The organism is Mesorhizobium sp. M1334 (genome assembly GCF_040317995.1).
In the GTDB taxonomy this organism is placed as follows: Bacteria; Pseudomonadota; Alphaproteobacteria; order Rhizobiales; family Rhizobiaceae; genus Mesorhizobium.
Genome location: NZ_JAMYLM010000009.1, coordinates 54849 through 167928 on the forward strand (window position 1 = coordinate 54849; position 113080 = coordinate 167928).

A 113080-nucleotide genomic window follows, 5' to 3' on the forward strand; every position below is an offset into this window, starting at 1 on the left:
CGTGCGTCCCGGTCTTGGCCTTGAAATGCTGCTGATAGCGATAGTCGATCAGCGTGTTTAGTCCGTCGACTGCCTCCACCCAGACATCGCCGCCGCGGCCACCGTCGCCACCGTCCGGACCGCCGAACTCGATAAACTTTTCGCGGCGGAACGACACCGAACCGGCGCCGCCGTCGCCGGAGCGGATGTAGACCTTGGCTTGATCGAGAAATTTCATCGGATTGTATGGTTTCTGTTATTGGCTTTGCGGGATTGCTCTAAACCAAGGCGGGTCGAAGGGCGAGGGCCGTTTTTACTACTGTAACGTCGCGCGTATCTCTAGACGCGTAGCCTTTGGTTGACCCTTGCCGAAAATCGATCTTCGGCTTTCCAAGCGCGAGATGTCGGAATGAAGCTGGTAACTTACAATATCCACTACGGCGTCGGTCTCGACGGCCGGTACGATGTCGGCCGTATCGCCGATGCCGTGCGCGGCGCCAACGTGATCGCGCTGCAGGAGGTCACCCGCGCCAACCCGAAGAATGGCGGCCGCGACATGGTGGCCGAACTCGGCGAGGCGCTGCCCGACTATTTTGCCGTTTACGGCAGCAATTTCGAAGCCGACGCTGGCTCGCGCTTGGAGAACGGCCGCGCCATCACGACCACCTTCCAGCTCGGCAACATGGTGCTGTCGGGGACGCCGATCCATCTGTCGCGCAATCTCCTTTTGCCGCGCAGCCGCAGTTTCGAAGCAATGAACTTCCAGCGCGGCGCGCTGGAGGCGCTGATCGAAACGCCGCTTGGTCCGATCCGCTTCTATTCCACCCATCTCGACCACCGCAGCCCGGTTGAACGCCTGAGCCAAATCCGCTTTCTGCGCGAACGCCTATTAAACTACCCGCTCGAGGGCGGCGGGCTCTCCGGCGTCGCCGAGATCGGCTTGCCGGACCTGCCTTGTCCTGAAGCCTTCGTCGTCATGGGCGACTTCAACATGCTCGCCGGATCGCCGGAGCACGTCGAACTCGCCGGCCAACCCGACCATGAATTCGGCATGCCGGTGACCGCCGACCTCGCCGTCGATGCCGCCGTGCGCCTCGGCGCTGCCGGCGCCGATCTCGTCACCTGGGTCGACCCCAAGCGGCCGGGCGATACCAGCCGCTACAAGCGCATCGACTACATCTTCACCAGCGCTTCGCTTGCCAAATCGCTGAGGCGCCTGTGGGTCGACCGGCAAGCGGCCGGTTCGGACCACTTGCCGGTCTGGCTAGAGATGGCGTGAGCCGCATCCATCAAAAATGCACCCAGTTCCTGAGACTGGTCCAGGTCTTGCGATCGAGGCGGTAGCGTTCGACCGGCACCTGACCGGCAACGATCGAATTCAGCATGCCCTGGCCGGCATACTGGAAGCCGCATTTGTGGATGACGCGGCGCGAGGCCGGATTGATAACCCGCGTCGAGGCGTGCAGCACCTGGATCGTGGTTCTCTGGAAGGCAAGGTCGACCAGTGCGTGCGCTGCCTCCGTCGCGTAGCCGCGTTTCCAGTACGGCTCGCCGATCCAGTAGCCGAGCTCCAGCCCGCGATCCGTTGTGTTGAGTCCGGCACAGCCGACGAAGGTCTCGGTGCCGGCCAGCGTCAACGCATAGGCGATTCCAGCCCGGCGCGATGCCGTCATAGCCAGGAAAGCGCGTGCCTCCGCCTCGCCATAGGGATGCGGCATGCGAGCCAGCATTTCCGCGACATGGCGGTTGTCGGCGAGCGCCACCAATTGCTCGATGTCGCTTTCACGCGGGGCACGCATGACCAGCCGCTCGGTCGCGAGCACCGGGCAATCTATCGTGTAACTTTCGTCGTCTGAGTCTTCCGCTTCGGCAACCATGTCAGTCCTCCAGGCAAGAAAAAAGGGAGATGGAAACCCATCTCCCCTGATCCTTTTCCTGGCTTGGCCAGACACCGGTCCCGAGATGGGTGCCGGTGTTCTCGTGCGGAACCGGCTACTCCGCTGCCTTCGTCATCGGGTTCACCGATACGTAGGTTCGGCCATTGGCTTTTTTGTTGAAGGTGACTGCGCCAGCTTCGAGCGCAAACAGCGTGTGGTCCGTGCCAATGCCGACATTGGTGCCGGGATGCCACGTCGTGCCACGCTGACGAATGATGATGTTGCCCGGAATCACGGCTTCGCCGCCGAACTTCTTCACGCCGAGCCGCTTGGAATGGGAGTCGCGACCATTGCGCGACGATCCGCCAGCTTTCTTGTGTGCCATCTAACTACTCCGATGCGCCGTGAGACGCCTAAACAATCTTATGAACGCGTTCGCGTTCCGTTTCAAGTCCGATCCGGCGACGATTGCGCCGGGTCGTTCTACTTTTTCGCCAATTCCTTGGCCTGCTCGCGCCAGTCCTTGATCTGGTCGGCGCTGAACGGCATGTGCTCGTCGATCTTGGCGACATCCTTGTCGGACAGTTTGGCGATCTGTGCGAAGGTCGTGATGCCCTGTTCGTTGAGCTGGCCGGCTGCAACCGGGCCGATGCCCTTGATCACGGTCAGATCGTCCGGTTCGCCCTTCGGTGCCTTGAACAGCGGAGCGGCGGTTTCGGTTGCCTTGGCCTCGGTTTCCTTCGGCGCAGCCTCTGCGTTGGCTTCCTTCTTGGGAGCAGCCTTTACCTCAGTCTTGGCGGCGGCCTTCTTCGCCGGCTTGGCGCCATCCAGCAGGATCTCGGCGATCCTGACGGTGGTCAAAAGCTGACGATGGCCGATCTTGCGGCGCGAATTCTGCCGGCGGCGCTTCTTGAAGGCGATGACGGTGCGGTTCTTGCCCTGTTCGACGACTTCGGCGGTGACCAAGGCGCCGTCGACGAACGGCGCACCGAACGTGACGTTCTCGCCCTCGCCATGTGCGAGCACCTGGCCGATCTCAACGATATCGCCGACATTGGCTTCGAGTTTTTCGATCTTCAGGAGATCGTTGGCGGCAACGCGATACTGCTTGCCGCCCGTTTTGATGACTGCGAACATTTTTTGCCTTTCGCTGTTCGGTCGGCCTTGATGAACCGCCTTAGGCGGTTCGGCCGTCTTTTTGTCAGTCTGCGGGTTCAAAAAACAAGCGGCGCGGAAGATCCCTCCACGCCGATTGCGCGCTGTCCCTAACCGAACGTTCGGCTTGAGTCAAGGCAAGCGCCGCGGGCAAGCTGCAAACGGGTTGAGCCCAGTCCTTGCAAATATCGAGCAGCGGCTGCCGGAGGCTCGAAGGAAGCAGGGACAGAACCTGCGGCGACGGGGCAGATTGGCCCTTGTAACCTGCCTGTCCAGCCGTTATCTAGTGCGCCGCGCCGGCAACGGCGGACCATGACCGCGGAGAGGTGGCAGAGTGGTCGAATGCACCGCACTCGAAATGCGGCATGGGTGCAAGCCCATCGGGGGTTCGAATCCCTCCCTCTCCGCCACTTCGGAACGGTATGGCCCGAGCCATAGATAACAGCATCTCTCATCGCGCTGGTAATGGCTTAAGATCGCGGCCTATGCAGCCTTCCGCCGCAATTGGCTCACACTTAGCCACACCGCCGAAACCAGAAAGTAGAGGGCGCCTACTGCGGCATAGCCGGCCACGTTGCTGATGGATGGCGGCATCGGCATCCGCGCCTGCACGATGAAAAACGTGCCTGCCAGCGCTGATTGCCCTCCGCTCAGGATCATCGCCCACTGTGCACCATAGCTCTTCCAACGGCGGACTGCGGTGCCGAGTTGAAGCAGGCCAGACAGGATCGCCCATACGCCGAACACCCCGAGCACCCAATTCATGCTCATCTCCAGCGCGAGAACGACCGCGAGCGTTGTCACCATACTGACTACGAGGTTGATGGTCTGTGTGCGATTCTGTCCCAATCCTCCGCTGCGCGATGCGTCGACAAAATTGGCCAGGGCATCCCATGCAGGATAAGCCACGAGTAACACCGCCGCGATCTCCCCGGAATTCTGTCCCACCGTAAAGGCAGCCGCCACCCAAGCAGCCGAGAACGCCGTCCGAGCGAAGTAATAGAGCTTGAGCCATTGTTCCTGGCTGGCACGGGAAAGATCGCTATTGTGAACCGTCATTGGATGTCCTTTCGACTAGTAGGTAGAGAGTCTTGACGAACGTCGCGGAGCCGTTACGGCTATGGTTTGTTGAGATCTTAGTGTCGTATCTGGAGGGAACGCGGAGCGAGCCGCTCCAGGAGCGGGCCTGTTATGACGCCGAATATCGTCGGGTCGCCATAGGCCCGTGCCGAAAGCATCGCGCCGTGGACAGTCGCCATGAACGCTTCAGCCTCGGCGCGAGGGGTACTCATCAGTTGAAATTGGCCGCGCCGCGCGCCGCGCTCCAGCACGGATGTAAGCCAAGCCGACAGGGAGCGGAAATGCGCCCGGACCTCGACGCCCACTTCCTCGGGCAGAACGGGGAGCTCGCTTGCCAACAGCGCGCAGATACAAAACGGGGCGCTGGCGTCCGCAATGCAGGCTTCCCAATACCCGGCATAGATCCGCAACTGTTCGAGCGGATCGGATTCGTGAAGTTCGACATTTGCCATCCCCGCTTCAGCTTCTTCCCGATACCCCGCAACCAGCGTCCGAACCAGATCGACTTTGCTTGGGAAATGGTGATGGATGCTCGCCTTACGGATCCCGACCACATCAGCGATGTCGGCATAACTGAAACCGTTGTAGCCGCCGGCGACGATCAGAGAACGCGCACAAGCCAGGATGTCGTCAGAGGTGGTAGACAAGTTGCTCATGCCCTTACCTACCTTCTGGTAGGATGGCAGTCAAGCCTCCTTGCACGTGAAATTGGGTGGCTATGGCGTAGACGTCATTCGATCGTTATTGATCTCGGCTCGCCATAAATTCAGAAAGCGCCGGGTGTTTGTCGATCGAGGTAGCCATCCCACTTCGAGGAGGAGGCAACGCCCTCCGGCCGACCGGATCATTGCAATCGCCGGGCGCCACTAGGCGTTCGCACCGACTGCGCTATCTCCCCATCATTAGCCTTGTTCTATTGCTGGTTGAAGACTGGGAGGTTTCCATGGATCGGCGACTATTTTTGACAGGAATGTTTGGCATTGCCGGGGCCGCGGCCCTTGCAAGCACAGTTCGGCCAATCAACGCAGTGGCCGGCGTTCCAACTGCCAGAAGCGGCATTCTCGATGAACTCGAGGCGCCGGATGTCGAGACCTTCGACGACGACGAAACTCAAGCCGAGTTGCAACCAGTCTATCATCGCCGGTGGCACCGGCCGCGTCGGCGCCGCCGGCGTGCTTGGAGAAGGGTCTGTCGCGTTTACTGGCGAAATGGCTATCGGCGCAGGCGGTGCTTCCGCAGGCGCGTGTGGGTCTGGTTTCGATTCTAGCAACTGGCCGGCTTGAACCCTGGCCATTGCGGCCGGGGTTTTCGCCTCAGGCGGCCGTTAGCGCCCTTGGAGAGTTTGTCTAAGGGCGCCCGAGGAGGCTAACGGTGTTTGCAGGTTTCAGAGCCACCAGCTTGCGACTGGACGATACGACCATTTTCGCAAGGGTCGGTGGCACCGGTCCGCCGCTGCTGCTTCTTCACGGTTTTCCAGAAACGCATCTGATGTGGAGGGATATCGCCGCAGCCTTGGCGCCCCGCTTCACGGTGGTCGCCGCCGACCTTCGAGGCTATGGGCAAAGCGGATGCCCGGTTTCATCTGCCGATCATAGCCCATACGCCAAGCGCGCCATGGCCGGCGACATGGTTCAGGCCATGAAACAGCTGGGGTTTGAGCGGTTCATGGTTGCCGGGCATGACCGTGGCGGGCGGGTTGCCTATCGCCTGGCGCTCGACCATCCCGACAAAGTGCTCAAAGTCGCCGTCCTCGACATCATCCCCACCGCCGCAACATGGGATCGGGCGGATGCCAAACTGGCGCTCGGCTTCTGGCCCTGGAGCCTTCTTGCCCAGCCGGAGCCCCTGCCGGAGCGTCTGATAGGTGCGGCTCCCGATGCCGTCGTCGACGATGCAATAACGCAGTGGGGATCGTCGGCGAAAATGGTCTCCAAAGAGGTCAGGGACGCCTATGTTGATGCGCTTCGCGATCCCGCGCATATTCACGCCATCTGCGAAGAGTATCGCGCCGCTGCGACGATCGATCGTGAACATGACGCGCTGGACCAGGTAAACGGTCGTCGCATCGAGTGTCCGCTAGTGGCGCTATGGAGTGGCGAAGGCGCCCTGGAGAACTGGCATGCGCAAGAGGGCGGGCCGCTGGCCATTTGGAGGAAATGGGCCGACAGAGTGGAAGGACGCGCTGTCCAAGGCGGGCACTTTTTCCCAGAAGAGCACCCCGACAAAACGGCAGCGGCACTCTCGGAATTCTTCGAGGACAAACAGGACGGTCAGCACAGAGTATCGTAGAGGTCACATGCTTCAGTTACGCCGAACCTCGGGAGCGCTTCGCGGCCTGAGATCGAGAACCCTCCGAAAATCCGCCCGTCCGGCATCAACGTGCTTGATAAGGGAATGAAGGCTATCTCCACGGCCACGCCTCTGATGTGCAGCCTGATGTTTGTCGGAAGTTGCGCATCGCCTTTGCCGGCATCCTTTGATGCTGCGAAATACGACAAGATGAGTTGCGTCGAACTCAACGTGGCGATGGGCGCTGTCGCCGACGAAATGTCGGCGACAGCCATCGCTCGTGGCAAAGTCGTCCACACCAACATTCCGGGCTGGCTGTTGGGAGGGCAGCGTGTCGCCTCGACCGTGGCTGCCCGCCAGAGTGCGAAGATCGAGCGCTTGCGGCAGCAGGAGGCTGCGATTGCGGCGGCGAGGCGAAGCAGGTGCTGATTACGTCACTGAAGTGGGTCTTCAGCCCGCCACACCAGATTGATGCGCAGCGATCGCGCCGAGGAATATCTCGCCGAAATCCTTGAGCTTGGCGGCGCCGACACCGTTGACCGCGGCGAAGGCGTCCAGATCACGCGGGCAGCGTTCGGCCATATCGATCAGTGTACGATCCGAAAAGATCACGAAGGCCGGCACCTGGCGTTCCCGGGCAAGACGCAGCCGTACAGCCTTGAGCGCGGCCAGCAGAACCGAATCCAGACCTTCCGTACCTGCTGCGGTATCGGTCCGTATCTTGCCTCGCGATGACTGGCGCGCGTCCACGCGATACCGGAACGAGGCCTCGCCCCGAGCCAGCCCACGGCCCTTCTCGGCAATGGCGAGGCCGCCATGGCCGGTTGAGTCCAATGTCAGGAACCCTCCCGCGACGAGTTGGCGGAGCAGCGACAGCCACACATTTTTCTTGTGCGCGACACCGGTGCCGAAGCTGGCAAGCCTGTGGTGGTTCCTGTCCAGGACCTTCTCGGTTTCGTGGCCGAGCAGAACATCGACGACATGGGCGGCGCCAAAGCGCTCGCCGGTCTGTGCGATCGCCGCCAGGATGATCCGCGCCTCCGCCTCGCCATCCGCATGCGGCCCCTGGTCGAGGCAGTTGTCGCAATTGCCGCAAGGCGAAGCACTCTCGCCGAAATAGCCAAGCAGGATCTGACGGCGGCACTGCGTCGTCTCGCAGTAACCGATCAGCGTATCGAGTCGGCCATGCGCGCGCCTTTTGTGCTCAGCCGGCGCGTCCTCGTCTTCGATGAAAAGCCGGCGCATGCGGATATCGCCGAGACCGAAGAGCATATGTGCCTCGGCCGCCCGCCCGTCGCGGCCCGCCCGCCCGATTTCCTGATAATAGGCCTCCAAGCTGCCCGGCAGGTCGGTGTGGAAGACATAGGCGACGTCCGGCTTGTCGATCCCCATGCCGAAGGCGATGGTCGCCACCATCACCACGCCGGACAAGGTCATGAAAGCGTTTTGATTCGCTTCACGCGCGTCCTTGCTCATGCCGGCATGATAGGCGAGCGCGCGTACGCCGTTCCGCTCGAGGAACGCCGCCATCTCTTCGGTCTTTTTGCGCGACAGGCAATAGACGATCCCGCTGCGGCCTGCATGGCGCTGCACGAAGTTTAGCAATTGGCGCTTGCTGTCCTGCTTGGGCTCAATGCCTAGCTTGATGTTCGGCCGGTCGAAGCCGAGCACCACCGTATCGACGCGTCCGTCGAACAGTTGCGCGGCAATGTCGGTGCGCGTCGTCTCGTCCGCCGTCGCCGTCAGCGCAATGATCGGCACTTTCGGGAAGATATCACGTAGTCTCGACAATTCTTCGTATTCGCGCCGGAACGCCGGTCCCCATTGCGAGATGCAATGTGCCTCGTCGATGGCGATCAGCCGGACATCGAGCTTGGTCAACGCCTCGAGCATTCGCACGGTCATCAACCGCTCCGGTGCAAGATAGAGCAGGCGCGTCTGGCCTGCGGCGACACGGCGCCATGCAGCGACATTGGCATCGCGGTCGAGCGAGGAATTGATCGTATCGGCCGCCACGCCGGCAAGCCGCAATGCGGCGACCTGATCCTGCATCAGGGCCACCAGCGGCGAAACGACAATGGTGAGCCCGCCCAGCACCAGCGCCGGGACCTGGTAGCAGAGCGATTTGCCGGCGCCGGTCGGCATGACCGCCAGCACGTGATGCCCGGCCAGCAACGCCTCCATCACGGCCGCTTGGCCGAGACGAAAATCATCGAAGCCGAATATATCCTTCAGGACGCGCCGCTTGGAATCCTCCACCGGGACGCTCGCCGCTATCTGCATTAGGGAACTTTCGGGGATACGACCTGCCGAAATTCGCCGGCGAATCGCCAGGTGATTGCCTGGACAGCAGATTCGAACATTTATCGACCCCCTCTGGTCCTGTCCGCGGCACCGCCTGAGGCGAACTTCTCTCTCATTGGCCGATATCAGACCGTCGTTCCAGCCCCTATTCGCTTTGGCTGTGAATATCGCACCGCCTCGGAGCGGTTAATCCTATCTTCACCATCATTCGGCAGGTTCAGGTTCTGCGGTGATGTTTTGAGTACCGCGGCGCCACAGGCGCCCAGGCAACACGCCCGCGTCTCTCCGGAGGCGCGGGTTTTTTCGTTCTGAGAACCGGCTGCCTGATCTTCGGGCCCGCAGCTCAGTCGAGGAAATCGGCGCGGTGCGGCGTAAAGCTGTCGACCAGTCGTCCCGCCTGCAGCGCCTTGACGCCATGGACAAGGTTGGAAGGAACGATGAAGCTGCTTCCGGCTTCCAGGATCTCGGTCCTGCCGTCGATGGTGACCTCGAAGCGCCCTTCGGCGACGTAGCTCGCCTGGACGTGCGGGTGCGAGTGCAGCGCGCCGACGCCACCCTTGTCGAAACCGAACTCGACCATCATCAGCTCGTCCGTGTGCAGGAGCACGCGTCTGCGGTTGCCATCCGGCGTCGGCGTCCATGCGCCCTCACCGGCATGCGAGAAGATTTTGGTTCCGGTCATCGCCAAACTCTCATCTTTGGTTGTTCATCGCGCCAGCCAGCCGCCGTCCACCGGCATCACCGCGCCATGCATATAGTTCGATGCCGGCGCCAGCAGGAAGACGGCTGCGTCGCCGATGTCTTCCGGCGCGCCCCAGCGCCCGGCCGGAATGCGCGCCAGGATCGACGCGCTGCGGTCGGGATCGGCGCGCAGCGCCTCGGTGTTGTTGGTTTCGATATAGCCCGGCGCAATACCGTTGACATTGATGCCTTTTGCCGCCCATTCGCATGCCAGCAACCGGGTGATGCCGAGCACGCCGTGTTTGGAGGCGGTGTAGGAGGCGACACGAATGCCGCCCTGAAAGCTCAGTACCGAGGCGATGTTGACGATCTTGCCACGCCGCCCCGGCTCGGCAAGGACGCGCCTGGCAAAGCGCTGGCTGAGGAAGAACACCGTCTTGAGATTGACGCCGATGACGTCGTCCCAGTCGGCTTTGGTCAAGTCGACCGCATCGGCACGCCGGATGATGCCGGCATTGTTGACCAGGCCGTCGAGCGGCCCCGTATCATCCCAGACGCGGTCAAGCATCGCCTGGGCAGCGGCATCGTCGCCAAGGTCGCAGCGGACCGCCTCGAAGCGGCCGCCGGCCGCCGCAATCTTCTCCGCCGTCTCGTCCATCGCCGAGCGGCCGACGCCGACCACCGCGCCGCCGGCGCGCGCGATCGACACGGCGATGCCCTGGCCGATGCCGGTATTGGCGCCGGTGACGAGGAAACGCTTGCCGGTAAGGCTGAACGCAGAGAGGTCGCTCACCTGAGCTCCTCCATCATTACCAGGTCAACGTCGGTATAGTCGACATTGTCGCCGGCCATCGCCCAGATGAAGGCGTAGTTCGAGGTGCCGGCGCCCGAATGGATCGACCATCCCGGCGACAGCACCGCCTCCTCGTTTCGCATGACGAGATGGCGCGTTTCGTCCGGCTCGCCCATGAAATGAAACACCCGCGCCGCCTCCGGCAGATCGAAATAGAGATAGGCTTCCATGCGCCGGTCATGCACATGGCATGGCATGGTGTTCCAGACCGAACCGGAGGCAAGCTGCGTCATGCCGACGACAAGCTGACAGGTCTTTACCCCATCGGCATGGATGAACTGGAAGATCGAGCGCTCGTTGGAGGTTGCCTGGCTGCCGAGATCGAGCCGCTTGGCATCACCGATGCGGATCAGCCGGTTGGGATGGCCCTGATGCGCCGGCGCGCTGAGCAGGTAGAATTTAGCCGGCGCTGCCGGATTGGTCGCAGCGAACGATACCTCATCCGTGCCCATGCCGAGATAGAGCATGTCGCGCGCCTGCAGCTCGTAGGATTGACCGCCGGCCTTCACGATGCCGGCACCGGCGATGTTGACGATGATCATCTCACGGCGGTCGAGGAAATTCTTGGTCCCGGTCGGCTTGATCGCCTGCAGCGGCAGCGGTGTACCGGCGGGCATGGCGCCGCCGACGATCATGCGGTCGTAGTGGGTGTAGGTCAGGCCGACGCGGCCGGGTCGGAACAAGTCCTCGATCAAAAAATTGTGTCGCAGCTCGTCCGTTCCCATGGCAGCGGCAGAAACAGGATCGATGGCGAAGCGGGAGGTGAAATCCGTATGATTGTCAGTGTGATTCATTGCTGTCCCATGGGGCTGCCTCAATTGCTTATTCAGTGCCCGCGGCCTTGACCGAATCGGCATAAAAAACCTGGCGCGCATGCAGGCGCTCGCGATAGCGCTGCTGGCTGGCACCGAGATGCGCGCGCATCGCCTCCCGGGCCGCCTCGGCATCGCCTGCCGAGATGGCCTTGAGGATTACCAGATGCTCACGTTGCAGGCCGCGCTGATAGGCGTCCGATTGGGCGATCTCGGTCGACCATGGCGAGGTCACGTCGCAAGGAATGGCGCGCCGGCCGAGCACGTCGAGCATCTCGACATAGAACGGATTGTTGGTGGCGCTGGCGATTGCGCGGTGGAAAGCAAGGTCGGCCGGTCCCGTCGGCTCGCTGTTGAGGAGCAGCCGTTCGAATTCGAAGAAGGCTTCCTGGATCGCCGCTTCCTGCGCGGCGTTGCGGCGGATGGCAGCGAGCCCGGCGGATTCGATCTCGATCGCCAACCTGACTTCGAGCACGTTGAGGGCGATCGAATCCTTGCTGCCCATCTCCGCCGCAAGAGCACCGAATGCTGTCGAGATATGCTCGGTGACGAAGACCCCGGCGCCTTGGCGCGGCTCGACCAGGCCGTCCGCGGCAAGTTTGGCCAGCGCTTCGCGTATCACAGTGCGGCTGACCCCGAAGGTCTCGGTCAACTGGCCCTCGGTCGGCAGCTTCTGCCCTGGCTGGATCTCGCCCGCCTGCAGTTGCTTGCGGATCGCCGCAACGACGGTTTCCGAAAGTTTCGGTCTTCGTTCGACGCGCAGGCCGGCTGCGGTGTCTGAGGCCATGTCGCACCTCCTATTTGAAGACGCTCGGCAGCCACAGCGAAATGGCCGGAATGTAAGTGACGAGCCCCAGCACCACGAGGCCTGCGCCATAGAATGGCCAGATCGAGCGCATCGATTCCCAGACGGATATCTTGCCCACTGCGCACGCCACGAACTGCACCGCGCCCACCGGCGGCGTGTTCAGCCCGATGCCGAAATTGAGGATCATGATGATGCCGAAATGCACCGGATCGACGCCGTAGGCCTGCGCCACGGGCAGGAAGATCGGCGTACAAATGATGATCGTCGGCCCCATGTCCATAAAGGTGCCGAGGAACAGCATCAGGAGGTTGAGCAGGAGAAGCACGACCAGCGGATCGTCCGAGATCGCGTTCATGGAGGCGATGAGCGCTGCCGGCACTTTCAGGAAGGCCATCAACCAGGAGAACGCCGCCGCCATGCCGATGATGAGCAGCACCATGGCCGTGGTGCGCACGGCGCCGTAGGTGGCATGAACGAAACCTTCCCAGGTCATCTGCCGGTAAACGAAGACGGTTACGAACAACGCATAGATGACGGCGATACAGGAACTCTCGGTAGCCGTGAACACGCCCGATCGTACGCCGCCGAAGATGATCGCGATCAGCAGCAGGCCGGGCACCGCGACGGCGAAGAGATGCGCAACGGCGGTGAAGCCCGGAAACGGCTCAGTCGGATAGCCGCGGGAGCGCGCTACGATATAGGCGGTCACCATCAGCGACAGGGCCAATAGCAGGCCCGGGATGATACCGGCCGTGAACAGATCGGCGATGGAGATCTTTCCGCCTGCCGAGATCGAATAGATGATCATGTTGTGCGACGGCGGCAGCAGCAGCGCGATCAGCGCCGCCATCGACGTGACGTTGACGGCGTAGTCCGCTCCATAGCCGCGCGCCTTCATCTGCGGGATCATCAGGCCGCCTACCGCCGCTGCCTCCGCCACCGCGGAGCCCGAAATGCCGCCGAACAGTGTAGCGGTGGCGATGTTGACCTGCCCGAGGCCGCCGCGCAAATGACCGACGAGCGAGCCGGCGAAGGCAACGATCTTGCTGGCGATGCCGCCGCGCACCATCAAGTCGCCGGCGTAGATGAAAAACGGAATGGCCAGCAGCGAAAAGACGCTCATGCCGGAATTCAGTCGCTGGAATACGATGAGCGGCGGCAGGCCCATATAGAGGACGGTGGCAAGGCTTGCGACGCCGAGGCAGAAAGCGATTGGCGTGCCGATAAGCATCAGCAGGGTGAAGACGCCGAACAGAATCCACAGTTCCATGGCGTCAGACCTTCACGTTCGCGGTGTCGAGTTCGGCCGCGACTTCGGCCGGCGGCAGTCCATCTAGGGCATCGTCGATCGGTGCGCCGGAGAGGCGAAGCACGATGCGCTCCAGAGTGAAGAGCACGATGAGCGCTCCTCCCGCGACAAGCGGGACGTAGTCCCAGCCCCCCGATATGCCGAGTGACGGCAAGGTAGAGCCCCAGGTCAATGCGACCAGCTGGCTGCCATACCAGATCATGCCGATGCCGAAGGCGAGCGCGACGAGGTCCGAAATCATCCGCAGCCAACGCTTGCCGCCTTTCGGCAGCACGTAGAGCAGGACGTCGAAGCCAAGATGGTAGTTCTCGCGCACACCGACGGCGGCGCCGAGGAAAATGAACCAGCTCATCAGCATCACCGAGCCCGGCTCGGTCCAGCTCGGCGAGCGGTTCAGAACATAGCGGCCGAACACCTGCCATGCGACGAAGGCGGTCATCAGCACCAGCCCGATGCCGGCGATCGACAGCGCCGCCGTGCTGACGCGCGACATCACTTGCGCGACGCCGGACAGAAGCGGTCTTGGTTTTGGGCTGGAAGCCACCCGGTTTTCTCCGCAAGAGGATGGCGGCGCGGAATGTCCGCGCCGCCGCTTGATCACTGCACGGCCTTGATGGCTTCGACCATGGCCTTCAGCTTGTCATCCTTGACGTGCTTCTCGTAGACCGGCCCCATCGCCTCGATGAAGGGCTGCTTGTCCGGCGTCGTGATCTGCGAACCTGCTGCCTCGACCTTGGCGCGCGATTCCTTGACCTTGGCGGTCCACAGCTCGCGCTGCTTGGCGACGCTTTCTTTGGCGGTCGCCTTGAAGATCGCCTGGTCTTCCGGCGTCAGCTTGTCCCAGCTCGACTTCGCCATGACGAAGGCTTCCGGCACCATCGTGTGCTCGTCGAGCGAATAATACTTGGCGACTTCCGCGTGCTTGGCAGTGTCGTAGCTCGGAAAATTATTCTCCGCGCCGTCGATGACCCCGGTCTCGATCGCCGAATACACTTCGCCATAAGGCATCGGTGTCGCGTTGGCGCCGAGTGCCGCCACCATGTCGACGAAGATGTCGGACTGGATGACGCGGAACTTCATGCCGGCCATATCGGCTACAGTGTTGATCGGCTTCTTCGAATTATAGAAGGAGCGCGCACCGCCGTCGTAAAAGGCGAGCAACACCAGCCCGACGTGGTCGAACGCCGCCGCGATCTGGTCGCCGATCGCCCCGTCCATGACCTTGTGCATATGCTCTTCCGAACGGAAGATGTAGGGCAGCGAGGGCACGGTGGTCTCGGGGATGAGCCCGTTGAACGGCGCCATCGACACACGGTTGAGATCGATCACGCCGGTGCGCACCTGCTCGATCGTGTCCTTTTCCTCGCCAAGTTGCGCGGAAGGATAGATCTCGATCACATAGCGGCCAGCGGTGCGCTCCTTCACCAGCTCGCCGAAATATTTGACCGCCTCGACCGTTGGATAGCCATCCGGGTGGGTGTCGGACGAGCGCAGGACCGTCTGGGCGCTTGCCGATCCGGCCAGCAGTGCGGCGGCAACTAGCGTAGCTCCCGCCAGTCTAGAGAAATGCAGCATTGGTTTCCTCCCGTTTTTGAAACGATGGCGGCAAGCGCCGTTAGAGCCGGTACGCCTTTTTCGCGAGCGTATAGGCAAGTTCCTGCGCCAGCTCGTGCGCCTCGTCTTCGCCGAGCCGATGCTCGGTGACGAGACGCGCCAGATATGCGCAATCGACCCGGCGCGCCACATCATGGCGGGCCGGTATGGATGGAAAGGCGCGGGTGTCGTCGTTGAAACCGACGGTGTTGTAGAAACCAGCCGTTTCGGTGGTCATCTCACGGAACCGGCGCATCCCTTCGGGGCTGTCGTGGAACCACCAGGCCGGCCCGAGCTTCAATGCCGGGTAAACGCCGGCGAGCGGCGCCAGCTCGCGCGCATAGCTGGTCTCGTCGAGGGTGAAGAGGATGACCGTGAGGTCGCGCTCCAGCCCGACACAGTCGAGCAGCGGCTTCAGCGCCGTCACATAATCGGTGCGGGTCGGGATATCGAAGCCTTTGTCCCTGCCGAACCTGTCAAAGATAGCCGGCGAATGATTGCGCCAGGAGCCGGGATGGATCTGCAGGACCAGCCCGTCGTCGCGGCTCATCTTAGCCATCTCGGTCAGCATCTGGGCGCGAAACAATTTTCGCTCGCGCTCGTCGTCCGAACCCCGGCGGATACGGTTGAACAGCTCCGTGGCGGCGGCATCCGAAAGATTAGCGGTGTCGGCCGTCGGATGGCCGTGATCGGAGGACGTCGCACCGAAACTCTTGAAGAAGGCGCGCCGCTGGCGATGCGCAGCGAGATAGCCGGCCCAAGTGCCAGTGTCGCAGCCGGTGATGTCGCCAAGTCGGTCGAGATTGGCCGAAAAACCTTCGAAATCGGGATCGACGACCGCATCCGGCCGATAGGCGGTAACGACGCGGCCCTGCCAGCCGCTGTCGCGGATCATCTGGTGCCATCTGAGATTGTCGAGCGCACCTTCGGTCGTTGCGATGACCTCAATGTTGAAGCGCTCGAACAGAGCGCGGGGACGGTAATCCTCACGCTGCAGCAAGGTCGCGATCGTGTCGTAATGACGGTCGGCGGTTGCGACCGTCAGCGGCTCTTCGATGCCGAACAGATGGGCGAGCACATGGTCGAACCACAGCCGGGTCGGCGTACCCCGAAACAGGTAATAATGCTCGGCGAAGCGCCGCCAGATCGTTCTGCCGTCGGTCTCTACCAGCGAGCCGTCAAGCGTCGGCACCCCAAGCTCCTCAAGCAGAACGCCCTGGCTGAACAGCATGCGGAAAATGTAGTGGTCCGGCACGATCAGCAACTGTGCCGGATCGGGAAACGCCTCGTTGAGCGCATACCAGCGCGGATCGGTGTGGCCGTGCGGGCTGACGATCGGCAGATCCTTGACCGCGGCGTAGAGATCGCGGGCCAGCGAAAGCGAGCGCGCCTCGGCGGCAAACAGCAAATCCGGATCCGTCAATGCGGCCACGTAGATCCTCCCAACACGGACATCGGTAGGGTTGGAAAGAAATAATGTCAACATACAAAAACCGGGTTGTTGTATGATGACTTTTCGTCGGCCATTGCCCATTGTGCGTGACAGCATCGGGTGTTACGCCGCCTGCCAGCAGGGACCCAACAATCTCGATCAGGCACGTGGCGCAATGACCAACAGACGCCTTTCCAACAGCACGCTGACGGCACTGCCGGCTTCGGTCGCGGTTCCGCGCTACGCCCGCGGCGGCGTCGCACCGGGCATCGTCCATCTCGGCGTCGGTGCGTTCCATCGCGCCCATCAGGCGGCCTATGTCGACGACTGCCTGGCAGCGGGAGAGGCGGACTGGGGCATTGTCGGCGTGTCCTTGCGCAGTCCAGACACGCGCGACGCACTGGCGCCGCAGGATGGCCTCTACACGCTGGCGATCAGGAGCAGCATCGGCGAAGAGCCGCGCGTCATCGGTTCGATCCTGTCGATGCTGGTGGCGCCGGAAGATCCGGCTGCGGTGCTCGCCGCTCTGACGGATCAGCGCACCCGCATCGTCACGCTCACGATCACAGAAAAGGCTTATCTGAGAGCAGCCGGCGGCGGTCTGGACAGCACCCATCCGGACATCGTCCATGATTTGGCTAACCCGCAAATGCCACGGACGGCGCATGGTTTTCTCACCGAAGCGCTGTCGCGCCGCCGTTTCGCCGGCATCAAGCCTTTCACCGTGCTCTGCTGCGACAACCTTCCGGCCAATGGCGCTACGCTGCACCGCCTGCTGGTCGAATTCGCAGCACTGCGCGATCCCGGCCTTGCCGGGCACATCGCCGATGGCGTCGCCTTCCCGTCGAGCATGGTCGACCGCATCGTGCCGGCGACCACCGATGCCGACCGGGCGCGTATCGCCGTCGAGCTCGGCGTCGAGGATGCCTGGCCGGTGATGACCGAGCCGTTCTGCCAATGGGTGGTCGAGGATGATTTCCCGGCAGGCAGGCCGGTCTGGGAAGAGTTCGGCGTCACCATGGTCGGCGACGTCGGGCCCTTCGAGGACATGAAGCTGCGGCTGCTCAACGGTTCGCATTCGGCAATCGCCTATCTCGGCCTGCTCAGCGGCTTCGACACGGTCGACCGCGCCTTTGCCGATCCGGCGATCCGGCAATTCGTCGACGAACTATGGGCCGAGGCTATCCCGACACTGCCGCAGGACGCCGGGCTCGATACGGCCGGCTACACGGCCCAGCTCGCCGAACGCTATTCGAACACCGCGCTCGCCCATCGCACGGCGCAGATCGCCAATGACGGCAGCCAGAAGCTGCCGCAGCGCATAGTCGCCTCGGCCCTCGATCGACTGAGCGCCGGTGACCCGCCCGCGCATCTCATGTTGGTGGTGGCGGCCTGGATCGCCGCTTGCGAGGCGCGCGGCAAAACCTTGCCGGAAGCCCATTTTACCGACCCGATCGACACTCCGCTTACGGCGCTCGGCAGCCGGCCGGCTGATGAAACGGTGACAGCGATATTCGATCTCGCCGGCTTCGCCAAAGACCATTCCCACCGCATGACACTGATCGATCTGACGGCAGCCCATCTCGAGCGCCTGCGGCGGGGCGGACCTGCCGCTGCCTTCGCGGCGCTTGGCATACGGAGTGAGAAGCCATGAGACAAACCTGGCGCTGGTTCGGGCCAGACGATCCGGTGACGCTTGCCCATGTCCGTCAAGCCGGCGCCGTCGGCATCGTCAGCGCGCTGCATCACCTCAATGACGGCCGCGCCTGGCCGGCGGACGAGATCGCCAGGCGCAAGGCCGACATCGAGGCAGCGGGCCTGACCTGGGATGTGGTCGAAAGCATTGTCGTCCATGAGGACATCAAGACCCGCAGCGGCAACTGGCGCACCCTGATCGACAATTACAAGGCGTCGGTCCGCTCCGTCGCCGCCGCCGGGATCAATACCGTCTGCTATAATTTCATGGCGATCACCGACTGGACGCGCACAGACCTCGATTATCCCATGCCGCATGGCGGCACGGCGCTGCGCTTCGATGTCGTCGAGCTCTGCGCCTATGACGTCTTCATCCTTGAGCGAGAAGGGGCGGAGGCCGATCACCCGCCGGCCCGCGTCGAAGCCGCGCGTGTGCGACTGCAAGGACTGAGCGACAGCGACAAGGCAAGGCTGGAGCGCAACCTGATCGGCTGGGTCCCGGCGCGCGAATTCATCTTCGATCGGGCAAGCTTCCGCCGCGCCCTCGACCTCTACAAGGACGTCTCCACCGAAGGCCTGCGCGAAAACCTGTTTGCCTTCCTGCGCGAGATCGTGCCGGTGGCCGAAGAGGCCGGGGTCAGGATGGCGATCCACCCCGACGATCCACCTTTTTCGCTGTTCGGCCTGCCGCGCATCGTTTCCAATGCTAATGATGCCCGCGCGCTGCTCGACGCCGTCGCTTCGCCGGCCAACGGGTTGACGCTGTGCACCGGCTCCTACGGGGCGGGCGCGCAGAACGATCTGCCGACGATGGCCAAGGCCTTCGCCGAAAACATCCATTTCGCCCATCTGCGCAACGTCACCAAGGAGCCAGACGGCTCCTTCCACGAAGCCGAGCACCTCGACGGCGACACCGACATGGTGGCGGTCGTGTCGGCGCTGATTGGCGAAGAGCGCCGGCGCAAGGCGGCAGGCAGGGCGGACTGGCAGATTCCGATGCGCCCCGACCATGGCCACGCCATCGTCGACGACATCGGCAAGAAGGTGAACCCCGGCTATTCCTGCATCGGCCGCCTGAAGGGCCTCGCCGAACTGCGCGGCGTCATGCGCGCAGTGGAGGCGCTGACAGTTTGAGCTATTTGCCTGAACGATCCAATATTTGTCGGGAAGAATAGTCGACGCCCTTGGAATTCCAGAACAGCCGCACGGCCTTGCCGACCAGATTTTCATAGGGGACAAAACCCACCAGGAAGCGGCTATCGTTGGAGTTGTCGCGATTGTCCCCCAATGTGAAATACTCTGCCGTAGGCACCACAAACTCGCGTGTGTCGTCGCCGATCGAGTTGCCTAAGTCGATTACCGAATAAGAAATGCCCTCCGGCAGTGTCTCCCACTGGAGCTTGGCCGACTGTACTTCGCCGGAGGAATAGTCACCGACATCCTGCAGCTTCACTGGCACGCCATTGATGTGGAGCACCCCGCCGACCATCTGAATCCTATCGCCGGGCAAGCCGATGACTCTCTTGACGTAGTCTATGTCCGGTTCAGATGGCAGCCTGAACACCATAATATCTCCTCGCCTTGGCTCGGCGCCGAATATCCGGCCGTCAACAGGCAGCAGTCCAAACGGGACGCTATAGCGGCTGTAGCCGTAGGCGAATTTGGAAACGAAGAAATGATCCCCGTCCGCCAGCGTTGGAACCATGCTGCTGGACGGCATGGAGAACGGCTGGAATAGGAACGCGCGCATCGCAAATGCGGCCGGATACGTGGTCAGAAAGACGAGCACCAGCACCGAAAGCCCGTGCGCGTACCATCTGTCCGGCTTGAACCGGTGCGCGAAGGGAACAACGATCGCTGCCCACAGGGCCATCAAACCGATCCCTGAAAAATTGGCCCACCAACCAAGATCGACGCCAGGCAATACCGGAAAGCCAATGTAAATAAGCGCGAAAACGACGACGCTGATCACCACCAGGCTGACGACGGCCAGTTTGCCGCTGCCGATCCACAGAAAGCCGCCGAACGGACCGCCGAAGGCTGACACCAAGGCCGTCGACCACAGGGATCGCGAAGCTGTTTCTCGTTGCGCTGTTTCTTCCGTCACGGCCACCCCTCAATGCCCAGGCAGCCAGACTGTCCACCAAACAAAAAAGCGGGGCAAGCCCGCTTTTTCAGTCGGTCATTTGAGCGAACCTCAAGCCGGCAGGATGGCGCCTTCGAGCGTGGTGAGTTGGCTAAGGAACTGCTCGGCCTTGCTGCGGGTCTGATCGTCCTTGGCGTCGGCGGCGTCTTCTTTTGCCTCTTGGATGCGGCGGGCAAGGTCGGCGCGGTCGATGTCGCCGACGGCCACAGCCGATTCCGCCAGCAGCGTGCAGCCGGCCGGAACGATGTCGGCAAAGCCGCCGAACACCACATAGCGCTCTTCCTTGCCTTGCGCGGTCTTCAGCGTAACGACGCCCGGCTTGATTGTGGTCATGACCGGGGCGTGATGCGCCATGACAGTCATCTCGCCTTCGGCGCCCGGGATGACGACGGATTCGACTTGCTCGGAAACCAAGAGGCGCTCCGGCGAGACCAGTTCGAATTTGAAAGCTTCAGGCATGATCAATTTAGCGAGTAGGGAATAGGAAACTAGGCAGTAGCAACTGGCCCTAACCGGCCCACATCACGCAGCTGCTATTCCCTAACCACTACCGACTACTCCCTATTCCCTAAATTAAGCCGCTTCGGCGGCCAGGCGCTGTGCCTTCTCGACCGCTTCCTCGATGCCGCCGACCATGTAGAAGGCAGCCTCCGGCAAATGGTCGTAGTCGCCGTTGCAAAGGCCCTTGAAGCCCTTGATGGTGTCGGCGAGGTCGACCAGCTTGCCCGGTGCGCCGGTGAACACTTCGGCGACGAAGAAGGGCTGCGACAGGAAGCGCTCGATCTTGCGGGCGCGGGCAACCGTCTGCTTGTCCTCTTCCGACAGCTCGTCCATGCCCAGGATGGCGATGATGTCCTGCAGCGACTTGTAGCGCTGGAGGATCGACTGCACCTGGCGGGCGACCTGGTAGTGCTCTTCGCCGACAACCATCGGGTCGAGCATGCGCGAAGTCGAATCGAGCGGATCGACGGCGGGATAGATGCCCTTTTCCGAAATCGCGCGGTTGAGCACGGTCGTCGCATCGAGGTGGGCGAACGATGTCGCCGGTGCCGGGTCGGTCAGGTCGTCGGCCGGCACATAGATCGCCTGCACCGAGGTGATCGAGCCCTTGGTCGTCGTGGTAATACGCTCCTGCAGCGCGCCCATGTCGGTGGCCAGCGTCGGCTGGTAGCCCACGGCCGAAGGAATGCGGCCGAGCAGCGCCGACACTTCCGAACCCGCCTGCGTGAAGCGGAAGATGTTGTCGACGAAGAACAGCACGTCCTGGCCCTGGTCGCGGAAATATTCGGCAACCGTCAAGCCGGTCAGGCCGACGCGGGCGCGGGCGCCCGGCGGCTCGTTCATCTGGCCATAGACGAGCGCCGCCTTGGATCCTTCGCCGCCGCCCTTCTTGTTGACGCCGGACTCGATGAACTCGTGATAGAGGTCGTTGCCTTCGCGGGTGCGCTCGCCGACGCCGGCGAACACCGAGAAGCCGCCATGCGCCTTGGCGACGTTGTTGATCAGTTCCTGGATCAGCACCGTCTTGCCGACGCCGGCGCCGCCGAACAGGCCGATCTTGCCGCCGCGGGCATAGGGGGCCAGCAGGTCGAGCACCTTGATGCCGGTGACCAGGATCTGCGCTTCCGTCGACTGCTCGACATAGGTCGGCGCCGGCTGGTGGATCGAGCGCATCTCGATGCCGTCGACTGGGCCTGCCTCGTCGACCGGCTCGCCGATGACGTTAATGATGCGGCCGAGCATGCCCGGGCCGACCGGCACGGTAATCGGTGCACCGGTGTCATAGACGTCCTGGCCGCGGACCAGCCCTTCGGTCGAGTCCATGGCGATGCAGCGCACGGTGTTCTCGCCCAGATGCTGGGCAACCTCGAGCACCAGGCGATTGCCGACGTTGATCGTCTCAAGCGCGTTCAGGATCGCCGGCAGATGTTCGCCGAACTGGACGTCGACAACGGCGCCGATGACCTGCCGAACCTTGCCGGCCAAGCCGGTTTTCTTGATGGTGGCGGCCGGCGTATTCACAGCGGCGGCCTTGGTTGCTGCCGCCTTCTTGGCCGGAGCGGCCTTGGTTGCCGCCGCAGCCTTTGCTGGTGCCGCGGCCTTAGGGGCTGCCGTCTTCGGGGTCGCTGCTTTCGCCATCGTCTTTACCCTTTTCGTCTCTTTGTTTCTCACACGCTTGAGGTCGATGACCTCCTTGCGAGCGTGCCTAGAGCGCCTCGGCGCCCGAAATGATTTCGATCAATTCCTTGGTGATCTGCGCCTGCCGCTGGCGGTTGTAGGTGATCGACAATTTGTTGATCATGTCGCCGGCGTTGCGCGTCGCATTGTCCATGGCGCTCATCTTGGCGCCCATCTCGCCGGCAGCATTCTCGAGCAGCGCGCGAAAAACCTGCACGGAAATGTTGCGCGGGATGAGATCGGAGAGGATTTCGCCCGGCTCCGGCTCGTATTCGTAGACAGCGCTGCCGCCATCCTTCACTTCCGCGGCAGCCGAAGGCGCGCCCGCCGGGATAATTTGCTGCGCGGTCGGGATCTGGCTGATCACCGACTTGAACTGCGAATAGAACAGCGTGCAGATGTCGAAGCCGCCTTCGTTGAACAGGTGGATCACCTTCTTGGCGATGGCATCGGCATTGACGAAGCCCAGCGTCTTGACCTCGCGCAGATCGACACGCTCGATGATCAATGCCCCGTAGTCGCGGCGCAATATGTCGAACCCCTTCTTACCGACGCAGATGATCTTGACCTGCTTGCCGTCGGCCAGAAGCTTGCGGATGTGGTCGCGGGCAAAACGGGCGATCTGCGAATTGAAGCCGCCGCACAGACCACGTTCGGCCGTGCAGACGACAAGCAGATGCACGTCGTCCTTGCCGGTGCCGGTCATCAGCGCCGGGGCATCGCCGCCGTCGCCGATCGCCTGGGTGATGTTGGCCAGCACCGCGCCCATGCGCTCCGAATAGGGACGCGCCGCTTCCGCCGCTTCCTGCGCGCGACGCAGCTTCGCCGCGGCGACCATCTGCATCGCCTTGGTGATCTTCTGCGTCGCCTTGACCGAGGCGATACGGTTACGAAGGTCTTTTAACGAAGGCATGCTTCAAACCTGATCCCGTCCGTCCTGCTCAAGCAAAGGTCTTGGCGAAGGCGTCGATTTCTGCCTTCAGCTTGGCGCGCAGATCGTCGGACAGCGCCTTCTCCTTGCGGATGCCGTCGAGCACGTCCTTGCCGGCCGAGCGCATATGCGACAACAGGCCATGCTCGAATTTGCCCACCTGGTTGATCGCCAGCTTGTCGAGATAGCCATTGACGCCGGCGAAGATCACCGCGACCTGCTCCTCGACTTTGAGCGGCGAGAATTGCGGCTGCTTCAACAGCTCGGTCAGGCGCGAGCCGCGGTTGAGCAGGCGTTGCGTGGCGGCATCGAGGTCGGAGCCGAACTGCGCGAAAGCAGCCATCTCGCGGTACTGCGCAAGCTCGCCCTTGATCGATCCGGCAACCTGCTTCATCGCCTTGATCTGCGCCGAGGAGCCGACGCGCGACACCGACAGGCCGACATTGACCGCCGGACGGACGCCCTGGAAGAACAGATTGGTTTCCAGGAAGATCTGGCCGTCGGTGATCGAGATGACGTTGGTCGGGATGTAGGCCGAAACGTCGTTGGCCTGCGTCTCGATGATCGGCAGCGCCGTCAGCGAACCGCCGCCATTTTCGTCATTGAGCTTGGCGGCGCGCTCAAGCAGGCGCGAGTGCAGGTAGAAGACGTCGCCCGGATAGGCCTCGCGGCCCGGCGGACGGCGCAGCAGCAGCGACATCTGGCGATAGGCGACGGCTTGCTTCGACAGATCGTCGTAGCTGATCAGCGCGTGCATGCCGTTGTCGCGGAAATATTCGCCCATGGTGCAGGCGGTGAACGGTGCCAGGAACTGCATCGGCGCCGGATCGGAGGCGGTCGCGGCGATGATGATCGAATAGTCGAGCGCGCCGCGCTCTTCCAGGACCTTGACGAACTGCGCCACCGTCGAGCGCTTCTGGCCGACGGCGACATAGACGCAGTACAGCTTTTCCTTCTCAGGGCCGTTGTCGTGCACCGATTTCTGGTTGAGCATGGTGTCGAGGATGATCGCGGTCTTGCCGGTCTGGCGGTCGCCGATGACCAGTTCGCGCTGGCCGCGGCCGACCGGGATCAGTGCGTCGATGGCCTTGAGGCCGGTCGACATCGGCTCGTTCACCGATTTGCGCGGGATGATGCCGGGCGCCTTGACGTCGACGCGCTTGCGCTCGGTGGCCTGGATCGGGCCTTTGCCGTCGATCGGGTTGCCGAGCGCGTCGACGACGCGGCCGAGCAAGCCCATGCCGACGGGCGTATCGACGATGGCGCCGGTGCGCTTGACGGTGTCGCCTTCCTTGATGTCGCGGTCGGCGCCGAAGATGACGACGCCGACATTGTCGGCTTCGAGGTTGAGCGCCATTCCGCGGATGCCGCCGGGGAACTCGACCATCTCGCCGGCCTGGACATTGTCGAGACCGTAGACGCGGGCGATACCGTCACCGACGGACAGCACCTGGCCGACTTCGGAGACCTCGGCCTCCTTGCCGAAATTCTTGATCTGGTCTTTCAGAATTGCGGAAATTTCCGCGGCGCGGATGTCCATCAGCCGACCTCTTTCAGTGCAAGCTTGAGCGAATTGAGTTTGGTTTTGAGCGATGTATCGATCTGGCGCGAGCCGATCTTGACCACCAGTCCGCCGAGCAGCGACGGATCGACGGTGACCGAGATAGCCACGTCCTTGCCGGCGACGCTTTTCAGCGCCGCTTTCAGCTCGGTTTCCTGGGCAGGCGTCAGCGCATGCGCCGAGGTGACCTCGGCAGCGGTCTCGCCACGGTGTTCGGCGGCGATCTGGCGGAACGCCTTGATCATGCCGGGCACGGCAAACAGCCGGCGATTCTGGGCAACGACGCGCAGGAAATTGCCGGTGAGGCCGGTAATCCCTGCTTTGTCGGCGATCGCGGCGATCGCCTTGGCCTGGTCCTCGCTGGAGAAGACCGGGCTCCTGATCAGCCGCGAAAGGTCAGCGCTGCCTTCGAGCATGGCTTCGAACCTGTTGAGGTCGGCCTCGACGCTCGCGACCGAATTGGCCTGCAGCGCGAGTTCGAACAGCGAACCCGCATAGCGTTCTGCGACACCTGAGATTGGCGATGACGATTGGGCCACGGACCGTCTTTTCTCTTGTCTGACAGGCCGCAGATTGTTGGCGCGAGCAAAAACTCTGGCTAAATCTTTGACCTTACTGCATTTTTCCAAGCACGGAGGCGCGGCTTCCGCTATCCCCGGTCGAAAGTCGATTGCCGTCTAGCACAGGCATTTTCAGACCGCAATGCGTCGTCCGGCATGGTTTTCAGGCACTATTGTCGCATCCGCTAGCCGAGTTCAGCAACCAACCCCGGATTGATCCCTGATTCAGGGCAAAAAGCCGAAGGCGAAGGCAAGCGGCAGCGCCGCCAGCACCAGCTCGACGACGATGGAAGCCCAGTTGAACGGCGTATTGGCGCCATCCGACATCATCGACAGCAGCCGGCCGAAGGCGGTGAACAGCCAGGAGAAGCCGAGCGCCATGTAGAGCAACGGCTGCGCTAGGAGGATGCAGCACAGGCTGACGCCGAGATAAAAGCCCGACATCCGGCCGCGCCCCTCGGCGATCGCCGCTGCCTTCTCCGGTCTGACCTGCAGCCGCAGGATGCGGAATGCCAGCTGTGGCGCCAGGAATAGCAATAGGCCGAGCAATAAGGTCGCGACCGCGCTCGACCATGCCAGCCACTCGCCCTGGCTCATCGGCCATGGAAACGCAAATTCCATCTTGTCCCCTCGTAAATGCATAGTCGAAATTTCGGACATTCTAGCGAAGCAACTGACATGCGCCAGATGGCCGTCGGCAATATGCAGGGCGCGTCAGCCCAACGCGCGCGCCGTTGTCTCGACCGGGCTAACAGGATGTTACACGACCGGCTGTTTTTTTCTGCACAATTCCTATTTGTGGCTACATGAGACCACAAGGGGTTCCGCGCATGAGGACGATGCAACTACGAGAGGCAAGGGCCAGCCTTTCCGCGCTCGTGGAGGCTGCTGAGAACGGTGAGCCCACGGTTATCACCAAGCACGGCAAGCCCGCAGTCATGGTGGTGCCAATCGGTGAGGGACGGAAACTTTATCCGCAGAACAGCCAAAAAGACTTCGTGGATTTCCTGCTTCGGTATCCAGGCGGCATCGAGCTTGAGCGAAACGAATCGCCGTCGCGGTAAGTGGAGTTTTGACCGGCTATCTGCTTGATAAGTCTTTTCTCTCGGCATTTGCACCTGGTCGGCCTCTGCTTCCGTCACACGTGCAGAACTGGCTTGCCGAACAAAGAGAACGCGGCTCTTGGCAGCTCTCGTCGATAGTTATCTTGCGAAACTGAAGCGGGCGGGCGGACATATGAAGGCAGAGCGCATCAATGAGTGGTTCAAAAGGTTGCTTCTGGAGTTCAACCAGCGCATCCTTCCCATCGATTTAGCTATCGCGCGAGAAGCTGGAAACTCGAAGATGCCACGATCGCCAGAGGCGCCAATCCGGGTCTGGCGGACGTTCTGATCGCAGCTACTGCCCGTTTGCACGGCCTGTCAGTTTTGACGGCCAACACCCGGCATTTTGCGATTCTCGACGTGCCTTACCTTAACCCATTCACCGAAGGCATCTCGAAAGGGTAATTCGACAGCTTACAAGAAGCTCTGCGGGTCGATGTCGACCTGGACTCGCACCGAGCCCCTTATCTTCGGTCCCTCGGCCAGCATGGTGCGAATGAACCCTTGCATGTCGGCGCGCCGCTCGCCCTGGATCAGCAGGCGAAAGCGATGGCGGCCGCCGATCAATGACAGCGGCGCCTCGGCCGGGCCGAGCACGAACACGTCGGTGGCTTGTGGCGCGGCGCGACGCAGGCCACGGGCGTGCCCTTCGGCTTCGGCCCGTGTCGCCGCGCTGACGATGACGCCGGCGAGCCTGCCGAAGGGCGGCAGCCCCGCCCGCTCACGCTCGGCGATCTCGCGCTCGTAGAAGGCCTCGGCGTCGCCGGAGACGATCGCGCGCATCACCGGGTGGTCGGGTTGGAAGGTCTGCAGCAGGCCGAGGCTTTTCTTGCCGGTGCGGCCGGCGCGGCCGGTCACCTGGCTGAGCAGTTGGAAGGTGCGCTCGGCGGCGCGCGGGTCGCCATTGGCAAGGCCGAGATCGGCATCGACCACACCGACCAGCGTCATGTTGGGGAAATTATGGCCCTTGGCGACGAGTTGCGTGCCGATGACGATGTCGGCCTCGCCATTGGCGATGGCTTCAAGCTCGAGCCGCAGCCGTCGCACGCCGCCCATCAGGTCGGACGACAAGACGATGGTGCGGGCATCGGGGAAATGCGCGACGACCTCCTCGGCGATGCGCTCGACGCCCGGCCCGCAGGCGACCAGATGGTCGAGCGTGCCGCATTCCGGGCAGGCTTCGGGCCGGCGTTCATTGTGCCCGCAGTGGTGGCAGACGAGCTGGCCGCGAAAGCGATGCTCGACCAGCCAGGCCGAGCAGACCGGACAGCCAAAGCGGTGGCCGCAGACCCGGCAGAGCGTCAGCGGCGCATAGCCGCGCCTGTTGAGGAACAGCAGCGACTGTTCCTTTCTCTCCAGCGTCTGCCGCATATGGCCGAGCAGCACCGGCGACAGGAAGCCGCCGCGTGCCGGCGGCGCGCGGCGCATGTCGACCGTCTTGAGATCGGGAAGTGCCGCCTCGGCAAAGCGCGCCGAAAGCACCGCCCTGCTGTAGCGGCCCTGGCTGGCATTGACCCGGCTTTCGACCGACGGTGTCGCCGAAGCGAGCACGACTGGAAAGCCGCCGATATGGCCGCGCACCACGGCCATGTCGCGCGCGTTGTAGAAGACGCGATCCTCCTGCTTGTAGGCGGGATCGTGCTCTTCGTCGACGACGATAAGTCCAAGCTCCCTGAACGGCAGGAACAGCGCCGAGCGCGCGCCGGCAACGACCCGCACGCCGCCTTCCGCCACCTGTCGCCAGACCTTTTCGCGCATTCTTGGCGGCAGGTCCGAGTGCCACTCCGCCGGCTTGGCGCCGAACCGCTCCTGGAAGCGTTCGAGAAAGGCGTGGGTCAGCGCAATTTCCGGCAGCAGGATCAGCACCTGCTTGCCACGATCGAGTGCCGCCGCGACCGCCTCGAAATAGACCTCCGTCTTGCCGGATCCGGTTACACCGTCGAGCAGGGTGACACCGAATGTGCCGGTCGCGACATTGGCGCGCAGCGTCTCGGCGGCATCGCTCTGGTCCGGCATCAGTGAAGGCTGGGCGTAGCCCGGGTCGGGTGCTGCGACTACCGGCCGCGGCGGGATCATCACCGTCTCGAATACGCCCTGCGCCCGCAGCCCGTCCACCACCGTCGACGACACGCCTGCCGCATGCGCCAGGCCGGACCGCGTCCAGGCCAGTCCGCCTTCGGCTGTCTCCAGCACGCGCGTTCTCGCCTCCGTCATCCGGTCGGGTCTGGCGAAGGTGCGCTGCAGCCCTTCGATCCACGGCTCCGGATCGAACGCCTCTGGCGCCCTGAGCAGCATGCGCGCCACCATGCCGGGCGGCGACAGCGTGTACTGCGCCACCCAATCGACAAAACGCCGCATCGCGCGGTCGATCGGCGGGCAGTCGAAAACCTGCTCGATCGGCCGCAATTTCTTCGCGTCAACCTTTTCGACGACGCCGTCCCAGACGATGCCGGCGACCTGGCGGGGCCCAAGCGGAACGCGCACGATCGAGCCCGGCACCACGCGCATGCCAGCCGGCACGGCATAGGTGTAGGGGCGCTCGGCGGGCATCGGCACCAGCACCGCTGCGGCCGCGACAAAGGGCGAATCTTCGATCATGAGGCGTGACCTTGCCCCGACTTTGGTCTAGATCAAAGTCCGACCCCAAATGTGCATGACGTGCACATGAAAAATCTTCAGGAGACCGCCATGAAATTTTTTGTCGACACCGCCGATGTCAAGGAAATCCGCGAGCTGAACGATCTGGGGCTACTCGACGGCGTAACCACCAATCCGTCGCTGATCCTGAAATCCGGCGGCAAGATCGCCGACGTCACAAGAGAGATCTGCGAGATCGTCAAGGGCCCGGTCTCGGCCGAAGTCGTCGCCACCGAATACAAGGACATGATGGCGGAGGCCAAGATCCTGGCCAGGATCGCCGACAATGTCTGCATCAAGGTGCCGCTGACGCTCGACGGCCTGAGAGCCTGCAAGGACATCCGGTCGGACGGCCGCATGGTCAACGTCACGCTGTGCTTCTCGGCCACCCAGGCGCTGCTCGCCGCCAAGGCCGGCGCCTCCTTTATCTCGCCTTTCGTCGGCCGCATCGACGACAGCGGCTGGGACGGCATGGAGCTGATTGCCGATATTCGCACCATCTACGACAATTATGACTTCCAGACTGAAATCCTGACCGCTTCGGTGCGCACCGTGAACCATGTCAAGCAGGCGGCACTGATCGGCGCCGACGTCATCACCGCGCCGCCGGCGACGCTCAAGGCACTGGTCAAGCACCCGCTGACCGACAAGGGCCTGGAGCTGTTCCTCGCCGACTGGGCAAAGACCGGGCAGAAGATCGGCTGAAGCGACTATCCTGCGAACAAAAAAGGCCGAGCAATCGGCCTTTTTTGCAGATTGCGCACTCTGGAAACACCTAGCTTGCCGCCGGCTTGCCGTGCTTGATCAGATCCTGGGCGATCGACAGCCGCAGCACATCCGCCAGTTCGCGCGCCGCACGGTTCTCGGCGTCGATCTGGGCTCGGTATGACGCGAATTCCTGGCGGGGCCTGTCGTATGACGACGGAATCGAGCGCTTGCCCCTCGCTATGACCGTGCCCGTCTTGGCATCGCTGAGCACATAGTTGGCGGTCAGCGTCACGGTGCCGGCGGTCGGCTCGTCCTCGTCGGTCGTGACCTGCTCGATTGCCGCCGATTCGACGAGTTCGGAGACGCCCAGATCAAGCGAATAGACCGGCGAAGCTGGCTCGCCGGCGCCCTGGCCGAGTGCGAAGATCAAATTGTTGCGGACCTGCTGGGCGTAGCGGGTCTTGACCGGCTTGACCGAGATCGATGCCAGCTCCGCAGCAGCGCCGACCTGCGAGCCGGCGACCAGCGGCGCGCTCGAATAGAGCGGCCGCACCGTGCAGGCGGAAACCAGCGCCACCGAGGCGAGCAGCCCGCAAAGCACGATACGGCGCACCGTCAGCTCTGTCTTTCGCGGCTTAGGCAACGACATTGACGATCCTCTGCGGCACGATGATCACCTTGCGCGGCGCCTTACCTTCGAGCGCTTTCTCAACGAAGTCGAGAGCCAGAACCGCCTTTTCGACCGCACCTTGATCCGCGTCGCGGGCAATTGTCAAATCGCCGCGTTTCTTGCCGTTGACCTGCACCGGCAGCACGATCTCGGCGTCGACGACAAGCGAGGGATCGTAGTCCGGCCAGGGCCGCTCGGCGACAAGGTCGGTGCCGCCGAGCGTCTGCCAGCACTCCTCTGCCAGATGCGGCATGACCGGCGCGATCAGGTGCACCAGGATCTCGACGGCCTCACGGCAGGCCGCTTGCAGCGCCGGACCGGCTTTGCCCTCTGCCGCCTCGTTGAGCGGTACGGTCAAGGCATTGGCGAGCTCATAGATGCGGGCGATGGCGCGGTTGAAGGCGAGCTTTTCGATGTCCTCGCCGACCGATTTCAAGATCTTGTGCGCGGCCTTGGACACTGTCCCGGCCTCGCCGTCCTTCGCCGCCTCTGGCCGGACTCCGGCGAGCGATTCGGCAGCCGTCGACACCAGGCGCCAGATGCGCTGGATGAAGCGATGGGCGCCGGCCGCACCCTCGTCGGTCCATTCGACATCGCGCTCGGGCGGCGAGTCCGACAGCATGAACCAGCGCGCCGTATCGGCGCCGTAGCCGTCGGTGATCTCTTCCGGGCTCACCGTATTCTTCTTCGACTTCGACATTTTTTCGAGCGGACCGATCACCGCCTCTTCGCCGGTGGCGATTTCGAAGGCGCGGCGCTTGCCGTCGGCGTCTTCCAGCCTGACCTCGCTGGGCGCAAGCCAGCGGCCGTTCGAGGCGCCGCCAACCCGATAGGTCTCGTGCACCACCATGCCTTGCGTGAACAGGCCCCTGAACGGCTCGGCCAGATCGACATGGCCGGTCTCGCGCATGGCGCGGGTGAAAAAGCGCGAATAGAGCAAATGCAGGATCGCATGCTCAATGCCGCCAATATACTGGTCGACCGGCAGCCATTCGGTCGCGGCCTTGGGATCGGTCGGATCGTTTGCCCAGGGCGCCGTGAAGCGCGCGAAATACCACGAAGAATCGACGAACGTGTCCATCGTGTCGGTTTCGCGCCGCGCGTCCTTGCCGCAACGCGGGCATTTGACGTGCCGCCATGTCGGATGGCGATCGAGCGGATTGCCCGGCCGGTCGAACTCGATATCATCCGGCAGCTTGACTGGCAGGTCGGCTTTCGGCACCGGCACCACGCCGCAATCCTCGCAATGGATCATCGGGATAGGGCAGCCCCAATACCGCTGGCGCGAAATGCCCCAGTCGCGCAGGCGGAAGTTCACCTTGCGCTCGGCCATCGGCCGGTTGCCGATGGTCTTTTGTTCCAGCAGCTTCGCCACCTCGTCGAACGCCTGATCAGGCTTCATGCCGTCGAGGAAGCGCGAATTGATCATCACGCCGTCGCCGACATAGGCCTCATCGATGACCTGGAAGCTTCCTTGATTCTCGCCTTCCGGCATCACCACCGGAATGACCGGCAGGCCGTATCTGTTGGCGAAGTCGAGGTCGCGCTGGTCACCGGACGGGCAGCCGAAGATGGCGCCGGTGCCGTAGTCCATCAGCACGAAATTGGCGACGTAGACGGGGAGCGTCCACTTCTCGTCGAACGGATGGACGACGCGAATGCCGGTATCGAAGCCCTTCTTCTCCGCCGTCTCCAGGGCCGCCACCGAGGTGCCCATATGGCGGACCTCGTCGATGAACTTTGCCAGCGCCGGATTGTCTTCGGCGGCCTTTTTGGCCAGCGGATGGTCGGCGGCAATCGCCATAAAGGAGGCCCCGAAGATGGTGTCAGGCCTTGTCGTATAGATTTCGAGCTCATGCTCGCCGGCTGCTGGCTTGGCCAGCGGCCAGCGGATCAGCAGCCCTTCCGAACGGCCGATCCAGTTCGCCTGCATCAGCTTCACTTTTTCCGGCCAGTCGTCGAGTTGATCGAGCGAATCCAGCAGGTCCTGCGCGTAGTCGGTGATCTTGAAGAACCACTGCGTCAGCTCGCGCTGTTCCACCAGCGCGCCTGAGCGCCAGCCGCGTCCGTCGATGACCTGCTCGTTGGCAAGCACCGTCATGTCCTCCGGATCCCAGTTGACCTTGGAGGATTTGCGCGTCACCAGCCCCTTCTCGACGAAATCGAGGAACAGCATCTGCTGGCGGTGATAGTAATCGACATCGCAGGTGGCGAACTCGCGCGCCCAATCGAGCGACAGGCCCATGACCTTGAGTTGCTCGCGCATGGCGGCGATGTTCTGATAGGTCCAGTCCTTGGGATGGACCTTGTTCTGCATCGCCGCGTTTTCGGCTGGCATGCCAAAGGCGTCCCAGCCCATCGGGTGCAGCACGTTGAAACCCTTGGCCCGCTTGTAGCGCGCCACCACGTCGCCCATCGTATAGTTGCGGGTATGGCCGATATGGATGCGCCCCGACGGATAGGGGAACATCTCCAGCACGTAATATTTCGGGCGCGGGTCGTCATTGTCGGCTTCGAACAGCTTCTTGGCGTCCCAGGCCTTCTGCCATTTGGGCTCTGACGCGCGCGGATTGTATCGTTCGGTTGCCATCGGGTGTTTTTCACTTAAAAGCATGCGCGAGCCGCCGGACAATGCCCGGGCGGCTCAGGAAATGTCGTCGCGGTGTTCACCATGGATTGCCGGACCCGTCAACTGCGGCGATCCGGCGAAAGCCAAACACAGGCAGGATATAGGCATGGCGAGCGCCGTCGAACAGCTTTTCACGGTTAAGGCAAGGATCGCTGCCGCCGAGCGCGAGGCAGGACGCGACGCTGGAGCGGTGACGCTGGTCGCGGTCTCGAAAACCTTCGACGCCGCCGATATCCGCCCCGTCATCGAGGCCGGCCAGCGCGTCTTCGGCGAAAACCGGGTTCAGGAAGCACAAGCCAAATGGCCGGCACTGCGGACGGCGTTTCCCGATGTCGAGCTGCATCTGATCGGTCCACTGCAATCGAACAAGGCAAAGGAAGCGGTGGCATTGTTCGACGTCATCGAAACCGTCGACCGTGAAAAGATCGCCGCCGAACTCGCCAAGGAGATCGCCAGGCAAGGCCGGTCACCAAGGCTGTATGTCCAGGTCAACACCGGCTCCGAGCCGCAAAAGGCCGGCATCGAGCCGCGCGAGGCTATCGCCTTCGTGGCCCGCTGCCGCTCGGTTCACGCCCTCGCCATCGAAGGGCTGATGTGCATTCCGCCGGCCGGCGAGAACCCCGGTCCGCATTTCGCGCTGCTGGAAAAGCTTGGGCTTGAGGCCGGGGTCGACAAGTTCTCCATGGGCATGTCCGGCGACTACGAAACCGCGATCGCCTTCGGCGCGACCAGTGTCAGGGTTGGATCGGCGATTTTCGGCGCCAGATGAGGCGCAGCCGGCCTTAGGCCACAGGCTGACATTGACTAAGCCAAGGTATAGAAACGGAACGTTTCGTTCCTATATGGCTCGAGTTATTCTCAACCCGTCTGGAGCCACCATGCGTTACAATCAACTTGGAAATACGGGGATGTTCGTCTCCGAACTTTGCCTCGGCACGATGACGTTCGGCGCGGCCGGCGAGAATGCCCAATGGGGCCTGATCGCCAGCCTCGACCAGAAGGGCGTTGACGAGATCGTTGCCCGCTCGCTCGCCGCCGGCGTCAATTTCTTCGACACGGCGGATGTCTATTCCTTCGGCGCCTCGGAACGGCTTCTCGGCCAGTCGCTCAGGAACCTTGGCGTCAACCGGCAGGACGTGATCATCGCCACCAAGGTTCATGGCGCCATGGGTGGAGGCCCGAACCAGCGTGGTTCCTCGCGCGGCCACATCATGGATTCGGTCGAAGGCAGCCTCGAACGGCTGCAGCTGGATCATATCGATCTCTACCAACTGCACGGCACCGACACGGTGACGCCGATCGACGAAACGCTGCGGGCGCTCGACGACCTGGTTGCCGCCGGCAAGGTCCGCTATGTCGGCGTCTCGAACTGGCAGGCCTGGCGCATCGCCAAGGCGCTGGGTATTGCCGAGCGCAAAGGCTTTGCCCGCTTCGAGACCGTGCAGTCGTATTATTCGATCGCCGGCCGCGATCTCGAGCGCGAGATCGTGCCGCTGCTCAGCGAGGAGAAGCTCGGGCTGATGGTCTGGTCGCCGATGGCTGGCGGCCTGCTCTCCGGCAAATACGGACCGGGCGCCCCCGGCAATGGCGAGGGCCGCCGCGCCAGCTTCAATTTCCCGCCGGTCAATGAGGACCGTGCCTGGGCAGCAGTCGCCGTTATGCGCGAGATCGCCGCCAAGCACGGCGTCAGCGTCGCTACGGTGGCGCTCGGCTATGTCCTGGCCAAGCCATTCGTGATGAGCGTCATCATCGGCGCCAGCCGCATGGAGCAGCTGGAACAGAACCTTGCAGCCACCGAGTTGTTGCTCGATGCCGATGATCTTGTTCGCCTCGACGAAGTCAGTGCCCTGCCCGCCGAATATCCGGGCTGGATGCTAGAACGTCAGGCGGCCGGCCGACGGCCGGCGCCCTTTGTGCCGAAAAAGTAACTCAATCTTACCTTCCTCACCTTCGTTGCTTCGGGAGCCGGCAGGCTCCCGATCGTTTTGGGCTCAGTTCAGCCGGACAGTCTCGACCAAAAAGTCCAAAAAGGCCCGCACCCGCGCCGGCAGATGCTTGCCTTGGCCGACATAGACGGCGTGGGTGAGTTCCTCGTCGCCGGGGTTGAACTCTTCCAGCAGCGGCAGGAGCCGGCCGGCGGCAATGTCGGCCTCCACATGCCAGCTTGCCAGCCGGGCGATGCCCGCCCCCGAGAGCGCCATCAGCCGCATCGCCTCGCCGTCGCTGACCAGCGTATTTCCGATGATCGACAGGGTGATCGGCTTGCCGGCGGCATCGATAAAAGGCCAGCCCTCGAGGTGGCGTACGAAACGGAAGCCCATCCGGTTGTGACGATCGAGATCGGCGGGCGTCATGGGCGTGCCACGCGCTTCGAGATACGATGGCGCCGCAACGACGACCACCCGGCTCTGCCCGAGCTTGCGCGCCACCAGCCGTGATTCGCCGAGTGGCCCGGCCCGGATGGCGACGTCAGCGCGCTCCTCCATCAGGTCGATGACATCGTCGGTCAACACCAGATCGACCGAGATTTCGGGGTAGCGCTCTAGAAAACGCGGCAAAATCGGGATCAGCCGATGCTGCCCGAAAGGCACGTAGCTGTTGATCCGCAGCCGGCCACGCGGCGCGGCACCCGCCGCCGCCTCGCGCTCGGCCGCTGCCATATCGGCCAGGATACGCACGCCGCTGTCGAAGAAGGCCGCCCCCTCCGGCGTCAGTTGCAGCTTGCGCGTCGAACGGCTGACCAGCCGCGCGCCGAGCCGTGCCTCCAGCCGCGCAATCAGCTTGCTCACCGCCGACGGGGTCATCCGCAACGCACGGGCAGCGGCCGAAAAGCTGCCCGCCTCGACCACGCGGACGAACACTTCGATCTCGCCGGAGCGGTTGATGTCGGGCCTGGCCATTGGTGAATCTATTTCACAGACGATGTGCCCGATGCAAGGCTGGTTCACAGCACATCGCGACACGATCTTCCGGATTGGGGCGTAGGAGGAGCACGGCGCCCGTCGTCAAAACTGGTCGTCATCGAAGTGGGAACCGCCATGCCGTTTGCTCTTTACGCTCTTGCCGCCGGTGCGTTCGGCATCGGCGTCACCGAATTCGTCATAATGGGACTGCTGCTCGACGTCAGCACCGATCTCGACGTCTCGATCTCGGCTGCCGGCCAGCTTATTTCCGGCTATGCGCTCGGCGTCGTCATCGGCGCGCCGCTGCTGACGATCGCAACCGGCCGTTGGCCGCGCAAGACCGTGCTTCTGTCGCTGATGGCGATCTTCACGCTGGGCAACCTCGCCTGTGCGCTTGCCCCAGACTACTGGACGCTGATGGGTGCGCGCGTGCTGACCGCCTTCGCCCACGGCACCTTCTTCGGCGTCGGCTCGGTCGTGGCGACCGGGCTGGTGGCGCCCAACAAGAAAGCTTCGGCGATCGCCCTGATGTTCACCGGCCTGACCATCGCCAACATCCTCGGCGTGCCCTTCGGCACTTGGCTCGGCCAGGCCTTCGGCTGGCGCGCGACGTTCTGGGCGGTGACCCTGGTCGGCATCGCCGCCTTCGCCATCATTCTCCTGCTGGTGCCGCGCAGCCGAACAGAACCTGAGAAGAGCAATTTGCGCGCCGATCTCGCCGTGCTCGGCCGCACGCCCGTCCTGCTTGGCTTTGCCACCACCGTGCTTGGCTATGCCGGCGTCTTTGCCGTCTTCACCTACATCGCCCCGTTGCTGACCGAGATCACCGGTTTTGAGGAAGCAGCGGTGTCGCCTATCCTGCTGGTCTTCGGCGGCGGCCTCATCGCCGGCAACATCGCCGGCGGCAAGTTCGCCGACCGCCGGCTGCTACCTTCCGTTCTCGGCAGTCTCGTCGTCCTGGCGCTGGTGCTCGGCACCATGACCTTCGCCCTGCACAGCCAGGTCATGGCCGTTATCTATGTCGGCCTGCTCGGCGCCGCCGCCTTCGCCACCGTGGCGCCACTGCAGATGTGGGTGCTGGAAAAGGCACAAGGCGCCGGCCAGAGCCTCGCCTCGTCCTTCAACATCGCCGCCTTCAACCTCGGCAACGCGGCCGGCGCCTGGCTCGGCGGCGTGGTCATCGCGCACGGTCCCGGCCTCGGCGCCGTCACCTGGGTCGCGGCCCTGTTGCCGCTTTCAGCGCTTGCCGTGGCGGCGTTTGCTCTGCGCCTCGACCGAGACCCCGCCCTCCCCACACCGGAAATCGCGCCGTCATAGAACGGCAAACCTCAACCAATCTTTGAAACAGCCATCCTTCCACAAGGAGCAAACCCATGGATTATCGAAATCTTGGCGCATCAGGCCTGAAGGTCCCGGCACTCTCGTTCGGCGCTGGAACCTTCGGCGGTTCAGGCCCGCTGTTCGGCGCCTGGGGCAACAGCGATGCGACGGAAGCACGGCGGCTGGTCGACATCTGCCTAGAGGCCGGCGTCAACCTGTTCGACACCGCCGATGTCTATTCGATTGGCGCTTCCGAACAAGTGCTCGGCGCTGCCATCAAAGGCCGCCGCGACGCCGTGCTGATCTCGACCAAGACCTCGCTGCCGATGGGCGACGGTCCCAACGATGCCGGCTCGTCACGTTCACGCCTGATCAAGGCCGTCGAAGACGCGCTGAAGCGTCTTGGCACCGATTACATCGACCTGCTGCAACTGCACGCCTTTGATGCCGCAACACCGATCGAGGAAGTGCTGTCGACGCTGGACGGTCTCGTGCGCGCCGGCAAGCTGCGTTATGCCGGCGTCTCCAATTTTTCCGGCTGGCAAGTGATGAAGTCACTCGGCCTGGCGGACAGATATGGCTATCCCCGATACGTCGCCCATCAGGTCTACTACTCGCTGGTCGGACGCGATTATGAATGGGAGTTGATGCCGCTCGGCCTCGACCAGGGTGTCGGTGCGCTGGTGTGGAGCCCACTCGGCTGGGGCCGCCTGACCGGCAAGATCCGCCGTGGCCAGAAGCTGCCTGAGAAAAGCCGGCTGCATGACACGGCAAGCTTCGGACCGCCCGTCGAGGATGAGCATCTCTATCGGGTCGTCGACGCGCTTGATGTTGTCGCCGAGGAAACCGGCAAGACCCTACCGCAGATCGCCATCAATTGGCTGCTGCAGCGGCCGACCGTCGCCTCCGTCATCATTGGCGCGCGCAACGAGGAGCAGTTGCGCCAGAATCTCGGCGCCGTCGGCTGGTCCTTGACAGCCGAGCAGATGAAGAAGCTCGACACGGCAAGTGAGGTCACCGCACCCTACCCGTATTTTCCCTATCGCCGGCAGGAGGGGTTTGCCCGGCTGAACGCGCCCGCAGTCTGACGCTCCAAAAGCTGGCGGCGGCTCCCGGGGCTGCCGCCCCCGGCTAATGCAGCACGAACTCGCCGTCGACCTTGCGCCATTCGTTCGGCGCGATCAGCTTCTGGTGCGTGTAGCTGACCGAATGCAGCGGGCCTTCGAGCTCGGCCTTCCAGAACTCGATGAAGCGGATCAGCACCGGAAATTTCGGGGCGATGTCGTAATCCTGCCAGATGAAGCTCTGCAGCAGATGCGGATGATCGGGAAAGTGATAAAGAATCTTGGCCGTGGTCAAGCCATAGCCCTTGAGCATCAGGTCCATTTCTGAATGGTCGCGCATTGCGGTCCCCTGGTTGATTCTCCTTCCTCCCAGCCTGAAATTGTGCACCCCATTTGCTTATTCGTCTATTGATATTTCTGCGATCAAACCAGATTCCTCCCGCAAAAACATGCGCTTAGCAGCCGCCTCACGAGAGTGCTGACACCGCCTGGCAAGGCACCTGCGGCATCCCGCCGCGCGAATCCAACGTCTAATGTTGCCGTCACCGCCGAACTGTTAATAATGCGCGCGAATTCGCGGCCGCATCGCTGCGATCCTGCCGGCGGTCAAGCCGGCGGTTTGGTTTTGGGGAGGAAGGCGAAGAAATGTCCGATGTTCATGTCCATCGCGTCCAGCCGGCGTGGAAGAAGAACGCGCTGATTGACAATGACACCTACCTGAAATGGTACGCCGACAGCGTCAAGAACCCGGACAAGTTCTGGGGCAAGCACGGCAAGCGCATCGACTGGTTCAAGCCCTACAGCAAGGTCAAGAACACGTCCTTCGACGGCAAGGTTTCGATCAAATGGTTCGAGGATGGCCAGACAAACGTTTCCTGGAATTGCATCGACCGGCATCTGAAGAAGCGCGGCGAACAGACCGCCATCATCTGGGAAGGCGACAATCCCTACGACGACAGGAAGATCACCTATAACGAACTTCACGCACATGTCTGCCGCCTCGCCAATGTGATGAAGAAGCACGGCGTCAAGAAGGGCGACCGCGTCACCATCTACATGCCGATGATCCCGGAGGCCGCTTATGCGATGCTCGCCTGCACGCGCATCGGCGCCATTCATTCGGTCGTCTTCGGCGGCTTTTCGCCGGACGCGCTGGCCGGACGCATCGACGACTGCAAGTCGACCTTCGTCATCACCGCCGACGAAGGCCTGCGCGGCGGCAAGACTATCCCGCTGAAGGACAACACCGACAAGGCGATCGAGATCGCCGCCAAGGCCGGAACAAAAGTCGAAAAGGTCTTGGTCGTGCGCCGCACCGGCGGCAAGACCGGCTGGGCCGCCGGGCGCGACGTCTGGTACCATGACGAGGTCGCCACGGTTAAGGCCGAATGCAAGCCCGAGAAGATGAACGCCGAGGACCCGCTGTTCATCCTCTACACATCCGGCTCAACCGGCAAGCCGAAGGGGGTGCTGCACACCACAGCCGGCTATCTCGTCTATGTCTCGATGACCCACCAATATGTCTTCGACTATCATGACGGCGACATCTACTGGTGCACCGCCGATGTCGGCTGGGTCACCGGTCACAGCTATATCGTCTACGGGCCGCTCGCCAACGGCGCCACCACGCTGATGTTCGAAGGCGTGCCGAACTACCCGTCGCAGTCGCGTTTCTGGGACGTGATCGACAAGCACAAGGTCAACATCTTCTACACGGCGCCGACGGCGTTGCGTGCGCTGATGGGCGCCGGCGATGCCCATGTCACCAAAACGTCGCGCAAGTCGCTGCGCGTGCTGGGCACCGTCGGCGAGCCGATCAATCCGGAAGCCTGGGAGTGGTATTTCAACGTCGTCGGCAACGGCAAGGTGCCGATCGTCGACACCTGGTGGCAGACCGAGACCGGCGGCATCATGATCACGCCGCTTCCGGGCGCCACCCACCTCAAGGCGGGTTCGGCGACGCGGCCCTTCTTTGGCCTCAAGCCGCAGCTGGTCGACGCCGACGGCAAGGTACTGGAAGGCGAAGCCAGCGGCAATCTTTGCATTGCCGACTCATGGCCGGGCCAGATGCGCACCGTCTATGGCGATCACGACCGCTTCGTGCAGACCTATTTCTCGACCTACAAGGGCAGGTACTTCACCGGCGACGGCTGCCGCCGCGATGCTGACGGCTACTACTGGATCACCGGCCGGGTCGACGACGTCATCAACGTCTCTGGCCACCGCATGGGCACTGCCGAGGTCGAATCGGCGCTGGTTTCGCATGAGAAGGTCTCGGAGGCCGCCGTCGTCGGCTACCCGCACGATATCAAGGGCCAGGGCATCTACTGCTATGTCACGCTGATGGCCGGCGAGACGCCAAGCGAGGACTTGCGCCAGGAGCTCGTCGTCCATGTCCGCAAGGAGATCGGCGCCATCGCTTCGCCCGACAAGATCCAGTTCGCGCCCGGCCTGCCGAAGACCCGTTCCGGCAAGATCATGCGGCGCATCCTGCGCAAGATCGCCGAGGATGATTTTGCCGCGCTCGGCGACACCTCGACGCTCGCCGATCCGGCAGTCGTCGACGACCTGATCGCCAACCGGCAAAACAAGAAGGGCTGATGCAACCCGCATTGGGCGCCGTCACCGAGCTTTGGCGCTATCCCGCGAGCTCGCTCGCCGGCGAGTTTCAGGAGGCGATCTCCGTCGACTGGTATACCGTCGAAGGCGACCGCCTGTTTGGTCTTGTCGATACCTCGACCGATGAAATCGCACGGCCCGACCGCGAAGCGAAATGGCACAAGGTGCCCCGCATCCGCACCCGGCTGTCGCAGGCCGGCAGGCTGGAGGTCGCCATCCCCGACGGACGCTGGCTTTCGGCACCTGGCGCGCAAAGTGATCGCACGGTTTCCGCGTATCTCGGCTTTGCGGCTTCCATCCGGCCGTTCCGCCGGGAAAATGCGGCTCCGGATTATGCCGGCCCTCTGCTGACGGAACGCTATGTCAAAGCCCCTATTCATCTGCTGACCACCGCCTCACTGGCGCGTTTGAAAGTGCTGCATCCAGAGGGCACCGCCGACGCGCGCCGCTTCCGCCCCAACATCGTCGTCGATATGCCGGAGGTCGAGGGGTCGTTCCCCGAGACGGAATGGATCGGGCGCAAGCTGGCAATCGGCGACCTGCTCCTGACCATCTCCGAGCCGTGCCGCCGCTGCGGCTTCACCATCATTGGCCAGGACGGGTTCGACCACGACCCGGCAATCCTGCGCAGCCTGGTCCGCCACAACGCCCATAATCTCGGCGTCTACTGCACCGTCGACCGACCGGCCCGCGTCGAGATCGGCGCCACGATGCGCCTCCTGTAGCTATCGGTACAAATCCGCCCGCGTCGGCGGCAGGCCGCTCGGCCCACGCGCGCGCCTTGTGGCGACGGTCTGGAAAACCTGCGCCGATGCACGTTCGAAAGTAATCGAGCAGCCGGTGAGATAAAGCAGCCAGAGCCGCGCCTTGGCTTCGCCGACCTCAGCGATGGCTTCGTCAAAGCGTGCGTGGAGACGCTCTGCCCATAGCCTGCAGGTGCGCGCATAGTGCTCGCGCAAGTTTTCGACGTCGTAGACGAGGAAGCCGTGCGCCTCGAGATTGCCGAGCGTCATGCCGATCGTATCGAGTTCGCCGCCCGGAAAAATGTATTTGATCAGCGCCTTGAATTCCGGCCCCTTGCGCAGCGTCTTCTTCATGTTGCCCTTGTCGCGCCGGGTGATGGCGTGGTGCAGATAGATGCCGCCGGGCTTGAGCAGGCGATGGATCCTCGAGAAATAGGCCGCATGGTTGGCAAGTCCCAGATGCTCGAACATGCCGATCGACGAGATCTTGTCGAAGGAGCCGGACAGCTCGGCATAGGACTTGATCTCGATGGTGATGCGGTCCTCCAGCCCCGCGGCGCGGATGCGTTCGCGGGCGAGCTCGGTCTGTGCCTCCGATAGCGAAACGCCGTGGCCGACGACGCCATAATTCTTCACCGCATGGATGAGCATCGCTCCCCAGCCGCAGCCGATGTCGAGCAGTTTTTCGCCGGGCTTCAGCCGAAGCTTGCGGCAGATATGGTCGAGCTTGTCTCTTTGGGCCTGATCGATATCGTTGGCGAAATCCTTGAAATAGCCGCAGCTATAGACCATGCGCTCGTCGAGGAAGAGCCGGTAGAATGCGTTGGAAATATCGTAGTGATGCTGGATCGCCTCCTTGCTCGACCCGCTGACGTAAGGATTGCGGCCGGAAAGATCGGTTCGCGCCGTCATCTGTTTTCGCGAAAACAGCACCGCCGGCAGGTCGCGCAGGATCGCCAGCTTCGGCAACGTCTTGAGCTTCGTCCTGAGCTTGCCATGCGTGGGCAAGGCGTAGAAATCGAACAGCGATCCGTCTTCGACGTCGACCGCCTTGGCAATCCACATCTCGATCAGCGTCGATAAAGAGGGCCGACGTACGATCTGCCAGACGATGTCCTGGTCGTTGATAGTGAGCACCGGGCCGGTAGCCGGGCCGATCCGCTCGCCTGTCCACAGCCTCACCGCGAAACCCGGTTTCAGCGTTTCAATGACCGTCCGAACAATCCGGGCCGCTCTTTCGGCTGCCTCCATCCCCATCCTCCCTTACCCGGCAAAAAGCGGCCCGGAACAATCGCGGCTCGATCTTGCCTGCCGGATCGGCCGGCCGCAAGCCGCCCGAGTGCACAAGCACGCTTGTTCAGGATTTTCGAGTGCCCCGCCTTGCCATTTGCCGGATGACACCCCATCATGAGCAAGTGTTCAACAAATCGAAAGGAGGTGATCCGATGTCGAGTGATTTCGTTTTCCAGAACGTGGCCTCAGCGGATCGCACTTTCGGGAAGCAGTCTTCCCGTTAAGGCGCGAGATGCGCGGCTGGCGACCAACCGTCGCAGCCAGGAGCCGCGCCATGGACGGAAACACGGAAGGCCGCCGACTTCGCAAGAAGCGGCGGCCTTTTCCTTTTTGGGCTGTTGTCCCTTATTTGGTTACACTCAACATCTCGACGTTGCGCGCTATGTCCTGGAAAGCCTGGTTGAGTTCGGTTCCATTGGCAGCTTGGTAGAAGTGCTTGATCTTGGTGGTGTCCGGGCTCGCGCAATCCTGGAGCGTCGCCTTGGCATTCGTTTCGTTTAGGTCAAACCCAATAGTGAAGATCTCGATGCCCTTGTCGCGCATCGCAGCGCAAAGTTTCTTGGCTGCCGTGCGGGTCGGCTCCTTGCCGGCGTCATTGTAAACGTCGCTCACCGTGCTCGCATCGAAGTAGGACAGGTTGAATTCGCCGTCGGTCATCAGGATCGCGATTTTGGCGACCTTTTTTGGATCCATCTTGGCCGGCCGCTGCGAAGTTCTCATTATGCTCCCCCAGTTCTCCGAGAGCATGTACCAGGTCCACTGCACGCCGATATGGCCGGCAGTGCCGCCGGAGGCGACGAAATTCTTGATGACCGTCTTGAGCGCCGTCGCATCGGCCGTCAGCGGCATCAGCGTGGCGGCCGGGCAGGCGGCGGTGCCGGTTTGCCAGGCGAAGGACGACAGCAGGTAGTCGCGGTTGACCATGCTGGCGTCGGGGCCTGCGTCCGAATACTGGTAGGTCCCCTTGCGTTCGGTGGCGCAATTATCGGGACGGATGAAGCCCGAGACATACTGCACGGCGTCATTGGCCGGCGCCTGTTTGCGTTGGCTGGCGGTGGTTTCCACATAGACGCTGCTGGTGGCAAGTGTACCGGCATTCACCGAATTGGCATAAGGCACGATGGCAACCCGCACGCGCGGTTTGGACGGGTCCTGACCGCCCAGGAAGCTGTCGACAGCATTCGCCGCAGCCGTCCGCAGATCGATGATTTTCTGGCCTGCCATCGAGCCGGTAACATCGAGCATCATCGCGACTTCGATCTGCTTGTCCGAATAGAGAGCCGTCGTCGATGCGGGAACGCGCTGCATGCTACCCGTGCTGAAAAGCGGGAAATAATAGCTGACATTGACATGAACGTCCGCCTGAACGGTCTTGGCGATTCGGTCGACAGTCAGTTTGTCGAGAACGATCTGATTGTCCTGCAGGATACCCGCCGTGCTGTTGGCATCGAGAAAGGCCTGCACCGATTTGCTGGCGTCAGCCTCGCTGATGACGCTGGTCGTCAGGTCGCGGGCCGTCGAGGTGACCGCAGCATCGACGATGCCTTGCAGGCTCGATTTCACATTGTAGAGTTGGGAGACGTTGACGGCAAAGCCGACGCTCAGCGCCAGTACTGAGCCGATTATACCAAACAGCACCGCGAAATTTCCGCTGCGATCCCCGGCAAAGCCGCCGATCGCCTGAACAAGACCCCCGAAACGCCGCATTCCTTCCGCCTCCATTCGCCACAGCCTGCAGCTGTCCGAACGCGCATTGCAGGAATCCGGCCGGATCGCGCCGCCGGGCGCGGGAAAGCGAGCAGCCCCCGCTCAGGCCATTGTTTCCAAACGGTCTCGAGCAGCGACAAGGTAAACAGCGGGTAAACGAAAGCCGCGTCGGCGCGGCTTTGTTCACAAAGCGCTTACCACGATCCGGCTCGCAATTCGGAACGGCCGGATGGCGTCCCGATCCGGTACAGAAGAGATGTCTCGAACCGGATCAGCACGACCGCGATGGCGGGACGTGGAAACATGGGCTGTGAACGTCTCCGGGAGGATTAGGCCAGCATCCGTGCGGTGACGGTCCTGTCGAGGCCGCGATAGGGCGGCTTGAACAGGTTGCCTTCCTGTTCGTAGGTCCAGACCTTGAACAGGCTGAGCCGGTGCGGGCCGAAACTGTGCAACAGCGGCACGTCGGTGGCGTCGCGGCCACGCGCAATGACGACACGGCCGATTCTCGGCACGTTGTGGCGAGGATCGAACGTGTACCACTTGCCGTCGAGGAACACTTCCATCCAGGCCGAGAAGTCCATCGGCGCCGGATCGGCGGGCACGCCGATATCGCCGAGATAGCCGTTCACGTAGCGGGCCGGGATATTCATGCAGCGGCAGAGCGTGATCGCCAGATGGGCAAAGTCGCGGCAGACGCCGACGCGTTCCTCATGCGCCTGCGCCGCCGTGCGGGTCGAGCGCGCATAACCGTAGCCGAAGGACAGGCGGTTGTGGACATAGTCGACGATCGCCTGCACCCGCGCCCAGCCCGGCGGAAGCTGGCCGAACAGTTGCCAGGCCAGGTCGCCGAGATGGTCGGTCTCGCAATAACGGCTGCCGAGCAGATAGCCGAGCACCTCGTCCGGCAATTCGGCGACCGGAACTTCCCTGGCCAACGCGTTGACTTCGTCCGTCTCACCGCTGTCCTCGACCACCGCGTCATAGAGGATGCGAAAACTTCCGGCCGGCGCCGTGAAGCGGCGGCAGCTATTGCCGAAAAGATCGTGGTAGACCCTGGTCGGGACCGACGGCGAGGTCAGCACGCGCGTTTGCCGCTTGATGTCGGCCTGGCGATCCCTGTGGATCTCGAGCAGCGAAATGACCGGCGTGGCTGCAGCGCATTCAATGCCAATTTCATAGCCGAGCCTGATCAGCATCGCCGTCCCCCTACGATCGTCATGGAAGATAGTGCTGGTCAACGCGGGAGAGTGCGCGGCGGTTCCTTGCGAACGTCGAAAACGACGCCTCGCGGCTTCCCATACGGACGCGGCAACGTTACGGTCGATCGACACGCGTCTTTCGAAATAACCCCTCCAGGATGACCCGGGAAAACCGATGTTTGCAGGCAGAAAATTTGCGGCCTTCCTGTTCGATATGGACGGCACGATTCTCAATTCGATCGCCGCGGCGGAAAGGGTCTGGGCAGCTTGGGCGCATCGGCAAGGTCTTGACGTCGCCGCATTCCTGCCGACCATCCACGGCGTGCGGGCGATCGAGACCATCGGCCGGCTGGCGCTGCCAGGCGTCGATCCTGCCCGCGAAGCCGATGCGCTTTTGCAGGCCGAGGCAGCCGACGTCGAGGGTATTCGCCCGATTGCCGGCGCCGCGGCGTTCCTCGCATCGCTGCCGCCTGAGAGTTGGGCGATCGCCACCTCCGCGCCGCGCGAACTTGCCTTGCTGCGCCTGCAGGCCGCCGGCATTCCGGCTCCCGCCGTGATCGTTGCGGCGGAGGACGTGGCCCGCGGCAAGCCGGCGCCCGACTGCTTCCGGCTGGCGGCCGAACGGCTCGGCGTCGATGTGCGCGACTGCCTCGTCTTCGAGGACGCGCCGGCCGGCATAGCGGCAGCCGAAGCCGCGGGCGCCGCAATCGTGGTGATCAGTGCCACGCACCGGCATTCTTTGCAGACGCCGCATGCCGCTATCCCCGGCTATGACGCGATCGGCATCGCCGTCGATGCCAGCGGCTGGATTGCCATCGAAGCGGAGCGGACGACGCAGCCTGTATAGTTTGGCGCCCCTGCCTGGGCTAAAAGTCGCTGGTCAGGCCCTTGACCTCCCAGTCGCCGTAGCGGCCAGGCTCCTTGCCGCCGCGCCCGCCGATCTCCCTCGGCAGCGTGGCTTCTGTCTCGCGATATTTTTGCCGCCGGGCCTCGGCCTCGGCCAAGGCACGCCGGGCTGCCGGCGTCAGCGCCTTTTGCGGCGCGTGGTGAGCCTGTGTTTGGTTGGATTCGTCGATCATGCGATCTTCCGGCAGATTGAAACAGGCCCCGATTGAAACGAGAACCGCTGTTTCCCATCATATAGCGATGGGTCCACAAGGGATCGACCCCTTTGTTGGGCAGAACGGAGCAGACAATGAACACCCTTCGCACCGCCATGCTTTTGGCCGCAATGACGGCCCTGTTCATGGGCGTCGGCTATCTGGTCGGCGGATCCGGCGGCATGATGATCGCCTTGCTGATCGCTGCCGGCACCAATCTGTTCAGCTATTGGAACGCCGACAAGATGGTGCTGGCGATGCACCGAGCGATCGAGGTCGACGAAAGCAACGCGCCTGAATATTACGCCATCGTGCAGGGCCTCGCCCGACGCGCCGGTCTGCCGATGCCGAGGACCTATCTCATCGACAATCCGCAGCCCAATGCCTTCGCCACCGGCCGCAATCCGCAAAATGCCGCTGTCGCCGCCAGCACTGGCCTGCTCGAGCGGCTATCGCATGAAGAAGTCGCGGCGGTGATGGCGCACGAGCTCGCCCATGTGCAGCACCGCGATACGCTGACCATGACGATCGTCGCGACCTTCGCCGGCGCAATTTCGATGCTCGGCAATTTCGCCTTTTTCTTCGGCGGTAACCGCGACAACAACAATTCCTTCGGCATCGTCGGCGTGCTGGTGGCAATGATCGTCGCGCCTTTGGCCGCCATGATCGTGCAGATGGCGGTGAGCCGCACTCGCGAATACGAGGCCGACCGGCGCGGTGCCGAAATCTGTGGACACCCGCTGTGGCTCGCCTCGGCGCTTGACAAGATCGCCCGTGGCGCCGAACGCATCCGCAACCCGGATGCCGAGCGCAATCCGGCAACCGCCCATCTCTTCATCATCAATCCTCTTTCCGGCGAGCGCATGGACAATTTGTTCTCCACCCACCCGAGCACCGAAAACCGCATCGCCGCTCTGCAGCGGATGGCGCAACAGATGGCCGGCGCACCCGAAGCGGCCGCGACGCCAAGCCCGGCGCCGGACGGGATCGGGCAGCAGCCGTCGGGTCCGTGGGAAAGGGCCGCCCGGCCCGAAAGGCCGGCCGAGCCGGCCAGGCCGAAACCCAATCCCTGGGGACGCAATCCGACCGGGCCTAAAGGTCCGTGGTCGTGACGAGCGCGACAGACAAAAAAGGCGGGATCTCGCTGGCGGAAATACGCGATCTTTGTGCAAGGCACTGGAACCCTATCGGCATACCGATGGCGAACATGGAAACATCAAGTGAACTGGAATTTCGTCCGCTTCCTGAAAACGAATATGACACCTATCTCCACCACATCGTCCGACTTGTCGGGGATGGTGCATCTCCAAAGCAAGTCGCGGACTATGTTGACAAGGTTGAGAAAGACTACATTCAGGTGACCTCACCCCTAGGAAGCAAAGAAGATTTTGTCAGCGCCATATTTAAACTAGTCAACCGATCGCCGGCACAATGAGGCCAACTCACAGTGAGGCTTCAGAAGCTCGCGGTCTCGCCGCGCGCAAGGCAGCCGCGCGGCTGCTTGCCGCCGTCATCGACGCGAGAACGCCGCTCGACGGGCTGACCGACCATGAAAACGGCCATCCGCAATACAAGGCGCTCGACCTGCGCGACCGCGCCCTGGTGCGCGCCATTCTGGTCACCGCGCTGCGCTACCGCATGACCATATCAGGCCTGTTGGCCCGCCGCCTGGAAAAGCCGCTGCCGCCCAACGCCACGGCGCTTTCGCACATCTTGCATGTGGCGGCGGCGCAGATCCTGTTCCTCGATGTTCCCGACAGCGCCGCCGTCGACCTCGCCGTGACGCATGCCAAGTCCGATCCGCGCACGGCGCGCTTTTCCGGCCTCGTCAACGGCGTACTGCGTACGTTGGCGCGGGCCAAGCAGGATGAGCTCGCGGCGGCGGTTGCGGCCACCGACGAGGCGCCAAAATGGTTTTCCGACCGTTTGAAAACGGTCTACGGCCTCGACAAGACCAGGCAGATACTGCTCGCCCAGCGCCACGAGGCGCCGGTCGATTTCACCGTCAAGTCGGACCCGGCGCTGTGGGCCGAACGGCTCGGTGGCTTCGTCTTGCCGACCGGCACAGTGCGCGTGGAAAAGCTCAGCGCTTCCGTGACCGAACTGCCAGGTTTCGCGGAAGGCGCCTGGTGGGTTCAGGACGCGGCGGCCAGCCTGCCGGCCCGGCTGTTCGGCGACATCAATGGTTTGCGAATCGCCGACCTCTGTGCCGCGCCGGGCGGCAAGACCGCCCAGTTGATCCTCGCCGGCGCCCACGTCACCGCGCTCGACATATCCAAAACGCGGCTGGCACGGCTGACGCAGAACCTCGAACGGCTCGGCCTGGCCGCGGAGATAGTGCAGGCCGATCTGCTCAAATACGAGCCGAAGGACCGCTTCGACGCCGTCCTCCTCGACGCACCTTGCTCTTCGACCGGCACGGTACGGCGGCATCCCGACGTCCCCTGGACGAAGACGGCGGCCGACGTCGAAAAACTGGCCGACCTGCAACGCCGGCTGCTTGTCCGGGCCGTCACCCTGGTCAAGCCTGGCGGTCGCATCGTCTTTTCCAACTGCTCGCTCGATCCGCTCGAAGGCGAAGAGCTTTATCGCGACTTTCTCGCCGGCAATGCGGAAATCATCGACGACCCGCTTCGGCCGGGTGAGATCGCCGGCATCGACCCGTTCCTGACGCCGCAAGGCACGTTGCGCACCACGCCTGCCGACCTGGAGCTTGGCTCCCCTGCCCGTTCCGGGCTGGACGGCTTCTTCGCCGCCCGCATGCGCAGAGCCGGCTAAGGGCAGAACTCGAAGCGCGTCCGGCCTTTTGGAGCGAGGAGGCACGGAAAACAGGCTGAACGGCCACGCTGCCGCGGAATTCGCCTTCGCACAAGTTCTTGAATCATATAAACTTGTGCCTGGGTGAGGACGATCAGGAGAGATTTTGGCAATCGCTGCCGGTAACACGACGCGTCTGTGGACGCTTGTCGCGAGGGAGTTCTGGCGCAAGGCGCGCCGGCGCTTGCGTGCCGGGCCACTCTATCGCTGGCGCTACTCAGGCCGCACGCCGGAGCGCGTCCTGATCGCCCCGCCGGACCTGCGCCTCGCCGATCCTCAGATCGCGCTCGAGATCTATTACGGCCGCTATCCGCTTTCGGGGCATCTGGTCGAGACCGGCGGCAAATCGCCCTTCCAGATCGACGTGCCCAATCCCGGCTGGCAAAAGACGCTGCATGGCTTTCGCTGGCTGCGCCACATGCGTGCCGCGGGTACCGAACTCGCCGCCGCCAACGCGCGGGCGTTGGTTTCCGATTGGATTGCAATCCATGGCAGCCATATTTCCGGCGTCGCCTGGGAGCCCGGCACGACGGCCAAGCGCGTCATTGCCTGGCTGCAGCATTCCTCGATCGTGTTGCAGGGCGCCGAATTTCCGTTCTACCGCGCCTTCCTGAAATCGCTTGCCGTCCAGATCCGCTATCTGCGCGCCATGGCGCGCGAGATGCCGGACGGCAAGGACAGGCTGCGCGCGCGCATTGCGCTGGCCTTTGCCGCTTTGTCGCTGCCGGCGCCGGCCTCGGCGCTGCGCGGTGCCACCCGCAGTCTCGCCGACGAGATCGACCGCCAGATCCTGCCTGACGGCGGCCATATCTCGCGCAATCCGATGGCCGTGCTTGAAATCCTCGCCGACCTTCTGCCGTTGCGCCAGACATACGCCAATCAGGCCGAGACACCGCCGGCCGCCCTGATCGGCGCCATCGACCGGATGCTGCCGGCGCTGCGCTTCTTTCGCCATCAGGATGGCAGCCTTGCCCGCTTCAACGGCATGGGCGCCACCATCCACGACCGTATCGCCAGCATCCTGCATCACGACGACACCGCCGGCGCACCATTGCTGCACGCGCCGCATTCGGGTTATGAGCGCCTGTCGATGGGGGGTGTCACCGTGATCGCCGATACCGGACCGCCGCCGCCCGTCGACGTGTCCAATTCCGCTCACGCCGGGTGCCTCGCCTTCGAATTGTCGTCGGGCCGCCAGCACTATATCGTCAACGCCGGCATAGACACCTATGGCGCCGCCGAATTCCGGCCGCTTGCCCGCGCCACCGCCGCCCACTCGACCGCCACCATCAACGACACGTCGTCGGCGCGCTTCAACCACTCCCTGCGCGTCAACGACCTGCTCGGCACGCCTTTGATCGGCGGGCCGCAGCACGTGCCTTGCAAGCGCACCGACCAGAAGGGCAGCCAGGGCTTCATCGCCCGCCATGACGGCTATGTCGCGCGCTTCGGCTTCCTGCATGAGCGCGAGCTGAAATTATCGACCGAAGGCAATGTGCTTGCCGGCAGGGACCGCTTCCTGCGGCCGGGCGGCGCCTCTATCCGCAACAATGGCCGTGATTTCGTCACGGTGCGTTTCCATGTCCATCCCGACATAAACCTGCTCCAGGATGAGCATGACCGTCTGGTGCTGGCCGCCGACCATGCCGACACCTGGGTGTTTACCTCCACCGAAGTGGCACCCGAGGTCGAGGAATCGATCTATTTCGCCGGGCTCGGCGGCCCGCGCCGCAGCCGGCAGATCGTGCTTGCGTTCAAAGCCTCGGAGATTTTCGAGGTCCACTGGCAATTCACGCGGACTACTATCGGTGGTCATCCGGAAAAAGCCGAAGCCAGCGGCAACGGCAAACACTGATCAAGCCTTGCTGCTTGATTTCCGGGCCTCATGTGCTACGGCCCGCGGACGCTCTCCAACCAGAACTGGAAAGGCCGCCAGCCCATGGCCGTCGCCGCCAAGAACATTCCCGCGCCCGACCTTGTTCCGATCCGTCGCGCGCTGCTCTCCGTCTTCGACAAGACCGGCCTGATCGACTTCGCCAAGGCGCTGGCTTCGGCCGGCGTCGAGCTGGTTTCGACCGGCGGCACCGCAAAGGCGATCGCCGAGGCCGGCATGGCCGTGCGCGACGTATCCGAGCTCACCGGCTTTCCCGAGATCATGGACGGCCGCGTCAAGACGCTGCACCCGTCGGTGCATGGCGCACTGCTCGGCGTGCGCGACGATCCCGAGCACGCCGCTGCGATGCGCGACCACGGCATCGAGCCTATAGATCTCGTCGTCTCCAATCTCTATCCATTCGAAGAGGTGCGCCGCTCCGGCGCCGACTACGCGGCGATCGTCGAGAACATCGATATTGGCGGCCCGGCGATGATCCGTGCCTCGGCCAAGAACCACGCCTATGTCGGTATCGTCACCGACCCTGACGACTATGCCTCGGTGCTCAACGCGCTGGAGATGAATTTCGGCTCGCTGTCGCTGGATTTCCGCAAGAAGCTGGCAGCCAAGGCCTTTGCCCGTACTGCCACCTACGACGCGGCGATCTCGGGATGGTTCGCCGAGGCGCTCGAGATCGAGCATCCGACATGGCGCGCCTTCGGCGGCAAGCTGCAATCGGTGATGCGCTATGGCGAAAACCCACATCAGGGCGCCGGCTTCTATGTCAATGGCGACAGGCGGCCGGGCGTCGCTACGGCGCGCCAGCTCCAGGGCAAGCAGCTTTCCTACAACAACATCAACGACACCGACGCCGCCTTCGAGCTGGTCGGCGAATTCGATCCGACCCGCTCCGCCGCAATTGCCATCATCAAGCACGCCAACCCGTGCGGCGTCGCCGAAGCCGCTTCGCTGCACGCGGCCTATGCCAAGGCGCTGGCCTGCGATCCGGTCTCTGCCTTCGGCGGCATCGTCGCCATGAACCGCATCCTCGACGCCGGAACCGCCGAAGAGATCGTCAAGACCTTTACCGAAGTGATCATCGCACCAGAGGCGTCCGAGGAAGCAGTCCGCATCATTGCCGCCAAGAAGAATCTACGCCTGCTGGTTACCGGCGGCCTGCCCGACCCGCGCGCGGCGGGCCTTGGCTTGAAATCGGTTGCCGGCGGCTTGCTGGTCCAGGGCCGCGACAATGCAGTGGTCGATGACCTCGACCTGAAAGTGGTGACCAGCCGCGCTCCAACGCCGGCCGAATTGGCCGATCTGAAATTCGCCTTTCGCGTGGCAAAGCACGTCAAGTCGAACGCCATCGTCTATGCCAGGGATGGCGCTACAGTCGGCATCGGCGCCGGCCAGATGAGCCGGGTCGATTCCTCGCGCATCGCCGCGCGCAAGGCGCTCGACGCGGCCGAGGCTGCCGGTCTGACGGAGCCTTTGACCAAGGGCTCTGTCGTCGCCTCGGATGCCTTTTTCCCGTTCGCGGATGGGCTTTTGTCGGCAATCGAAGCCGGCGCCACCGCCATCATTCAGCCCGGCGGCTCGATGCGCGACGACGATGTCATCGCCGCCGCCGATGCTCACGGCATCGCCATGGTGTTTACCGGCGTGAGGCATTTCAGGCATTGAACTCCCTCCCTTCCCTCTGTGGGAGAGGGGACGAGCAGATCACTCCGCCGGCCGATCCGCCGGATAGGGCGTGCCGATCAGGATCGCCATGCCCGCTCCGAGGAACAGCACGATCGCCACCATGCCGGCCCGCGCCGAGCCGCTGGCCAGGGTGATCGTGGCCACCATGAAGGGTGCGGCAAAACTGGTTGCTCGGCCGGCCAGTGCATAGATGCCGAAATAGCGGCCCGATTCGGCCGCGGAGACGCTGCGCGCCATGTAGGAGCGCGACGAAGCCTGCACCGGCCCGAAAGCAAGCCCGATCAGCAGGCCGTAGAAAATGTAGGCTTTTTCCGCCGCCGTGCCGAACAATCCGCCGCCGTCCAGTCCGGGCATCACCCAGGCGCCGAACAGCGTATAGCCCGGGCCGGTCGAGACGATGCCGAGCGTGGCGATGCTCAGCATGACCAGCGAAATCATCACTATGGACTTGGAACCCAGCGCCGTGTCGAGGCGTGCGGCAACCAGGCATCCGACTATGGCGACGACGTTGAGGATGATGCCGAACAGGCCGATCTCGGTAATCGACCAATGGAACATTGCCGCCGCAAACGTTCCGCCCAACGCCAGCAGCGCGTTGACGCCGTCCTGATAGATCATGCGGGCGACGAGAAAGCGAAAAATGCCGCTGCGCTTGCGCACTTCGGCCAGCGTCGACTTCAGTTCCGACAGTCCCTCGCGCACCGCCGGCCCGATTGGAATGCCTTTGATTGCATCGGGGGTGAAGAAGAACATCGGCAGGATGAACAGGAAATACCAGGCCGCCGACAACGGTCCGGTGGCGCGCGCGTCCTCGCCGAGCCTGGGATCGAGGCCGAAGATCGGGTCCAGCCCAACAACGGTCTTGCCGGTTTCAGGCGAGCCGGCCATGACGGTAACGACGAAGATCAGTGCGATCATGCCGCCGAGATAGCCGAGCCCCCAGGCCATGTTCGAGATCCTGCCGATGTCGCTCTTCGGCACCAGGCGGGGCATCATCGAATCATTGAACACGGTCGAGAATTCCGCCGCGACCGACGCCAGCGAGAACAACGCCACGACCAGAAAAAGATCAGAGCCGGGCGCGGCGAACCACAGCAGGGTGAGGCAGGTGATCTTGACCGCGGCGAAGAAGGCTATCCACGGCTTTCGCGGTCCTGTCTGGTCGGCGATCGAACCGAGCACCGGCGACAAAACGGCAATGACGAGGCCGGCGGCGGCAATGCCGTAGCCCCAGGCCGCTTGCCCGGTCTCGGGATTGCTGGCCATGCGCGAAACGAAATACGGACCGAAGATGAAGGTGGTGACGACCGTGAAAAACGGCTGTGCCGCCCAGTCGAACAGCATCCATCCCCAGATGCCGCGTCCCGACGCCCGCTGCACTGCCATCTCAGCCATGTCCCCTCCGCTGGAGCTTGCTCAATGCCGACCGAATCGGAATGACGCTTCGTCTTGTTGTTGAGCACGATCTTGTCCAAAAGCCGATCGTTAGGTTCGGCATCATGCTCCGGCGCTCCCCAAAGCAGCGCGCCGTTCGCTCTATTGCGCAGTTCTTCCCGGCAATCCCGCGCGATATGGAAGACGTCTCACAGCCCCGTCAGATCGCTCATCAGGCCGGACGCCACCGACAGCCGCGACACGGTGATGTCGCCGCCCTCGGTCAGCGCCTGCAGCCGCTCGCGGATGCGTCCGACCCGTTCGCCGCCGGCCTCCAGCCATGCCGTCACCGGATCCGCCGCCTCGGCATGGCTGGTGAGTGCCGCCACGGCGATGCCGCGCCTGGCCGCGCCGATCGTGTCGGTGGCACGGGAAAGCGCCAGTTGATCGTAATAATCCGAGGGCGTGATCGAGCGCGCCGCATCTTCGACGCGCGGGATGCGAAAGACATCGCTGACCGCGAAAAATGCCTTGGCGGCAGCGACGATGCCGGCATTCGCCGTCCGAGCCGCCAGGGCAATGTCGGGGATGAGTTCCGCCACATCGGTCAACGCCAGTTGTTCGGCAAGGCTCCCCGGCGCGCCGCCCTTCGACAGATTGTGCCGCCGCTCCTCGATCCGCTCGCGCGAGAAGGCCGGCAGCAGCGAAACCAGCTTCGGCTCCAGCGCCTTGCGCGCCTCCTGCAACTCGGCGATCCGCTGCCCGAGCGGCGCGGTGCCGGCATCGTTCTTCAGGTACCAGCCGCTCGTCACATAGATCAGCCGGCTGACCGCCTGATAAAGGTCGAGCTGGATTTGCCCGTCGATCTGGTTGTCGAGCGCGTCGATCTGCCGGTAGAGCGCCGGCAGCGCAAAGCCGTCCCGCACCACGGCGAAGGTGCGCACGACATCGGCGGCACTGCGGCCGGTTGTTTCCTGCAGCCTGTTGACGAAGGACGGGCCGCCGCGATTGACCAGATCATTGGCGACGACACGGGCGATGATCTCGCGGCGCAGCCGATGGCCGTGGATTTCCGCAGCATATTTCTTTGCCATGCGCTCGGGAAAGTAACCCATCAGGTCGCGGTCGAAATGCGGATCGTCCGGGACGTCGCTGGCGACGATATCGGAAAACAGCACGATCTTGGCATAGGCAAGCAGCACGCCGAGCTCGGCCCGGGTCAGCGGCTCGCCGCGCGTCTCGCGCTCGACAAGGGCCGCCGGCGACGGCAGCGCCTCGACGGCACGGTCGAGCAGTCCGCGCGCCTCCAGCGCCGCCATGAAGCGGCTCTGATGGGCGATGTCGGCGAGGCCGCGCTTGCGGGCAAGCGACAGCGCCAGCGTCTGCTGGTAATTGTTGGACAGCACCAGGGCGCTGACCTCATCGGTCATCTCGGCCAGCAATTTGTTGCGCGCCGGCCGGGTCAACGATCTCTTGCGCATCGCGGAAGCCAGCGCGATCTTGATGTTGACCTCGACGTCGGAACAGTTCACGCCGCCCGAATTGTCGATCGCATCTGAGTTGCAGCGGCCGCCACTCAATCCGAATTCGATGCGCGCCCGTTGCGTGACGCCGAGATTGGCGCCCTCACCGATCACCTTGGCGCGCAGGTCGAGCGCGGTGATGCGGATCGCGTCATTGGCACGGTCGCCGACATCCTGGTTGGTCTCGCCCGATGCCCTGACATAGGTGCCGATGCCGCCGAACCACAAAAGGTCTGCCGGCGCCTTGAGGATGGCACTCATGATCTCGACCGGCGTGGCCGTTGTCTTGCCGAGGCCGATCGCTGCAGCCGCGGCGGCCGGCAAGGTGATCGACTTCTGGCTGCGCGAGACGATGATGCCGCCTTCGGACAGTTTCGTCTTGTCATAATCCTGCCAGCTTGAGCGGGCGAGAGCGAACATACGCCGGCGCTCGGCCATCGAAGCCGCCATGTCGGGATCGGGATCGATGAAGATGTCGCGATGATCGAAGGCGGCGATCAGCCGGGTCTGCTCCGACAGCAGCATGCCGTTGCCGAACACGTCGCCCGACATGTCGCCAACGCCGACGACGGTGAACGGAGTGGTTTGGATGTCGCGGTTCATCTCGCGAAAATGCCGCTTGACCGCTTCCCAGGCGCCCTTGGCGGTGATGCCCATCTTCTTGTGGTCGTAACCGGCCGAACCGCCGCTGGCGAAAGCGTCGTCGAGCCAGAAGCCGTGCTTTTCACTGATGGCGTTGGCGATGTCCGAGAAGGTCGCCGTGCCCTTGTCCGCGGCAACGACGAAATAGGGATCGTCCTGGTCGCGCCGCACCACGCCCGCCGGCGGGATGACGCCGTCCAGGCCGATATTGTCAGTGATCGACAACAGGCTGGAAACGTAATTCTTGTAGGCGGCTGTGCCGGCCTCGAAAATGGCGTCGCGCCCGGCACTCATCGGCAGCTTTTTCGGGTAGAAACCGCCCTTGGCGCCAACCGGTACGATCACCGCATTCTTGACCTGCTGTGCCTTGACCAGGCCGAGTACTTCGGTGCGATAGTCCTGGGCACGGTCCGACCAGCGCAGGCCGCCGCGCGCGACCGGGCCGAAGCGCAGATGCACACCCTCGACCTCAGAGCCATAGACAAAGATCTCCCGCCATGGCCGCGGCGCCGGCAGCCCGTCCACCGATTGCGAATCGAGCTTGATCGCCAGCGATTGGCCTTTCTCTTTCGTATCGGCAACGAAATGGTTGGTGCGCAGCGAGGCCTCGATCAGGTTCAGATAACGGCGGATGATGGTGTCGTCATCGATGTTGGGAACGTCTTCCAGCGCATCCGTGATCTTGGCCTTCAAATGTTTGGCCTGGACGACACCTTCCGTTTCCGCCGTCGGGCCGAGGCGGGCGACGAACAGCGCATGCAGGCCGCGGGCGATCTCGGGATAGCGATTGAGCGCGGCGGCGATGAAATCCTGGCTCTGCGGGATACCGGCCTGCTGCAGATAGCGGCCATAGGCGCGCAGGACGGTGATCTCGCCCGACCACAGGCCGGCGGTCTGGGCAAGGCCGTTATAGCCGTCATTGTCGACATCGCCGCGCCAGACGGAAAGGAACGCATCCTCGAACAGCGCGCCGCCATTGCCGAGGTCGATCGGCCTGCCGTAGCTGTTCTCGAGTTCCATGTCGTGGATGAAGACCATGCCGGATTGATTGTCGCCGACCTCGAAAGTGCGCTCGCTGATGACGCGGAAACCGATGTTTTCCAACACCGGCACACGCCGCGACAGCGCCACCGGGCTGCCGTGGTGATAGATCTTCAGTGCCGCCTGATGCGGCTTCTGGACGGCGTGACGGTAATAGTCGATGGCGATCGGATTTGACGCATCGAGCTTGGCGATGCGCCCGGCGTCGGCCAGCGCCACGGCCGGCGGAAAACTGTCGCGATAGCTTTCCGAAAAACGCGAGGCGATGGCCGTGAGTCTCGCATCGGCGCCGGTCTCTGTCGCGGTCTCGCGCAGTGCATCGTCCCAGGTCCGTACGATGTCGCGGATCGCCGCCTCGATCGTCGCCTGCTCGACCTTCGGCGTCTTGCCGCCGGAGCGGCCGATGATGAAATGGACACGCGCCAGCCCGCCTTCCGGGAACGCCGGATAATAGGCCGACAGCCGGCCTTCGAAGACGGTCTTCAGATACGTGCCGATCTTCTCGCGCACGACGCTGTCGTAACGGTCGCGCGGCACGAAGACGAGCACGGAGACGAAGCGGTCGAACTGGTCGACACGCACCAATGCCCTGACGCGCGGCCGCTCGATCAAGCCCAGGATGGCTTCGGCATGCTTGCGCAGGATCGGCACCGGAACCTGGAACAGCTCGTCGCGCGGATAGCTCTCCAGCACGTTGATCAATGCCTTGCCGGAATGGTCGCTTGGATTGAAGCCGGATTTGGCGATGACGGTTTCCGCCTTCGAGCGCAGATAGGGGATTTTCATCACCGAGCGCGTATAGGCAGTCGACGTGAACAGGCCGACGATGCGGAGCTCGCCCGAAAGCACGCCTTTGCCGGTGTAGGTCTTGACGCCGATGTAGTCGAGGTAGATGCGGCGGTGCACCGATGACTTGGCGTTGGCCTTGGTGACAATCAGCGGTTCCGGCCCATGCAGGAAGGCGCGGATTTCCGGCGTCGTGCTTACCGCTTCGGTGCCGCGCCTGAGCACCAGCACGTCGGGATCGGAAAGGATGCCCAAGCCGGGCTTTTCGGCGCGCTCGAGCATGCCGCTCGTCTCGCCGCCAGTGTAGTTGAATTCGCGCATGCCGAGAAAGGTGAAATTGTCGTCGCGCAGCCATTCGAGGAAGGCGATCGCCTCGGTGACATGGGCCTTGTCGAGCGGCACTGGCGAGTAGCGGAATTCCGAGATCGCCTGGTCGAGGCGGGCGAGCATCGGCTTCCAGTCGGTGACGGCGGCGCGCACTTGGCCGAGCAGCTTGGTCAGGCGCGCGGCCAGACCTTCAGCCTGCTCGGCCGAAAGGCGGCCGATATGGACATGGATGACGCTCAGCCGGTCATGGCTGTGGTCGCCCTTGGCATAACCCCCGTCGCCGAGGATTTCCTCGACGCCGTTTTTGCCGTGCCTGACGACTATGACCGGGTGGGTAACCAGCAGCGGCTCGCCCGCGCTCTCGGTGATTTCGCCGAGGACGGAATCAAACAGGAACGGCATGTTGTCGTTGACGACGGTGATCACCGTCATCGGCCGGCCCTGGCGGACGACACCGGAATCGACGTCTATGGCAACGACGCAGTCGTCCTTCTTGTGCCTGGCCACTGCGCGGCCAGCGAGTTCGGCAGCGCGTTCGAGATCGATGACGTCGTAGGCGGCGACATCTTCGGCCGGAGCTCGGGCCAGCAGGTAGTCGGCAAGCCTGCCGGGCTTTTCGCCACCCGCGGCTTCACCCCTCGTCAGGCCGGCTTTTTTCAACCGGCTCGCTGACTTTACACTGGCCATGAGTCCCTCCCGTCGCATGTTTTTGCGGCTATGCTAACAGATGACGGGTATTTGGCGACAAAGGTTTGACGGCTTGCGACGAAATGTCGGAATTCACCGGCAGCCTGGCGAAAAACGAGGAGAAATCCGCCATGACGGACAAAATCACCGCGCTTGACCTGGCACCGGCGGAGCTGAGCGACGCGACCAAGGCCTATTTCGCCAAATGCCGGGAGAAACTCGGCCTCGTTCCCAATGTGCTACTCGTCTATGCCTTCGACGAGAAGAAGCTGCGCGCTTTCACCGACATGTACAATGATTTGATGCTGGGTGAATCCGGCCTGTCGAAACTCGAGCGCGAGATGATCGCGGTCGCCGTCTCTTCGGTCAACCATTGTTACTATTGCCTGGCCGCGCATGGCGCGGCGGTGCGCCAGCTTTCCGGCGACCCCGCCTTCGGCGAGATGATGGTGATGAATTTTCGCGCCGCCAAGCTGTCGGACAGGCAACGCGCCATGCTCGAATTCGCGGTGAAGCTGACCGAGCAGCCGGCAAAGATCGTCGAAGCGGACCGGGCGGCGCTGCGGCAAGTCGGCTTTTCCGACCGCGACATATGGGATGTCGCCTCGACCGCGGCATTCTTCAACATGTCGAACCGGTTGGCATCGGCAATCGATATGCGGCCGAACGATGAATACCACGCGATGGCTCGATAGGGCACCGCCGTTGCGGGCCAACCGCACATTATATTAGCTACTTCGCATTCTCGTTGCTTGTTTGCCGGTTTGGTCAGATGATCGGCATGCGGCATGACCGCATGCCGGTTCGATGCCGCCGATCAGAGGAGGAGAACATGGCGAAATTTCTCTACGTCTATCATGGCTCGGGCAAGATGCCGACCGAGGAGGCCGAACGGAAGGCAGCGATGGATGCCTGGAACGGCTGGTATGGCAAGCTTGGCTCAGCGGTGGTCGACGGTGGCAATCCAGTCGGCATGTCGAAGACCGTACTGCCTGGCGGCAAGGTCGAGAACAACGGCGGCAGCAATCCGACCGCTGGTTACACCATCATCGAAGCAAAAGACATCGACGATGCCGTCGGCAAGGCCAAGGATTGTCCTATCTTGACCGACCCAGCCTTTAGTATCGAGATCGCGCCGATCATCGAAATGGGTTGACGCGCCGGCTCAAGATCGCGCCGCGATCGCCGCCGCAGCGCCGGCCATGGTGCCGGCGCTGATGCGGTTGGCGATCTTCATCGCCCGCTTGCTTCTCAAGAGCTTGCGCGCCTGCGATGCGGCGAGCACCCAGGTCAAATCGATGGCGACCAGGACCACTGCCATGGTCGCCGTCAGCTCGACCCAGCCGACCATGCTGACCGAACCGAGGTCGATGATGGTCGGCAGCAGCGCCAGATAGAACATCATGATCTTGGGGTTGCCGAGCGTCACAGCCATGCCGGCAAAGAACAGCTTGGCAGGAGAATCTTCGCGCGGCAGCGAACCTTCCTTCGCCTCGACCGGTGCCGTCCACATCTTCCAGGCAAGCCAGCCGAGATAGCTGACGCCGACCCACTTCACGACGACAAAGGCATAATGGAACGTCTGCGCCACCACAGCGAGGCCAAACACCGCCAGAGACAGCCAGATCGCTTCGCCGATCCACATCGCAAGCAGGAACGGAAACACGTCGCGGAAGCCCTTTGCGATGACCCGCGCCACAAGAGCGGCGATCGACGGGCCGGGCGAGCCGGCGGCAACAAGCAGGGCGCCGGCAAAAATCAGCAGCGACGTGAAATGCATGACGGGGTCTCGTTTGAAGTGTTTGGGGTGTTCAACATAACCCAACTGTTCCGGCGACGGTAGCGTCTACCGAAAGAAGGCTTGTCCGCCAGGCACCTCACGGCTAGAGATGTCGTTCCGAAATCCTTTCCGAGCTTCACTTTGCCTACGTAACCGCCGGTCTCGTCAACTCCCCCAACACAGAGCAGGGCGTCGCAGTCGCGGTGCCTGTTTTCACATGACCTGTTCTTCAGGGTGGCGGTTCGAGACCGGTTTGGCACTGCTGAACCGCTGTCGCGCATAACCACCCGCGACACCTGATTTCCAACTGCCGCAGTCTCTCGCCACGCCGTGCCCGCAAGGGGTTCTCAATATCGCCGATCTGACGAACTTCCCGACGGGAAGGGCTTTTCGGCATGCCTTCGATACTGCGCATCCGCTGGGCGATCGCGCCCAAAACCGCACCTCGACCTCACCTCAACTGCAATCGCTGCGGCGGCCTGAAAGCCTATCGCTGCAGCGGCAAATTCCGCGTCAATGCCAATGGCAAGCGCATTGACGCCTGGTTGATCTACCGCTGCATCGACTGCGACAATTCCTGGAATTTCGGCATTCTGGAGCGCTGCAGCCGCCGGGATATCGAACCGGCAATATTGCAGGCGCTCGAAAGCAACGATCCGGTCCTGGCGCGGCGCCATGCCTTCGATGTTGCCGCATTGCGAAGCAGTATCGGGCGCGTTGAGGAGTTCCCCGAAGCCGCCGTTCAAAAGGAGGTGCTCGGGGATAGACCGGAAAATACCAGAGCGCTCGAACTCCAGCTCTGGCTCGAAATGCCGACAGCGCTGCGGCTCGACAGGTTGCTCGCCAACGAACTCGGTGTCTCGCGATCGCGGCTTCAGGTTTGGGAAGAGAAACGATTGCTGGTCATTGGTCCGGACGGAGCCAAAGCCTTGCGCAGGCCGGCGCGGGCGGGAACGGCGATCCGCATCCACCTGTCTGGCGAACCAGACCGGGACGATATCATCTCGGCTGCCGCCGGATGAGGCGACGGCAAGGGCATCCGCAATCGGAGACAGTTGCGGCCAGAGGTCAATCGCCCTCTTTGGAGGCCGAGCCAATCAAACCCTTGGCCGCATCGAGATCGCTGTCGGCGACTTGCACATGGATCAAGCCGAGCCCGTGTCGCGAAGATAATTCGCGAGAGCACAAATTCCATACGCGTCGAGCATCGACACGCAAACTTCGGGCTCGGGTCGATTGTCGTATATGACAGCCGTGACGAGTTTACCGCTCACCGTGCGGTATTGCCCTTTATGCCGCGCCGACCACTTTCGCCGACTTCTCAAAACGCTTGCGCTCGTTCGGGTCGAGATAGAGCTTACGCAGCCGGATGGTCTTCGGCGTCACCTCGACCAGCTCGTCATCCTGGATCCAGGCCAGCGCGCGTTCCAGCGTCATGCGGATCGGCGGCGTCAGCTTCACCGCCTCGTCCTTGCCGGCGGCGCGGATGTTGGTCAGCTTCTTGCCCTTGAGCACGTTGACCTCGAGGTCGTTGTCCCTGGAATGGATGCCGATGATCATGCCCTGATAGACCTTGACGCCGGGATCGATGACCATCGGGCCGCGGTCTTCCAGGTTCCACATGGCATAGGCCACCGATTCACCCTGTTCGTTGGAGATCAGCACGCCGTTGGTGCGGCCCGGCAGCTCACCCTTATAAGGCTCATAGGCATGGAACAGCCGGTTCATCACGGCGGTGCCGCGCGTGTCGGTCAACAGTTCCGACTGGTAGCCGATCAGGCCGCGCGTCGGCGCGTGGAAGACGATGCGCTGGCGATTGCCGCCCGAAGGGCGCAACTCGACCATCTCGGCCTTGCGCTCCGACATCTTCTGCACGACGACGCCGGCATGCTCCTCGTCGACGTCGATGACGACTTCCTCGACCGGCTCCAGCAATTCGCCGTTATCGCCCTTCTGCATGACGACGCGCGGCCGCGACACGGCGATCTCAAAACCTTCGCGGCGCATCGTCTCGATCAGCACGGCCAGCTGCAATTCGCCGCGGCCGGAAACGAAGAACGAATCCTTGTCAGGTGATTCCTCGATCTTCAGCGCGACATTGCCTTCGGCCTCGCGCAGCAGGCGGTCGCGGATGACGCGGCTGGTCACCTTGTCGCCTTCGGTACCGGCCAGCGGCGAATCGTTGACGAGGAAAGACATCGTCACCGTCGGCGGATCGATCGGCTGCGCGTGCAGCGGCTCGGTCACCGACAGGTCGCAGAAGGTGTCGGCGACAGTGCCTTTCGACAGGCCGGCGATGGCGACGATGTCGCCCGCCTGCGCTTCCTCGATGGGCTGGCGCTCGAGCCCGCGGAAGGCGAGGATCTTCGAAATGCGGCCGGTTTCGACCTGGGTGCCGTCATGGTGCAGCACCTTGACCGCCTGGTTGGATTTCAGCGTGCCGGATTCGATACGGCCGGTGATGATGCGGCCGAGGAAGGGATTGGCTTCCAGGATGGTGCCGATCATGCGGAACGGGCCGGGATGAACGGTCGGCGCCGGCACGTGCTTGATGACGAGGTCGAACAGCGGCGCCAGAGCCTGGTCCTTCGGGCCTTCGGGGTTTTCCGAGACCCAGCCGTCGCGGCCTGAACCGTAAAGGATAGGGAAGTCGAGCTGCTCGTCGGTGGCGTCAAGTGCTGCGAAAAGGTCGAACACCTCGTTGACCACTTCGACATGGCGGGCATCCGGCCGGTCGATCTTGTTGATGACGACGATCGGCTTCAGTCCAACCTTGAGCGCCTTGCCGACGACGAATTTGGTCTGCGGCATCGGGCCCTCGGCGGCGTCGACCAGCACGATGGCCGAATCCACCATCGACAGGATGCGCTCGACCTCGCCGCCGAAATCGGCGTGGCCGGGCGTGTCGACGATGTTGATGCGGGTATCCTTCCAGTCGACCGAGGTCGCCTTGGCCAGGATGGTGATGCCGCGTTCCTTTTCAAGATCGTTTGAATCCATGGCGCGCTCGGCGACGCGCTGGTTGTCGCGGAACGAGCCGGACTGTTTCAGGAGCTGGTCGACGAGGGTGGTTTTTCCATGGTCGACGTGCGCGATGATCGCGATATTGCGGATTTTCATGTTTTGGTCTCGGGAGCGTTGCAGGCAGCAGGCCAAAAGGCGCTGCCTCTTTCGGTTGGGCGGCTCATACAGGGTTTTTCGCAATTGCGAAAGAGGAGGCGAGCCACCAAATAAAGTCACCAAATCTTAAATGTCTTGGTGTGAAGTGGAATTATTAACCAAGGCGGAACCTTTCGTGATCCGGACAGTTCGAATTTCATGATCGAGACAGGCATCAAACTCCGGCCGATTTTGGCATGTACCGCGCTCGCCGTCCTCCTCGCGGCAAGCGCGGCGCAATCGGCCGCGCCGTCCAAGGAGACGCGGTCTGCTCTGCCGTCCGACAAGCGCTCGGCAGAGCAGCTTTTTGCCGATGCTCCGGACGGCGTCGACCCGGTGGTGACCGGGCCGGTCAGCACCGCCTTCAAGCAAAGGCAAAAAAACGCCGGATGCGACAGCGCCGTCTGGCCCAAGATTCCCGTCGTCTGCTATCCCGATTGATGCACATCCACCTTCCGGGTGGTCCTAAAAGCCAATCTCACGCCGACCGCACCGGATCGAGCGTGACCTTGTAGAGTTCGCTGTCGTCGCGATCCATCAGCCGCACCGTCAACTGCTCGGTGGCTCCATCGATGTCGACGAGCCCGAAGAACTGCAGGCCGGCCGACGGCGGCAGGTTCTGACCCTGTTCGGCGGTCGGTGCCTTGATGAACCTCAGCTCCGGGCCGAAAGTGATGTCGAAAGCATTCGGTCCGAATGTGCCGGCGTGGATCGGACCCGAAACGAATTCCCAGAACGGATTGAAGTCCTGGAACTGCGCCTTGTCCGGATTGTAATAATGCGCGGCTGTGTAATGCACGTCAGCGGTTAGCCAGACGGTATTGCCGATCCCCGCGTTCTTTATATAGCGAAGGAGGTCGGCAATTTCCAGCTCGCGCCCCTTGGCCGGGCCATTGTCGCCATTGCTGATTGCCTCAGCCCCGACCTTCTTGGTGCCGTCGTTCCAGACGACGAGGCCGAGCGGCATGTCGGCGGCGATGATTTTCCAGGTTGCATTGGAATTCGCCAGCTCGCGCTTCAGCCATTTCGTCTGTTGTTCGCCGAGGATACGCGATTGCGGCGTCATCGTCTCCTGCATATTCGGACCGTTGGGGCCGCGATAGGAACGCATGTCGAGGAAGAACACGTCGAGCAGCGGCCCATAGGCGATTTTGCGGTAGACACGGCCGGGCTCCGACGGCTCGTAGCGGATCGTCGTCATTTCGTGGAAGGCGCGCGCCGCGCGTGCCGCCAGTACATGGATGGATTTTTCGGTGTAGCGGTCGTCGGCGCTCAGATCCTTCGAATCCGACCAGTTGTTCACCACCTCGTGGTCGTCCCATTGGTAGAACGTCGGGCAGATGGCGTTCAGCGCCAGCACGTTCCTGTCCATCAAATTGTATTTCCACTGACCCCGGTATTCATCCAGCGTCTCGGCAACCTTGCGTTTTTCGTCGATCAGCACGGTGTTCTTCCACTTGCCGCCGCCGGGCAGGTCGACCTCGTCCTTCATCGCGCCATCGGCATAGATCGTATCGCCCGAATGCAGGAAGAAGTCCGGCGTGTGCTTGGCGATCGTGGCGTAGGTCTTCATGCCGGTGTCGTCGATGCCCCAGCCCTGGCCGGCGGTGTCGCCCGACCAAGCGAAACGAATGTCGCGCTTCGAGGCAGGTGCCGTGCGGAAGCGGCCGACGATCGGCTCGGAAACGGCGTTGATATCGGAAAGATCGGCCGCGACCATGCGGTAGAAGATGTCCTGGTCGGAGGCGAGATCGGTAAGCAGCCGCTTCACCGTATAGTCGCTGGCCGGCGAGCTATCGAGCGGCGCCAGGCGGACGGCATTGGCGAAGCTCTCCGTCGGCGACACTTCGAACATGACGCGCGACGGCCGGTCCGTGCGCGCCCAGACCATGCCGCTGGTCGCGTCGACGTCGCCGGATTGGATCCCGTGGGTAAAGGCCGGGCGCTGATTGGCGCGCGAGTAATAGGGAAGCGCGAGGCCCGACGCGCCGACCAGGCCAACGGCGCTGGCCGACGTGACGAAAGCGCGCCGCGTCATCGAAATCTTGTTCATGGCTGTCTCCTGGATGGCGTTGAACGTCGCCGCCAAGCTCCAGCTTCAATGTTTCAGGCACATTTCGAAACGATGAAGGTTTGATAACAGTGAACAGGCGGGCGATCTCCCCCTCAACGGGGGAGATTAGCACTCAACTGTCGCACCCTAAGCCGCCTGCGGTTCCGGCTCGAAGGCCGGGCGGCTGGTGTTGATCAGCAGCGAGATGCAGGCGGCGGCTATTGCCGTCATACCGGCGATCAGGAAGGCAAGCTCGTAATTGCCTTGCAACTCGCGCATGGTACCGCCGAAGAAGGCCGCTGTCGCGGCGCCAACCTGATGGCCGGCGACGATCCAGCCGAAGACGATCGGTCCGCTGCGGTCGCCGAACGCCTCGTTGGAAAGCCTCAGCGTCGGCGGCACCGTGGCGATCCAGTCCAGTCCGTAAAACACGGCGAAGATGATCAGGCTGGTTGCCGAAAAGCCGGAATAGGGCAGATAGATCAACGAGAGGCCACGGATGCCGTAATAGACGCCGAGCAGCTTGCGCGGGTCGAAACGGTCGGTGAGCCAGCCCGATAGCGTCGTGCCGATCAGGTCGAAGATGCCCATCATCGACAGCAGGCCGGCGGCTTGCACTTCGCCTATGCCCATGTCGCCGCAAAAGGCGATCAGGTGCGTGCCGACCAGCCCGTTGGTGGTGAAGCCGCAGACGAAGAAAGTGGCGAACAGATACCAGAACACGCGCGTGCCGGCGGCGCGGCGCAGCGTGCTCAGCGTATGCGAAAGGAAATTGCCTTGCGCGGCCGGCGGCGCCGGCGGCACGTCGTCGGCATCGGCGCCATAGCGGACCATGCCGATCGAGGCCGGGCGCTCCGGCACCAGCATATAGACCAGCGGCACCAGGCAGGCGGTGGCCACTGCAATGGCGATGGCGACCGGCTTCCAGCCGCCTGACTGGGCGAGCGAGGCGAGCAGCGGCAGGAAGACCAGCAGCCCGGTGGCGCTGGACGCCGACATCAGTCCCATCACCAGGCCGCGATTGGTCTTGAACCAGCGGTTGACGATGGTTGCGCCGAGCACGGTGGCGACGGCGCCCGAGCTGACGCCGGAAAACACGCCCCAGGTGAGGAGCAGATGCCAGGGCTTGGTCATCAACAGGCTGAGCGCGGTCGATACCGACATCAAAAGCAGCGCGGCAAGCAAGGTGCGGCGCAGCCCGATCCGCTCCATCAGCGCCGCGGCAAACGGCCCGGTCAGGCCATAGAGGAAGATGCCAGTGGCAGCGGCCAGCGAGACGACGTCGCGCCGCCAGCCGAAACTGTTCTCCAGCGGCAGCATCATGACTGCCGGCGCCGAACGCAGGCCCGCTGCGATCAGCAGGCAAAGGAAGATGACGGCGACCACGACGAAAGCGTAGCGCTGGCCAAACGGGCGGGATTGAGCTATCATGTTACTGACCGGTACGTTGCAGGAGCGCGAAACATACGTACCGACCGGTAACATTGTCAACCAGCTAATCGGTACACCAGACATGAAAAGCATTGAACCAACGATCAAGGCGAATGACGCACCGCCGCCTCGCGCCGCCGAACGGATTCTCCAGGTGGCGCGCGACCTGTTTTACCGGCAAGGCATCAGGGCGATCGGCGTCGACGAGATCGTGCGGCGTGCCGGCGTCACCAAGCCCAGCCTCTACCGCAGCTTTCCGTCCAAGGATGAGTTGGCCGCATCCTATCTCCGGCACTATGATCTCGAATTTTGGGAGCGCTTCGACGAGGCGGTGAATGCCCATCCCGGCGATCCGCGCGCGCAGATCCTCGCCTTCCTGACGCGTGTCGGCAAGCGTACGCAAAGGCCCGATTATCGCGGCTGCGGCATGACCAATGCCGCAGTCGAATATCCCGAACATGGCCATCCAGCCCGCGTTGTGAGCGAAGCCAACAAGCGGGAATTGCGCCGGCGCCTGCGTGCCATGGCGGCAGAGATGGGCGCCGGCGACGCCGACACGCTAGGCGACGGGCTGCTGCTCCTGATCGAGGGCGCCTATATCAGCGGCCAGCTGTTCGGTGTCGGCGGGCCGGCGCAGTCGGTCGCCCGCAACGCCGACCTTCTGATCGAGGCAAGCTTGAAGAAATAGCGTTGCGTTTACCAGATCACTGTGAGCAGCCTGAGTTCGTCTAGGCTGCTGCTAGATTTGACGGTACGCTGCGGCAGCCCGAACGGAGTTGTCCGCCATGCGCGCTCTTTTGATCCCGCTTGCCTTCGCCGGCTTCTGCAACGCCGCCCGGGCTGGCGACATATCCAGCGTCTATACCGATCTCGTCTGGGAGAAGGACTGCGTGACTTATGCCCAGGCGGAGGAAGGCGACGGCGACTGGGCCGACCTCGCCTGTTCGGGTTATGGCGGCTACCCGGTGATGGTTTCCTACGACGACGCGCGGGAATCGCTGTTCTACGGCTTTCCACCCGGCGATATGACCACGGTCTGGGAAAGCTTTTCCGGCCTCAACTCGGCTGGACCTAAAGTCGAGTGGCGGATCGAAACCAACGGCAAAACTACCATTCCGTTCGCCGTCATTCATCGTCGCTCGATCAGCGATACCGAGGGCGAGAACAAGTCGACGGAAGTGTTGATCGTCGCCAAGGTTGCCCAGCCTGACACCCACGAAGGCTGCACGATCGGCCTTGTGCTCGCCACCGGCAATCCCGCCGCCAACGATCAGGCGCGCAAGCTTGCCGACGAGAAGGCACGCACCTTCGCCTGCGGCAAGGACAAGCGCGTAGTGATCGGCGACGCGCCCGCTTTCGGCCGCGTCGACAACTGATTATTTGCGCCCGATAATTACTTGCGCTTGGCCCGCTCGATTGCCTCGACGATCATCTTCTTGGCATAGGCCGCATCGTACCAGCCTTCGATCTTGACCCATTTGCCGGGTTCGAGATCCTTGTAGTGCTCGAAGAAATGCTGCACTTGCTGGCGGGTAATGTCAGGCAATTGCGTGTATTCGTGGACGTCCTCGTAGCGCAAGGTCAGCTTGGGCGAAGGCACCGCGATGACCTTCTCGTCCTGGCCGGCATTGTCCTCCATCACCAGCACGCCGATCGGCCGCACATTGATAACGCAGCCTGGCACCAGCGCGCGCGTGTTGCAGACCAGCACGTCGATCGGGTCGCCGTCGCCCGATAGCGTGTGCGGTACGAAACCGTAATTGCCGGGATAGCGCATTGAAGTGTGAAGGAAGCGGTCGACGAACAGCGTGCCGGCCTCCTTATCCATCTCGTATTTGATCGGCTCGCCGCCGATCGGCACCTCGATAATGACGTTGACGTCCTCGGGCGGGTTCTTTCCGCTGGCAATTGCTTCGATCCGCATCGCTTTATCCCTCTCTCGATTGAAGATCGATAGCGGCCGATGGCGAATGGTGCAATGCGGCGAATGGTACTGGGGGGATCGTCCGAAACCGAAACCGGCCGGATCATGCGCTGGCCGTCATTCCCAGACGAAAGCGACCTTCTTCAGCGCCTTCTGCTCGAATATCTCGACGCCCTCGGCCACATCGCGGCCGCCGGCGCCGGCATAGAAGGCAAGTGCGTTCTGATTGTCTTCCAGCGCCCACACCACCATGCCTTTCAGGCCATGGTCGGCCAGCCGTGCCCGTGCGGCTGCGAACAGCCGGCTGCCGAGCCCGATGCCTTGATACTCCGGCCGCAAATAAAGCTCGTAGATCTCGCCCTGCTGCCTGAGTTCACGTGCTCGGTTCTTGCCGATCGTCGCGTAGCCGGCAATTTTGCCGCCGATTTCGACGACCAGGACGGTGGCGGCCCGGCGAATGGCATTCGCCCACCAATCGGCACCGCGGCGGTTGATCATCGATGTCAGTGTACGATGCGGGATGATGCCCGAATAGGCGCCGCGCCAGGCCTCGAGATGCACGTCGGCAATGGCGGCTGCATCGCGTGGTTCGGCTTTCCTGATGTCGATGCTCAGCGTATTCATGATTGGTTAACCATAAACCCGCCGCGCCCGATTGCAAGAGTCCGGTCAGCCGCCGCGATGCTTTCACACAGCCGAACCGCGACACAGAAAGGGCCTGCCTGAAAATGCGCTCTGCCGAGGCGAATGGCGTGATTTTCGAGAACCGAAGCGCAGCGCACATTTGAGTCCGTGAGCATCGGAAGCGCAGAAAACCGCGTCAGTCGTCCGGCAGAGTAGCGTTTGCAGGCTGGCCCTTAGATTTCGACCAGATGGTCGTCCAGCTCGTTGCTGTCGCCGCTCGAGACCGGAAAATGCTCGGCCAGTACCGCACCGACCGCTTCGATCGCCTTGACGAACCCGTCGGCGAGCCGATCGTCGCCGGCATGCGCCGTAAGGTCGCGGACGACACCGTCCCAGACATGCTGGCCGACACGAGAATCGATGCCGCTGTCGGCGACCACCTCGGCATAGCGCTCGGCGATCGAGACGAACACCAGCACGCCCGTGCGCGCCGTGGTGCGGTGGACGTTGCGGGCGAGGAACTGCTTCATCGCATTGGCGTGGGCGGCTTGGTAGCGCAGACGCCTCGGCACCAAATGGATGCGCAATGCGGGCAATGCCCACAACAGGATGAGCACACTGGCAAGCGCCAGCAGCTCGGCGATGACGAAATGCGGCAAGCGGATCGACAGCCACCAGGCTTCCAGCCCGTAACCGACGGCGAGGCTGACGACGAGCATGCCGAGCATCGCCATGAAAGCGGCCGGGAAAAAATAGCCGTCGCTGGCATGCGCCACGACGCAGTAGATCTCGCCGTCGGTCTTTGCTTCGGCAGCGCGGATCGCATCGGCGATGCGCTCATGATCCTCGAGGCTGATCGGTCGTGTTGCCATGATTGATGTCTCACCAGCTTCCTGAAGAACCGCCGCCGCCGGACGAACCGCCGCCGCCTGAAAACCCACCGCCCGAACTTCCGGACGACCAACCGCTGCCGGAACTTCCAGACGACCAGCCACTGCCGGACGAGGTCCCCGACGTCCAGCCAGCGCCACCGGAGGATGACGACGCTGGCCCACGGCCGTAGCGGAACGTCATGCCCAGCCACTTGTACACGCCCGGCGACAGCTTCGTGCCGAAGATCGGCGGCAGGAATGCCATTGCCAGGCCGCCGAAGAACATCGTCGCCCACAGGACGATGAACAGAACGAAGATGGGATCGACAGGATTGTCATTCGCCGGATTGCGCTTGCCGCGGGCTTCCAGCTCTTCGGGATTGCCTTCCAGCACCATGATCATGTCATCGACGGCCTTGCTGATGCCGCCAGAGAAATCGCCGGCACGGAAAGCCGGCACCATGTCGTTTTCGATGATGAGCTTGGTGTGCAGGTCGGTCAGCGTGCCTTCCAGCCCATAGCCGACCTCGATGCGCATCTTGCGGTCGTTCGGCGCCACCAGAAGCAGGACGCCGTTGTTCTCCTTCGCCTGGCCCAGTTTCCAGGCGCGGAACAGCCGGTTGGCGTAAGGCTCGATTTCCTCGCCGTCGAGGCTGGGGATGGTCGCGACGACGATCTGGTCCGAACCCTTGGTCTCGAAATCGGCAAGCTTCTGCGTCAGCGCCGCCTCGGTTGCGGCATCGATGATGCCGGCATTGTCGACGACCCGTCCGGTCAGCGCCGGCAATTCGGCGGCAATGACCGCGAAGCCGACCAGCAGCACCGCCATGGCCATAAGCGCGGTGCCGATCGTTTTGATGAAACGGCTGAATTCCACCGGGCTGATGGCGTGTCTTGTCATCTCGTCACCAACTTCCCGAGGAGCCGCCGCCACCGGACGAACCGCCGCCGCCGGAAAACCCGCCACCGCTTGAACCCGACGACCATCCCCCGCCGGAACCTCCCGACCAGCCGCCGGACGACCGCCGGTTTGGCTCGAAGGTCATGCCCAGCCAGCGATAGCGGCCGGGACCGATCTTCTGGCCGAAGATCGGCGGCAGGATGGAGGCTGCGAGGCCGCCGAAAAAGATGATTGCCCAGATGGCTATGAAGATCGTGAAGAACAGATCGTCGCTGTTGAACGGCGCCTGCTGGTTGCGCTTGCCGCGGGCTTCCAGCTCTTCGGGATTGCCTTCCAGCACCATGATCATGTCATCGACGGCCTTGCTGATGCCGCCAGAGAAATCGCCGGCCCGGAAGGCCGGCACCATGTCGTTTTCGATGATCAACTTGGTGTGCAGGTCGGTCAGCGTGCCTTCCAGCCCATAGCCGACCTCGATGCGCATCTTGCGGTCGTTCGGCGCCACCAGAAGCAGGACGCCGTTGTTCTCCTTCGCCTGGCCCAGTTTCCAGGCGCGGAACAGCCGGTTGGCGTAAGGCTCGATTTCCTCGCCGTCGAGGCTGGGGATGGTCGCGACGACGATCTGGTCCGAACCTTTGGTCTCGAAATCGGCAAGCTTCTGCGTCAGCGCCGCCTCGGTCGCGGCATCGATGATGCCGGCATTGTCGACGACCCGTCCGGTCAGCGCCGGCAATTCGGCGGCGAGAACGATTAGAGGGAGCAGGAGAAAGGTTAGAACGAAGCCAAGAAAAATCAGGGCTGCGTTTCTTCCCACCCCCCTCCGTGGGGAGATGTCCGGCAGGACAGAGGGGGGCGCGAAGGAATACAAGGCCAACAGGCCCAGGCTCAACAGGCGCCGTTCACCCGCCTTGCGTGGTGTTGGTGCCGAAATCGACCTTCGGCGGCTGCATCTTATCCTCCTCGATGGTGAAATTCGCAAACGGCTGGTTGCCGCGAAACCACAAGGTCGCCCAGATCACCGACGGGAAGGTCCTCAGCGTCAGATTGTACTCTCTCACTGCCTGGATATAGTCGCGGCGGGCGACCGTGATGCGGTTCTCGGTGCCTTCGAGTTGTGCTTGCAGCGCCAGAAAGTTCTGGTTGGCCTTGAGATCGGGGTAGTTCTCCACCACCGCCAGCAGGCGCGACAGCGCGCTGGTCAAGCCGGCCTGGCTGTCCTGGAATTTCTTGAAGGCTTCCGGATTGTTCAGCGTTTCCGGCGTCACGGTCACCTGCGTCGCCTTGGCGCGCGCTTCGACCACGGCATCGAGCGTATCCTTCTCGTGCGCGGCGTATCCCTTGACCGTGTTGACAAGATTGGGGATGAGATCGGCGCGGCGCTGGTATTGATTCAACACCTCGCTCCATGCTGCCTTGGCGTTTTCCTCAGCTGTCGGGATGGTGTTGTAGCCGCAGCCCGCAAGCAGCGGCAGCATGACGGCCATGACCAGGAACGCAGCTATATTACGGAAGATTGGCGGTGAAGAAAGGCGCTGGGCAAGCATGATAAGGTCCCCTCGATAGCATTGGCAGGCGAAGCATTAGCACAATCCTTGCGTAAGAAAATGACTTCGGCCGAGAAGTGTTACTGGTTTCTGCCATTCACCGTCAGGCCCTGTGACAGACAAGGCGAACGGGTTAAGCTCGGCATGAAACGGGGTATCACCATGGCGAAACGCCACGACAGCGACGCGGAATCGCGCCGCATCATCGAACGGGTGGCGCGCGAGACCGACCCGGGCGGCACCTCGTTCCTTGCACGAACCACTAAAGGCGCGCGCGACCGCGTCACCGCGGCCGATGCCGACCGGTCGGATCCGATCGAATATTGGGGCACCCGCATCGGTCGGGCAGCGGGCTTGCTTATTGCCATCGGCCTGTTGATCTGGCTCGTGCTTTTCGTCACCAGGGGCAGTTAGGAAAAATCAATGAGTGCCGAAAAAACCGACGCGCCGCGCGCGGTCATCGTCGTCTCCAGCCATGTCGCACGTGGCTCGGTCGGCAACCGTGCTGCCGTTTTTGCGCTGGAGACGCTCGGCTTTCCGGTTTGGGCGGTGCCGACCGTCATCCTGCCCTGGCATCCGGGCCATGGCCGGGCCACCCGCATCGTGCCGCCGCTGGACCAGTTCAAGGCGCTGATGACCGACCTCGAGCGCGCGCCGTGGCTGGGCGAGGTCGGCGCGGTGCTGTCCGGCTATCTCGGCGAGGCTGGCCAGGCCGATGCCGTTGCTTCGTTGGTCGGCGCGGTCAAGGCGAAGACACCGGAAGCCCTCTATATCTGCGACCCGGTGATGGGCGATTCGGGCGGCCTCTACGTACTTGAGCCGACCGCTATCGCCATGCGCGACCGGCTGATGCCGATCGCCGATATCGCAACGCCCAACCGCTACGAGCTGGAATGGATGGCCGGCGCGCCGCTGCCCGACCTGAAATCGGCAATGGCTGCAGCCCTGCTGGCCGGCCCGCCGGCCATGCTGGTCACATCGGCGCCGGCGATGATGGCCGGCGGCACCGGCAATTTGCTGCTCACAGGCAGGGAGGCGCTGCTTGCCGAACACCGGCTCATCGACAAGCCGCCGAATGGGCTCGGCGACCTGACGGCTGCCGTCTACCTGGCGCGGATCCTGTCCGGCCAGCCGGCCGCCAAAGCTCTGCAATCGACCACCGCGGCGGTCTACGAGATCCTGGCGCGCACCGCCAAGCGCGGCGGCGACGAGTTGCAGCTCGAGACCGATGCCCAGAGCCTGTCGCACCCGATGGCGATGGTGCAGCTTCGCCATCTCCCGCATCCGGAACGGGACCGCCGGGCGTGACGCAGGCCGAAAACGCCGTGCCGCAGGACGATGCGCCCGAGGATGTTGCGCCCGGCCATGTTGTGCCCGAGGACGTTGTGCCCGAGGACGTTGTGCTTGTCGGCGTCGACGGTTGCAAGGCTGGCTGGATAGCCGTCCGCCGCGATCCCGGTGCGGCACCGTCTACAGCCGTTTTCCCAAGCTTCGCGGCGTTGCTCGACCGACTGCCCGTCAATGCGATCGTGGCGGTCGACATGCCGATCGGCCTGCCCGATTTCTCGCAAAGAGGCGGTCGCGGCCCGGAGGCGCTGGTGCGGCCGCTGCTCGGGGCCCGCCAGTCCAGTGTCTTTGCCATCCCCTCCCGCGCCGCGCTCTACGCCGAGATCGAAGCCTTCACCACGGTCGATGCCTGGTACGCCGCACATCGCAAGGCAAGCGAGGTGGCCAGGACGACATCAGATCCGCCGCGCGGCGTCTCGATCCAGGCCTTCGGCATCTTCGCCAAGATCCGCGAGATCGATTCGCTGCTGATCGCGCGGCCCGAATTGCGCAGCCGCGTCTTCGAATCGCATCCGGAAGTTGCCTTCTGCAAACTGAACGGCGACCGCGCTATGCGCCTGCCCAAGAAGATCAGGGGCAACATCAATCCGGCCGGCATGGCCGAACGCAAGGCGCTGCTTGCCCAGCATGGTCATAGCGAGGATTTTCTCGACCAGACGCCGCCGCGCGGCGCGGCCGCCGACGATTTCCTCGACGCCGCGGCGATGATGGTGGTTGCCGGACGCATCGTCAGAGGCGAGGCAATGCCGTTTCCGGATCCGCCGCTCGCCGATCGTTTCGGCATTCCAGTCGCCATTTGGGCCTGAGGACCAAGGCGTCAGGAGCGTGATTTGAGCGCCTCGTTGAGTGCCCACATATCCTTCTCCTCGGGCGCGGTCTCCAATCCGAGCACGGGAATTTGCTTACGCAAATGGTCGTGGTGGGTGCGCACGCCATATTCGAGATCGGAGAGGTAAAAACCTCCGAAGGCTTCGGACAGCATGGATTCGTTGGACCATATCGAAAGCTGCACGTCCTCGGCCAGCGTGTCGCGATCGATGCGGTAGGATAGGTAGCGGGCAGCCGCCTGTTGCCTGGTCTCGTCGTGATAGCGGTAGATGGCGCCGCGCAGCAGCGTCTCACCCGTCGACAGCGGGAATTCCTGATAGAACTGCACCGATTCCGGCATGATCGACAGCACGTTGTTTGGGAAGATGCCGTAGTAGATCCAGGCCTTGCGCAGGTGCTCCGGCAGGTGCTTCGCGTCGGGTGCGAGCTTGATATATTGCGCGACGCTCCAGCGCCGTCCGGCATGCGGATTGTAAGTGGCGAACGAGCGCGACACGCCGTTGACGAACGGCTCGTCGAAATAGGTCGCACCGTAAAGATCCTGCAGCGCCGGATGTGCCATGGCGACGTGGTAGCCTTCATTGTCGACGTCGCGCACCGACTTCCAGTTGACCGGCGTATTTTGGGTCCAGATGCCCCGGGACGGCACCATCTCGACCACGCCGTAATGAGCAATCTCGGCTTCGATCGGCTTCAACAGCTCGGCCACGGATGGCTGCGGCCCACCCTTGCGGAAGCGGATGAAGATGAAGCCCATCCAGATTTCGAGCTCGAGCGGCATCAGGCCGAATTCGGTCTTGTCGAGGTCGGGGAAGGAACGCGGGCGGGCAGCACCGCGCAGTGTGCCGTCGAGATTGTAGACCCAGCCATGGAAAGGGCAGACCAGCGCGTTCTTGCAAGTGCCCTGGCTGTCGGCGACAACGCGACTGCCGCGGTGGCGGCACATATTGTTGAAGGCGCGTACAACGCCATCCTTGCCGCGCACGATCAGCGCCCGCTCGCCGACCACATCCATCGTCAGATAGTCGCCGGCGTTCGGCACGTCGCAGACATGGCCGGCGATCTGCCAATGATTGCGGAAGACGTGCTCTTTCTCGAGTTCGAGCAAGGCGTCGGAATGATAGCTCCAGCCCGGCAGCCCCCGCCGATCCCAATCGTTGGGAATTGCCACGTCACGCAGATGCGGGTTCATAAAGGCTCTTTATTTATTGAATGCTCGTTCAATAAAAGCATATTTTCCGTTGAAATGCAATGGCTTGCAAAAATGGGGAGAATTCTTGGCGGGAAATCGAGCCGGATTTGAGAGCCGAGTCCGAACGATCGAAGCCGGGAAAATCCCGGGAATTCCGGACGTTAATCCCCTCACGCTTGTTGAGCGCCCGACGCTCCGTGGGCCTGGAAAGGCGACGTGGATCTGGTGCCGTGGGTAGCGGAAAAGAGAATGCCACCTGTGCTGCAGCTACGCCTGATCGGTTGCCCAGGAATGGCTGCGGGCTTGGTTTCATGCCGGTTACACAATCGTTAATCCATCATCGTTGGTCGGTTACAAGGTGCGATTAGGTTCGTTTCAACGGAGGAAAGAAGAAGACCGAAGGAAACGACGATGCGTACGAAAATCCAGATCACCGATACCGACCTTCGCCAGCAGGGTCCCCGGCGTAACGACCGGCGCCCGACACTGGCGCTGCGCCAGCGCGCCAGTGATCATCCAATGGCGATGTTCATGCTGCTGGCGTCCGCCGCATTTGCCGGCATGGCGTTGACGCCGACCGTCGGTCCGGCCTTCGCCTCACTGAACCCGCCGGCCAACCTCATCGATGGCGCGACGACTACCACCAAGACGGCGCGCCTGCCGATTTCGGAGATCGATTTCGCCTGCAAGGGGCAGGCCTGGGGCGCCGAGAGCCTGGACTGCCTGCGCGTCATCGCCGCTCAGTCGGGCAAGGCACGGCCGGTCCGCATGATCGCCAACGCCGCCCCGCTGGCCGATACGCCGAACGTTTTTTGATTTTTTGCGAGCGCCCTCCAGCACTCCAGTCAGGCTCCCGCCGCAATGTCGGCCGGGAGCCCTTTTTTCTTCCGGGAGAGATGGCGGAGTCTAGCCGCCCAGAGCGGCCTGCTCGGCAATGGCCGAGAGCACGCCGCGCACATCCAGCGTGCTGAACGGTTTTTCGAGGATTGGCGGCCGTTGCGGCGCCGGTAGCGCCTCGATCTCGCCTTTCGCGCCGATCAGATCGCCGGTGACAAGCACGAAGCGCCGCGCCAGACCCGGCAATTCGCCGAGTAGCTCGCGATAGGCGGCTATGCCGCTGGTGCCGGGCATGCGCAAATCGGAAAACACGATGTCCGGCGGGACATGGCCACTCAGCGTCGCGGCGGCCGAGACCCAGGCCGGCACGATCCGCGACTTGATACCCATCAACTCCAGAATGTCGGACAGCGACGCGGCGACATCCGGCTCATCGTCTATGATCAGCGCGTGACGCAAGCCGCTCGACCGCGACGGAGCTTCGCCGGCGGCGGCCGCGCCGGCCGCGATCGCCGGCAGCTGCACGACAAAACGCACACCTCTCGGCGAAACCTCCTCGAACCAGATATTGCCATTGTGCCGCTCGATGATCGATTTCGAGATCGACAGACCGATGCCGGTACCGACACCGACCGGCTTGGTGGTGAAATAGGATTCGAATATGCGTGAACGTATCGCTTCCGGCACGCCTGGTCCGTTATCCTCGACCGAGAATCCGGGATTGCCGCGGTCGCTGCGAAACGTCCGGACCTTGATCCGGCGGTCGCCGGCAACGCCGGCCAAGGCATGCTGGCTGTTGATGAGGAAGTTGGCGGCCACCTGCGTCACGTGGTCGGCATCTGCCATGGCCAGCAGCGGGCCGCTGGCGAAATCGGTGTCGATGATGATGCCGCTCGACCGTGCGCCATAGGCGGTCACTTCGAGTGCGGCGCGGATCACCTGGTTGAGGTCGGTTTCGGCCTGTGCGGCCGGGTGCAGGCGGACCATCGACAGGAAGCTCTTGACGATACGGCCGCAGCGCTCGGCAGCGGCGCGCACTTTTTCGGCGCGCACTTTGGTCTGTGGATCGGCGGCGAATTCGTGCAGCAGCGTCGACTGGGCGACAACCACGGCCAGCGGATTGTTGAGCTCGTGCGAAACGCCGGCAAGCAGCGAGCCCATTGCCGCCATCTTCTCGTTCTGGTGCAGTTTTTCGCGCTGGCGGTTGATTTCCTCCTCAGCCCGCAACTTGTCGCGCAGGTCGCGGATCGAGCCGAAGATCAGCTGGCGATCGGCGACCCGCATCTCGGTTGCCGTCAGCTCGATCGGGAAAACCTCGCCAGCGGCATTCTGGGTGACCGTTTCAAGCCGTTGGCCGACCATCGGCGCGCCGCGGCCCGACATGTATTCGGCGCCAGACGCATAGCCCTTGCGATAATATTCCGGCACGACCGTATCGAGCAGGTCCTTGCCGAGGATATCGCTGCGCCGATAGCCGAACATCTTCTCGGCGGCCGGATTGAATTCGATGATCGAGCCGGTCTCGTCGATGACGATGATAGCATCGAGCGAGGCCTGCAGCATGGTGCGGCGAATGACGTCGCTGGCATGCGCGTCGGACGGCGACCGTTCGATGGCATCGCCGATGGCGAGTGCCACCATGTGCAACGCCGCCTCTTCCTGGTCGGTCCATTCGCGTTCGTGGATGCAGTCGTTGACCGCCAGCGTGCCCCACAAATTACCGTGCGAAAAGACCGACACCGACAGGAACGACTTGATGTTCTGCTTTTCGAAATCCGTCCGCAGAAAGCCTTCGAGATCGCGTGTGTGCCCGGCGAAGATCTTGCCTTGACGCTCGTCCTCCGCCAGCCGTTCCAGCAATGGGTCTGAATCGACGACCGACTGCATGATGACGGTTGGTGACGCCAGCTCGCCGCCAAACCGGGGGGCGATCCAATAAGCGGCGACCGACTGGGCGAAGCCCTGGCCGGGCAGTTCGCGCAGGCGAAACAGGATGCCGCGGTGACAATCCATGGCTTCGCAAAGCGTTTGGAGAATACCCTCCATCTCGCGCTGCCAGTCACCGGCTTCGCGCAGCCGGCGAACCACATGCACGGCCACCATCGCCGCGCCCTGCCTGGCGCCCTGCACGTCCACGCGTGTTGTTTCAGCCGTCATGATCAGCCGTCATTTCCTGGCCGCGGCTTCCTCAAGCCGTCGCCTTAGTTATTTTCGCCGACTGGCAGCGAGAAGATATAGCCTTCGCCGCGCACCGTGCGCAGGAATTTCGGATTGGCCGGATCCGCCTCGATCTTCTTTCTCAGCCGCATGATGCGGATGTCGACGGCGCGGGACGATTCCGGATCCTCGACGAAACCGATCGCCTCGGAGATCGCCGCCCGCGTCAACAGCCGGTTGGCGCGCGTCAGGAACACCTCCAGCACGTCGAACTCGCTCTTGGCCATGTCAATGACCGCGCCGTTGGCGCCGGTGACGAGCCTGCCGTCGAGATCGGCGTGAAAGGGTCCGAAGCTCACGGACCGGCGGCCGCCGGATGTTTCAGCCTTGGCCTTTTGTGGCTCGGTCGGCTCCGGAACGCGACGCAGCACGCTGCGCACCCTGGCCAGCACTTCGCGCAATTCGTAAGGCTTGACGATGTAGTCGTCAGCGCCGAGCTCCAGTCCGACGATGCGGTCGAGCGCGGTACCGGCGGCCGTCGCATAGATGATGCCGATCGGCATTTTCGACCGCATCCAGCGCCCGAGCGACAAGCCGTCCTCGCCCGGCATGGCGATGTCGAGAATGGCCAGATGGAAGGACTGCACTTCCAAGAGGTCGCGCGCCGCCGCCGCACTTTCGGCCGTGGCCACATCATAGCCGCTGGCGCCGAGATACTCGGCGACCGCGTCCCTGAGGTCGGGCTCGTCCTCGACGATGACAATTCGTGCACGCACGATGCTTTCGCTCCCGCTTTCAGTGGAAAGTAGATTGGGTATAAACATGATGTCCAGCACTCTTCTTGGGTTGCCGTATGCGGGGTAGAAAAACATGGCTGCACGATCCGTTATCGCGCTTGTTTCCGTCGCTGAAGTAATTGCCACCGATCTCGCCGATCATCTCGAGCGGCGCGGTCATGACGTCCGTGCGGCGCGACAGCCGTGGGAAGCCGAATCGCTGCTTTCGGAAAAGGGTATCGATGTCGTGGTTGTCGGCGACAGCGTCAGCCAGGCGGAGGGGCGAGACCTGCTCAGGCGACATGGCGGCGAAGGTGGCCCGGATTTCATCCTGATCTGCCGCCCGGCCGATCTGGTCGACAAGGTTCTGGCGCTCGAACTCGGCGCCGCCGACGTCGTCGAAAGCCCGCTCAATGTCAGGGAGCTTGCCGCTCGCGTCGGCGGCCTTCTGGCTCGGCGCGGCAGGAGCGCCGGGGAACTGATCGTGCTGGAGAACGCGACCGTCGATCTCCGATCGGCCATTGTCATGCACCGCTCGGGAACCGAAGAACAGCTGTCCCCCGGGCAGGTGGCGCTGCTTAGGCTGTTCCTGGCCAGCCCGCGCAAGGTGCTGACGCGGGACGACATCATCGCCGCCGCGCCCGCCGAAAATGCCGAAGCCTTCGATCGGTCGATCGATTCGCGCATCGTGCGGCTGCGCCGCAAGCTCGATACCGAAACCATCACCACCATACGGGGTGCCGGTTACCGGTTCGATCCGCCGACGCAATTCGCCGATTGAAGGCAGGACGGCCACCCTTTTGTCTTGAGCATCGGGTTTTTCCAAAACCGGTTTCCGCTTTGGGGTCCGATGCTCTTCAGCGCACCACGAGAAGCGACGGGCCGGACGGCATGTCACTGTTCGTACTGACCTCGCCGGCATGAGCACGTTCCTTCAGCAGCACGGTGGCGAGGCCGGCAATGCCGAGCAGCCCCTGGACGTAAAGCAGGGCGGAAAGCATGGAAGCGGCGAATTTCGTTTTCATCCTGTTCGCTCCTCAAAATTGGAATTTACGGGCACTTCAGGGGAACCCCCGAAGCGCCCGCGCCGCCAGCGGAGCCCCCCGTTGCGGCGCGGGCCTTCGGTCCTCTCGGCTGCAAGTTGCCGGAGGCGCCGCGCATCCTCAACGGCCCTAAGCCGCCCCCGCCAGAGGGGCTTGAGCCGGTCGACGCGCAGGCTGGAAAGTGTCCAGATCAATCCAGGCCGTAGCGAAAACAGTGTTGGCTTCCGATCGTTCGTTGACCGCTGTTTTCGTTAGGTCAACTTTGCCTGTTCGGTGTATCCGGATCATGCCGCCGACGCTGCGCTTTGTTGCAGCTCGGTTTCGGAGTCAGGTGAATTCCTATCAAACGAAAGGCAATCGCGTATTGGCGCCGCGGTTTGGCCGATCCGCCTGGGCAGACACGCTACGTCATGACGACGTTTGTGCAACTGCAAGCTGCTTTGTCCGGACCTTTTTTGTTAACCAGGGGAAACAGAATCGAAACACAAACGAGCATCTTGCGAAATCGGCTTGAAACATGACGCCCCGATAAGCCGGTCATCAATTGGGCCGGCCCCGACCGGCAGAATAGGGGAGACATCATGTACACTGCCATTTCCGCCAAGCTCATCAACATCGCCGCCGCCGTCATCACCGGTACTGCCTTGCTTGTCAGTGCCGGCAACGGCGCAGCCCACGCCGCCGCCAACAAGATCGTCGCGCGTGTGTCGCTATCGCAGCAGACCATGGAAATTCTGGTCGACGGCCGGCCGACATTCGCCTGGAAGGTTTCGACGGGCGACAGGACGCACGTCACACCGACCGGTTCGTTCAAGCCGACCCGCATGCATGAAATTTGGTATTCGAAGAAATACGACAACGCCCCGATGCCGCATTCGGTGTTCTTCAACGGCGGCTACGCCGTACATGCGACAAGCGCCATCAAGCGCCTCGGCCAGCCGGCCTCGCATGGCTGCGTGCGTCTGCATCCGGACAACGCCGCCGATTTCTACCAGCTCGTCGAGGTCTTCGGCCCGGCCAACACCAGCATCGTCATCGTCAAGTGAGCGATGCTGCTCTCGTCGCTCTCAAAAAGGCCGGAAATCCGGCCTTTTTATTGTACAATATCAGTACAATCTAATCCGGCATCGCCGGCATCAGCTTCGGATCCGGCTTTTCGGCGTGATGCGGCAGGTCCTTGCTGGCGATAAAGGTGTAGAACATCGGCACCACAAACAGCGTGAACATGGTTCCGACCAGGATGCCGGTGAAGATCACCAAGCCCATCGAATAGCGTGCCGCGGCACCCGCGCCGCTGGAGATGATCAGCGGCACCACGCCGAGCGCCATCGCCGCCGTCGTCATCAGGATCGGTCGCAGCCGCACCCTGGCCGACGCGATGATCGCATCGCGCCGCCGCATGCCGTGCATTTCACGCTGCTGGTTGGCGAACTCGACCAGGAGGATGCCGTGCTTGGTGATGAGGCCGATCAGCGTGATGAGGCCAACCTGGGTGTAGATATTGAGCGTGCCTAGCCCGATATTAAGCGGCACGATCGCGCCGAAGATCGAGAGTGGCACCGCCATCATGATGATCAACGGATCGCGGAAGCTTTCGAACTGCGCCGCCAGCACCAGATAGATGACGAGCACAGCCGCCGCGAAGGCGATGATGATCGTGTAGCCCTGTTGCTTCTCCTGCCGTGACTGGCCGGTATAGTCGATGAAGAACGTGTCGGGCAGGCTTTCCCTGGCGATGTCCTCGATGGTCTTCAGCCCGTCGCCGGTGGTGACGGTGGGCAATGGCAGAGCGGAAATCGTGGCGGAGTTCAACTGGTTGAACTGCTCGATGGCGGCCGGCGACGCGTTGGTCGAGATCTTCACCACCGCCGAGAGCGGCACCATCTCGCCCGACACGCTGCGCACGAAATACTCCCCCAGTTTTTCGGGATTGTCGCGGAATTGCTGCGGTACCTGCGGGATGATGTCGTAGCTGTTGGATTCGCGGTCGAATTGCGCCACCTCGGCGCCACCGACCAGGAGCGTCAGCGTCCGGCCGATGTCGGCGATCGGCAGGTTGAGCGCGGCGGCGCGGTCGCGGTCGATCGTCACCGTCACTTGCGGCGCGTCGTAGGACATCGAATTCTCCACGGCGAGGAAGCGGCCGGAGGCCTGCGCCTTGTTCTTGATATTTTCCGCCGCCTCGTAGACTTCGGAGGCCTCGCCGGTCGAGCGCACGACCATCGTGATCGGCAGGCCACCGCCGGAGCCGGGCAGCGTCGGCGGCGCGAAGACGAAAGCCTTGACGCCCGCCACCTTGGCAAGGCGCGCAGTGATGTCCTGCTGAAGTTCCTTCGAGCTGCGCGCGCGCTCGGCCCAGTCCTTGAAAGCAAAGCCGACGAAAGCGCTGTTCGTCGGGCCTTGGAACGCGACGGCGGAGAACCGCGCCCTGGTTTCGGGGATATCATTCACCAGCCCGAGAATCTGGTTCACATAGGTCTCGGTGTAGTCCGACGTCGCGTACCGCGGCGCGTTCACAATAGACAGCAAGAAGCCCTGGTCTTCTTCCGGCGCCAGTTCGCTTGAGGTCTTGGTGAACATGAAGCCGGTCGTGGCGACCAGTGCGACGACGATCATCAGCGTCACCGGGCGATATTTCAGCGAGCCGGTGACCAGCCGCTCGTAGATGTGTTCGACGCGCCCGAACGTATTGTCGACAATGCGCTGGAAGCGGCTGTGCGAGCCGGACCTCAGGATACGTGCCGACATCATCGGTGTGACGGTTAGGGCAACGACCCCCGAAAGCACCACCGAGCCGGCAAGCGTCACCGCGAATTCGCGAAACAGCGCGCCGGTCAGGCCGCCGGTGAAGGCCAGCGGCGCGAACACGGCGGCCAGCGTTATCGTCATGGCGACGACGGCGGAAGAGATCTCGCGCATGCCGTTGAAGGCAGCCTGCATCGGCGACAAACCGTCTTCCTCCATGTGGCGGTGGATGTTTTCCACCACCACGATGGCGTCGTCGACGACGAGGCCGATCGCCAGCACCATTGCCAGCAACGACAAAAGATTGATCGAATAACCCAAAGAAAACAGCAGGAAACAGACGCCGATCAGCGACAGCGGAATGGTCACGATCGGCATCAGCACCGAGCGGAACGAGCCGAGGAAGAGCAGGATGACGACGATGACGATGGCGACCGCCTCGCCGATGGTCTTGAACACCTCCTCGATCGACGCGCTGATCTGCTCGGTCGAATCATAGACGATCTCCATCGTCATGCCTTGCGGCAGCGTCTCCTGGATGGTCGGCACGATCTTGTGGATCGCCGCCGCCGTGGTCAGCGGATTTGCGGCCGGCGTTGGAAAGATGGCGAGAAAGATGCCGGGCTTGCCGTTGAACGTGACCCTGGTGTCGGTGCTCGCCGCGGCGAGCTCGACGTGGGCCACATCGCGCAGCCTCACCACATTGCCGTCTTTCGAGCGGAGCGGAAGGGCAGCGAAAGCCTCCGGCGTCTGCAGGGTCGAGCGAACCGTGATCGAGGAAGCCACATATTCGTTTTCGGTATCGCCGGGCGCGGAGAGGAAATTCGATTCGTTGATGGCGGTCAGCACTTCCGCCGCCGTCACGCCGCGCGCCGCCAGTTTGATCGGGTCGATCCAGACACGCATCGAATATTCGGCGGCGCCGAAAATCTGCACGTCGGCGACACCTTCGACCGTCGAGATACGCGGCCGCACGACACGCTCGATATATTCGGTGAGCTGTTCCGGTGTCATGTTCGGATTCTGCATCGATATGTACATCATCGCGAACTGCTGGCCGGTGCCCTTGACGATCACCGGGTCTTTGGTTTCGTCCGGCAGATCGCCGCGAACACTCTGAACCTTCGACAAGACTTCGTTCAGCGCGACGTCGGGGTCGGAGCCGAGCTTCATCTGCACCGTCACGGTGCTGGAGGACGGCCGGCTCGACGACGTGACATAATCGATGTTTTCGGTCGAAGCGACGGCACGCGCGATCGGCGCGGAAATGAACCCCTGGATCAGGTCGGCGCTGGCACCGGGATAGGCCGTGGTGATGGTGATGGCCGTTTCTTCAACCTCTGGATACTGCCGAATCGAAAGGTTGAAGATGCCCTGAAAACCCAGAAGCAGGATCATGCAGGCAAGCACGGTCGAGAGAACCGGGCGGCGGATGAAGAGGTCGGAAAAGCTCATTGCTGGGCTGCCTGCTGGTTCGCCGGCTTGCTCGGATCGATCGTGTTGTCGACGGCAACGGACATGCCGTTGGAGAGCCGGTTCTGGCCGGCCGTAACGACTTCGTCGCCGGGCTGGATGCCTTCCAGGATCTCGACCAGGCCGGCGTTGTGGCGGCCTGGCTTGACGAACACCTGGGCGAGCACGAGCTGCGGTTTCTGTTCTTCCGCTGCCGGCTTGGCTTCCGCTGCCGGTTTGGCTGGGGTAGCAGCCGGCTTTTCGTCGGGTTTTGCCACGGGTGCTTCGGCCGCCGGCTTGGCAGCATCTGCAGCCGGCTTTTCTTCCGGCTTTGCCTCGAGAGCCGCGCCGTTGGCTTCGGCGGATTTGGCCGGGCGCACCACGAAGACGAAGTCGCCGTACAGGCTGGAGGTCAGCGCCGTCTGCGGCAGCGCCAGCACGTCGTTCTCCTCGGGCAGTTCGACGCGCACCTGGACGAACTGGCCGGGCGTCAGCTTGCCTTCGGGATTGCCGACCTCCGCCCTTACCGTCACCAGCCGGCTGGTCGGGTCGATCTTCGGATCGATGCCGCGGATGCTGCCGGTGAACGGCATGTCGCCGCCGCCGGCGCCCAACCGCACCCTCTGTCCGATCTTCAGTTGCGGAAGCTGCTGCTCCGGCACGGTGAAATCGACACGCATCGTATCCATGTCCTGCAAGGTCACCACGGCGGTGCCGGGTGTGAGATACTGGCCAAGGTCGATTTTCGGAATACCGACAGTACCCTTGAAGGGGGCGGTCAACTGCTTTTGGTCGAGCACCGCTTGCAGCTTGTTTACCTGCGCGGCGGAGACCGATGCTGCTGCCTGCGCCGTGTCGAGCGTGGCATCGGTGCCGACCCCGCGCTTCTGCAGCTCGAGAGCGCGCATCAGCGTCGTCTGGTCGGAGGTGGCTTGCGCCTTCGACGCGACGAGGTCGGCTCGCTCGACGGCATCGTCAAGCTGCAGCAGGACGGCGTTGGCGGCGACCTTCTGATTGGCATGGAACAGGATGTCCTTGACGATGCCAGCAGTTTCGACCGTCAGGTCGACGCCGCGTACGGCACTGACAGTGCCGATCGCCTCGATGCCGGGCGTCCAGGACATCGGTTTGACGATGACTGTCGACACGGTCGCGGCCGGCGGCTTCATGGTGGCGAAGAACTGTTTGATCGCATTGTCGCGAAACAGGTTGAAGCCGACGATGCCGCCGCACACCAGCACGAGCAGAATGAAGGCGATGATGAAGCGCTTGATCACGAACAGTTCCCTCGGCCATGGCCCAGCATAACGGTCGGATGACCGGAACACATACCTGTGACTGGTCCCAATTTCAAATGATGGCGATCTTACTGTACCGTCTGGACGGTCTTGTCAATTCCGCCTAAGCTAATGAATGGGGAACGATTGATGAAGGTCCGCAGAGCAAATTCGCGCGAAAAAATTCTCGCTGCTGCCGCCGCGGTGGCGCGCGAGACGGGTCCTGGCAGCCTGTCGCTGGACGCTGTTGCCAGCCGTGCCGGCGTGTCGAAGGGTGGTCTTCTCTACAATTTCCCGACCAAGGCGAAATTGATGCAGGCGCTGGTGGAGGATTATCTCAGCGCATTCCAACAGGCGCTGGAGGCCGCCCGCAAGAACAGCGGCAGCGGCGAGAGCCCGCTCGCCGCCTATATCAGGCTTTCGGCCGAGCATGCCGAGGAGTCGAAGCCATCGGCATCCTGGATATTTTCGGCTATCGCCGAGGATCCCGACTTCCTGACGCCGATAAAATCGTTCAGGCGGCAGGTGTTCGAACGGCTGAAGGAGGAGACGCCGAACCTCAAGGCGCTGCTGATCTGCTATCTCGCCATCGAGGGACTTCGCAGCATGAATCTGTTCGGTTCGGATATTCTTTCCGCCGACGAGCGCCGGCTGCTGATATCGACCCTGCTGGAGATCGCGGAATAGTCTAGGAATACGCTGGCCGGATTCAATTGCTTCGACTGTCGGGACGTGGCTGGAGCGAGGTGCGTCCACTTGGGGCAGAGTAGGCTCCACGCTTTGAACCTGCGTCTCGGTGCTTTCCGAAAATCGGTTCCGATTTTCGGGCCGATGCGCTAGAGCCTTTCGGGATTGACCCGAGCTGCCTTCAACCCGGAAAGGCTCCCACCGCTGCCCATGCCCCATCTTCCCGAGCATCTTCTCACCGGCTACCGCAGTTTCATGAGCGGCCGCTATCTCACCGAAAGCGGCCGTTATCGCTCGCTGGCGCGGGAGGGCCAGGCACCCGAAACGATGATCGTCGCCTGCTGCGATTCGCGGGCCGCGCCCGAAGCGATCTTCGACGCCGGGCCCGGCGAGTTGTTCGTGCTGCGCAATGTCGGCAATCTGGTGCCGCCCTATGCGCCCGACGATCAGTTCCACTCGACATCGGCGGCGCTCGAATTTGCCGTGCAGAGCCTCAAGGTCAAGAACATCGTGGTGATGGGCCACGGCCGCTGCGGCGGCATCCGCGCGGCACTCGACACCACGGCCGCACCCTTGTCGCCGGGCGATTTCATTGGCAAGTGGATGAGCCTGATCGCGCCTGCGGCCGAGACCGTATCGTCCAGCACCTTCATGACCGCGACCGAGCGCCAGACGGCGCTGGAGCGCATCTCGATCCGCTATTCCATAGCCAATCTGCGCACCTTCCCTTGTGTTTCGATCCTCGAAGGCAAGGGGCGGCTGTCGCTGCACGGTGCCTGGTTCGATATTTCGACCGGCGAGCTTTGGGTGATGAACAAGGACACAGGCGATTTCGAGCGGCCGGAGACGGAGTAGGAGACGAGGGGCATGATGCGAGCTCGGTTCGCGTTCGCGGCGGCGGCACTGCTGTGCTCAGCAAATGTTGCCGGCGCCGACGATAGCGCGATCATAGACCGCTGGTATTCGGCACTGCTGGTCGCCGACCGCACCGAATTGTCGGACCTGCTCGCCGACAACGTCCGCATCTAGCTCGACGACCTCGGCGTCGTGCAAAGCAAGCAGGAATTCATCGCCTCGATCGCCGAGTGGCAGGGCGCCGTCGCCGGAGCCGAAATCCGCCACCGGATCGAGAAGACGGAGGGCGGCGTCACCACTGTGATCGCCTGCTATGATTTTCCCAGCATGCTGATGCAGGAGACTTTCGCGGTCGCCAACGACCAGATCAGCGCCAGTTCGCAAGCCGCGATCGCCGAAAATTGCGACGGTTACTGACGGAACCATGAACTGGGGCCGCTGTTGCGCGCAACCGGCCGGCGCCTTACATCGGTGACGATCCATCTTCTCCCGCCACTCAGCGAAAGTTTGCCCATGCCATCCGCCGTCGACCTCGCCGCCCATCCGCTGACCGCATGGCAAGGGCCGCTCGGCCTGCCCGATTTCACGCGCATCGGCGATGGCGATTTTTCTCCGGTCTTCGACGCGGCCCTGAAGGCGCATGAAGCCGAGATCGAGGCGATTGCCGGCAACACCGGGACGCCGACCATCGAACACACGCTTGCCGCGCTCGAGCTTGCCGGCGAGGCTCTCGACCATGTCTCGTCGATCTTCTGGTGCCGCGCCGGCGCCCACACCAACGAGGCGATCCAGGCGCTGGAGCGCGACATCTCGCCGAAGATGTCGCGGCACTTCTCGGCAATCTCGATGAACGAACGCCTATTCGCCCGCATTGACCACCTCTATCAGCGCCGCGATGCTTTGAAGCTCGATGCCGAAACGCTGCGGGTCTTGGAAAAGACCTGGAAAAACTTCGTTCGCTCCGGCGCCATGCTCGACGCCGAAGGCAAGAAGCGGCTGGCCTCGATCAACGAGGAATTGTCGTCGCTCGGCACCAATTTCGGCCAGAACGTGCTTGCCGACGAGCGCGACTGGGCGTTGTTCCTCGACGAGGCCGATCTTGCCGGCCTGCCGGAATTCCTGAAAAGCTCGATGGCGGAAGCCGCCGAGATGCGCGGCCAGAAGGGCCGCTACGCCGTCACTCTGTCGCGGTCGATCTACGAGCCGTTCTCGACCTTCTCAGAACGCCGCGACCTGCGCGAGACGGCGTTCCGCGCCTTCATCATGCGTGGTCAGAATGGCGGCGCCACCGACAATACGGACGTGGTGCGCGACATGCTGCGCCTGCGCGCCGAGAAGGCGAAGCTGCTCGGCTATGCTTCCTACGCCGCATTGAAGCTCGACGATACCATGGCCAAGACGCCGGAGGCGGTGCACGCGCTGCTCGATCCGGTCTGGGAAAAGGGGGTGGAGAAGGCCGCAAGCGACCAGGCCGAATTGCAGCGGCTGGCGGCCGAGGCCGGCAGCAACGAGAAATTCGCCGCCTGGGACTGGCGCTTCTATTCGGAGAAGCTGCGCGCAGAGAAATTCGCCTTCGACGAGGCCGAGCTGAAGCCGTACCTGCAGCTAGACCGCATCATCGACGCCTGTTTCGACGTGGCAACACGATTGTTCGGCATTTCTTTCGAAGAAAAGAAGGGCATTGCCACCTGGCATCCGGACGCACGTGTTTTCGTGGTGAAGAATGCCGACGGCAGCGAGCGCGGCCTGTTCCTCGCCGACTATTTCGCGCGGCCTTCGAAGCGCTCCGGCGCCTGGATGAGCGCGCTGAAATCCGGTTACAGGCTTGGCCCTGGCTCGAAGCCGGTCATCTACAACATCATGAACTTCGCCAAGCCGCCGGCCGGCGAGGCCGCCTTGCTGTCGGTCGATGAAGCCAAGACGCTGTTCCACGAATTCGGTCATGCTCTGCACGGCATGCTGACCGACGTCACTTGGCCGTCGGTCGCTGGCACCTCGGTCAGCCGCGATTTCGTCGAACTGCCTTCGCAGCTTTACGAGCACTGGCTGACGGTACCGGCGGTGCTGGAAAAACATGCGCTGCATGTCAAGACCGGCAAGCCGATGCCAAAGGCGCTGGTCGACAAGATGCTGGCGGCGCGCACCTTCGGCGCGGGCTTCGCCACGGTCGAGTTCACTGCCTCGGCGTTGGTCGACATGGCTTACCACGCCCGGCCGGATGCACCGGACCAGCCGCTTCGTTTCGAAGCCGAAACGCTGGAACGGCTTAACATGCCCGATACCATCGCCATGCGTCACCGCACCCCGCATTTCGGCCACATCTTTGCCGGCGACGGCTATTCGGCCGGCTATTATTCCTACATGTGGTCGGAAGTGCTCGATGCCGACGCCTTCGCCGCCTTCGAGGAGACGGGCGATCCGTTCAATCCGGCGCTGGCCGAGCGGCTGCGCAAGAACATCTACGCCGCTGGCGGCTCGAAGGATCCCGAAGAACTCTACACCGCCTTCCGCGGCAAGATGCCTTCACCGGAAGCAATGATGGCCAAGCGCGGACTGGTGTGATGCGTGCCCGCTCTTGTCACGGTTCTCTTCTATCCTGATTGATGTCGGCCGTCATGGCGTCGGGTTGCGCGCCGCCTGATCCGGTTCTGTCGGTCCCGGCTCGGCCTCGCTGGCTGCGGCAGTGTCGTTGAGGTGACTGCCCGCTATGCTGATCGGCCGCTGGCGCATCCGGACCGCCTTGTGACGACCGCTACGGAAATAAATCTCTCAGTCGCGAACGTCAGCCCCGCCAACGGAAGGCGGGGCTGGTAAGTTGATTGTCCCGGCAAGCTTTTTTGCCGGGGCGATTGGCCTAGACTAGGCAGGCACAAAGCCAAAATAGGCTTTGTAGGACGCCCCTTCGCCGGAAATCAGGGGCGTTTCCACTTTGAACCCAATCCCGCTGAAGGTGGTATTGTTCGTACGTGCCGCGAGCAACACCATCTGCTTTGCGGAGATGGTCACTGTCGCGCTCCCGATCCTGTCATCGCCCCAATCGAAGAGATCGCTGATGGCGCCGCCGATCGATGGCATCAAGGATCCCAGGGCCGGGCCGGCTATTGCGGCAATGATAGGTCCTGCCACCAGAATGAGGCCCAAAGCCAGCGTACCCGCCGTATGGACGCCCATCACGACCTTCTGCACTTCGTCCTTGTACTTGTTTGGATCGCCGAAATCGTTTTCCATCAGCACCGTACCGATATTGATGCCGTAGGGCTTGCCTCGATAGACCTCCATCAGGTCGGGTCTCGTATCTCCCGCATCGACGTCGCCATAGACCTGGCTGCGCTTGGTGTCGGCCATCTGCGGCGTTGTCACGCTGACGATGACATAGGGCTCGTCCGCACTCGACCCCTGATCCCAGTCGGTCTCGCCGAAGCAATGGAGGCCGGTATAGTGGACGACGACATCTCGAAGGTCGATCGCGCCGGTGTCGGGCCACCAGTATATGCCGCCGTTTTCAAACAGATTGGCACGGCCACCGTCGGCAAATTCGGTCTCGTCGGTGGTTGGGTACCCCAGATATGACTGTTCCCAGCCCAGGCTTTCCCACTTCTTGCGGATGTCACCGTACACCACGTTGGCTCCGGTGTTCGGTGTCCAGTAGATCGAGCCGGCATTGGCAAAATGGTTGTAGCGCCCGACGCCGTCGGGAGTTCCGGTTTCGTCGGTGACCGGATAGCCGAGAACCGAGCGCTCCCAGCCCATTGCTGCCCATTTGCTGCGAATTGCCCCCCAAATCGCTTGAGCACCGGTATTCGGTGTCCAGTAGATCGAAGCGGTATTGTTGTTGAAGTGATTGTATCGCCCGACGCCGTCGGGAGTTCCGGTTTCGTCGGTGCAGGGAATGCCCCACGCGAGACCGCCAAGCGCAATCCATTTCCTGTAGATGTCGCCGTGGATCTCAAAGGCGTCGTGCATGGCATCGTTGTAACAAATGCATGAGCCGTTCTTGAGATACCAGGCTTTTCCAGTCTCCTTCCTCTCGATCTCGGCGAAGCCGGCGCCTCCAAGGGAGTTGTACTTTTGCTGTATGACAGCTTCGGGCGAGAGGAGCGACCAAGGCCCGATCCTGAGCTGGTCGGAAAGTCTTGTGGCTCCAGCGCGGATGGTGCCGGCACGCACTCTCGAAGTTGCTCTGGCAGTATACGGCATGACCTTTTCCTTCCTGTGAGTGTTGGTATCGGGGGCTTCAGGCCTCCGGCGATCGGTTTTGATCGACGGGCCGAGGTTCCCAGACCGCGACTTACGGACGGCTTACAGAGTTCTGAGCTGCGCCAGAGCAATTCCAGGAAAAGTGTGGAACGGTTTTCCGTCCGGAACTGCGAAAAAATAAAGAGATAGAGCGGTTCGGCGTTTCCGTGAAACGATGAACCGGTCTAGAGAAACGGGCGCACGAGCGAACGCAGCAAAGGCGAGGGCTCGTCATCGCCGGTCGAAGCGAGCGCGCGTTCATAGCGCCGGTAATCCTCGATGGCGCCGGCGTGGTCGTTTCTGGAGAGGCTCTCCTGGATGAGCGTGCCATGGAGTTTGGCCGATTCCGGGTAGAAATCGAGCGCACGCCGGCACGCTTGGCGTGCCCGATCTGCGTTGCCTCGGCTCTGCCAGTGTTTGGCGATCCGCACGGCAAGCTCCACCAACCCGTCCCGCACCCGGTCGGCCGCGGCGTTCGACCAGGCGGGCGTCGGGCCATTCGAGAAAAGCGGGCCGACAAAGCCTTCCAGCAGCATCTCCTGCTCCTCGATTGCGCTGTCTCTTTGGCCCGACAGAACGGGTTTCAGCCGGTCTTCCCAATCCTGCAGATCGATCCAGACCTTGTCGGCAGCGAGCCGCAAACGGCCTTCTCTCAGCGTTACGAGTTCGCCTTGCCCGAGCAATTTGCGCAGACGATGCAGCGCCTGCTCCAAGGCCGCTTTGGCCTGGTCGCCGTCGAGGTCGGGCCAGAGCCAATCCTGCAGGGTTTCCACCGAACAGACCTGATCCCTCGACAGGCAGATAATGCGCAATATGTCGAGAGCGCGGGTAGGTTTGGCACCGGGCGCGACCTCGGCGCCATCGATCTCGAGGCGGAAGCCTCCCATCAAGTGTATCCTGAGCGGCCAAGGCCACTGGGCGGGGCGACCAGCGGGCGGGACCAGATATCGCGCCCGAACGACGCGGCGGCAGAGATCGACATCGATCTTTCGCTCCAGCGCATCGGCGATCAGCTCGGCTAGCAAGTCCGGCAGGTTGAGCAAGATCGCCGAGGGATTGACCTCGCGCAATGCCGCCATGAATTCAGCCAGACGAGTGCCATAGGACGCGCCGCCGTTCCACTTCTGCTCCAGGGCCCGTGCGGCTAGAATGCTGAGTTCGACACGCTGGCGAGGGCCGCCGCTCAGCCTTTCGGCGATCCCCTGAAGTAGCGCAATCGCCTCCGCCGGACGCCGGTCGGCCAGCAGGACCTGGTATTTGGTGACGTAATGCGGCCAGCGCTCGATCATCGGCTCGTTCGCCCGCTCGATCGCATCCATGAAGACATCGCAGTCGAGATAGGCCTTGGCGAAGTCGCCGTTGCGCGTGTGCATCGCCGCATGGCAGTCGGCGACGACCGCGACCTGGGTGGTGAACCTGCTGTCCGCGATCTCGCCCAGTCGGGAGACCAGCGCATTGAACTCCGAGAACCTGTTGTGAAGCTTCATCAGCAATTGGAGCTGGTAGAGGGCGCTGAACTCGACGCCCCGTAAGGCGTGCTGCTCGCCTATCGCCGTTGCGCGTCGCAACGCATCCTCGGCCGAGGCATAGACAAAACCGCGCCGCGAATAGGGGAAGTAACGGCCGCTGGCCGAGCCAAAGGACACCAGCCACATGCCGAGCACCAGCGGTGGGATATCCGGATGTTCGAGATCGGCGGCAACGCTGTCCACGGCATTGGCAAAAATGTCGCGCTGCCCCGACGAGGTCGCGTAGTCGATGAGCGCTTCGCTTGCCAGCAGGCGCAACTCGACCGAATCCTCGATCGGCAGATGTGTCAGGCGCTGCTGGATATCATTCACGAGGCGCTTCGCGTCATGGGCGTCGAATTCGCCAGGTTCGGCGAAATCGACGGCCCGCAGGATGCCGAGCCTGACCATCATGAGTTCCTCCGGATCCAATTCCGGCAACCCCTTGGCAAGAACCTGTGAGGCTCGGCGCGTCCAATCCGCCAGCCCCTCATGCGTACGCCAGCTGGCGGTCTTGACTACGACCGCCCGCGCGACCGTCAGGCATTGGCCGCGCATGTCGGTGTTCTCGAATGCTTGCCATGCCTTGGAGAAGTGCGGCTCGGCCTTCGCATCGTCCGACGCGAAGGCGACGCCCAGCCAATAATGGACCCACCCGTCCATCTCGTCGGGGGGCAGCCTGTTGCACCATTCGACGAAGCTGGCCCTGCGCCCTTGCGAGAGAACGCCGTTAGCGCACTCCAGAATGAGCTGGCGTGCCAGCGGCCAGGCGCCCGCCTGCAACGCCAGCACGATTGCCGCGTCGGTTTTGCCGGCCTCGTGCAGGACCTTTGCTGCCTGCTCGCGCAGCCTGGAACGGTCCGCTTCCGTCACGCGCCGGTCCAGTAGGCCGGCAAGGTATTCGCGCAACAAGTCATGCAGCTGGAAGGCGGCGCCGCCCGGACCGTCGCGCGTGATCAGCAGCTGGCGATGCTGCAGCCGCACCAGCAGGCGGGCAGCCTGCGGCGAACCCAGGAACGCATCGGCAAGGTCCGTGCTGATCTCCGGCAGAAGGTTGAGCCTGATCAGCAGATCCTGGTCCTCCGGCGCGATGTCGCGCAGGAAATAACGTCCGACAATCTCCCGAAGGCCGGCGCCTCCGGCAAGGCCGGTCTGCGAAAGCGGGTAGTACATTCCAGCATTGGCCAGCAGGAGAAGGCCCACCGCCCAGCCGCGCGCCTCCGAAATGTCGCCGACCTCGGACGGCGATTGCGAGCGGGCGGTGACGAGGTTGCGAGCCTCCGCAGGCGAAAACTCCAGCAGCGTTTGGTTGAGGACCGGCAACTGTCCCGACAGCACGAGGTCGGCGACATCGCCCTCGGGCAGCATCCGCGATGTGCAGATGCAGCGGACGGTATTGGGGCGTTCGCGCAACAGGATCGCCAGCGTCCGGCGAAAGCCTGGTGCATCGGCACGATGCAGATCGTCGAGGACTAGGATCGTGCCCGGATCAAGCCGCGAGAAATAGGTGCGGAAGAACAGCCGCGCGAAATCGTCGGAATTGTCGGCATATTCCGGACCAAAGACCGGCATGCCGGCATGCCTGCCGTCGAGCGACAGCGTCAGATAATGGAAAAGCCGCGCAACGTCCTGGTCCTCGGTGTCGACCCGATACCAGTTGTATGCCGATTCGCTTTGCTCCGGCCCGCCTTGTTCCAGCCCGCCGTGTTCCAGAAAGTCGATCACCGCGGTGGTCTTGCCGTATCCACCAGGCGCAGCCAGCCAGCATGCACCGCTGTCGAGGGCCTGCGAAAGCAGCGCCACTACGCGCGGACGGCTGACAATTCCCACTGGCCGGGGTGCCGAGAGCTTTGCTATCTCGCGCGGCGCGTCCCGGAAGGATTTATCCATTGTGAGGACTCTCGCAGCGCAGTCGCCTCGCGAAAACAGGTAATCGGTTCGCCCGCAACAACAAATCGCCGGCCGGCGTTGTGCTCGCCTGACGTGCCGTGCTCGCCGGCAAGGTCGCGGTTATCCCTTGTGCGACATGATATGCGAAACCCCGACACTCACGTCAGCGGTGTGTCTTGCCATCACTGCGTTCATTCGCATTGCAATCGTCGCATAGCCGTTTCGTTCGTGGTCGGTAACTTCCGAGGGCTTGAAGAGCCACGGAAGGGCTGCAACCTGCGCGTCTTCGAAATTGGCCGGCAGATTCGATGGCACCGCCTTTTTTCCTAGAGGCAGCTCTAGCCCAAGGTCACTAAATTCCTTCTCGAGGCTGGCGTGCAGATGAGAAAGGACGACATAGATCGCCAGCTTTGATCTAGTCCTTTCTGTGTTGTTTAGATTGTACTCTTGAAGAACCTCATCGAACGATGGCGATACGTCACTTTCGGCAGCGGTAGCTCGTGTTGCAACAGCACCGGCCAGGGCAGTCGCTGCCACTCCTGTAAGACCTACAAAATCACGTCTTGTCGTGCCGGTCATGGTGAATTTCCCCTCGGTTTTGAAGACGGGCCAAGTCTGGCAAGGAGGAGGCGCAGTGGCAATAGGCCGCATACGCTATTGGTGTAGAGGGCCTTTACGTCGCCGATGTGAATCCACCCGGCGACGACAGTGCCAAGCCGGCAGAGGCCCGCGATGCATTCGGTTGCTTGATCTGAAAACCCATGGAATCCGAGAAAGGTTTCCTCAGCATTCACGGGGGGTTCGAAAAATCCGCTGGTGGAGCTGAGGAGGATCGAACTCCTGACCTCGTCATTGCGAACGACGCGCTCTCCCAGCTGAGCTACAGCCCCGTCCAGCGGATTGGGCTTTTATCGGCCGCTGCGGTTTCCTGTCAAGGCTGCCCTTGCTGCCGAAATGCCGTTCGGCCGTTCGTGCGCCTCGCCCACGCGTCGGAACGCGGCTCTTGCCGCTTTCAGCTACAGTGGCTACATGTCGGCAACAATCGGAGACCGGCATGATCGCCCTCATTCAGACCATTGTCATGGCGCTTGACCTTTACTGGTGGATCATCATCGCCTCGGCGATATTTTCCTGGCTCTACGCCTTCAACGTCGTCAACTCCCGCAACCAGTTCGTCGATACCATCAGCAACATGCTCTATCGGCTGACCGAACCGGCGCTGCGGCCGATCCGCCGCTTCATGCCCGATCTCGGCGGCATCGACATCTCGCCGATCATCCTGCTGCTGATCCTGTTCTTCATCCGGCAGTTCCTGCTCACCACCGTGCTTTCGCTGGTCGTCTGAGTGCAGGCGTCCCATGCGCGCGCCGTTCCGGACGCGCGCCGACGGTATCGACCTGTTCGTCCGGCTGACGCCGAAATCAGCGATGGACAGGCTCGAGGGGGCCGAAACGACCGCGGATGGGCGAAGCCATCTGAAGGCTCGCGTTCGCGCCGTGCCGGAAAACGGGGCCGCCAATCGAGCGCTGGAAAGGCTGGTCGCCAAGGCGCTTGGCGTGGCCGCTTCGGCCGTCTCGATCGTCGCCGGCGGCACCGCTCGGCTGAAGACGGTCCGTGTGCTTGGCGATCCCGCGGCGCTGGCGAAACGCATCGATACGCTGGGCACGCCTGCGCCATGATCTCGGCTCGCTCACCAACCCCGTAGAAAAAAGGCCGGGCTGCAAAGCCCGGCCAGATGTGAAGGTCGAAAACCTTCAGAGGGGAACGCGCCGGACGAATGGGAGGAAACATCCGGCGCAGCGTGCATATGGGTCGGCATCGCTGACGTTTCAATGACGGGAACGACAATAGCAGCTTCGTGAAACCGGGCGGTGGATGTCGATGAACGCCTGGGATTGGGGACCTGTTTGACCGTTGTCTGGGCAATTATTCCTAAGCGATGTCGTCGCGAATGCAGGCCTTCAGATGGCCGTCGGCTGTCGCCCTCAGTGGCGGCACGGCCGCGGCGCAAGCCTCCAACGCGAACGGGCAACGGGTTCGGAAAACACAGCCCGACGGCGGGTTCGCCGGACTGGGAATATCGCCTTTGAGCACCTGCCGGCCTTGCCTCGCCAGCGGATCGAGCGATGGAATGGCTGACAGCAGCGCACGCGTGTAGGGATGCTGCGGTCGGGCATAAAGCTCGGCCGCCGGCGCAACCTCCATGATGCGCCCGAGATAGAGCACGATGACCGTGTCGCAGATGTACTCGACGACGGCCAGATCGTGCGAAATGAACAGCATGGTCAGGCCGAGCCGGAGCTGCAGGTCGCGCAACAAATTGATGATTTGCGCCTGGATCGAGACGTCGAGTGCCGAGACCGGCTCGTCGGCGACGATGAATTCCGGCTCGAGCGTCAGCGCCCGGGCGATGCCGATGCGCTGGCGCTGGCCGCCCGAGAATTCATGGGCGTAGCGGTCATAGGCGTCGAACGGCAACTCAACCGCGGCAAGTGCCTTCGCGGCCTTCGCCCGCCGCTCGGACCTCTTGCCAATGGCTTGAATGTCAAGGCCTTCGGTGAGGATCTGCCCTATCGTCATGCGCGGCGACAGGCTGGCGAAGGGATCCTGGAAAATATACTGCATCTTGCGACGCTGGCGGCGCAGCTGGGCGGCACCCAGCCTGGTGATATCGGTGCCGTCATAGGTGATTTGGCCGGATGTCGGCTCGATCAGACGCAGCACCGAGCGGCCGATCGTGGTCTTGCCGGAGCCGGACTCGCCGACCAGGCCAACCACCTCGCCACGCCTGACATCGAAGGAAATGTCCTCCAGCGCCCTGACCAGCGGGCCACGCGAGAACGCTGTCGGCGCAAAATGCTTGGTCAGGTTTTTGACCGAAAGGAAGGGAACGTCGGCCATCAGAGCTCCTCCCAACGCAGGCAGCGGCTTTGCCGGGTCGGCGTCGCCGCAAACAAGGGCGGGACCGCGGCACGGCAGGCAGCGATAGCCATCGGGCAGCGCGGCGCGAAGGAACAGCCTTTGGGCAGCAACGTGAGCGACGGAACATTCCCGGCAATGGTCGGCAGCGGCGTGCCCGCCAGCTTCAGTGCCGTGGCCTGGCCGAGCCGCGGCACCGAACGCATCAACCCGGCGGTATAGGGATGACGCGGACGGGTGAACACTTCGCTCACCGGACCTGTTTCGACGATACGCCCGGCATACATCACCGCTACCCGATCGGCGATTTCGGCGACGACGCCGAGATTGTGGGTGACGAACAGGATGCCCATGCCGCGCTGCGCCTGCAGCTCGGCCAAAAGATCGAGAATCTGGGCCTGGATAGTGACGTCCAGCGCGGTCGTCGGCTCGTCGGCGATCAGCAAGCCCGGATCGCAGGACAGGGCCATGGCGATGGTGGCGCGCTGGCGCATCCCGCCCGACAGTTCGTGCGGATACTGCCGCGCCCGCCGCTTCGGATCGGGAATGCCGACCTGTTCCAGCAGCCGCACCGCGTCTGCTTCTGCCTCGCGGTGCGATTTGCCGAGATGGATGCGGATCGGTTCGGCGATCTGCTCGCCGATCGTGTAGACCGGGTTGAGGCTGGTCATCGGCTCCTGGAACACCATGCCGATCTCGTTGCCGCGTATCTTGCGCAGCGACTCGGCATCGAGGTTGGTCAGTTCGGTGAGCGTGCCGTTCTTGCGCCGCAGCGCGATCGACCCCTCGGCGATATGTCCGACCCTTTTCGGCAGCAATCCGATGATCGACAGGCTGGTGACGGACTTGCCCGATCCGGATTCGCCAACGAGCGCCACGGTCTCGCCGGAGCCGATCGTCAGGTCGACATCCCTTACCGCCGCGATGTCGCGCCCCGCAATGCGGAACACCGCGCGCAGGCCGGAAATCGAGAGGATCGGCGTGGCGCTCAGCGGAGCAGCCCCACATCGCGAAGGATCATGTCGATCTTTGCGGTTTCCAGCTCGTTCAGGCTGCGCTGCGGCCGCGCCATGGTGTTCGAGGCGATGATGCCGAGGCTCTTCATCGCCGCCTTGAAGGCGCCGACGCCGGCCGAGCCGGCGCTGGTCCTGCCGAGCGAGATCCAGACGATCTCGAACAGTTTCAACAACCGCTCCTGCTCGAGGCGGGCTTCGGCAAGCTGGCCCGCCTGCGTCAGCTTCCATAGCCTGACATAACCATGCGGGTCGACATTGGCGAGGCCCGGCACGACGCCATGCGCGCCCATCGCCAGCACGCTGTCGACCAGGATCTCGGAACCGGTCATGCCGAAAAAACTGGGATCGTCGGCCATGTCCTTGAGCACGTAACGCAGATTGCCGTCATCGCCGCTGGAATCCTTGATACCCGCAATGGCTCCTTCCCTGGCGAGACCGACCGTGGTCTTGCGCTCCAGCTTGACGTGCACGCAGACCGGGATGTCGTAGGCGATGACCGGAATGTCGAGCGCATCTTTGATGTAGCGGAAGTGATCGCCGATCTCGGGCTGGCTGGTGCGGGTATAAAACGGCGCGGTAACGACGATGGCGTCGGCACCGGCCGATCTGGCGATGCGGGCGTGGTTGATGACGCGGTCGGTCGTCGGGTCGATAACACCGGCGAAGATCGGAACCCGGCCGTTATTGACCTTGACCGCGTGCTCGAGGATGGCCCTGCGGCCTGCCTCGTCGTGGAAGACCACCTCGCTGGTCGAGCCCAGCACGAACAACCCGTGGACGCCGCCGTCGAGCAGATTCTCGATGGTGCGCGTGAACGACGGGAAATCGACGCTGAAATCGGCATTGAGCGGGGTGACGACAGGTGGGACGACGCCGGTAAACAGGGGCATTTTGATGAACCTTCGAGGTCAGTTGAGATCGGAGCGGGGATCGAATGCATCGCGCAGGCCGTCGCCGATGAAGTTGATGGCGAGCACCGTGAGCACCAGCGCGGCGCCTGGGAACATCCATTGCCACGGATAATTTTCAAGCACGACGGTGGAGCGGGCGAGATTGAGCATGTTGCCCCAGCTGGCTTCGGGCGGCGCGATGCCGAGGCCGAGGAAGGACAGGCCAGCCTCGAGCAGGATGGCGTTGGCGATCTGCAAGGTGGCATAGACGACCAGGATATCGATGCAATTGGGCAGGCCGTGCCGGAACAGCAGATGCGGCAGCCCCGCGCCCATGCCGCGGGCGGCAACGACGAAATCGCGCTCGCGCAGTTCGAGCAGCCGGGCGCGCACCATGCGCGACAGCACCGGCCAGGAGAGCAGCGAGATCACCAGTATGGTGGGCGCGATGCCGGTGCCGGCTATCGAAGCCAGCACCAGCAGGAAGATCACCGGCGGCAGCGTCATCGCCAGATCGACCAAGCGCATCACCGTGCCGTCGACGAGGCGCCCGCCAAAGCTGGCGACGGCGCCGACCAGGAAGCCGATGACGGTCGATATGGCGACCGAGCAGACGGCGACCAGCAATGAGATCCGCCCACCTTGCAGCAACCGGGCCATGACGTCGCGCCCGACGCCGTCGCTACCCAGCCAATGAATGGCCGACGGCGCCTTGTTCATCGCCCTGAGGTCGATGGCGTTCGGGCCGAACGGCCACCACAAAGAATAGGTCGAAACCGCCAGCAGGATCGGGATGACGATCAAAAGCCCGGCACGCGCCGCGCGGTTTTCGAAAAAGCGGTCGAACGCGCGGCGGAGCGGCCCCTTGGTGTGCGGTAAGGCTGTCGGGTCGACCGTTGGGTCCGGCGCAGTGATTGCCATCACGCCACCTGAATGCGCGGGTCGACGACGGCATAGACGACGTCGGTCAACAGGTTGACCAGGATGACGCAAACGCCGATCACCAGCGTGGCGCCCATGATCACCGGGTAATCGCGGGTGCCAACGGCATTGACCAGAAGCAGTCCCATGCCCGGCCAATTGAACACGCTTTCCAGGAAGATGGCGCCGCCGATGGCGATGCCGACCGTCGAGCCGATCAGCGTGATGACCGGCAAGAGCGCGTTGCGGGTCGCGTGCTTGATGATAATCCAGAACTCGCGCACGCCCTTGGCACGCGCCGTCCGCACGTAATCCTGGTTGAGCACTTCCAGCAGCGAAGCGCGCATGTAGCGCATGATCAGCGCGGCATGGCCGATGGACAGCAGGCAAGCGGGCAGGATGAGGTGCGCAAGCACGTCGGTCATCGAGAACGACGCACCCGCGGTCTGCATGCCGCCGGACGGCGCCCAGCGCAGCAGCACCGAGAAAAAATAGAGGCCAAGCAGCGCCGTCAGAAAAGCCGGGCTGGAGATACCGATAAACGACAGCACCGACAGCGCGATGTCGGACGGTTCGTTACGGCGCACCGCGCTGAAAATGCCTGCGGAAATGCCGAGCACGATGGCGATCGCCAGGCCCGTGCCCATCAGCAGCGCGGTCGGGCCGATGCGTTCCATGACCAGCGGCAGCACGGCGACGCCGCTGCGCTGGATCGAAAAGCCGAAGTCGCCGCCCAGCGCCGCGCGCAGCCAGGCCAGATATTGCACGGGAAGCGGCCGGTCGAGCCCAAGCCGTTCGCGCAGCCCCTCGAGATCGGAGGCGGACATCGGCACCGACGGGTTGATATAGGCGTCGATCGGATCGCCCGGCGCCAGCCGCAACAGGATGAAGATGAGGACGCTGAGCGCGACCAGCATCAGCAATCCTGTAGCGCTGCGGCGAGCAATGAAGCTCAACATGGGCTATCCGTGGCGGTGGCAGGCGGCGCCAAAGTGGTCCGCCTGCTCGCTTCGTTGCGGGGTTCTTACTGGATATCCCAGCGCTCCGGGTGAGCTGCGTAGGGGCCGCCGCCCGGCGCCGGCGTCCAGACGAAGTCACGCAGCTTGTTGGAGGCCACGCCATAGCGGTTGGCCACCCACAGCGTTGCCCAGGGCAGGTCCTTGTTCATCACCTTGCAGACCTCCTGCCAGGATTGGTCGATCTTGGCCGGATCGGTCTGGCCGAGGGCGGCGTCCAATGCAGCGCTCAGATCGTCGAATTCGATGCGCATGGTGTTGAAGCCTGCCGGCGGGATCTGCGACTTGTTAAGGCCGGGGTTGAGGCTGGCCGGATTGGGGCCGTTCTGCAGGCCGGCATAGACCATCGGAAAGGCATTCCAGTCCGGCGTGCCTTGTTTGTAGACGATGCCGTTATAGGTCGGCGTATCGACGACGCGCGGCACCACGTTAATGCCGACTTCGGCCAGCATCGACTGGATGGCGGCCATCACGTTGGCCGCCTGCGGCGAGCCGTAATAGGTCAGCAGGGTGATCGGTTTGTCGCCGTTGATCTTGTCCCAGCCCGCCTCGGTCAGCAGCGCCTTGGCCTTGGCCGGATCGTAGGCATATGGTTCGAGACCCTGGGGAACGAGATGCGGCGCGACATAGCCGCAATTGGCCGGCTTGGCGGCACCGCCATAGAGGCTGTCTATGATGGCGTTACGGTCGATCGCGTACATGATCGCCTGGCGGACACGGATATCCCTGAACAGGTCGACCTTCTGATTCAGGCCGATATAGTTGACCACGTAGGAGGCACCTTCGATCACCTTGAAATTGCTGTCGCTTTTGAAGGAGGCCGCATCGTCGGGCTCGACATAGGTGAACTGGATTTCGCCGGCACGGAGCGCGGCGACGGCCGCCGCCGGTGACTCGAAATAGCGGTTGATGAGCACGTCTACCTTCGGCTTGCCGCTGCGATAGTCGTCGTCGGCTGCCAGCTCGACATATTGGTCGCTCACGTAGCGTTTGAACTTGAACGGGCCGGTGCCGACCGGAGAGGTCGACCACCAGGTGCTGGTAGCCAGCGCTTCCGGCGACAGGGTGGCCAGGGCATGCTCCGGCAGGATCATCAGCTGCGAGAGGATCGATAGAAACGATCCGTTCGGTTTCGATAGCTTCACCACTGCGGTGTGGTCATCCGGGGCATCGACCGAGGCGATGTCGGCGAGGCGGGCGGCAAACAGGCTGCCGGAGGCCTTGTTCTTGGCAAGCTCGAGCGTGAACTTGACGTCCTTCGAGGTGAACGGCTTGCCGTCGTGCCAAGTCTCGTTGACCAGGTTGAACGTATAGCTCAGCTGGTCGTCGCTGATCTTGTAGTCCTTGGCGAGGTCGCCTTCGATCTCGGTCAGCCCGGCATTGTAGATGACCAGCGGTTCAAAATAGGTGCTGAGCCAGGTGTAGCCGCCGGTCGCGACCAGCGGGTTGAAGTTCTTGGGAAAGCCGCCGGGACCGACGTCGAAGCCGCCGGCGATGGTTTTGGCGTTTTGTGCCTGGACGCTGGTCACTGGGGCAATGCTGGCGAGCAGCAGCCCTGCGATCGAGAATGCGGTGGTCCTGATGCGCATGGTTTCCTCCCTTGGCATGTTCAGGGTGTTCGGTTTTTGGCGATAACCTGCTGGATTCCCCGGTAATGGTCGTCGAGCCGCCGACGCGCCTGGTCGACATCCTTGGCGGCGACGGCCTCGACGATCTCGTGATGGTCGCGCCATGTCGCCAGCGGCGTCGGATTATCGAGATTGGCGAAATTCGAGGCCTTGTTGAACGCCATCCAGAAGATGTCGATCAGCGCGCTCAGCATGCGATTGTTCTGGCAGCGGAACAGCAGCTGATGGAATTGCTGGTCCTCTTCGGCGAAGCTCTCATGGCGCTGGGCACGTTGCCGCATGCGCTCGGTCAACTGGCGCAGCGCCTCGATGTCGTCGGCGCTGATCATCTCGATTGTCTTGGCGATGAGGCCGGTTTCCAGCACGCGACGGATTTCGCGCAGCTCTTCGACGTCGCGGAGCGAATCCTGCAAACCGTAGGCCAGGTTGTCCAGCAGCGGCTTGAACGAGAACTCCTTGACGAACACGCCGATGCCGCGTCGCGTCTCCAGGATGCCGATCGATTCCAGCGCCTTGATGGCCTCCCGCACGGAGTTGCGGCCGACGCCGAGCCGCTGCGCCAGGAACGTCTCCGGCGGCAAGGGATCGCCGGCCTTGAGCTGGTTGCTTTCGATATAGGCCCTGAGGCTTTCCTGCACGGTGACGTGAAGGAGCGGCGGCCTGCTCAACGGTTCGATCGACTTCAGTTCCGCCATCCCACTGCTTTCATCATCCGCTGGACTACCCTGCCCGCTGCTTGTCGTATAGCTACTTGTAGGATATCCTGCAAGCCCATAGCAAACATGTTGCTCCCGAATGAAGATAATCCTCGCCGGCTCGAGCCACTGGCACGCCGAAATGCACCTCGACGCCGCACGCTTTTACGGTGCGGAGATCGCCGGTATCTGGGATGAGAATCCTGGCCAAGCGCATGCGTTCGCCGCGCACCACGACCTGCCGTTTATTGAAGATTTCACGGAGATACTCTCCAGCCCGCCGGACGTGATCCTGTTGATGGGGCACCCTTCGACGGTGCCGGCGCGGGTACGTGCGATCATCGGGGCAGGGATACCGCTGATCCTGGAGAAGCCGGCGGCCAGCCATACGAGGGAACTGATGGCGCTGCGCGACCTCGCCCGACAGCACCAGGCCTTTGTCGCTGTGCCCCTGCCCAATCGTTTCGGGCCGGCCGTTGCCGCCTTTGAGCGGCTGCACCGGCAGGGCCGTGCCGGTGTGGTGGCGCATTGCCAGTTCCGGCTGGTCAATGGCCCGCCTGGGCGCTACATCGCCGACGGTGTCGCCTGGGTCGTCGACCCGGCGGTTGGTGGTGGAGGTGCGTTGCGGAATCTCGGCATACACGGCGTGGATGCTGCACTCAGCCTCGCAACCGGCAGGCTTGGCCTGAAGACCGTTTCGATCGCGAACCGCATCCATCCGGGCCCGGTCGAGGATCATGCGCTGCTGGTGCTGGAAGACGAGGCCGGCGCGCTGTTCATCGTCGAGGCTGGCTACACCTTTGCCTCGATGCGCCCCGGTGGCGACTTCGAATGGCGCATCGTCGCTGCCAATGCGACCCTGGTCGACCACGGTGATCGTGCCAACTGCGCCACGCTCGACGATGCGGCAATCGTCGATCTGCCGGTCGAATTGCCGGCAACCCGCTACCGTCTGTGCATGCGCGACACGCTTGACCGGCTGGCCAGAAAGGCGCCTCGTCGGTGTCCATCGAGGATTATGTTGCGGCGATGTCGCTGATCGACGCCGCTTATGAAAAGGCAGGACCATGATTGGAATAGGAATTATCGGCGCCGGCGATTTCGGCGCAGCCCATGCGCGGGCAATCCGCGAGGTTGGAGGCATTCGCCTCGCCGCCGCCTCTCGTGGAAACGCCGATGCACTGCAGCAATTCACCGCCGAATATGGCGGCAGCGGCTACACCGACTGGCGTCGGCTGCTGGACGACAAGGAGGTCGACGCGGTCCTCATTGCCAGCCCGCATCACCTCCACGCCGAAATGGCCATCGGCGCGGCAGAGGCCGGCAAGCACATCCTGCTCGAAAAGCCGATGGCGCCGACGGCGGCCGCCTGCGATGCGATCAATGCCGCCGTGGCCGAGAGCGGCGTCAAGCTGATGGTCGCCCACCTCATGCATTTCGCCCTGCCCTGCATGGCGGCCAAGCAGGTGCTGGAGGAAGGAGTGCTCGGCCGGCCGCTCATCGGATCGAGCTGGATCATCAAGCTCTGGATGGAGCACAATCGCCGCGACTGGCATCTGCGCAAGGCGAGCGGCGGCGGCATGCTATTGACTGCCGGCATCCACGCGCTCGACCGCCTCGTCTGGCTGATGGATGACGATGTCGTGTCGGTAAGCGGCATGCTCGGCGCCAAGTTCCATGACCAGGAAGCAGACGACACCGCCTTGCTCGGACTGCGCTTCGCCGGCGGCGGCATCGGCCAGGTGCAGAGCGTCGGGTACCGCACCGGCGCTACGACCTACGCCATGGACCTTATCTGCGAGCAGGGAACGCTGCGCATCGACATGGACCGCGGCACGATGCTTGGCCGCGATACGGTCTCGACCGAGCTGCCCGGTTCCTTTGAGCCGAACTGGATGCATAACGCGCTGGTGCGCGAATGGCGCGCGATGCGCGATGCCATTGCCGACGACACGCCGGTGCCGGTCGACGGCGCCTATGGGCGCAAGATGATCGCCATCATCGAGGCCGCCTTTGCCTCGAACGAAACCCTCCGCGAACACGAGATCGCCGGTGGACGCTGATCTTAACGACCACCTGGCCCGCTTGCCCGCACACGCGCCGCGCGGCGTCTGGGGCGCCGTGATGCTGGCCATTGATGATCGCGGAGCGATCGACTGGCAGGCGACGAAAGAGACGATCGCCCGGCTCTGCGCATCGGGTGTCGACGGCGTCTATTCCAATGGCACAGCCTGCGAATTCCATTGCCAGACCGAGCCCGAATTCGACCGGCTTTGTGAGCTGGTTGCCGAAACAGCCGGCCGCGCGCGCCTTCCTTTCCAGATCGGTATCAGCCAGTCCAATCCGCGCGTCGCGCTGGAGCGGCTGACGCGGGTCGCCGCACTTCGCCCGACGGCGGCTCAATTCACCTTGCCCGACTGGTGGCCGCCCAGTGACGACGAGATCATGCGTTTTGTCGGCGGCCTCTGCGAGGCCGCGCCCGAAACGCCGCTGGTGCTCTACAACCCGCCGCACGCTAAGCGCCGCCTGACGCTCGACGGCATCGCCAGGCTGCGTGCGGCCGTGCCATCGCTGGTCGGCGCCAAGCTGCCGGGCGGCGACGCCGGCTGGTATGCCGATATGCGCCACAAACTTGACGGATTCTCGGTCTTCGTTCCCGGCCACACGCTGGCGACAGGGTATGCCGGAGGGGCTCACGGCAGCTATTCCAACATTGCCTGCCTCAACCCGAAGGGCGCGGTGCAGTGGTGGCACATGATCCGCACCGACAGGGTCGCAGCTGCCGAGGTTGAGGCCCGCATACGGGCCTTCCTCGCCGCACATGTTCTACCGTTTCGCACCCGTTACGATGTCGGCGATGCAGCACTCGACAAGGCGATGGCGGCGGCCGGCGGCTGGGCGCCGCTCGGGCCGCGATTGCTCTGGCCCTACAGCTCCGTTCCCGATGAGGAAATCCCGACCTTGGCCAAGGCCGCTCACGCGACTTTCCCGGAATGGCAGTAGCGCCGTCAGCGAGGTGCGTGACGACGGCGGCTCTTCAGCAGCCGGCTCTCGCGCCCTGTGTCGCGCGTGACGCAAACGCCCCCGGCTGAGGGATATCGGCCTCGCGCCGTGCCAGCGAATTGCGCAGCAGTGCGATCGCCTCGCGGCCGGCCGTCGCAATCTCGCGTGGCCTGTCGACGCCGACGATCATGAACTCCTTGATCCCCAAAGCGACGTAGGAAAGCAGCGACAGCGCGACCTGCGCCGGCGGCCCGGCCAGTTCGACCGCCTTCTGGCAGGAAGTGGCCGGTTTGTCTTCCGAACGGATTTGGACGGGAAGCGCGAAACGCAGCTTGCCGGCCCGGCCGTGTTCGGCGGCGGCGCTGCGTACACGCTCCATAGACTGACGGATTTCTGCAAGCGGGCCCGGCGCCAGCTCGAACACGTCCGCATGCCTGCCCGCGACCCTGAGCGCCGTGCCGGACCGTGCGCCCATGCGGATGTTTACGTCGGCGCCATGCGGCCCCTTGCGCGGCACATAGCCGCCTTTGATGCTGTAGAAAGCGCCTTCATGGTCGAACGGTCTGTCGTTCGACCACAACCGCTTCAGCAGCACTAGATATTCGTCGATGCGTTGCCAGACCACCGTATGGCCGGCTGGACGTGCCTCGGCATCGTCGTCGCCGAACGGCTCGCTGAGCATCCTGAGCGACAGCCGGCCACCGCTTCTCGCGTCGAGGGCGGCGAGCTGCCGCGCCGCCACGATTGGTTCGATCACGCCCGCCCAATGCGTGAGCACGACCTCCAGGGAGGAGGTACGGTCCAGCGTCTGGGCGGCAAGGTCCATATTGGTCAGCAGGCCGGCCTGGTCGTCGATGACGATCCTCTGGAATCCGGCATCCTCGATCAGTGACAGTTTCGTCGCGGTCTCGACAAAGTCATAGAAAAAGCTGGCGTCGGCAGCGTGGATCTTACCGGGAACATGCGTGAACTCGATCGGCATTGCCATCTCCTCCATCACGTTGGAATCAGGGCGCGCAGAAGCGCACCGGCATTCAGTTCATCAACTCCGGAATTTCTGCAAACGGCAGGCCGCTATCCCGAGGAAGCCTCGACGATCAAGGCCTCAATAGTCAGGGAATCAGCCCGAGGACCACTGCCCCGGTGAATACAAACGCAAGGGCAAAGACGAGATAGGCGAAAGCGCCGGCGTAGGCCGGCCGCCATACCTGGTCGGAACCCAGCCTTTGACCTCTGCGAGCAGTCTGAGTGTTCTGGCTATAGGACATATCGACCTCCGTCTCGACGCTTAATCTATAAAACCAGTAGACTTTGTCGAGTGCTATTTTCGCGCGATCCTTAGAACAATTTTCTCCAAACGGCGGACAAATTAGTGCTTTTACTGCTTAGCGCGCTGCCTTTTGAGGCAGGCGGGGTGACGGTAGAAAATGGCAGGTCCACGTGTCTGTGGCTCCTTGGCCAGCCATTGGATGAGGGATAGCATCGCTGCCTCAGTGGAAAGCCGCGACGTCACGGCAAGGCAGCAGGGAGCAAAACCATGGGCACAAGACTGGCCGGCAAGGTCGCCATCATTTCGGGTGGCGCGACGGGCATGGGCGGTGCGGCCTCGGAGCTTTTCGCGGCCGAGGGCGCCAAGGTGGCGATCATCGACCGCAACGGCGAAGCTGCCGCCGCTACCGCAGCGGCAATCAGGCAACGCGGCCATGTCGCCGAGCACTGGGTCGCCGACGTATCGGACGAGGCGCAGGTCGAAGCGGCGGTGAAGGGCGTGATGGAACAATTCGGCCGGGTCACGGTTCTGTTCAATCACGCCGGCACCATCGTCATAAAACCCTTCCTGGAGACCACGCTGCAGGAATGGGAATGGCTGCATGCCGTAAATGTGCGCTCGATGTTCCTGATGACGCGCGCCGTGCTACCCGGCATGATCGCCGCCGGCGGCGGTTCCATCGTCTGCACCTCGTCGATCTCGGCGGTGGCGGCGACGCCGATGGAGGTGCTCTACGATACCACCAAGGGCGCCTGCCATATGTTCGCGCGTGCCATCGCCATCGAGTTCCGCGACCGCAACATCCGCTGCAATGCGGTCTGTCCAGGCTTCATCAGGACACCGCATGGCCTGCGCGAGGTCGCCGATCTCGACAAACTCGGCATCGATGTCTCCGACGCGGCAATGGCGGCGCAGCAGGGGCGGATCGGCGAGCCGGAAGAGGTGGCGAAGGCAGCCCTGTTCCTGGCCAGCGACGAGGCCAGCTTCGTCAACGGCGCGCATCTGTTCGTCGACAACGGCTTCACCGCGATGTGAAAGGCGAAGCGCCGTTACCGCTCTTCGCGCCGGAACGGCTTGAGCAGCGCCGAGGGCGCCACCGCATTGCGCGACATCACCGCCATAGCGACGATGGTGAAGATGAACGGCAGCATCAGGAACGCCTCGTAGGGGATATGGCCAAGCCCGCTCGCCTGCATGCGCAACTGCAAGGCGTCGACGAAGGCAAACAGCAATGCCGCGCCTGCCGTGCGCCAAGGGTCCCAGCGGCCGAAGACGACGAGCGCGATCGCCACCCAGCCACGCCCCGAAACGACGCCGAAGGTGAACGCGTTGAACTGCGCCATCGACAGGAAGGCGCCTGCGAGCCCCATCAAGGCACCGCCGAGGATCACCGCCTGGAAGCGCGTTGCGATGACGCTGACGCCGGCCGAATCGGCGGCCCGCGGGTTTTCACCGACCATGCGAACAGACAGGCCCCATGGCGTGCGGTAGAGCACGAAGGCGGCCAGGGGAATAGACAGCATCGCCATGTAGACCAGCGAAAACTGGTTGAACACCGCCGGCCCAAGCACCGGTACGTCGGACAGGATTGGGATCGGCAGCGTCTCGAACCCCTTGATGTTCGGTGGCACCGATTGCTGGCCGAAGATCAGCCGGTAGAGGAAATAGGCAAGGCCCGACGAGAACAGCGTCACGCCGATGCCGCAGACATGCTGGCTGAGGCCGAGCGCTACCGTGAACAGCGCATGCACGGCACCCATCAGCGCCCCGGTCAGCACCGCCGCAAGCACGCCGAGCCACAGGCTGCCGCTGAGGCTCGCCGCGGTGAAGCCGGTCATTGCCGACAAAAGCATGATGCCTTCGATGCCGAGATTGAGCACACCGGCGCGCTCGGAAAACATTTCGCCCAGCGTTGCGAAGGCAAGCGGCGTGGCGATGCGGATGATCGCGGCCAGGAAACCGACCTGGAAGATCTGTTCCAGCACCACGCTCATCTGGCGGCTCCGACGCGGCGGATGCGATAGGCGGTGAACAGCAGCGCCACCAGCATGGCGAGCAGCGCAGTTCCCTGGATGACTTCGCTGAGGAAGGCCGGAACGCCGGTCGCCCGCGACATCGCCTCGGCGCCGGTCATGACGGCGGCAAGGAAGATCGCCGCCGGCACCACGCCGAGCGGATTGAGCCTCGCCAGCATGGCGACGACGATGCCGGAATAGCCATAGCCCGGCGAGATGTCGCTCATCACCTGGAAATGCACGCCGCCGACCTCGCCGACGCCTGCAAGGCCGGCCAATGCGCCGGACAGCAGCGCCGTCGAAATCAGCACCCGCTCGACATTGATGCCGCCATAGCGCGCGGCTTCCGGGTTCTCGCCGGTGACCCTGATGCGAAAGCCGAGCGTTGTACGCGCGACCACGAACCAGATCAGGGGTGCCGCGACCAGCGCCGCGACGACGCCGAGATGCAGCCGCGTGCCTTCGATGAGTACCGGGAAATTCGCTGAATCCTCGATCGGCGGCGAGATCGGGTAGCCGCTGAAACTGTCCTTCCATGGCCCCTCGATCAGCGCCATCAGTGCGTAGAAAATGACCGAATTGAGCAGCAGCGAGCTGACCACGTCATCGACCCTGAATTTCACCCGTAGCGTCGCGGGGATCAGCGCGACGGCAGCGCCGGCGGCCCCACCCGCCAGCGCCATCAGCAGCATGGCGAGCGGCCCCGGCATCGGGACGGCGCCGACGGCACAGCTCGCCACCGCACCGGCGAGCAATTGCCCTTCGGCGCCGATGTTCCAGAATTTGGCGCGGAAGGCGACCGCCACAGCAAGCCCTGTGAAGATCATCGGGGTGGCACGCACCAGCGTTTCGGTGACGGCGTAGCTGTCACCCA

At 63.0% G+C, this 113080-nt stretch carries 104 protein-coding genes, 2 tRNA genes and 1 pseudogene (2 of these 107 only partly in view); 44 read left to right on the plus strand and 63 right to left on the minus strand.

Annotation, left to right across the window (positions count from 1 at the left end):
• Positions 1-217: the 5' portion of a GTPase ObgE gene (obgE, locus tag NKH17_RS17525; protein ID WP_352900742.1), read on the minus strand. Its footprint begins 815 nt before the window's first position; the window shows 217 of its 1032 coding nt (coding positions 1-217); the start codon lies at positions 215-217; its stop codon lies off the left edge, out of view.
• A 171-nt stretch (positions 218-388) separates the two neighbouring features.
• Between obgE and NKH17_RS17530 the strand changes: the two genes are divergently transcribed.
• A complete protein-coding gene (locus tag NKH17_RS17530; protein WP_352900745.1) occupies positions 389-1258 on the plus strand; it encodes an endonuclease/exonuclease/phosphatase family protein in 870 nt (289 codons plus the stop codon).
• Between the two features lie 10 nt (positions 1259-1268).
• Here the strand turns inward: NKH17_RS17530 and NKH17_RS17535 are convergent, their stop codons facing one another.
• The 3 genes from NKH17_RS17535 to NKH17_RS17545 form a co-directional block, all read right to left on the minus strand.
• Entirely contained in the window at positions 1269-1856 is a 588-nt protein-coding gene (locus NKH17_RS17535) for a GNAT family N-acetyltransferase (protein WP_254820471.1), read from the minus strand.
• Between the two features lie 115 nt (positions 1857-1971).
• On the minus strand, positions 1972-2241 hold the full coding sequence (gene rpmA, locus NKH17_RS17540; RefSeq protein ID WP_023678077.1) for a 50S ribosomal protein L27: 270 nt from the start codon (positions 2239-2241) through the stop codon (positions 1972-1974).
• Between the two features lie 98 nt (positions 2242-2339).
• Positions 2340-2993: a 50S ribosomal protein L21 gene (locus NKH17_RS17545; RefSeq protein WP_352479596.1), complete on the minus strand. Its 654-nt coding sequence runs from the start codon at positions 2991-2993 to the stop codon at positions 2340-2342.
• Positions 2994-3331: 338 nt separating this feature from the next.
• On the opposite strand from NKH17_RS17545, the gene NKH17_RS17550 reads away from it, so the two are divergent.
• Positions 3332-3421 (plus strand) — tRNA-Ser (locus NKH17_RS17550).
• Positions 3422-3494: 73 nt separating this feature from the next.
• Here the strand turns inward: NKH17_RS17550 and NKH17_RS17555 are convergent.
• Positions 3495-4070 carry a DUF308 domain-containing protein gene (locus NKH17_RS17555; protein ID WP_352900749.1) on the minus strand — a complete coding sequence of 192 codons (576 nt, stop codon included), beginning with the start codon at positions 4068-4070 and terminating at the stop codon, positions 3495-3497.
• Positions 4071-4147: 77 nt separating this feature from the next.
• Positions 4148-4747, minus strand: a complete 600-nt coding sequence (locus tag NKH17_RS17560; RefSeq protein WP_352900752.1) for a TetR/AcrR family transcriptional regulator — start codon at positions 4745-4747, stop codon at positions 4148-4150.
• A gap of 715 nt (positions 4748-5462) precedes the next feature.
• Here NKH17_RS17560 and NKH17_RS17565 point away from each other — a divergent pair.
• Both NKH17_RS17565 and NKH17_RS17570 read left to right on the plus strand, forming a co-directional pair.
• A complete protein-coding gene (locus NKH17_RS17565) occupies positions 5463-6380 on the plus strand; it encodes an alpha/beta fold hydrolase (RefSeq protein WP_352900755.1) in 918 nt (305 codons plus the stop codon).
• Positions 6381-6590: 210 nt separating this feature from the next.
• A complete protein-coding gene (locus NKH17_RS17570) occupies positions 6591-6809 on the plus strand; it encodes a hypothetical protein (RefSeq protein WP_245274746.1) in 219 nt (72 codons plus the stop codon).
• 21 nt (positions 6810-6830) lie between these two features.
• On the opposite strand, the gene recQ is transcribed toward NKH17_RS17570, so the two are convergent.
• The 9 genes from recQ to uxaC form a co-directional block, all read right to left on the minus strand.
• Complete coding sequence (gene recQ / locus NKH17_RS17575; protein WP_352900758.1) at positions 6831-8663, minus strand: DNA helicase RecQ; 1833 nt, start codon at positions 8661-8663, stop codon at positions 6831-6833.
• A gap of 364 nt (positions 8664-9027) precedes the next feature.
• Positions 9028-9366 carry a cupin domain-containing protein gene (locus NKH17_RS17580; RefSeq protein WP_254820465.1) on the minus strand — a complete coding sequence of 113 codons (339 nt, stop codon included), beginning with the start codon at positions 9364-9366 and terminating at the stop codon, positions 9028-9030.
• Positions 9367-9390: 24 nt separating this feature from the next.
• Positions 9391-10158 carry a 2-dehydro-3-deoxy-D-gluconate 5-dehydrogenase KduD gene (gene kduD, locus NKH17_RS17585; RefSeq protein WP_352900760.1) on the minus strand — a complete coding sequence of 256 codons (768 nt, stop codon included), beginning with the start codon at positions 10156-10158 and terminating at the stop codon, positions 9391-9393.
• A complete protein-coding gene (gene kduI / locus NKH17_RS17590) occupies positions 10155-11012 on the minus strand; it encodes a 5-dehydro-4-deoxy-D-glucuronate isomerase (RefSeq protein WP_352900763.1) in 858 nt (285 codons plus the stop codon). Before kduI ends, kduD begins: the two co-directional genes overlap by 4 nt.
• Before the next feature lie 28 nt (positions 11013-11040).
• A complete protein-coding gene (locus tag NKH17_RS17595) occupies positions 11041-11817 on the minus strand; it encodes a FadR/GntR family transcriptional regulator (RefSeq protein ID WP_254820462.1) in 777 nt (258 codons plus the stop codon).
• Positions 11818-11827: 10 nt separating this feature from the next.
• Entirely contained in the window at positions 11828-13108 is a 1281-nt protein-coding gene (locus NKH17_RS17600) for a TRAP transporter large permease (protein ID WP_352900766.1), read from the minus strand.
• Between the two features lie 4 nt (positions 13109-13112).
• Complete coding sequence (locus tag NKH17_RS17605; RefSeq protein WP_352900773.1) at positions 13113-13640, minus strand: TRAP transporter small permease; 528 nt, start codon at positions 13638-13640, stop codon at positions 13113-13115.
• 104 nt (positions 13641-13744) lie between these two features.
• Positions 13745-14722 (minus strand): TRAP transporter substrate-binding protein, encoded by a 978-nt coding sequence (locus NKH17_RS17610; protein ID WP_352901026.1) that lies wholly within the window; start codon positions 14720-14722, stop codon positions 13745-13747.
• Between the two features lie 40 nt (positions 14723-14762).
• Positions 14763-16172 carry a glucuronate isomerase gene (uxaC, locus tag NKH17_RS17615; RefSeq protein WP_352971524.1) on the minus strand — a complete coding sequence of 470 codons (1410 nt, stop codon included), beginning with the start codon at positions 16170-16172 and terminating at the stop codon, positions 14763-14765.
• A 175-nt stretch (positions 16173-16347) separates the two neighbouring features.
• Here uxaC and NKH17_RS17620 point away from each other — a divergent pair, with 175 nt between their 5' ends.
• Together NKH17_RS17620 and uxuA are read left to right on the plus strand one after the other, a co-directional pair.
• On the plus strand, positions 16348-17826 hold the full coding sequence (locus NKH17_RS17620) for a mannitol dehydrogenase family protein (RefSeq protein WP_352901023.1): 1479 nt from the start codon (positions 16348-16350) through the stop codon (positions 17824-17826).
• Entirely contained in the window at positions 17823-19001 is a 1179-nt protein-coding gene (gene uxuA, locus NKH17_RS17625; RefSeq protein WP_352801582.1) for a mannonate dehydratase, read from the plus strand. The genes NKH17_RS17620 and uxuA overlap by 4 nt, the downstream gene beginning before the upstream one ends.
• Position 19002: 1 nt before the next feature.
• Here the strand turns inward: uxuA and lepB are convergent, their stop codons facing one another.
• From lepB to NKH17_RS17660, 7 genes are all read right to left on the minus strand, one after another.
• Positions 19003-19974 (minus strand): signal peptidase I, encoded by a 972-nt coding sequence (lepB, locus tag NKH17_RS17630; RefSeq protein WP_502910600.1) that lies wholly within the window; start codon positions 19972-19974, stop codon positions 19003-19005.
• 90 nt (positions 19975-20064) lie between these two features.
• A complete protein-coding gene (locus tag NKH17_RS17635; RefSeq protein WP_254820456.1) occupies positions 20065-20472 on the minus strand; it encodes a F0F1 ATP synthase subunit epsilon in 408 nt (135 codons plus the stop codon).
• Positions 20473-20586: 114 nt separating this feature from the next.
• Entirely contained in the window at positions 20587-22152 is a 1566-nt protein-coding gene (gene atpD / locus NKH17_RS17640; RefSeq protein ID WP_352479582.1) for a F0F1 ATP synthase subunit beta, read from the minus strand.
• Positions 22153-22219: 67 nt separating this feature from the next.
• Positions 22220-23104, minus strand: a complete 885-nt coding sequence (locus NKH17_RS17645; protein WP_352801579.1) for a F0F1 ATP synthase subunit gamma — start codon at positions 23102-23104, stop codon at positions 22220-22222.
• Between the two features lie 28 nt (positions 23105-23132).
• Entirely contained in the window at positions 23133-24662 is a 1530-nt protein-coding gene (atpA, locus tag NKH17_RS17650; protein WP_352896681.1) for a F0F1 ATP synthase subunit alpha, read from the minus strand.
• Positions 24662-25222, minus strand: coding sequence for a F0F1 ATP synthase subunit delta (locus tag NKH17_RS17655; protein WP_352479581.1), 561 nt, complete (start codon positions 25220-25222; stop codon positions 24662-24664). Before NKH17_RS17655 ends, atpA begins: the two co-directional genes overlap by 1 nt.
• Before the next feature lie 246 nt (positions 25223-25468).
• The gene (locus NKH17_RS17660) at positions 25469-25864 is read right to left on the minus strand and encodes an AGROH133_08824 family phage infection protein (protein WP_023719708.1); all 396 of its coding nucleotides are present in this window, start codon (positions 25862-25864) and stop codon (positions 25469-25471) included.
• Between the two features lie 209 nt (positions 25865-26073).
• Here NKH17_RS17660 and NKH17_RS17665 point away from each other — a divergent pair, with 209 nt between their 5' ends.
• The 3 genes from NKH17_RS17665 to NKH17_RS17675 all read left to right on the plus strand — a co-directional run bounded on the left by NKH17_RS17665 (position 26074) and on the right by NKH17_RS17675 (position 26751).
• A complete protein-coding gene (locus tag NKH17_RS17665; RefSeq protein WP_352801575.1) occupies positions 26074-26307 on the plus strand; it encodes a type II toxin-antitoxin system Phd/YefM family antitoxin in 234 nt (77 codons plus the stop codon).
• Positions 26308-26425: 118 nt separating this feature from the next.
• A complete protein-coding gene (locus tag NKH17_RS17670) occupies positions 26426-26635 on the plus strand; it encodes a PIN domain-containing protein (RefSeq protein ID WP_352801991.1) in 210 nt (69 codons plus the stop codon).
• Positions 26620-26751 carry a PIN domain-containing protein gene (locus NKH17_RS17675; protein ID WP_352971566.1) on the plus strand — a complete coding sequence of 44 codons (132 nt, stop codon included), beginning with the start codon at positions 26620-26622 and terminating at the stop codon, positions 26749-26751. The genes NKH17_RS17670 and NKH17_RS17675 overlap by 16 nt, the downstream gene beginning before the upstream one ends.
• 9 nt (positions 26752-26760) lie before the next feature.
• Here the strand turns inward: NKH17_RS17675 and NKH17_RS17680 are convergent, their stop codons facing one another.
• Entirely contained in the window at positions 26761-28944 is a 2184-nt protein-coding gene (locus tag NKH17_RS17680) for a primosomal protein N' (protein WP_352803515.1), read from the minus strand.
• Positions 28945-29034: 90 nt separating this feature from the next.
• Between NKH17_RS17680 and fsa the strand changes: the two genes are divergently transcribed.
• Positions 29035-29688 (plus strand): fructose-6-phosphate aldolase, encoded by a 654-nt coding sequence (fsa, locus tag NKH17_RS17685; RefSeq protein WP_023678103.1) that lies wholly within the window; start codon positions 29035-29037, stop codon positions 29686-29688.
• Positions 29689-29758: 70 nt separating this feature from the next.
• On the opposite strand, the gene NKH17_RS17690 is transcribed toward fsa, so the two are convergent.
• Both NKH17_RS17690 and leuS read right to left on the minus strand, forming a co-directional pair.
• On the minus strand, positions 29759-30340 hold the full coding sequence (locus NKH17_RS17690) for an LPS assembly lipoprotein LptE (protein WP_352479576.1): 582 nt from the start codon (positions 30338-30340) through the stop codon (positions 29759-29761).
• The gene (gene leuS / locus NKH17_RS17695) at positions 30327-32951 is read right to left on the minus strand and encodes a leucine--tRNA ligase (RefSeq protein ID WP_352901018.1); all 2625 of its coding nucleotides are present in this window, start codon (positions 32949-32951) and stop codon (positions 30327-30329) included. The genes NKH17_RS17690 and leuS overlap by 14 nt, the downstream gene beginning before the upstream one ends.
• A gap of 145 nt (positions 32952-33096) precedes the next feature.
• On the opposite strand from leuS, the gene NKH17_RS17700 reads away from it, so the two are divergent.
• Positions 33097-33759, plus strand: a complete 663-nt coding sequence (locus NKH17_RS17700) for a YggS family pyridoxal phosphate-dependent enzyme (RefSeq protein ID WP_352803512.1) — start codon at positions 33097-33099, stop codon at positions 33757-33759.
• Positions 33760-33868: 109 nt separating this feature from the next.
• Positions 33869-34918: an aldo/keto reductase gene (locus tag NKH17_RS17705; protein WP_352901016.1), complete on the plus strand. Its 1050-nt coding sequence runs from the start codon at positions 33869-33871 to the stop codon at positions 34916-34918.
• A gap of 63 nt (positions 34919-34981) precedes the next feature.
• On the opposite strand, the gene NKH17_RS17710 is transcribed toward NKH17_RS17705, so the two are convergent.
• Complete coding sequence (locus NKH17_RS17710) at positions 34982-35890, minus strand: LysR family transcriptional regulator (RefSeq protein WP_352479572.1); 909 nt, start codon at positions 35888-35890, stop codon at positions 34982-34984.
• A 138-nt stretch (positions 35891-36028) separates the two neighbouring features.
• Here NKH17_RS17710 and NKH17_RS17715 point away from each other — a divergent pair, with 138 nt between their 5' ends.
• Entirely contained in the window at positions 36029-37210 is a 1182-nt protein-coding gene (locus NKH17_RS17715; RefSeq protein WP_352479571.1) for an MFS transporter, read from the plus strand.
• A 56-nt stretch (positions 37211-37266) separates the two neighbouring features.
• Positions 37267-38301, plus strand: a complete 1035-nt coding sequence (locus NKH17_RS17720) for an aldo/keto reductase (protein WP_352479570.1) — start codon at positions 37267-37269, stop codon at positions 38299-38301.
• A gap of 43 nt (positions 38302-38344) precedes the next feature.
• On the opposite strand, the gene NKH17_RS17725 is transcribed toward NKH17_RS17720, so the two are convergent.
• A complete protein-coding gene (locus NKH17_RS17725; RefSeq protein ID WP_254820441.1) occupies positions 38345-38617 on the minus strand; it encodes an usg protein in 273 nt (90 codons plus the stop codon).
• Positions 38618-38922: 305 nt separating this feature from the next.
• On the opposite strand from NKH17_RS17725, the gene acs reads away from it, so the two are divergent.
• Positions 38923-40878 (plus strand): acetate--CoA ligase, encoded by a 1956-nt coding sequence (acs, locus tag NKH17_RS17730; protein WP_352901013.1) that lies wholly within the window; start codon positions 38923-38925, stop codon positions 40876-40878.
• The gene (locus NKH17_RS17735; RefSeq protein WP_352479568.1) at positions 40878-41621 is read left to right on the plus strand and encodes an MOSC domain-containing protein; all 744 of its coding nucleotides are present in this window, start codon (positions 40878-40880) and stop codon (positions 41619-41621) included. Before acs ends, NKH17_RS17735 begins: the two co-directional genes overlap by 1 nt.
• Here NKH17_RS17735 and NKH17_RS17740 read toward each other — a convergent pair whose 3' ends face one another.
• The 3 genes from NKH17_RS17740 to NKH17_RS17750 form a co-directional block, all read right to left on the minus strand.
• Entirely contained in the window at positions 41622-42890 is a 1269-nt protein-coding gene (locus NKH17_RS17740; RefSeq protein ID WP_254820438.1) for a class I SAM-dependent methyltransferase, read from the minus strand. It lies immediately after the preceding gene.
• A 387-nt stretch (positions 42891-43277) separates the two neighbouring features.
• A complete protein-coding gene (locus NKH17_RS17745; protein ID WP_352803500.1) occupies positions 43278-44639 on the minus strand; it encodes a pilus assembly protein TadG-related protein in 1362 nt (453 codons plus the stop codon).
• A gap of 329 nt (positions 44640-44968) precedes the next feature.
• Positions 44969-45838 (minus strand): transglutaminase-like domain-containing protein, encoded by an 870-nt coding sequence (locus NKH17_RS17750; protein ID WP_352803499.1) that lies wholly within the window; start codon positions 45836-45838, stop codon positions 44969-44971.
• A gap of 178 nt (positions 45839-46016) precedes the next feature.
• On the opposite strand from NKH17_RS17750, the gene NKH17_RS17755 reads away from it, so the two are divergent.
• Positions 46017-46688, plus strand: a complete 672-nt coding sequence (locus NKH17_RS17755; protein WP_352901010.1) for an HAD-IA family hydrolase — start codon at positions 46017-46019, stop codon at positions 46686-46688.
• Positions 46689-46707: 19 nt separating this feature from the next.
• Here NKH17_RS17755 and NKH17_RS17760 read toward each other — a convergent pair whose 3' ends face one another.
• A complete protein-coding gene (locus NKH17_RS17760) occupies positions 46708-46920 on the minus strand; it encodes a DUF1674 domain-containing protein (RefSeq protein ID WP_352648896.1) in 213 nt (70 codons plus the stop codon).
• A 116-nt stretch (positions 46921-47036) separates the two neighbouring features.
• On the opposite strand from NKH17_RS17760, the gene htpX reads away from it, so the two are divergent.
• From htpX to purH, 5 genes are all read left to right on the plus strand, one after another.
• Positions 47037-48053 carry a zinc metalloprotease HtpX gene (htpX, locus tag NKH17_RS17765; RefSeq protein ID WP_352504870.1) on the plus strand — a complete coding sequence of 339 codons (1017 nt, stop codon included), beginning with the start codon at positions 47037-47039 and terminating at the stop codon, positions 48051-48053.
• Positions 48050-48376 (plus strand): hypothetical protein, encoded by a 327-nt coding sequence (locus NKH17_RS17770; RefSeq protein WP_352504869.1) that lies wholly within the window; start codon positions 48050-48052, stop codon positions 48374-48376. The genes htpX and NKH17_RS17770 overlap by 4 nt, the downstream gene beginning before the upstream one ends.
• Positions 48373-49719, plus strand: a complete 1347-nt coding sequence (locus tag NKH17_RS17775) for an RsmB/NOP family class I SAM-dependent RNA methyltransferase (RefSeq protein WP_352901007.1) — start codon at positions 48373-48375, stop codon at positions 49717-49719. Before NKH17_RS17770 ends, NKH17_RS17775 begins: the two co-directional genes overlap by 4 nt.
• A gap of 145 nt (positions 49720-49864) precedes the next feature.
• Positions 49865-51613, plus strand: coding sequence for a heparinase II/III family protein (locus NKH17_RS17780; protein ID WP_352901005.1), 1749 nt, complete (start codon positions 49865-49867; stop codon positions 51611-51613).
• Between the two features lie 84 nt (positions 51614-51697).
• On the plus strand, positions 51698-53314 hold the full coding sequence (gene purH, locus NKH17_RS17785) for a bifunctional phosphoribosylaminoimidazolecarboxamide formyltransferase/IMP cyclohydrolase (protein ID WP_352901003.1): 1617 nt from the start codon (positions 51698-51700) through the stop codon (positions 53312-53314).
• 39 nt (positions 53315-53353) lie between these two features.
• Here purH and NKH17_RS17790 read toward each other — a convergent pair whose 3' ends face one another.
• On the minus strand, positions 53354-54730 hold the full coding sequence (locus tag NKH17_RS17790; RefSeq protein WP_352801541.1) for an MFS transporter: 1377 nt from the start codon (positions 54728-54730) through the stop codon (positions 53354-53356).
• Between the two features lie 188 nt (positions 54731-54918).
• Positions 54919-59715 carry an NAD-glutamate dehydrogenase gene (locus tag NKH17_RS17795; RefSeq protein ID WP_352901002.1) on the minus strand — a complete coding sequence of 1599 codons (4797 nt, stop codon included), beginning with the start codon at positions 59713-59715 and terminating at the stop codon, positions 54919-54921.
• Between the two features lie 131 nt (positions 59716-59846).
• On the opposite strand from NKH17_RS17795, the gene NKH17_RS17800 reads away from it, so the two are divergent.
• Both NKH17_RS17800 and NKH17_RS17805 read left to right on the plus strand, forming a co-directional pair.
• Complete coding sequence (locus tag NKH17_RS17800; protein ID WP_352803481.1) at positions 59847-60410, plus strand: peroxidase-related enzyme; 564 nt, start codon at positions 59847-59849, stop codon at positions 60408-60410.
• 137 nt (positions 60411-60547) lie between these two features.
• Positions 60548-60871, plus strand: a complete 324-nt coding sequence (locus tag NKH17_RS17805; RefSeq protein ID WP_352479555.1) for a YciI family protein — start codon at positions 60548-60550, stop codon at positions 60869-60871.
• A gap of 9 nt (positions 60872-60880) precedes the next feature.
• On the opposite strand, the gene NKH17_RS17810 is transcribed toward NKH17_RS17805, so the two are convergent.
• Complete coding sequence (locus NKH17_RS17810) at positions 60881-61495, minus strand: LysE family translocator (protein ID WP_352479554.1); 615 nt, start codon at positions 61493-61495, stop codon at positions 60881-60883.
• A gap of 395 nt (positions 61496-61890) precedes the next feature.
• Between NKH17_RS17810 and NKH17_RS17815 the strand changes: the two genes are divergently transcribed.
• Entirely contained in the window at positions 61891-62517 is a 627-nt protein-coding gene (locus NKH17_RS17815; protein WP_352900998.1) for a DUF1062 domain-containing protein, read from the plus strand.
• A 268-nt stretch (positions 62518-62785) separates the two neighbouring features.
• Here NKH17_RS17815 and typA read toward each other — a convergent pair whose 3' ends face one another.
• Positions 62786-64615 (minus strand): translational GTPase TypA, encoded by a 1830-nt coding sequence (gene typA / locus NKH17_RS17820; RefSeq protein WP_254817743.1) that lies wholly within the window; start codon positions 64613-64615, stop codon positions 62786-62788.
• 198 nt (positions 64616-64813) lie between these two features.
• Here typA and NKH17_RS17825 point away from each other — a divergent pair, with 198 nt between their 5' ends.
• A complete protein-coding gene (locus tag NKH17_RS17825) occupies positions 64814-65095 on the plus strand; it encodes a hypothetical protein (RefSeq protein ID WP_352479551.1) in 282 nt (93 codons plus the stop codon).
• A gap of 37 nt (positions 65096-65132) precedes the next feature.
• Here the strand turns inward: NKH17_RS17825 and NKH17_RS17830 are convergent, their stop codons facing one another.
• A complete protein-coding gene (locus tag NKH17_RS17830) occupies positions 65133-66707 on the minus strand; it encodes an alkaline phosphatase D family protein (protein ID WP_352900995.1) in 1575 nt (524 codons plus the stop codon).
• 147 nt (positions 66708-66854) lie between these two features.
• Positions 66855-68138 (minus strand): MFS transporter, encoded by a 1284-nt coding sequence (locus tag NKH17_RS17835; protein ID WP_352801529.1) that lies wholly within the window; start codon positions 68136-68138, stop codon positions 66855-66857.
• Between the two features lie 82 nt (positions 68139-68220).
• Here NKH17_RS17835 and NKH17_RS17840 point away from each other — a divergent pair, with 82 nt between their 5' ends.
• Together NKH17_RS17840 and NKH17_RS17845 are read left to right on the plus strand one after the other, a co-directional pair.
• Entirely contained in the window at positions 68221-68826 is a 606-nt protein-coding gene (locus NKH17_RS17840; protein WP_352509069.1) for a TetR/AcrR family transcriptional regulator, read from the plus strand.
• A gap of 97 nt (positions 68827-68923) precedes the next feature.
• Positions 68924-69514, plus strand: coding sequence for a hypothetical protein (locus NKH17_RS17845; RefSeq protein WP_352801527.1), 591 nt, complete (start codon positions 68924-68926; stop codon positions 69512-69514).
• Between the two features lie 17 nt (positions 69515-69531).
• Here NKH17_RS17845 and ppa read toward each other — a convergent pair whose 3' ends face one another.
• From ppa to NKH17_RS17875, 6 genes are all read right to left on the minus strand, one after another.
• Entirely contained in the window at positions 69532-70062 is a 531-nt protein-coding gene (ppa, locus tag NKH17_RS17850; RefSeq protein ID WP_023721304.1) for an inorganic diphosphatase, read from the minus strand.
• Between the two features lie 117 nt (positions 70063-70179).
• Complete coding sequence (locus NKH17_RS17855; RefSeq protein WP_254817749.1) at positions 70180-70686, minus strand: GNAT family N-acetyltransferase; 507 nt, start codon at positions 70684-70686, stop codon at positions 70180-70182.
• A 233-nt stretch (positions 70687-70919) separates the two neighbouring features.
• The gene (locus NKH17_RS17860; RefSeq protein ID WP_352801525.1) at positions 70920-71558 is read right to left on the minus strand and encodes a TPM domain-containing protein; all 639 of its coding nucleotides are present in this window, start codon (positions 71556-71558) and stop codon (positions 70920-70922) included.
• A 10-nt stretch (positions 71559-71568) separates the two neighbouring features.
• Entirely contained in the window at positions 71569-72393 is an 825-nt protein-coding gene (locus NKH17_RS17865; protein WP_352971569.1) for a TPM domain-containing protein, read from the minus strand.
• A 70-nt stretch (positions 72394-72463) separates the two neighbouring features.
• A complete protein-coding gene (locus tag NKH17_RS17870) occupies positions 72464-73273 on the minus strand; it encodes a TPM domain-containing protein (protein ID WP_352509073.1) in 810 nt (269 codons plus the stop codon).
• 85 nt (positions 73274-73358) lie between these two features.
• Positions 73359-74003, minus strand: coding sequence for a LemA family protein (locus NKH17_RS17875; RefSeq protein ID WP_352740819.1), 645 nt, complete (start codon positions 74001-74003; stop codon positions 73359-73361).
• Between the two features lie 162 nt (positions 74004-74165).
• Here NKH17_RS17875 and NKH17_RS17880 point away from each other — a divergent pair, with 162 nt between their 5' ends.
• From NKH17_RS17880 to NKH17_RS17890, 3 genes are all read left to right on the plus strand, one after another.
• Positions 74166-74417 carry a hypothetical protein gene (locus NKH17_RS17880; protein ID WP_352801974.1) on the plus strand — a complete coding sequence of 84 codons (252 nt, stop codon included), beginning with the start codon at positions 74166-74168 and terminating at the stop codon, positions 74415-74417.
• Positions 74418-74426: 9 nt separating this feature from the next.
• Positions 74427-75311 (plus strand): pyridoxal kinase PdxY, encoded by an 885-nt coding sequence (gene pdxY / locus NKH17_RS17885; protein ID WP_352801523.1) that lies wholly within the window; start codon positions 74427-74429, stop codon positions 75309-75311.
• A 77-nt stretch (positions 75312-75388) separates the two neighbouring features.
• Positions 75389-76156 carry a DUF429 domain-containing protein gene (locus NKH17_RS17890; RefSeq protein WP_352801972.1) on the plus strand — a complete coding sequence of 256 codons (768 nt, stop codon included), beginning with the start codon at positions 75389-75391 and terminating at the stop codon, positions 76154-76156.
• Between the two features lie 11 nt (positions 76157-76167).
• On the opposite strand, the gene NKH17_RS17895 is transcribed toward NKH17_RS17890, so the two are convergent.
• Complete coding sequence (locus tag NKH17_RS17895) at positions 76168-77370, minus strand: aromatic ring-hydroxylating oxygenase subunit alpha (protein ID WP_352801521.1); 1203 nt, start codon at positions 77368-77370, stop codon at positions 76168-76170.
• Positions 77371-77781: 411 nt separating this feature from the next.
• On the opposite strand from NKH17_RS17895, the gene NKH17_RS17900 reads away from it, so the two are divergent.
• Positions 77782-78186 (plus strand): hypothetical protein, encoded by a 405-nt coding sequence (locus NKH17_RS17900; RefSeq protein ID WP_352801519.1) that lies wholly within the window; start codon positions 77782-77784, stop codon positions 78184-78186.
• Positions 78187-78276: 90 nt separating this feature from the next.
• On the opposite strand, the gene NKH17_RS17905 is transcribed toward NKH17_RS17900, so the two are convergent.
• Together NKH17_RS17905 and NKH17_RS17910 are read right to left on the minus strand one after the other, a co-directional pair.
• Entirely contained in the window at positions 78277-80364 is a 2088-nt protein-coding gene (locus tag NKH17_RS17905; RefSeq protein WP_254817756.1) for a PAS domain S-box protein, read from the minus strand.
• 44 nt (positions 80365-80408) lie between these two features.
• A complete protein-coding gene (locus NKH17_RS17910; protein WP_254817757.1) occupies positions 80409-81188 on the minus strand; it encodes a response regulator in 780 nt (259 codons plus the stop codon).
• 46 nt (positions 81189-81234) lie between these two features.
• On the opposite strand from NKH17_RS17910, the gene NKH17_RS17915 reads away from it, so the two are divergent.
• Positions 81235-81921: a response regulator transcription factor gene (locus tag NKH17_RS17915; protein ID WP_292663715.1), complete on the plus strand. Its 687-nt coding sequence runs from the start codon at positions 81235-81237 to the stop codon at positions 81919-81921.
• Positions 81922-81997: 76 nt separating this feature from the next.
• Here the strand turns inward: NKH17_RS17915 and NKH17_RS17920 are convergent, their stop codons facing one another.
• Positions 81998-82165 carry a hypothetical protein gene (locus NKH17_RS17920; protein ID WP_352901062.1) on the minus strand — a complete coding sequence of 56 codons (168 nt, stop codon included), beginning with the start codon at positions 82163-82165 and terminating at the stop codon, positions 81998-82000.
• Positions 82166-82764: 599 nt separating this feature from the next.
• Between NKH17_RS17920 and NKH17_RS17925 the strand changes: the two genes are divergently transcribed.
• Complete coding sequence (locus NKH17_RS17925; protein ID WP_254817760.1) at positions 82765-83229, plus strand: L,D-transpeptidase; 465 nt, start codon at positions 82765-82767, stop codon at positions 83227-83229.
• Positions 83230-83299: 70 nt separating this feature from the next.
• Here the strand turns inward: NKH17_RS17925 and NKH17_RS17930 are convergent, their stop codons facing one another.
• Positions 83300-86383, minus strand: a complete 3084-nt coding sequence (locus NKH17_RS17930; protein WP_352901060.1) for an efflux RND transporter permease subunit — start codon at positions 86381-86383, stop codon at positions 83300-83302.
• The gene (locus tag NKH17_RS17935; protein ID WP_502910601.1) at positions 86380-87657 is read right to left on the minus strand and encodes an efflux RND transporter periplasmic adaptor subunit; all 1278 of its coding nucleotides are present in this window, start codon (positions 87655-87657) and stop codon (positions 86380-86382) included. The genes NKH17_RS17930 and NKH17_RS17935 overlap by 4 nt, the downstream gene beginning before the upstream one ends.
• 150 nt (positions 87658-87807) lie before the next feature.
• Between NKH17_RS17935 and NKH17_RS17940 the strand changes: the two genes are divergently transcribed.
• From NKH17_RS17940 to NKH17_RS17955, 4 genes and pseudogenes are all read left to right on the plus strand, one after another.
• The gene (locus NKH17_RS17940; RefSeq protein ID WP_352803446.1) at positions 87808-88344 is read left to right on the plus strand and encodes a TetR/AcrR family transcriptional regulator; all 537 of its coding nucleotides are present in this window, start codon (positions 87808-87810) and stop codon (positions 88342-88344) included.
• A 210-nt stretch (positions 88345-88554) separates the two neighbouring features.
• Positions 88555-89199 (plus strand): carbonic anhydrase, encoded by a 645-nt coding sequence (locus NKH17_RS17945; protein ID WP_352480025.1) that lies wholly within the window; start codon positions 88555-88557, stop codon positions 89197-89199.
• A gap of 15 nt (positions 89200-89214) precedes the next feature.
• A pseudogene (locus tag NKH17_RS17950) lies at positions 89215-89616 on the plus strand (nuclear transport factor 2 family protein).
• 90 nt (positions 89617-89706) lie between these two features.
• Positions 89707-91761: a M3 family metallopeptidase gene (locus NKH17_RS17955; RefSeq protein ID WP_352901057.1), complete on the plus strand. Its 2055-nt coding sequence runs from the start codon at positions 89707-89709 to the stop codon at positions 91759-91761.
• A 297-nt stretch (positions 91762-92058) separates the two neighbouring features.
• On the opposite strand, the gene NKH17_RS17960 is transcribed toward NKH17_RS17955, so the two are convergent.
• The 4 genes from NKH17_RS17960 to NKH17_RS17975 form a co-directional block, all read right to left on the minus strand.
• On the minus strand, positions 92059-93396 hold the full coding sequence (locus NKH17_RS17960; protein ID WP_352901054.1) for an LGFP repeat-containing protein: 1338 nt from the start codon (positions 93394-93396) through the stop codon (positions 92059-92061).
• Positions 93397-93620: 224 nt separating this feature from the next.
• Positions 93621-96833, minus strand: a complete 3213-nt coding sequence (locus NKH17_RS17965) for an AfsR/SARP family transcriptional regulator (RefSeq protein ID WP_352509084.1) — start codon at positions 96831-96833, stop codon at positions 93621-93623.
• Between the two features lie 120 nt (positions 96834-96953).
• Positions 96954-97412, minus strand: a complete 459-nt coding sequence (locus tag NKH17_RS17970; RefSeq protein WP_352901051.1) for a hypothetical protein — start codon at positions 97410-97412, stop codon at positions 96954-96956.
• 235 nt (positions 97413-97647) lie between these two features.
• Positions 97648-97723, minus strand: a tRNA-Ala gene (locus NKH17_RS17975).
• Positions 97724-97887: 164 nt separating this feature from the next.
• On the opposite strand from NKH17_RS17975, the gene NKH17_RS17980 reads away from it, so the two are divergent.
• Together NKH17_RS17980 and NKH17_RS17985 are read left to right on the plus strand one after the other, a co-directional pair.
• Positions 97888-98178 carry a YggT family protein gene (locus NKH17_RS17980; protein WP_023678162.1) on the plus strand — a complete coding sequence of 97 codons (291 nt, stop codon included), beginning with the start codon at positions 97888-97890 and terminating at the stop codon, positions 98176-98178.
• Positions 98179-98191: 13 nt separating this feature from the next.
• Entirely contained in the window at positions 98192-98512 is a 321-nt protein-coding gene (locus NKH17_RS17985; protein WP_352509085.1) for a DUF167 family protein, read from the plus strand.
• A gap of 253 nt (positions 98513-98765) precedes the next feature.
• On the opposite strand, the gene NKH17_RS17990 is transcribed toward NKH17_RS17985, so the two are convergent.
• The 7 genes from NKH17_RS17990 to NKH17_RS18020 all read right to left on the minus strand — a co-directional run bounded on the left by NKH17_RS17990 (position 98766) and on the right by NKH17_RS18020 (position 105918).
• The gene (locus NKH17_RS17990; RefSeq protein WP_352509086.1) at positions 98766-99734 is read right to left on the minus strand and encodes an ABC transporter ATP-binding protein; all 969 of its coding nucleotides are present in this window, start codon (positions 99732-99734) and stop codon (positions 98766-98768) included.
• Positions 99734-100744, minus strand: coding sequence for an ABC transporter ATP-binding protein (locus NKH17_RS17995; protein WP_352901068.1), 1011 nt, complete (start codon positions 100742-100744; stop codon positions 99734-99736). The genes NKH17_RS17990 and NKH17_RS17995 overlap by 1 nt, the downstream gene beginning before the upstream one ends.
• Positions 100741-101658, minus strand: coding sequence for a dihydrodipicolinate synthase family protein (locus tag NKH17_RS18000; protein WP_352480019.1), 918 nt, complete (start codon positions 101656-101658; stop codon positions 100741-100743). Before NKH17_RS18000 ends, NKH17_RS17995 begins: the two co-directional genes overlap by 4 nt.
• Positions 101659-101676: 18 nt before the next feature.
• The gene (locus NKH17_RS18005) at positions 101677-102579 is read right to left on the minus strand and encodes an ABC transporter permease (RefSeq protein WP_352480018.1); all 903 of its coding nucleotides are present in this window, start codon (positions 102577-102579) and stop codon (positions 101677-101679) included.
• Positions 102579-103538: an ABC transporter permease gene (locus NKH17_RS18010; RefSeq protein ID WP_352480017.1), complete on the minus strand. Its 960-nt coding sequence runs from the start codon at positions 103536-103538 to the stop codon at positions 102579-102581. Before NKH17_RS18010 ends, NKH17_RS18005 begins: the two co-directional genes overlap by 1 nt.
• Positions 103539-103603: 65 nt before the next feature.
• Positions 103604-105184: an ABC transporter substrate-binding protein gene (locus NKH17_RS18015; RefSeq protein WP_352480016.1), complete on the minus strand. Its 1581-nt coding sequence runs from the start codon at positions 105182-105184 to the stop codon at positions 103604-103606.
• Between the two features lie 20 nt (positions 105185-105204).
• On the minus strand, positions 105205-105918 hold the full coding sequence (locus NKH17_RS18020; protein ID WP_352480015.1) for a FadR/GntR family transcriptional regulator: 714 nt from the start codon (positions 105916-105918) through the stop codon (positions 105205-105207).
• Positions 105919-106018: 100 nt separating this feature from the next.
• Between NKH17_RS18020 and NKH17_RS18025 the strand changes: the two genes are divergently transcribed.
• The 3 genes from NKH17_RS18025 to NKH17_RS18035 are packed head-to-tail and all read left to right on the plus strand — an operon-like array spanning position 106019 to position 108921.
• A complete protein-coding gene (locus NKH17_RS18025) occupies positions 106019-106957 on the plus strand; it encodes a Gfo/Idh/MocA family protein (protein ID WP_352901045.1) in 939 nt (312 codons plus the stop codon).
• Between the two features lie 28 nt (positions 106958-106985).
• On the plus strand, positions 106986-107981 hold the full coding sequence (locus tag NKH17_RS18030) for a Gfo/Idh/MocA family protein (protein WP_352480013.1): 996 nt from the start codon (positions 106986-106988) through the stop codon (positions 107979-107981).
• Positions 107971-108921 carry a dihydrodipicolinate synthase family protein gene (locus tag NKH17_RS18035; RefSeq protein WP_352649417.1) on the plus strand — a complete coding sequence of 317 codons (951 nt, stop codon included), beginning with the start codon at positions 107971-107973 and terminating at the stop codon, positions 108919-108921. The genes NKH17_RS18030 and NKH17_RS18035 overlap by 11 nt, the downstream gene beginning before the upstream one ends.
• 34 nt (positions 108922-108955) lie before the next feature.
• Here NKH17_RS18035 and NKH17_RS18040 read toward each other — a convergent pair whose 3' ends face one another.
• Positions 108956-109903 carry an LLM class flavin-dependent oxidoreductase gene (locus tag NKH17_RS18040; protein ID WP_352803434.1) on the minus strand — a complete coding sequence of 316 codons (948 nt, stop codon included), beginning with the start codon at positions 109901-109903 and terminating at the stop codon, positions 108956-108958.
• 555 nt (positions 109904-110458) lie between these two features.
• Between NKH17_RS18040 and NKH17_RS18045 the strand changes: the two genes are divergently transcribed.
• A complete protein-coding gene (locus NKH17_RS18045; protein WP_352480010.1) occupies positions 110459-111226 on the plus strand; it encodes an SDR family NAD(P)-dependent oxidoreductase in 768 nt (255 codons plus the stop codon).
• A gap of 14 nt (positions 111227-111240) precedes the next feature.
• On the opposite strand, the gene NKH17_RS18050 is transcribed toward NKH17_RS18045, so the two are convergent.
• Together NKH17_RS18050 and NKH17_RS18055 are read right to left on the minus strand one after the other, a co-directional pair.
• On the minus strand, positions 111241-112185 hold the full coding sequence (locus tag NKH17_RS18050) for an ABC transporter permease (RefSeq protein WP_352480009.1): 945 nt from the start codon (positions 112183-112185) through the stop codon (positions 111241-111243).
• A protein-coding gene (locus NKH17_RS18055) for an ABC transporter permease (RefSeq protein ID WP_352480008.1) crosses the window boundary here: on the minus strand, positions 112182-113080 show its 3' portion. It continues 157 nt past the right edge of the window; the window shows 899 of its 1056 coding nt (coding positions 158-1056); the start codon falls outside the window, past its right edge; its stop codon occupies positions 112182-112184. The genes NKH17_RS18050 and NKH17_RS18055 overlap by 4 nt, the downstream gene beginning before the upstream one ends.

What these genes read in the sequence shown, in the direction of transcription:
- NKH17_RS17530 (WP_352900745.1), top strand. Translation starts at nt 389, where the DNA reads ATGAAGCTGGTAACTTACAATATCCACTACGGCGTCGGTCTCGACGGC.
- NKH17_RS17535 (WP_254820471.1), bottom strand. Translation starts at nt 1,856, where the DNA reads ATGGTTGCCGAAGCGGAAGACTCAGACGACGAAAGTTACACGATAGAT.
- rpmA (WP_023678077.1), bottom strand. Translation starts at nt 2,241, where the DNA reads ATGGCACACAAGAAAGCTGGCGGATCGTCGCGCAATGGTCGCGACTCC.
- NKH17_RS17545 (WP_352479596.1), bottom strand. Translation starts at nt 2,993, where the DNA reads ATGTTCGCAGTCATCAAAACGGGCGGCAAGCAGTATCGCGTTGCCGCC.
- NKH17_RS17555 (WP_352900749.1), bottom strand. Translation starts at nt 4,070, where the DNA reads ATGACGGTTCACAATAGCGATCTTTCCCGTGCCAGCCAGGAACAATGG.
- NKH17_RS17560 (WP_352900752.1), bottom strand. Translation starts at nt 4,747, where the DNA reads ATGAGCAACTTGTCTACCACCTCTGACGACATCCTGGCTTGTGCGCGT.
- NKH17_RS17570 (WP_245274746.1), top strand. Translation starts at nt 6,591, where the DNA reads ATGAGTTGCGTCGAACTCAACGTGGCGATGGGCGCTGTCGCCGACGAA.
- recQ (WP_352900758.1), bottom strand. Translation starts at nt 8,663, where the DNA reads ATGCAGATAGCGGCGAGCGTCCCGGTGGAGGATTCCAAGCGGCGCGTC.
- NKH17_RS17580 (WP_254820465.1), bottom strand. Translation starts at nt 9,366, where the DNA reads ATGACCGGAACCAAAATCTTCTCGCATGCCGGTGAGGGCGCATGGACG.
- kduI (WP_352900763.1), bottom strand. Translation starts at nt 11,012, where the DNA reads ATGAATCACACTGACAATCATACGGATTTCACCTCCCGCTTCGCCATC.
- NKH17_RS17595 (WP_254820462.1), bottom strand. Translation starts at nt 11,817, where the DNA reads ATGGCCTCAGACACCGCAGCCGGCCTGCGCGTCGAACGAAGACCGAAA.
- NKH17_RS17600 (WP_352900766.1), bottom strand. Translation starts at nt 13,108, where the DNA reads ATGGAACTGTGGATTCTGTTCGGCGTCTTCACCCTGCTGATGCTTATC.
- NKH17_RS17605 (WP_352900773.1), bottom strand. Translation starts at nt 13,640, where the DNA reads ATGTCGCGCGTCAGCACGGCGGCGCTGTCGATCGCCGGCATCGGGCTG.
- NKH17_RS17610 (WP_352901026.1), bottom strand. Translation starts at nt 14,722, where the DNA reads ATGCTGCATTTCTCTAGACTGGCGGGAGCTACGCTAGTTGCCGCCGCA.
- NKH17_RS17620 (WP_352901023.1), top strand. Translation starts at nt 16,348, where the DNA reads ATGACCAACAGACGCCTTTCCAACAGCACGCTGACGGCACTGCCGGCT.
- uxuA (WP_352801582.1), top strand. Translation starts at nt 17,823, where the DNA reads ATGAGACAAACCTGGCGCTGGTTCGGGCCAGACGATCCGGTGACGCTT.
- NKH17_RS17635 (WP_254820456.1), bottom strand. Translation starts at nt 20,472, where the DNA reads ATGCCTGAAGCTTTCAAATTCGAACTGGTCTCGCCGGAGCGCCTCTTG.
- atpD (WP_352479582.1), bottom strand. Translation starts at nt 22,152, where the DNA reads ATGGCGAAAGCAGCGACCCCGAAGACGGCAGCCCCTAAGGCCGCGGCA.
- NKH17_RS17645 (WP_352801579.1), bottom strand. Translation starts at nt 23,104, where the DNA reads ATGCCTTCGTTAAAAGACCTTCGTAACCGTATCGCCTCGGTCAAGGCG.
- atpA (WP_352896681.1), bottom strand. Translation starts at nt 24,662, where the DNA reads ATGGACATCCGCGCCGCGGAAATTTCCGCAATTCTGAAAGACCAGATC.
- NKH17_RS17660 (WP_023719708.1), bottom strand. Translation starts at nt 25,864, where the DNA reads ATGGAATTTGCGTTTCCATGGCCGATGAGCCAGGGCGAGTGGCTGGCA.
- NKH17_RS17665 (WP_352801575.1), top strand. Translation starts at nt 26,074, where the DNA reads ATGAGGACGATGCAACTACGAGAGGCAAGGGCCAGCCTTTCCGCGCTC.
- NKH17_RS17680 (WP_352803515.1), bottom strand. Translation starts at nt 28,944, where the DNA reads ATGATCGAAGATTCGCCCTTTGTCGCGGCCGCAGCGGTGCTGGTGCCG.
- fsa (WP_023678103.1), top strand. Translation starts at nt 29,035, where the DNA reads ATGAAATTTTTTGTCGACACCGCCGATGTCAAGGAAATCCGCGAGCTG.
- NKH17_RS17690 (WP_352479576.1), bottom strand. Translation starts at nt 30,340, where the DNA reads ATGTCGTTGCCTAAGCCGCGAAAGACAGAGCTGACGGTGCGCCGTATC.
- leuS (WP_352901018.1), bottom strand. Translation starts at nt 32,951, where the DNA reads ATGGCAACCGAACGATACAATCCGCGCGCGTCAGAGCCCAAATGGCAG.
- NKH17_RS17700 (WP_352803512.1), top strand. Translation starts at nt 33,097, where the DNA reads ATGGCGAGCGCCGTCGAACAGCTTTTCACGGTTAAGGCAAGGATCGCT.
- NKH17_RS17705 (WP_352901016.1), top strand. Translation starts at nt 33,869, where the DNA reads ATGCGTTACAATCAACTTGGAAATACGGGGATGTTCGTCTCCGAACTT.
- NKH17_RS17710 (WP_352479572.1), bottom strand. Translation starts at nt 35,890, where the DNA reads ATGGCCAGGCCCGACATCAACCGCTCCGGCGAGATCGAAGTGTTCGTC.
- NKH17_RS17715 (WP_352479571.1), top strand. Translation starts at nt 36,029, where the DNA reads ATGCCGTTTGCTCTTTACGCTCTTGCCGCCGGTGCGTTCGGCATCGGC.
- NKH17_RS17720 (WP_352479570.1), top strand. Translation starts at nt 37,267, where the DNA reads ATGGATTATCGAAATCTTGGCGCATCAGGCCTGAAGGTCCCGGCACTC.
- NKH17_RS17725 (WP_254820441.1), bottom strand. Translation starts at nt 38,617, where the DNA reads ATGCGCGACCATTCAGAAATGGACCTGATGCTCAAGGGCTATGGCTTG.
- acs (WP_352901013.1), top strand. Translation starts at nt 38,923, where the DNA reads ATGTCCGATGTTCATGTCCATCGCGTCCAGCCGGCGTGGAAGAAGAAC.
- NKH17_RS17735 (WP_352479568.1), top strand. Translation starts at nt 40,878, where the DNA reads ATGCAACCCGCATTGGGCGCCGTCACCGAGCTTTGGCGCTATCCCGCG.
- NKH17_RS17740 (WP_254820438.1), bottom strand. Translation starts at nt 42,890, where the DNA reads ATGGAGGCAGCCGAAAGAGCGGCCCGGATTGTTCGGACGGTCATTGAA.
- NKH17_RS17745 (WP_352803500.1), bottom strand. Translation starts at nt 44,639, where the DNA reads ATGCGGCGTTTCGGGGGTCTTGTTCAGGCGATCGGCGGCTTTGCCGGG.
- NKH17_RS17750 (WP_352803499.1), bottom strand. Translation starts at nt 45,838, where the DNA reads ATGCTGATCAGGCTCGGCTATGAAATTGGCATTGAATGCGCTGCAGCC.
- NKH17_RS17755 (WP_352901010.1), top strand. Translation starts at nt 46,017, where the DNA reads ATGTTTGCAGGCAGAAAATTTGCGGCCTTCCTGTTCGATATGGACGGC.
- NKH17_RS17760 (WP_352648896.1), bottom strand. Translation starts at nt 46,920, where the DNA reads ATGATCGACGAATCCAACCAAACACAGGCTCACCACGCGCCGCAAAAG.
- htpX (WP_352504870.1), top strand. Translation starts at nt 47,037, where the DNA reads ATGAACACCCTTCGCACCGCCATGCTTTTGGCCGCAATGACGGCCCTG.
- NKH17_RS17775 (WP_352901007.1), top strand. Translation starts at nt 48,373, where the DNA reads ATGAGGCCAACTCACAGTGAGGCTTCAGAAGCTCGCGGTCTCGCCGCG.
- purH (WP_352901003.1), top strand. Translation starts at nt 51,698, where the DNA reads ATGGCCGTCGCCGCCAAGAACATTCCCGCGCCCGACCTTGTTCCGATC.
- NKH17_RS17790 (WP_352801541.1), bottom strand. Translation starts at nt 54,730, where the DNA reads ATGGCTGAGATGGCAGTGCAGCGGGCGTCGGGACGCGGCATCTGGGGA.
- NKH17_RS17795 (WP_352901002.1), bottom strand. Translation starts at nt 59,715, where the DNA reads ATGGCCAGTGTAAAGTCAGCGAGCCGGTTGAAAAAAGCCGGCCTGACG.
- NKH17_RS17800 (WP_352803481.1), top strand. Translation starts at nt 59,847, where the DNA reads ATGACGGACAAAATCACCGCGCTTGACCTGGCACCGGCGGAGCTGAGC.
- NKH17_RS17805 (WP_352479555.1), top strand. Translation starts at nt 60,548, where the DNA reads ATGGCGAAATTTCTCTACGTCTATCATGGCTCGGGCAAGATGCCGACC.
- NKH17_RS17810 (WP_352479554.1), bottom strand. Translation starts at nt 61,495, where the DNA reads ATGCATTTCACGTCGCTGCTGATTTTTGCCGGCGCCCTGCTTGTTGCC.
- NKH17_RS17815 (WP_352900998.1), top strand. Translation starts at nt 61,891, where the DNA reads ATGCCTTCGATACTGCGCATCCGCTGGGCGATCGCGCCCAAAACCGCA.
- typA (WP_254817743.1), bottom strand. Translation starts at nt 64,615, where the DNA reads ATGAAAATCCGCAATATCGCGATCATCGCGCACGTCGACCATGGAAAA.
- NKH17_RS17825 (WP_352479551.1), top strand. Translation starts at nt 64,814, where the DNA reads ATGATCGAGACAGGCATCAAACTCCGGCCGATTTTGGCATGTACCGCG.
- NKH17_RS17830 (WP_352900995.1), bottom strand. Translation starts at nt 66,707, where the DNA reads ATGAACAAGATTTCGATGACGCGGCGCGCTTTCGTCACGTCGGCCAGC.
- NKH17_RS17835 (WP_352801529.1), bottom strand. Translation starts at nt 68,138, where the DNA reads ATGATAGCTCAATCCCGCCCGTTTGGCCAGCGCTACGCTTTCGTCGTG.
- NKH17_RS17840 (WP_352509069.1), top strand. Translation starts at nt 68,221, where the DNA reads ATGAAAAGCATTGAACCAACGATCAAGGCGAATGACGCACCGCCGCCT.
- NKH17_RS17845 (WP_352801527.1), top strand. Translation starts at nt 68,924, where the DNA reads ATGCGCGCTCTTTTGATCCCGCTTGCCTTCGCCGGCTTCTGCAACGCC.
- ppa (WP_023721304.1), bottom strand. Translation starts at nt 70,062, where the DNA reads ATGCGGATCGAAGCAATTGCCAGCGGAAAGAACCCGCCCGAGGACGTC.
- NKH17_RS17855 (WP_254817749.1), bottom strand. Translation starts at nt 70,686, where the DNA reads ATGAATACGCTGAGCATCGACATCAGGAAAGCCGAACCACGCGATGCA.
- NKH17_RS17860 (WP_352801525.1), bottom strand. Translation starts at nt 71,558, where the DNA reads ATGGCAACACGACCGATCAGCCTCGAGGATCATGAGCGCATCGCCGAT.
- NKH17_RS17865 (WP_352971569.1), bottom strand. Translation starts at nt 72,393, where the DNA reads ATGGCCATGGCGGTGCTGCTGGTCGGCTTCGCGGTCATTGCCGCCGAA.
- NKH17_RS17875 (WP_352740819.1), bottom strand. Translation starts at nt 74,003, where the DNA reads ATGCTTGCCCAGCGCCTTTCTTCACCGCCAATCTTCCGTAATATAGCT.
- NKH17_RS17880 (WP_352801974.1), top strand. Translation starts at nt 74,166, where the DNA reads ATGGCGAAACGCCACGACAGCGACGCGGAATCGCGCCGCATCATCGAA.
- pdxY (WP_352801523.1), top strand. Translation starts at nt 74,427, where the DNA reads ATGAGTGCCGAAAAAACCGACGCGCCGCGCGCGGTCATCGTCGTCTCC.
- NKH17_RS17895 (WP_352801521.1), bottom strand. Translation starts at nt 77,370, where the DNA reads ATGAACCCGCATCTGCGTGACGTGGCAATTCCCAACGATTGGGATCGG.
- NKH17_RS17900 (WP_352801519.1), top strand. Translation starts at nt 77,782, where the DNA reads ATGCGTACGAAAATCCAGATCACCGATACCGACCTTCGCCAGCAGGGT.
- NKH17_RS17905 (WP_254817756.1), bottom strand. Translation starts at nt 80,364, where the DNA reads ATGACGGCTGAAACAACACGCGTGGACGTGCAGGGCGCCAGGCAGGGC.
- NKH17_RS17910 (WP_254817757.1), bottom strand. Translation starts at nt 81,188, where the DNA reads ATGTTTATACCCAATCTACTTTCCACTGAAAGCGGGAGCGAAAGCATC.
- NKH17_RS17915 (WP_292663715.1), top strand. Translation starts at nt 81,235, where the DNA reads ATGGCTGCACGATCCGTTATCGCGCTTGTTTCCGTCGCTGAAGTAATT.
- NKH17_RS17920 (WP_352901062.1), bottom strand. Translation starts at nt 82,165, where the DNA reads ATGAAAACGAAATTCGCCGCTTCCATGCTTTCCGCCCTGCTTTACGTC.
- NKH17_RS17925 (WP_254817760.1), top strand. Translation starts at nt 82,765, where the DNA reads ATGTACACTGCCATTTCCGCCAAGCTCATCAACATCGCCGCCGCCGTC.
- NKH17_RS17930 (WP_352901060.1), bottom strand. Translation starts at nt 86,383, where the DNA reads ATGAGCTTTTCCGACCTCTTCATCCGCCGCCCGGTTCTCTCGACCGTG.
- NKH17_RS17940 (WP_352803446.1), top strand. Translation starts at nt 87,808, where the DNA reads ATGAAGGTCCGCAGAGCAAATTCGCGCGAAAAAATTCTCGCTGCTGCC.
- NKH17_RS17945 (WP_352480025.1), top strand. Translation starts at nt 88,555, where the DNA reads ATGCCCCATCTTCCCGAGCATCTTCTCACCGGCTACCGCAGTTTCATG.
- NKH17_RS17960 (WP_352901054.1), bottom strand. Translation starts at nt 93,396, where the DNA reads ATGCCGTATACTGCCAGAGCAACTTCGAGAGTGCGTGCCGGCACCATC.
- NKH17_RS17965 (WP_352509084.1), bottom strand. Translation starts at nt 96,833, where the DNA reads ATGGATAAATCCTTCCGGGACGCGCCGCGCGAGATAGCAAAGCTCTCG.
- NKH17_RS17970 (WP_352901051.1), bottom strand. Translation starts at nt 97,412, where the DNA reads ATGACCGGCACGACAAGACGTGATTTTGTAGGTCTTACAGGAGTGGCA.
- NKH17_RS17980 (WP_023678162.1), top strand. Translation starts at nt 97,888, where the DNA reads ATGATCGCCCTCATTCAGACCATTGTCATGGCGCTTGACCTTTACTGG.
- NKH17_RS17985 (WP_352509085.1), top strand. Translation starts at nt 98,192, where the DNA reads ATGCGCGCGCCGTTCCGGACGCGCGCCGACGGTATCGACCTGTTCGTC.
- NKH17_RS17990 (WP_352509086.1), bottom strand. Translation starts at nt 99,734, where the DNA reads ATGGCCGACGTTCCCTTCCTTTCGGTCAAAAACCTGACCAAGCATTTT.
- NKH17_RS18000 (WP_352480019.1), bottom strand. Translation starts at nt 101,658, where the DNA reads ATGCCCCTGTTTACCGGCGTCGTCCCACCTGTCGTCACCCCGCTCAAT.
- NKH17_RS18005 (WP_352480018.1), bottom strand. Translation starts at nt 102,579, where the DNA reads ATGGCAATCACTGCGCCGGACCCAACGGTCGACCCGACAGCCTTACCG.
- NKH17_RS18010 (WP_352480017.1), bottom strand. Translation starts at nt 103,538, where the DNA reads ATGTTGAGCTTCATTGCTCGCCGCAGCGCTACAGGATTGCTGATGCTG.
- NKH17_RS18015 (WP_352480016.1), bottom strand. Translation starts at nt 105,184, where the DNA reads ATGCGCATCAGGACCACCGCATTCTCGATCGCAGGGCTGCTGCTCGCC.
- NKH17_RS18020 (WP_352480015.1), bottom strand. Translation starts at nt 105,918, where the DNA reads ATGGCGGAACTGAAGTCGATCGAACCGTTGAGCAGGCCGCCGCTCCTT.
- NKH17_RS18025 (WP_352901045.1), top strand. Translation starts at nt 106,019, where the DNA reads ATGAAGATAATCCTCGCCGGCTCGAGCCACTGGCACGCCGAAATGCAC.
- NKH17_RS18030 (WP_352480013.1), top strand. Translation starts at nt 106,986, where the DNA reads ATGATTGGAATAGGAATTATCGGCGCCGGCGATTTCGGCGCAGCCCAT.
- NKH17_RS18040 (WP_352803434.1), bottom strand. Translation starts at nt 109,903, where the DNA reads ATGCCGATCGAGTTCACGCATGTTCCCGGTAAGATCCACGCTGCCGAC.
- NKH17_RS18045 (WP_352480010.1), top strand. Translation starts at nt 110,459, where the DNA reads ATGGGCACAAGACTGGCCGGCAAGGTCGCCATCATTTCGGGTGGCGCG.
- NKH17_RS18050 (WP_352480009.1), bottom strand. Translation starts at nt 112,185, where the DNA reads ATGAGCGTGGTGCTGGAACAGATCTTCCAGGTCGGTTTCCTGGCCGCG.